Raw genomic sequence first — 108,086 nt, forward strand, 5'->3', positions numbered from 1 at the left:
TAAGCATACGCCTACTGGTGTAGTCCATAGTGGAAATAAGGGGGGAGGCACTGGTTGCGGCTGCAACACCCGATAAAATCCAGGTCATTGGCTTCAGTCCCATGAGCGTATCAACTGCGATAAGAGTGGGTGTAAAAACTAAATTATAACAAGGTCAAGCACTCTGGGATGGACTTACCCCAGTTTAGAGGTGTCTCGCTTTTCGGGGTAAGTCCACCATTCGAAGTGATGTTTCGTTCCCTGCGCGGTGTATTGTTGTTGCTGTTGGCCCGGGTTCAGTCACCGGGGCCATACCAGATGGTGGCGATCGATCACGAAGTCGTGCCGATGCCGGCCGCCAGGATGGTAATGGGGATGACGATGGGGCTCCGGCCCCTCCCAGCCCTCATGTTCGTGCTGGTGGTGTTCGTCGTGGTAGTGCAGGTGGGTATGCTCAACGGCGTCATGGTCATGCTCGAGCGCGATCGGGTCCCGTGATGGCCAGATACGGGCCGCGAGCGCCGTCGACAGCAGCGCGATGGTCCCCAGCAGGGCGAAGGTCTCGGTCAGCCCCACCTCGGCCCCAACCCAGCCGGCCAGCGGGTAGGCCACCAGCCAGCAGCCGTGCGTCAGCGAGAACTGCGCGGCGAACAGCGCCGGACGGTCCGCCGCGTGGCACGACTGCTTGAGCAGGCGCCCGGTGGGCGTCATGACCAGCGAGGCGCCGGCGCCCAGCAGGAACCATAGTCCCATCAGGCCGACGAAGCCGGGCGCGAGCAGGCCGAGGAACAGGCTCACCGTCATCAGCCCGCCACCGGCGAGCATGAGCGGGCGTTCACGCACACGCTCCAGGACCTTCGGCAGCAGCAAGGCCACCAGCATCGACCCGCCGCCCACCGCCGCGAAGGCCAGAGCCACCGCCTGCTCGCCCAGGCCCAGGGCGGAACGCACATAGACCACTGTATTGACGATCTGCATGGCTCCGGCGGCCGACACCACCATGTTCAGGGCCAGCAGCCCGCGCAGTCGCGGCGTCTTCAGGTAGATCCGCATGCCGTGGGAGACCTTGCGCCACACGCTCGGCGCCTCGTCCTCCGTCGCCTGGGGCGACGGCAGGAGTACCGAGACGACCAGGCCGGCCGAGACCAGGAAGGCTAGGCCGTTGAGCAGGAACAGCACATCGAAGCTCATCACCATCAGCAGCGCCGCGGCGGCCATGGGGCTGAGCAGGTTCTCGAGGTCGTAGGCGAGCCGCGACAGCGACAGCGCGCGGATGTACTGATCCTCGTCCTCGAGCAGATCCGGGATCGTCGCCTGGAAGACCGGGGTGAAGCCCGCCGAGGCGGCATTGAGCAGGAAGATCAGCACGTAGATCTGCCAGACTTCGGTGACGAAGGGTAGCGCACAGACCACGGACGCCCGCAGCAGGTCTAGGCAGACCAGCAAGACGCGGCGCGGCAGACGCGAGGCGTAGGCCCCGACCACCGGCGCGATCCCTACATAGGCCACCATCTTGATCGCAAGGGCCGTGCCCAGCACGACACCCGCCTGCCCCGCTGCCAGATCGTGGGCCAGCAGCGCCAGGGCGACCGTCGTCAGTCCGGTGCCGGCGAGTGCGATGACCTGAGCCAGGAACAGGTGGCGATAGCGACGATGACTCAGCACCTCGAGCATACGGCTCTCCTTGCAGCGTGATAGTGGATTACAGGTAGCGAACGATCGCCTTGAAGTCATCGACGTGGGCGCTCTGCGCCAAGTCTTGGGGGGCGATCGCTTCGTCCAGGCAGTGGTCGATATGGTCCTGAATGAGGGTCCGCTTGGCCTGCTGGATCGCCTTCTCGACGGCATGCAGCTGCTGGGCGATCTCCAGGCAGGGCCGCTCGTCCTCGATCATCCGGGTCACGCTCTCCAGGTGCCCGCCCGCACGCTTCAGGCGTTTGATGATGTCGGGATGCGACTGGTGGGTATGCGATGTCATCTTCTGTTCCCTTTTGGTGTTTATATCCCCCTAGGGGGGATGCTAAGCTCTCTGGCGCTATCGTGGCAATGCCCCATGAGGAAAGGCCCGATAGCGCCTCATCCCGATCTTCGCCCTGGTGCTGGTCTGCCTCTATGCTCAACCGCCTGTGTCATCGTCTCGGTCACCTGACCCTCCTGCTGCTGATCGTGCAGGGGCTGGTCATATCCGGTATTGGCGAGATACGTGCGCATGGGCCGGTTGACTCGGCGGCCATCGAGCACAGGCTCCAGGGGGAACTCCCGGGCGCGCATGGCCATGCGCACGGTCACGCCCATGCGTCGACCGACCGCCAGCCGCTGCCGCATGACAGCGGCAGCCACTTCCACGAGACGGCGGATCGGATCACGGACGGGATCGTCGTGGCGCCCCTGATCCCCAGCACCATCCGGAGGCAGCAGCGGGATGGCCGCCCGCTTCGCCGTGCCTTCCGACTCGAGCGCCCTCCACGGCCGGTCATCGCGGCATGACCGGGGTCGCCCACCGGGCGACCGTGATTCGATACCTAAACCGTGGAGAGTTTCATGTTTTCCTCATTGATGAGGGACGTGTGCGGCGTGCCTGACAAGGCCCGACACTACGCCCTGACCCTGTTCGCCCTGCTGGTTTTGCTCCTGGGAGCCAGCGGCGATGCCCTTGCCCATGCCGTCGCGGAAGGCGACAAGGGCTATATCCAGGAGATCTACGGCATCCACCTGATGTCGTTCATCTACCTCGGCGCCAAACACATGGTGACGGGGTACGACCACATCCTGTTCCTGCTAGGGGTGATCTTCTTCCTCTATCGGATGCAGCACATCGCCATCTACGTCAGCCTCTTCGCCCTGGGGCACTCCACGACGATGCTGCTCGGGGTGTACTTCAACATCGGCATCAACAGCTACCTGATCGATGCCATCATCGGCCTCTCCGTCGTCTACAAGGCGCTGGATAACCTCGGCGCCTACCAGCGCTGGTTCGGCTTACAGCCCAACACCAAGGCGGCGACGCTGGTCTTCGGCTTCTTCCACGGCTTCGGCCTCTCGACCAAGATCATCGAGTACGAGATCTCGCCGAACGGCCTGGTGCCCAACCTGCTGGCGTTCAACGTCGGCGTGGAGATCGGCCAGCTGCTGGCCCTGGGGGCCATCCTCATCGTGATGGGATTCTGGCGACGCACCGCCGGCTTCCTGCGCCATGCCTACACCGCCAATGTCGCCATGATGTGCGCCGGCTTCATGCTGATCGGCTATCAGCTCACCGGCCTGTTCACCGCCTGATTTCACGGAGTCTGAAATGTACAACACCGATATGCCGACCCGCGCCGAACTACCCTCGACCGGCAAGCTGATCCGCTCGACTCTGCTGGCCGCCGTGGCGGCCACCGTCCTGCTGGTCACCGTGGTCCTACCCGCCGAGTACGCGATCGATCCCACCGGCGCGGGACGCCTCCTGGGGCTGACCGACATGGGAGAGATCAAGCAGCAGCTGGCCGAGGAGGCCGAGCTCGAGCGGGCGAATGCTACGGCGGTGCCCGAGCAAGACGCGCCGGCTGAAACGCCGGCGCCCGAGGCCCAGCCTGAGTCCGAAGTCCCGGAGGTCGTCGCCGAGGTCGATTCCAGCGCCAAATCGGCCGACACTGCGCCCGCCGAAGCACAGGCCCCTGCGCCTGAGCCGGCCGCCACCTGGCGTGATGAGGTGAGCTTCACCCTGACGCCGGGCGAAGGGACGGAATACAAACTGACCATGGAGGAAGGCGCCGTGGCCCGCTTCGCCTGGGAGTCCGAGGGCGGCCCGATCAACTTCGACACCCACGGTGACGGCAATGGCAATTCGATCAGCTACGAGAAAGGCCGCGGTGTGCCCGAGGACGCAGGCGAACTGGAAGCGGCCTTCACCGGCAATCACGGCTGGTTCTTCCGCAACCGCAACGACAACGAGGTGACCGTGGTGTTGCGCATCGGTGGTGAGTACGGGGAGTTGAAGCGCATGCTGTGAGACCGGGCATCGCCCATGTCGCCCCGGCCGTCAGGCTGGGGCGACGCTTTCCCCCACCGGTGACTACTGCACCAAGAAGAGCTCTCTGCTGAAACTACGCCTCTACTTATATCTCTTCCTCAGCTGTCTGGGTTTGCTGGGCCCTTCTCCCTACCCTCGTCGACAACATGGCGTAATGATGTAAAGAAAACCAAGGTTTCTTTTCGGTGGATTGTAGGTGACCAGGTAGGGGAAGAATCCAGGTCCAAGGAAAGGCGACTATAAGGTCCGCTTCTGGCCGAAAGAGGAATGTTAGGCTGCGCTTAATAATAGTATTGGTATCAAGTGGCTGTCGGCCTAAAGCGGTCACGCTATGGCAGGAAAAAGAGGGTATCCGGATTAAGTGGTAGATGGAGCCCCTTGCTCCTTCGAACCCTTAACTCTTCCAGAAGGTTGATAGATCGACGCCGTAGTTTTTCTCAGGCTCGGGAAGACCCATGCTGTAGGTCATGGTGGCCTTGCCCAGGAAGGGGGATTCCTTGGTCTGCGGCACCTTCTTCTTGTGCTTGGTGGTGTAGAGCATCCGGGCCCGCATCACCTCGAATGAGTAGCCACGGCCATCGCGGTTCTTATCCTTGGCCAGCCGGTTGATTGACTCCGTGAAGGCGTTGGTGATCGGGATGTCGGTCTCGAAGTAGGTCAGCATCTCCTCATGCCAGCCACTGATAGCACTGACGAGATCTTTCCAGACCTCCTTTTGCCCCTGTGGGATGTCGTCAATCCAGGCAGTCAGCGCCTTCTCGGCGTCACGCCGGGTTGTGGCGTCCCAGATGTGGAAGAACCGCTCCTTGTGCTCGTAGGCCGCCAAGAGCTGGGGGAATGCCCCTGTCCAGGTCTCCATGATGAGCCGTTCGCGATCTGAGACATCGTGAGCGCGCTTCAGCAGGATCTTCCGGTCACCCTTGAGGGTTCGGCGCTGGTTGGACGTCAGCTTTTTCCTGAGCCCCTTGCGGACCTTTTCCAAGGCCTCGTTGGCCATTCGCACGACGTGGAACTTATCGACCACAATGCGAGCCTGCGGCAGCACCGCCTGGACAGCACGGCGGTAGGGTTTCCACATATCCATGCTGACGATCTCGACCTGGTGGCGCTCGGTCATGCTCATGAGGCGCCTCGTCACCGCGTCCTGCTGGCGACCGGGCAGCAGGTCCAGTAGGGTACGCTCCTCCAGGTTGGTCAGGATGCAGCGGTAGCGGCGGTTCAGGTACAGCTCGTCGATCCCCAGGCAGCGGGGTGTCTCGAAGCGATGCCAGGCTGCCAGGAACTCAGCCTTCTTCTTGAATATCTCGCGGACAGTCTTCTCGTCGAGGCCCGTGGTATCAGCCACGTAGGCGTAGGGGTGATTGAAGGCTTCCTTCTCGACGTGGTTGTAAAGCCTCCGCGTCATGCGGTGATCGTCTACCATTTCCGGAAGAGCTGGCCGGAACGTCCTTCCACACGCCCGGCAGGTGTAGCGGCGACGGACCACCCAGAGGGTGACCCGCCTTCCGTGGATGGGTAGGTCGCGATAGGCCACATCGCGCTTGCCGAACCTGACAAACTCACTCTCAACGCCGCATTCCTCGCAAGCTAGAGGCTCAGGAGCTTCGACCTGGTAGTGGAGATCATGCTCTTCCATCTTGGTGGCTAGGACGTGGTACTCGGGAAGGTGCAGGATGTTGTCAGGCAAGCTGGTCATGCAAACTTTCCTTGTCGACATGGTCCATAGATGATTACGACTCTTTGACCGCGTTGTTTTCTACGAACTGAAGGTGATTTACTCCCTTGGGTCTTCTGCTTCTCTGAGCCCTTCATGCAATGACGCAATTAGCGGGCAAGTGATATTGCCTTGTTGTGCATGGCATCGGTCGACCATTTCGCTCAGCACCTTCTCAATTCTTTCAAGCCTGTCGATCTTCTCGCGAACGTCCCCTAACTTGTGCTCTGCGAGAGCACTGGCTTCTTGACAGTGGGCGCCATCTTCCAGCCGAAGTAGGTCACTGATCTCATCCAGACTAAAGCCCAGCTGCTGCGCCGTTTTCACGAACGTCAACCTGTCGATATCGGCGGCACTATAGCGTCGAATACCTCCGGGAGGTCGTTCGGGCTCCGATAATAGCCCTCGTCGCTGGTAATAGCGGATTGTCTCGACATTGACGCCGGCCGCCTTGGCCAGGCCGCCAATGGTCATGGTGTCCGCCACTTTATCTGCATGTCTCTTCATGATGCTTGACTCCGTACCAAGCTACGGAAGTAACCTTATCGTAGCTCCCCCCATCCCGAAAGGAGAATCGTCAATGCGGACACCTAAAACGGGGCGAGGGCCCCTGGCCGCCGGAGGAGTCGCGGCCCTCCTGGCCTCGGCGTGTTGCCTCGGCCCGCTGGTTCTGATCACGCTGGGCGTTTCCGGCGCCTGGATCAGCAATCTGGCGTCGCTGGAGCCCTATCGCCCGCTCTTTATCGGCGTCGCGCTGGTGGCGATGTTCTTCGCCTGGCGTCGCGTCTTTCGGCCAGTGGAAAAGTGCCAGCCGGGAGAGGTGTGTGCCGTGCCACGGGTCAGGACGGGCTACAAGGCGATCTTCTGGCTCGTATCGCTGCTGGTGCTAATCGCCCTGGTATTCCCCTACGTCTTGCCCTTGTTCTATTAAAAGGAGATCTACCATGAAAGCTCGTTTCGCCTTCATCGCGCTACTCGCCCTGCTCAGCACGCCCGCCTTAGCGGCCTTGCAGACCGTGAAGCTGTCGGTGCCGGGCATGACCTGTGCCGCCTGCCCGATCACCGTCAAGGCCGCCCTCAACAAGGTGGACGGCGTCTCGCAAGTCGACGTGAGCTACGCGGATCTCGAGGCCGTGGTCACCTTTGACGACGCCCGAACGTCGGTGGAGGCATTGACCGAGGCCACCACCAACGCTGGGTATCCATCAACCCCGACATCCTCGCAAGCGGATCGAGAGTGATCATGAAGAATCCCAAGACCCTGCTGCGCGTGAGCGTGATCGGCACCGTCCTGGTGGCATTGTGCTGCTTTACGCCGATCCTGGTGATCCTGCTTGGCACGGTGGGCCTGGCGGCGCTGACGGGCTATCTCGACGTTGTGTTATTGCCGGCCCTGGCCTTCTTCATCGGCCTGACCATTTATGCGATTTGGCGTAAGAAGCAGTTCGACGCCTGTTGTGACAACGGCTCTATCAAATCAAGGAATACGCCCCCTGAGTGACATCAAGCAGCTGCACATCGCGGTCATCGGGTGAGTTGTTTACGAGCTTGTCCGTCACGGTGAAGGAATAAGCGTGAAAGATTCGCAGAAATTTATAAGCGTCGTGCTTGGCACCGGGTTGATGGTGCTGTGTTGCGCCGGGCCAATCGCCCTGGTGCTATTCGGTACGGCGGGCCTGGCCGCGTTGGCAGGCTATCTCGATTACCTGCTGTTTGCCGTCCTGGCCATCGTCATCGGCTTACCTCTCTACGCGCGATACCACAAGCGGAAGCAGGATGCCGGCTTTACTAATGAAGACTCGGAGAAACGTGATGATTGAACTCAACGTGAGCGGCATGACCTGTGACCGCTGTGCGGATCATGTCAGGGAAGCCTTGGAGAAGCTGCCCGGCGTGCAGTCGGTGGAGGTATCCTATCCTCAGAGGACGGCATCGGTAGCCGTTGATCCGGGGACACCGGCCTCGGCGTTGACGTTTGCCGTGACCCGACTTGGCTACCAAGCTCGACTGGCCAACAGTGGGCCCACTTCCCCGGCAGGCGCATCGGTGTCCAAGGGCCGTGATGAAGACGCCCCGCACATCGCGGTGATCGGCAGCGGCGGCGCCGCCATGGCGGCGGCCCTGAAGGCCGCCGAGCGCGGCGCCCGGATCACCCTGATCGAACGCGGCACCGTCGGCGGTACCTGTGTCAATACAGGCTGTGTGCCTTCGAAGATCATGATTCGCGCGGCCCATATTGCCCACTTGCGTACGGAAAGTCCCTTCGATGCAGGCCTGAGCGCCCAGGCGCCGGTGGTGGATCGGGCCAAGCTGCTCGAGCAGCAGCAGCGACGTGTCGAGGAACTGCGTGACGCCAAGTACGAGGGGATTCTGCGCGACCACCCGGCCATCACTGTCCTGCACGGCGAGGCCCGGTTTATCGATGCCCATAGCCTGATGGTCAAGCTGAACGAGGGCGGCGAGCAGGTCGTCCACTTCGACCGCGCCTTCATCGGTACTGGCGCCCGACCGGCAGTACCGCCGATCCCGGGTCTTGCCGACACCCCCTACCTGACCTCTACCAGTGCTCTGGCCCTGGACACTCTTCCCGAGCGGCTGATTGTGATCGGCGCCTCGGTGGTGGCCCTGGAACTGGCCCAGGCCTTCGCCAGGCTGGGCAGCCGGGTCACGGTGCTGGCCCGCAGCCGCCTGCTCTCCCAGGAAGACCCGGCGGTAGGGGATGCGGTGGAGGCGGCGTTTCGCCGCGAGGGCATCGAGGTCCTCAAGCAGACCCAGGCGAGCCGTGTGGACTACACCGACAATGAATTCATTGTCGACACCAACGCCGGCACCTTGCGGGCGGATCAACTGCTGGTGGCCACCGGACGGACACCCAATACCGAGGCCCTGAACCTGGCGAGCCTCGGCGTGGAAACCGCACATGGGGCTATTCTGGTCGATGAGCATCTGCACACCACGGTGCCGGGGCTCTATGCCGCCGGTGACTGCACCGATCAGCCGGAGTTCGTCTATGTCGCCGCCGCCGGGGGCAGCCGGGCTGCCGTCAACATGACCGGGGGCGAAGCCACCCTGGACCTGAGCGCCATGCCGGCGGTGATCTTCACCGACCCCCAGGTGGCCACCGTCGGCCTGACGGAAGCCGAGGCCATCGAGCAAGGCTTCAGCGTCGATACCCGTGAGCTGGACCTGGAAAACGTGCCGCGTGCGCTGGTGAATTTCGACACCGGTGGTTTCATCAAGCTGGTGGCCGAACGCGACTCGGGCCGGTTGCTGGGGGTGCAGGCGGTGGCGGGGGAAGCCGGTGAGCTGATCCAGACGGCGGTGATGGCGCTACGCGCACGCATGACCGTACACGACATCGCCAATGAGCTGTTTCCCTACCTGACCATGGTGGAAGGGCTCAAGCTCTGTGCCCAGACTTTCACCAAGGATGTGACGCAGTTGTCCTGCTGTGCCGGGTGAACGATATGAGCGCGACCGTGGTGCCACTGGGCGGCGGCACCACGGGTTTTGGGCATGGACACCACAGGGAGCCCTGTCACGATGAACACGACACTACCAGATTGCGGGATGATGGGGGCGATGGGCTGGATAATGCCAGTGATCGGAATTGCCCTACTATTGCTACTGGTCCTGGGCATCGCCTGTTTGGTGAAGTATCTGCTCTCTAGCAAGTGAGCGTACTCAGCGAGCCATCAACCAGCTAATCCGTTGTGGGTTGAGTTTGTCGGCCACCTTTCGCTCTCGCATACCAACCAGATAATCCGGATACCCGAAAAAGAATACTTGTGTACGGGCAAAAGTCTCCCTGGGGGCTCTCGATAACTATGTGGCGGGCCGGAAGCCCAAAGACTGTCGAAGCGCTCAGAGCACACAGGCGGACAAATTCAGCGAAACGAAGCTCAGCCGAATGATGGGGGTACAGGAACCGCCGTGGTACGGATCCGTATGCCCAGTGGTGTGGGTGGTGTGAGAGGACGGAGGAAGCAACTCCCTCTCCTACTCGATCTAGGTGTCTCGATCGGACGCTGGCAGTCGTCTATCCCATCCTCACGATGGGCAGCTCATCCCACTTCGCCGTGTACCTGGGCGTCCGGTTGGCGCTGCGCATGTGCCAGGCGGCATCCGCGCGGCCGAGTCCCAGGCGAACGGTGCCGGCGCCGTGCTCGTTATTGAGCTTGTCGAGTGTCGCCATCAATCGCTCAGACCGCTCTCGGTCTGCGTCGCTCTGCTGATCGGCAAGCAAATCTTGCTGCTCATGCGTGCGAGGACTCATATCAGTCAGCATTACGCCGCACTCTCTGGTAGTCGTAGCCGGGACGGTAGATGACGTCGAGTCCTTGTAGGGCGGTGCGAATAATTGCGCGGCTGTCATCGGTCGGCTGCGGCAGGTGCAGCAGGGCGCTCTGGGCGTACTGCGGCTGACCCTCCCGGAACGGATTGGTCTGGATGAAGACGACCAGTGCGCTCGTCAGGCTCCCTTGTCCGCGCAGCTTCTCCCCGCCACGGGTGGCATGCTGGCAGATCGCCTCGCGCAGATCTTGGCGGCTGCCCGTCGCGCGGCCGAAGCTCCGGCTGGTCATGAGCTTCTTTCGCGGTGCGGCCATTTCGTCGATCTGGATGCAGTCGCGGCCGCGCAGCTCCCAAACGATGCGTTCCAGTACGACCGAGAACCGTGGCGCAATCGGTGGGGATCGGTCATTCGCAGATCTCAGGCGGACTGGATACCCAAGGCCTCGAGCTTCCTGGCGGTGCGCCCGGCGACTCCCCATATCTCCGTCAGCGGGAGCTGCTCGAGCAGTTGCCGTGTCGCTGTCTCATCCGGCGCCAGCATTGCCGCACCCAGGGCTTTCAACTCCGGGCTGCGGGCGATCACGCAACCGTCGTTGTTCGTCAATACACTAACGGCTCGACGCGCGAGGTCCGGCCGAAAGACGCGCTCGCACGAGACATAAAAAGCATCGCAGTCCGCCAGGGCTATCATCGTGTCACCCGTCGGCACAACGCGTGTACGTTGTAAATGACCACACCCCAGGTTGTGACTTCGCGGCCTTGCAGGCGGATCGGCGGGTACGCGGGGTTGCCCGATAGCAGGGCTGGGCACCCATCGATTATGCCGAGCCTCTTGCAGGTAAGCTCGCCGTCGACCGCGGCGATGAGGATGTCGTCAGTGTGTGCGTCGAGTGCGCGATCGACGATGAGAAGATCTCGGTCGTAGATCCCATAGCCTTCCATGCTGTCCCCTTTTGCGCGGACGTAATAGGTGGCATTAGGGTGCTGGACGAGATGTCGCGTGAGATCGAGTTCCCCCTCAAGGTAGTCCTCGGCGGGCGAGGGAAACCCTGCGCGTACTTCTCCCCCTGCGAGAGGAAGGGGAGTCGACCCGGCGTATTCGTCAGCGCGCCCAAGGATAGTAACTGTATTGTCCGAGGCTCGGTGAAGGAATTGGTCGGCGTCGGTCGCTGCTGCCTCTGGTGTGTTGGGTGATGTCACGGATTGCGTCCCCTAGTCTGGTTGCTGTGTATTTATACAGTATCGGAGATGCGCGAGGGGGTTGGCAAATATCACCACGAACCTGATACTTCCTATGGCTTTGCTGTTCCTCTTAGCCTCTGCCCGGTACAATTCCGCGCAGATTCCCTTCGACTGATCTTTGTATACGGCTCACTCACGCGCCGGGTAAGGTCGGTCAGGGTGGTTTTTGATATGTGTACAAATATATGTACAAATCCAGGATTTTTAGTTGATGCAAACTGATGAAACATCGCGGCAGGCGGGGCTTAGACGCACTTTTGCGATCATTTCGCACCCCGACGCGGGGAAGACCACCATCACCGAGAAGCTGCTGCTGTTCGGCAACGCCATCCAGCTCGCCGGCTCGGTGAAGAGCAAGCGCAACGATCGCCATGCCACCTCCGACTGGATGAAGATGGAGCAGGAGCGCGGCATCTCGGTGACCACCTCGGTGATGCAGTTCCCCTACAAGGGGCGCATCGTCAACCTGCTCGATACCCCGGGGCACGAGGACTTCTCCGAGGACACCTACCGCACGCTGACCGCAGTGGATTCGGCGCTGATGGTGATCGACGGCGCCAAGGGCGTCGAGGATCGCACCATCAAGCTGATGGAAGTGTGCCGGCTGCGCACCACCCCGATCCTCACCTTCATCAACAAGATGGACCGCGACATCCGCGATCCCATCGAGGTGATGGACGAGGTCGAGACGGTGCTCAACATCCAGTGCGCGCCGATGACCTGGCCGATCGGCATGGGCCGTCACTTCAGGGGCGTCTACCACCTCTACGATGACGTCATCCATCTCTACAAGCAGGGCCAGGGCAACCGCATTCCCGACGACGTGCGCATCGAGGGCCTCGACAGCGCCGAGGTCGACGAGGTGCTGGGCGCCGATCAGGCCGAGGAACTGCGCATGGAGGTCGAGCTGGTACGCGGCGCCTCCCACGAATTCGACCTCGAGGCCTACCGGCGCGGCGAGCTGACGCCGGTCTACTTCGGCACCGCGATGGGCAACTTCGGGGTGCGCGAGATGCTCGACGGCTTCGTCGAGTATGCCCCCATGCCGCAGCCCCGCGAGACCGACGCCCGCGAGGTGGAGGCCAGTGACGGCCAGTTCTCCGGCTTCGTCTTCAAGATCCAGGCCAACATGGATCCCAAGCACCGCGACCGGGTCGCCTTCCTGCGCGTCTGCTCGGGCAAGTACGAGAAGAACATGAAGATGCGCCACGTGCGCATCGGCAAGGACGTCAAGATCGCCGACGCCCTGACCTTCATGGCCTCCGATCGTGCCCACGTCGAGCAGGCCTGGCCGGGCGACATCATCGGTCTGCACAACCACGGCACGATCCAGATCGGCGACACCTTCACCGTCGGCGAGGACATGCGCTTCACCGGCATTCCGCACTTCGCGCCGGAGCTGTTCAAGCGCGTGCGCCTGCGCGATCCGCTGAAGATGAAGCAGCTCCAGAAGGGCCTGCAGCAGCTCTCCGAGGAGGGCGCCACCCAGGTGTTCATGCCGCTGGACAACAACGACCTGATCGTCGGCGCGGTCGGGGCGCTGCAGTTCGACGTGGTCGCCCATCGCCTCAAGGAGGAGTACAAGGTCGACTGCATCTATGAAGGCGTCAACGTCCAGACCGCCCGCTGGGTGTATTGCGACGACGCCAGGAAGCTCGACGAATTCCGGCGCAAGGCGAGCACCAACCTGGCGCTCGACGGGGGCGGCTACCTGACCTACCTGGCACCGACCCGGGTCAATCTGCAGATGACCCAGGAACGCTGGCCGGAGGTGCGCTTCAACGCCACCCGCGAGCACTGAAACGACTTGCCCGAAGCCGGGCGATGGCACATCTTGCGTTCGAGGAGCGACCTTCGTCGCTCCCCGGATCGAGGGAAGCGGACATGGCATCTCGGTTTCTCAAGGAATTCCGCGAATTCGCGGTCAAGGGCAATGTCGTCGACATGGCGGTGGGGATCATCATCGGTGCCGCCTTCACCGCCATCGTCAACAGCCTGGTCAAGGACGTCTTCACGCCGCTGATCGGGCTGATCACCGGCGGCGTGAACTTCACCAATCAGTTCTGGGTGCTGCGCGCCGGCAGCGGCGAAGGGCCCTATCGCACCCTCGAGCAGGCCCAGGCCGCGGGCGCCGTGACGCTCAACTACGGGCTGTTCATCAACGCCACGCTGTCGTTTCTGATCGTGGCCTTCGCCACCTTCGTGCTGATCCGCAACATCAACCGGCTCAAGAACCTGCATCACGAGCCGGAGACGACAGCGCCGACCGTCAAGACCTGTCCCTACTGCGTGTCCAAGATCCCGCTCGAAGCGACGCGCTGCCCGGCCTGCACCTCGCATCTGCAGGATGCCGACGCCTAGACTGCCAGGAATGGCAGAAGACACCGACAGGGGACGTGCATGCTGATCGACGCCCATTGCCATCTCGACTTTTCCGCCTTCGACGACGACCGTGAGGCGGTCTTCGCGCGGGCCCGCGAGGCCGGCGTCGGTCATTTCGTGGTGCCGGGGACCACGCGGGCCGCCTGGGGCGCCGTGCTGGCGCTGGGGCGGCGCGACGACGTCAGTGTCTGCCTGGGATTGCATCCCTATTTCATGGATCGCCACGGCGAGGCGGACGTGGAAGCGCTGGCGCGGTCCCTCGATGCGCACCCCGAGGTGGTGGCGCTGGGCGAGTGCGGTATCGATGCGCGTTTCGCGGACAGCCTGGACGCCCAGTGGCGGCTGTTCGATGCCCAGGTGCGCCTGGCCAAGGCGCGGCGCCTGCCCCTGGTGATCCACTGCGTGCAGTGCAACGACACGCTGACCAAGCGGCTGCGCCAGCTGGCGCCACCGGCCGGGGGGCTGATCCACGCCTTCTCCGGCAGCCCCGAACAGGCCCGCGCGTTTCTCGATCTGGGGTTCGTCCTGGGCCTGGGCGGAGCGACGACCTTCCCGCGGGCCAAGCGCCTGCATCGCGCCGTGGCCGCCTTGCCGGACGAGGGTTATCTGCTGGAGACCGACAGCCCCGCCATGCCGCTGTGCGGCTTCCAGGGCCAGCGTAACGAGCCGGCACGAATCGCTGACATCGCCGAACGGGTGGCCGGGTTGCGCGGCCAGACGGTGGCGGCGATCGCCGAACACAGTACGACCAACGCCCGCCGGCTGTTCGGTCTCGCCGATGGGCCATCGCCGTGACGCGGTGGCCGGGCCGCTAGCCGTCAGGGCTGCCGACCGCCATGGCCTCGGGATCGAGGCGTTCCACCGGGTAGGGCAGTTCGAGGCGCTCGAGGCGCTGTTCGCCGACCGTCAACGGCTCGGCGCTCTCGCGGGTGGTCAGTACCGCGAGGATCTCGGCCTGGCCTTGGCCGTCGAGCGCCGCCGCGACGACCTCGCCGCGTGCCTTGCCCTCGGCGTCGATCACCGCGTCGCCGATCCCCGGCAGGCTGGCGCCCTCGAGCTGGGCGCGTACCAGGCGTTTCTTGACCTGACCGCGGAAGTGGGCGCGGGCGACGACTTCCTGGCCGGTGTAGCAGCCCTTCTTGAAGCTCACGCCGCCCAGCGCTTCCCAATTGAACATCTGCGGCAGGTAGCTGTCCTGCAGACTGGCGTCCAGCCAGGCGAGACCGGCCTGGATGTCCTGCCACTGCCAGACGTCGTTGCCGACCGGCGTGGCGTCGTGCGCCAGAGCATCCCAGGCGTCGATCGCCGCCGGCGTGGTGAGGCAGAGCAGCAGGCGTGGCAGATTGCCGGGATGGCGCGCGATCACGCCGTCGTCCACGGTCGCTTGCCGCCAGGTGGTCGGTGGCGTCACGTCGAACCGGGCCTCGATCAGCGCCGGGGCAGCGTGACCGGTCAGGCCGATGATCGCCAGATCGTCACGCGCCGTGAGTTCGACCTTGTAGAAGGGCGCGAACTTGGCCAGGTGCCCGCGCAGCGGTTCGACCAGCCCGGCGTCCAGCAGCAGCCAGTAGCAGCCTTCCTCGCGGCGCATCAACTGGCCGTTGGCCAGCATGCGCCCCTTGGGCGTGCAGAAGCTGGTGGGTGCGGCGAAGTCGCCGTCGGCCAGGGTGAGCTGTGCGCTGGTCTGCCCCTGCAGGAAGCGCTCGGCATCGCTGCCGCGAATCTCGAGGATCGCCAAGTGGACCAGCGGTTGCAGGACGGTTTTCTCCAGGGCCTCGCGCACCTGCGCCGGGTCCGCGAAACTCACGTGGCGAGCGTCGACGTGGCGAGCGCCGTGGCTCTCGAGATGGGCGTTCCAGTCGGTCATGGCGTCTCCCTTGCCGGGGTGGGTCATCCTTATCGAGATGGGGGCGCCGGGCGGCGAATGCAAGCCATCGGAGCCCTCGCCGGGTGTGGCCGGCGAGTGACGGATTGCCCCCGCGTGCTAGACTGGAGGCGCAGTCGAGCGAGCCAACCGCACCAGGGGGACGACACATGGCCCAGCAGATCTCATTGACCTTCGACAACGTCGACGATGCCGACACCGTCAACCGGCTGACCACGGCGCTAATGATGGTCGATGGCGTCGAGAGCGCCGAGGTGGGGCGCCACGGTGCCGAGGTCGAGGGCCGGGTGCAGCGCGATGCGCTGATCCGGGCGGTGAAGCAGTTGGGTGTCGAGGTTCGCTAGACAAACCATCAACCACGCAGGGAGGCGGCATGACCATCACCGTCATCAGCGTCGACGATCACAGCCTGCGCCAGCGCATCGACATCGAGGACTTCGACGACCTGTTCGCCGATGCGCCGGCGATCGTCGGCGGCGACGAGAGCGCGCCGGATCCGCACGATTATTTCGACATGGCGCTGGGCGCCTGCAAGGCGATCACCGCGCGCATGTACGCCCGGCGCAAGGACTGGCCGCTGGAGGCGGTCCGTGTCGAGGTCTCGCGCGACGACCGCGAGGAGCGCCACGGGCGTTACACTCTCGAGGTGTCGCTGACCTTCGAGGGCGATCTCGACGACGCGCAGCGCACGCGGTTGCTGGAGATCGCCGATCGCTGCCCCATCCACCGGCTGATGACCGATGCCACGGTCGCCATCACCAGCCGGCTGGCGATGGCCTCCGGCGCTTGAACTTTCCCCGCCCGGCTACCATCTCAGGCTCATGAGCAAATCCTTTCAAATTCGTTCCCAGTACCGCCCGGCCGGCGACCAGCCCGCGGCGATCGACGGCCTGGTCAAGGGCCTCGAGGCCGGGCTGGCGCACCAGACGCTGCTGGGCGTGACCGGGTCGGGCAAGACCTTCACCATGGCCAACGTGGTCGAGCGCGTGCAGCGCCCGACCATCGTGCTGGCGCCCAACAAGACCCTGGCCGCCCAGCTCTACGGCGAGTTCAAGTCGTTCCTCCCCGACAACGCGGTGGAGTACTTCGTCTCCTACTACGACTACTACCAGCCGGAAGCCTACGTGCCGTCGTCGGACACCTTCATCGAGAAGGATGCCTCGATCAACGATCACATCGAGCAGATGCGCCTGTCGGCGACCAAGGCGCTACTCGAGCGTCGCGATGCGCTGATCGTCGCCTCGGTGTCGGCGATCTACGGTCTCGGCGATCCCGACCAGTACCTGAAGATGCGGCTGCACTTCAACCGTGGCGAGTTGATCGACCAGCGCTCCTTCCTGCGCCGTCTCGCCGAGTTGCAGTACACCCGCAACGACATGGATTTCCGCCGCGGTACCTACCGGGTACGCGGCGACGTGATCGACATCTTCCCGGCGGATTCCGAGGAGGAGGCGGTGCGCGTCGAGCTGTTCGACGACGAGATCGAGTCGATCAGCCTGTTCGACCCCTTGACCGGCGAGATGCGTGGCAAGGTGCCGCGCATGACCATCTACCCCAAGAGCCACTACGTGACGCCGCGCGAGACGATCCTCGCCGCCACCGAGGAGATCAAGGCCGAGCTCGCCGAGCGCCTCGAGTGGCTGCGCAAGCACGACAAGCTGGTCGAGGCCCAGCGGCTCGAGCAGCGCACCCTCTACGACATCGAGATGATGCTCGAGCTGGGCTACTGCAACGGCATCGAGAACTACTCGCGCTATCTCTCCGGTCGCGCGCCGGGCGAGCCGCCGCCGACCTTCTTCGACTACCTGCCGCCCGACGCCATCCTGTTCATCGACGAATCCCACGTCAGCGTTCCGCAGGTGGGCGGCATGTACAAGGGCGACCGCTCGCGCAAGGAGACCCTGGTCGAGTACGGTTTTCGCCTGCCTTCGGCGCTCGACAACCGTCCGATGACCTTCGAGGAGTGGGAGCGGATCTGTCCGCAGACGGTGTTCGTCTCGGCCACGCCGGGGCCCTACGAGGCCGAGCACGCCGGCCAGGTGGTCGAGCAGGTGGTGCGTCCCACCGGGCTGGTCGATCCCGAGGTCGAGGTGCGCCCGGCCTCCACCCAGGTCGACGACCTGCTCTCGGAGATCCGCGCGCGGACCGAGGTCGGCGAGCGGGTGCTGGTCACCACCCTGACCAAGCGCATGGCCGAGGATCTCACCGAATACCTCGACGAGCACGACATCCGCGTGCGCTACCTGCACTCCGACATCGATACCGTCGAGCGTGTCGAGATCATTCGCGACCTGCGTCTGGGCAAGTTCGACGTGCTGGTGGGGATCAACCTGCTGCGCGAGGGCCTGGATATTCCCGAAGTGTCGCTGGTGGCGATCCTCGACGCCGACAAGGAAGGCTTCCTGCGTGCCGAGCGCTCGCTGATCCAGACCATCGGTCGCGCCGCGCGCAACGCCAACGGCAAGGCGATCCTCTACGGCGACCGGGTCACCGATTCGATGCGCCGGGCGATCGACGAGACCGAGCGGCGTCGCGCCAAGCAGATCGCCCACAACGAAAAGCACGGCATCGTGCCGCGGACCGTCACCAAGTCGGTGGCCGATATCATGGAAGGCGCCCAGACGCCCGGCAAGAAGGGCTCGCGGCGCAAGAGCGAGCGCAAGGTCGCCGAGCCGCAGGCCGATTACGGCGCCGAGATGCTGCGCAATCTCTCGGTGCCCGAGCTGACCCGCGAGATCGCCAAGCTCGAGGACGCCATGCACGAGGCCGCCCAGAATCTCGAGTTCGAGGAGGCGGCGCGGCTCCGCGATCAGGCCCAGGCGCTCAATGCGCGGCTGATCGAACTCAAGTAACCCCGGAAGCGCGTTCGGCGGCCCCACCTCGGTGGGGCCGCCGTCGTTGCCAGACCGCAAGGGTCAGGGCGCGGCCATGTCAGGAGCGGTTGCGCCCCAGCAGGCTGCGTCCCAGTTGCTTGGCGGACAACCGCGCGTGGTGGGTGGCCGAGGAATCGCCCTTGAGCATCGAGCTCAGGTAGTGCTTGGCCTGCTCGAACTTGATGTGCGGGGGTAGCGGGGCGATGTCGCCGTCGGTGTAGGCGTTGATCACCACCGGGCGGTCGGCGGCGAAGGCCTCGTCCCAGACCCGGTCGATCTCCTCGGCGCGCTCCAGGCGCAGCCCCGTGAAACCCAGCATCCGGGCGTATTCGTCGAAGGCGAAGTCGGGCAGGTCCTGCGAGGTATCGAAGCGCGGGTCGCCTTCCATGACGCGCTGCTCCCAGGTCACCTGGCTGAGATCGCGGTTGTTGAGCACCAGCACGATGCACTGCGGGTTCTCCCACTCGCGCCAGTACTTGGCCAGGGTGATCAGCGCCTGGTTGCCGAGCATCTGCATGGCGCCGTCGCCGACCATCGCCACCGCCGGACGGTGCGGGTGGGCGAACTTGGCCGCCAGCAGGTAGGGCACGCCGTTACCCATCGAGGCCAGGCCGCCGGACACCGAGCCCAGCATGCCGCGGCGGATCTTCAGGTAGCGTGCGTACCAGTTGGTGGCGGACCCCACGTCGCAGCTCAGCAGCACGTCGTCCGGCAGCCGCGGCGAGAGCGCCTGGAACAGCCGCTGGGGGTTGATCGGTGCGGCGTCGGTTTCGGCGCGTTCGTCGGTGACCCGCCACCACTCGTCGATCCAGCCCTGGACGCGCTCGCGCCACTCGCGGTTGTCCTTGCGCGCCACGCGCTCGGTCAGGGCGGCCAGCGTGCCGCGGGCGTCGCCGTGCAGGTTGATCTCGGTCGGGTAGCGCAGCCCCAGCGCCTCGGGGGCGACGTCGATCTGGATGGCGCGTGCCTGGTCCGACTTGGGCAGGAATTCGGCGTAGGGAAAGCGTGTGCCGACCAGCAGCAGGGTGTCGCACTCCTCCATCATCTTCTCGCTGGCCTCGGTGCCCAGCAGGCCGATGGTGCCGGTCATGCCGGGCACGTCGTCGGGCACCATGGTCTTGGCCAGGATCGCCTTGGCCACGCCGGCGCCGAGACACTCGGCGAGCTCCAGCAGCTCGTCCACCGCGTGCTTGACGCCGGCGCCGGCGAGGATCGCCACCTTCTCGCCCTGGTCGAGCAGCTCGGCCGCGGCGTCGAGATCCTCGGCCGCGGGGAGACGCTGCGGACGCCGATAGCCGACGCCCGAGAACACCGCGCCGTGGGCGGCGGGCGGGTCGGCCATGGGCAGGTCCTGCACGTCGTTGGGCAGGATCACGCAGGTCACGGTGCGCTCGGCGATGGCGATGCGCAGTGCCTGGTCGATGACGTGCCGCGCCTGGGCGGGTTCGGTGACCATCTGCACGTAATCGCCGGCGACGTCCTTGAACAGCGCGATCAGGTCGAGCTCCTGCTGGTAGTCGGTGCCCAGGCTCATGCGCGCCTGCTGGCCGACGATCGCCACCGCCGGCATGTGATCCTTGCGGGCATCGTAGAGGCCGTTGAGCAGGTGGACCGCGCCGGGCCCGGAGGTCGCCACGCAGACCCCCACCTGATCGCTGAACTTGGCGTGGCCGCTGGCCATGAAGGCGGCGACCTCCTCGTGGCGGGGCTGGATCAGGCGCGGCCCGTCGTCGGCGCGCCGCAGGGCCGCCATGAAGCCGTTGATGCCGTCGCCCGAATAACCGTAGAGACGCTCGATACCCCAGTCCCTGAGGCGCGAGACGATGAAATCGCTGACCGTGTCTGACATGCATTCCCTCCTTTGGATGACGATCTCGGTATCGCGAGGACCCGGTCGTGGTAACGCCGCCGGCAAGCGGCCGGCGGCGTGACAGTGAGTCTAGACCTAGAAGCGATCGGCCCGGGCGGCCTCCCAGTGCGGCGCATAGGCCTCGGGGATCTCCCCGTCCTCGAGCAACTGGCCCGGCCGCAGCGGAACGAGATGCTGCTGGTAGCTGACCGCCGGGGTGTAGTCGTTGCGGTGGTAGATCATGTCCGGCGTCAGCTTGTCCGGGTGGTCGACCCCCATCGCGCCGGTCAGATCGCGAAAGGCCTTGAGGGTGCCCGCGTGGTAATTGGCGACCCGCCAGGCCTTCTCCTCGACGTTGATGGCGCGGCTGCGCTTGGGGTCCTGGGTGGTGACCCCGGTGGGGCACTGGTTGGTGTGGCAGCGGCGCGCCTGGATGCAGCCCACCGAGAACATGAACGGCCGGGCGGCGTTGCACATGTCGGCGCCCAGCGCCATCTTGACCACCATGTCGAAGCCTAGCGCGACCTTGCCGCTGGCGATCAGCTTGAGGTCGTCGCGCAGGCCGGTGCCGACGAGACACTGGTGCACGAACGGCAGCGCCTCGTTGATGTAGTTGCCCAGGCGGTCCGAGAACTCCTGCGGGGCGGCGCCGGTGCCGCCCTCGGCACCGTCGATGGTGATGAAGTCGGGGCGGATGCCGGTTTCCCGCATCGCCTTGCAGAGGCTCAGGAATTCGCTGCGCTTGCCGAGGCACATCTTCATGCCCACCGGCTTGCCCCCGGAGAGTTCGCGCAGGCGGACGATGAACTCCAGCAGCCCGATCGGTGTGTCGAATTCGGGGTGGGCCGCCGGTGACTGACAGTCCTGGCCTTGTTCGATCTGACGGGTCTCGGCGATCTCCTGGTTGACCTTCTCCCCCGGCAGCAACCCGCCATGGGAAGGCTTGGCGCCCTGGGAGAGCTTGAGTTCGATCATCTTGACCTGGTCCTCGCGGGCCTTTTCCCGAAAGACCTCGGCGTCGAAACGGCCCTCCCGGGTGCGGCAGCCGAAGTAGGCGGTGCCCAGTTCCCAGATCAGGTCGCCGCCATGACGCTGGTGATAGGGACTGATGGCGCCTTCGCCGGTGTTGTGGGCGAAGCCGCCCCGCTTGGCACCCAGGTTCATGGCCAGCACCGCCGTACCCGACAGCGAGCCGAAACTCATCGCCGAGATGTTCAGGCGCGAGGCGTGGTAGGGGCGCTCGCACTGCGGCCCGCCGACGGTGATGCGGGTGACGTCCTCGGCCACGTCCTTGGGCACCAGCGAATGCTCGGAGAAGTCGAACCCGGCGGCCTCGAAATCGCGCAGGGTGCCGAACGGCGAGGTATCGGCTTTACCGTCGGCACGGGCATTGATCAACGTGCGCTGGGCACGGCTGAAGGGGCGGCCGCTCTGCTCGGACTCGAAGAAATACTGGCGCAGCTCGGGGCGCACGAATTCCAGCATGTAACGCAGGTGACCGATGATCGGGTAGTTGTTGAGCACGTTGTGCCGCGAGCGCAGGTCGTAAATGCCGAGCAGGGCCATTGCCAGCCACACGATGAGCAGGTAGGAGGCGGGGGGCCAGAACACCAGCCAGACGGCGATGATGGCGAGGGCGAGGAACAGAAACGAGACGAAGTGGCGACGGTACATGAGCATCCCTGCAAGTAGTCGGTTGATCGCGAGCGACACGCCGGACGTCCCAGTTCGGCGCGTCGGTCCACCCCGTTAGTTTGGTAAGAGTGAGGCGGAGTTGCAAAAGGCTACTTTTTATACCGTTATCTATATTGTCGAAAACAAAAGGCTGTGAGGTCGGGTGGTAGCCTTTCGGGATGCCAGGCGCGAGCGCTGCCGTGGCCGGTGGGGATAGGGTATAATCCGGGGCCACGGAGATTCGCCGTAGACACCTGACGGTCCGCGGCGAGTTGCTTGTCACTCGAAGGAGTTCCTGCCACATGACCGTGATCCGCCAGGATGACCTGATCCAGAGCGTCGCCGATGCGCTGCAGTACATTTCGTATTACCACCCCAAGGATTTCATCGAGGCCATGCATGCGGCCTACCAGCGCGAGGAAAATCCGGCGGCGCGCGATGCCATCGCCCAGATCCTGATCAATTCGCGGATGTGTGCCACGGGCCACCGTCCGATCTGCCAGGACACCGGGATCGTCACCGTCTTCGTGCACGTCGGCATGAACGTGCGTTTCGAGACCGACATGAGTCTCGACGACATGATCAACGAGGGTGTGCGCCGGGCCTACACGCACCCCGATAACGTGCTGCGCGCCTCGGTGCTGGCCGATCCGGACGGCAAGCGCCAGAACACCCGGGACAACACGCCCGCGGTCATTCACCACAAGCTGGTGCCCGGCGACACCGTCGAGGTGCACGTCGCCGCCAAGGGTGGCGGCAGCGAAGCCAAGTCCAAGTTCGCCATGCTCAACCCCTCCGACAACGTGGTCGACTGGGTGCTCGAGCAGTTGCCCAAGATGGGGGCCGGCTGGTGTCCCCCCGGGATGCTGGGTATCGGCATCGGCGGCACCGCCGAGAAGGCCATGGAACTCGCCAAGGAGTCGCTGCTGGATCCGATCGACATTCAGGAACTCCAGGCGCGCGGCGCCTCGACGCGCGCCGAGGAACTGCGGCTCGAGCTCTACGACAAGGTCAACCGGACCGGCATCGGCGCCCAGGGGTTGGGCGGGCTGACCACGGTGCTCGACATCAAGGTCAAGGATTATCCGACCCACGCCGCCAACAAGCCGGTGGCGATCATCCCCAACTGTGCCGCCACGCGTCACGTGCACTTCACCCTCGACGGCAGCGGGGCCGCCGAACTTCCGGTGCCCAGGCTCGAGGACTGGCCGGAGATCACCCGCGAGGTCGGCGACAACGTCAAGCGCGTCGATCTCGACACGGTCACCGCCGAGGACGTGCGCAACTGGCAGCCGGGCGACACGCTGCTGCTCAACGGCAAGCTGCTCACCGGCCGCGACGCCGCGCACAAGCGGATGGTCGACATGCTCGCCAAGGGCGAGAGCCTTCCCGTGGATCTCAAGGGCCGCTTCATCTACTACGTGGGGCCCGTGGATCCGGTGGGCGACGAGGTCGTCGGCCCCGCCGGTCCGACCACCGCCACGCGCATGGACAAGTTCACCCGCACCATGCTCGAACAGACCGGCCTGCTGGGCATGGTCGGCAAGGCCGAGCGCGGGCCCACGGCGATCGAGGCGATCCGCGACAACCGGGCGGTCTATCTGATGGCCGTGGGCGGTGCCGCCTATCTGGTCGCTCAGGCCATCAAGGCCTCACGGGTGGTCGGCTTCGAGGACCTGGGCATGGAAGCGATCTACGAATTCGAGGTCGAGGACATGCCGGTGACCGTGGCCGTGGATTCCAGCGGCGAGTCGGTCCACCGGACCGGTCCGGCCAAGTGGCAGGCAATCATCGCCGAACCGGCCTGAATTGGCGGGTGACCGACGCGGCGGCGTCGGCCGCGACGCCGCCTGCCAGCCACGCCAACGACGAGGGAACGCCATGCGACGTGCAGGACGCGCCCATCAGCATGCCACGATCGCCCCCTGCCGGGGTGGCGCGGGGATACGCCGCGCCGGGCGAGGGGCGTTCGGCCCGGTCACGCCGGACGGGAGCGGGCGATGACCTCCTGGTTGCTGGGCCTCGGTGTCTTCGTGATCCATCTCACCGGTGCGATCTCCGCCGTGCTGGCGTTGATGTCGAGTCGCACGTCGCAGGGGGCGGTGGCTTGGATCATCTCCCTGGTGACCTTTCCCTATCTGGCGGTGCCGGCCTACTGGATCTTCGGTCGGCCGCGCTTCTACGGTTACGTGTCGGCGCGGGGTGAACGGGACACGGCGCTGCGCCGTGTGCTGCAGCGCTATCGGCCGCTGATCGACCCGTACCTGGCCGACGTGCGTCAGGGCAACGTGCATGCCGTGGAAAAGCTGGCGATGATGCCGCTGACCAGCGGCAATCGTGCCGAACTGCTGATCGACGGCGAGGCCACCTTCGAGAGCCTGTTCGCGGGCATCGAGTCGGCGAGCCGCTATGTGCTGGTGCAGTTCTTCATCATCCGTCGCGACCGCCTGGGGCTGGCGCTCAAGGATCGACTGGAACGCAAGGCGCAGCAGGGTGTGCGCGTCCACCTGCTGTATGACGAGATCGGCAGCCGGGCCCTGGACGAGGGCTATCTGGAGGATCTCCGGCGTGCCGGTGTGGAGGTGAGCGCCTTCAATTCGTCACGCGGCGTGCGCCATCGTTTCCAGCTGAACTTTCGCAATCACCGCAAGGTGGTGGTGGTCGATGGCGTTCAGGGCTGGACCGGTGGGCTCAACGTGGGGACCGAGTATCTCGGCGAGAACCCGCGTCACGGTGCCTGGCGGGATACCCACCTGCGCCTCGCCGGACCCAGTGTGCTGGGCCTTCAGGAGGCATTCTGGGAAGACTGGCACTGGGCGACCGGCCGGGTCATCGACCTGACCTGGATGCCGGAGGTGACCTGCGAGGAGTGCCAGAACGTGGTCATCGTGCCGTCGGGGCCGGCCGACGCCCAGGAGACCGCGAGTCTGTTCATGCAGCACAACATCACCAGTGCCCAGCATCGGCTGTGGGTGACCAGTCCCTATTTCGTGCCCGATCAGGGCGTGCAGGACGCCCTGCGGCTGGCCGCCATGCGCGGGGTGGACGTGCGCGTGATGATGCCCGAGCGGCCCGACCATCTGCTGGTGTTTCTCTCGGCGTTCTCCTTTCTGCCGGACATGATCCGGGCGGGCGTCAAGATCTATCGCTATCAGCCGGGCTTTCTGCATCAGAAGGTCTTGCTGATCGACGATCACAGCGCGGCCGTGGGGACGGTCAACCTGGACAATCGCTCCTTCCGGCTGAATTTCGAGATCACCGCCTTCATTCCCGACCGGGGGTTCGCCGCCGAGGTGGAGACGATGCTTGAGTGCGATTTCACGCACTGCCGTCAGGTCACCCTGGAAGAACTCCAGCAGCGCTCGCTTTGGCGCAAGCTGGTCTCGCGCGCGGCCTACCTGCTGGCCCCGGTCCAGTGACCATTCATGGCGGGTGGACAAGGTGTTGCAAAACATCGACATAGGCGTGGAGCCGGGGTGGGAGCTTGGGTAAAATCGTGGCTTCGGCGGTGAGTGGTGGCACTCGCGCCCGCCAACGGCAAGTGGAGTCGCGGTGAACCTCGAAACGAAATGGCTGGAAGACTTCGTCGCCCTGGCCAACACACGCAGCTTTTCCGCCTCGGCGCGGCAGCGCCACGTCACGCAGCCGGCCTTCAGTCGGCGCATCCGTTCGCTGGAACAGGCGGTCGGCGCGACCCTGGTCGATCGTTCGACGACCCCCGTGGGTCTGACCCCCGAAGGGCAGCTGTTTCTGGTCACGGCGCGCAACCTGGTCGAGCAGCTCGGCGAATGTCTCGGCCACCTGCGCGGGCTGGCGATGGCCAACGAGGCGCTGGACATCGTCGCGGCACACTCGCTGGCGCTGGCGTTCTATCCGCGCTGGATCTCGCGCTTGCAGAAGGGGGTCGGCGAACTGCCCACCCGCCTGGTGGCCATGAACGTGGGCGATGCCATCCACGTCCTGCGCGAAGGCAACTGCGATCTGATGCTCGGCTATCACGACCCCTATGCCACCATGCAGCTCGATGCCGAGGCCTTTCCCTCCTTCTCGATCGGCAAGGCGATGATGCTGCCGGTCTGTGTTCCCGATGAGCGGGGACGGCCGCGATTTCCGCTCGAGGGTGACGAGGCGATTCCGTTCCTGGCCTATACCCAGGGGGCCTTTCTGGGACGCTCGGTGCGCATGCTGCTCAAGAACGATCCGACCCGGATGCGGCTCAAGACCGTCTACGAGACGGCGATGGCCGAGGGGCTCAAGGGCATGGCGTTGCAGGGCGTGGGCATGGCCTGGATTCCTGATTTCTGCATCCGCGAGGAACTCGACGATGGGCGTCTGGTGAGAGCCGGCGATGCCCACTGGGACATCCCGCTCGAGGTCAGGCTGTATCGCTGTTCGCTGGTGCACAAACCGGGCGTGGAGCGGCTGTGGCGGCAGATGACCAAGCTGCCGCGGGATTTCCTGCAGGCCTGATCCGGCCGTGCTGCGTCACAGAGGGCGTTGATCGGCTCGACGAGCGCAGGCCTCGCTCAAGGCCCTTTCAGGGGCTGGCCCAGCCGGCCGGCAGTCCCAGAAAATTCTGAATGATGAAGAAGTGATCCTCGAACAGGGTCTCGGGTTCGAGGTCGGCGAGCGCCACCCAGCTCGCCCGATCGCCGCCGCGGGTGGCTTTCAGGCGCGGCAGTTGCTGCTCGGGGCGCAAGGCGAAGTAGAAGGCCTCGGCCAGGGTGCGCCCCCGCCAGCTGCGATGCGGGTCGTCGAACAGCCGCTGATCGCGCAGCGAGCCCTTGAGCACCGGTTCCGGGACCTTGAGGCGGACCCGCTCCTTGAGTTCGCGAAGACAGGCATCGAGCAGCCGCTCCTGGGGATGGATGAAGCCGCCCGGCAAGGCGTACAGCCCCTTGCCGGGCGCGGCGGTGCGCCTGACCAGCAGCACGTGACCGGACTGCACGACCACGGCGTTGACGGTGACGAAGATCGGCGGGTAGGGCGCCTGGGCCCAGGCGCTGCGATACTGTTCGAGCAATGCTTGCTCTTCGAGCAACTGGTCGCAGGCGGGCGTCGACTGGAAGGCCTCGAGGGCGCGATGCACGTGGGCCGGCAAATCGTGGCCGGCGTCGTCGGCCAGGTAGGCGCTGCCCGAAGCCCGGGAATGGAAGAGCCGCTCGCGGATACGGCTTGCCGAGATGCCGTCGACCAGCGGCACACTGACCGACTCCCACTGCGGGAACAGGCTCAGGTAGTAGCTGGACTGGCCCCGGCTGGCACCGATCAGGCCGATGCGCGGCAGCTTGCCGTGGCAGGGCCGGGCGATGTCGCGGACCTTGCGCTGGACATCGCGGACCCAGACGTCGTCGTTGTAGAGCGCATCGAGCAGCGGCTCGATCTCCAGGCGGGCGTTGTCGTCGTCGTCGAAGCCGCTGCGCAGCATGTCGCGGCGTTCCTCGAAGCGCCAGGGGTTGCGCAGCGAGCGCGCCTGCCAGGCGGAACCGATCAGCACGATGACCTGGCGTGCCCGCTTCAATGCCTCGTGAATCACCGTCAGATGGCCCAGATGCGGCGGCTGGAACCGGCCGATGAAGACCAGGCAGTCGAAGTCGTGGCCGGTGGCGGGTGGCGAGGGGTTGGCGGGCACCATCTGTCTCCGATCGGAAAGGCGCGGCCATTATGGTGGCCGGCCTTGCCGGCTGCAAGGCACGCCGGGCATGGAATGGGTTGGCGATTTTTCACGGCCGCCGCGCTTGGTTATGCTGGGATCCGTTTTCCGAACAGGACGTTCCCGTGCTCGTCAAGACCCCCCTCCGCTGGATTCGTATCCTCCGCGACGCCGTCAAGCTGTGGCTGGACCGCAACGCCTTCAGCTACGCCGGATCGCTGGCTTTCTACACGCTGTTCTCGCTGGCGCCGACGGTGATCATCGCGGTCACGGTGATCGGTGTGGTGCTGGGCGAGGAAGCGGCACAGGGCCAGATCGTCGCCAACCTGCAGGGAATGATCGGCCCCGGGGCCGCCGAGGCGGTACAGAATGCCGTCGCCGCCTCGCGCATCCAGGCGTCGGGGCTGCTGCCCACCCTGCTGGGCGTGTTCACGCTGCTGGTGGGGGCCACCACGGTGTTCGCCCAGATGCAGTACTCGTTCAACGTGTTGTGGGGGGTCACCGCCAATCCCGACCGCAACAGCCTGCTCATCTTTCTCAAGCAGCGCGTGATGTCGCTGGCCGTGGTGCTGGCGATCGGCTTCGTGCTGCTGGTCTCGCTGGTACTGGGCGTGGTGATGCGTGCCGTGTTCCGCTTCGCCGGCGATTGGCTGCCCTGGACCGAGACGCTGCTCAGCGGCGCCGAGGTGCTGGTCTCGCTGCTGGTCATCGCGCTGTTCTTCGCCACGCTCTTCAAGGTGCTCCCCGACGTGGTGCTGAGCTGGCGCGACGTGGCGGTGGGGGCGCTGGTCACCGCGGTACTGTTCTCCCTCGGCCGCTACGCCATCGCCGCCTACCTGGCCTATACCGCGACGGCCTCGACCTACGGGGCGGCCGGGTCGGTGGTGCTGATCCTGCTGTGGGTCTACTACTCGTCGTTGATCCTGCTGTTCGGCACGGCGCTCACCCGCACGCATTTCGAAGCCCGCGGCAAGCGCATCGTGCCGCGCAACGTGGCGGTGAAGGTTCGCCATGAGCTGATCAACGACTGAGCGGGCGATGGGCGCAATGCGACCGTGGCCGCCGCCGCGGGTTGGGCGTCGCGCGTCGGGAATGCTACAACGAGGGGCGATACGTCACGACACGGGAGGAGGCGATGAGCGATTGCTGCGTCAAGGCACGCGTGACCGGCAAGGTGCAGGGTGTCGGCTACCGCGCCGCGACCCGGGAACGGTCGCTGAGTGCGGGCGTGACGGGGTATGCCAGGAATCAGGCGGACGGCAGCGTGGAGGTCGTGCTCTGCGGCCGGGGCGAGGCGGTGAACGGCGTGATCGAATGGTTGTGGAAGGGGCCACCCGCGGCGCGGGTGACCCATGTCGAACTGGCGGGCATCGACTGGCAGGAACACGACACCTTCGTCACCCGCTGAGGGGGTGTCTGCCGGAGGCCCGCCCGCCCCGCAAGTGAGCCTCCCTGGTGTCCCGGTTCAGCTCAGGGTCTCGACGATCCAGTCGACCACCGCCGCGCCGTCGGCGTCGAGGCAGACCTCGGCCAGCGGTGTGGTCGACCAGCGTTCGGCGATGAATGGCCGGCCTTCGGGGGCGAAGACCGTCTGCCCTTCGGCATGTCCCTCGGTGACCACGTTGAGATGGCCGCGCTGGGTGGTGAAGAGTTCCGGCTTCATCAGCCAGGCCAGCGCACAGCTGTCGTGGGGGCAGCAGCCGTCGAAGCCCAGGGCCTGCTGGTAGAAGGCCTTGTAGAATTCGTAGCTGCCGGCCAGGACCTTGCCCAGCTCGCCCTGGGCCTCGGCGATGCGCGCCATCGCCGCCGGATCGAGCACGCACCGGTGGGTGGCGTCGAGCCCCACCATTGTCAGCGGCCAGCCGGCGGTGAGCACGCGGGCGCCGGCGTGCGGGTCGTTGAACAGATTGGCTTCGGCCACCGGCGTGACGTTGCCGCCCTCACGAATCGAGCCGCCCATCACCACCACGCGCTTGACCTTGTCGACGATGCTCGGGTCGATCTGCAGGGCGGCGGCCAGATTGCCCAGCGGAGCGACCGCCACCAGGGTCACCTCGCCGGGGCGGGCATTGACCGTGTCGACGATGAACTGGCCGGCGCTGACCGGTTGTGGCTGCCCCTTGACCGGCGGCAGGTCGATGTTGCCCAGGCCGTTGGCGCCGTGGATGTGCGCCGGGGGCGGCGACTTGGGCTTGCTCATCGGTGCCGCGGCGCCCTGGGCGACCGGGATCGACTGGCCCGCCAGCTCGCTGAGCAGCAGGGCGTTGTAGGTGGCGGTGGCCACTTCGACGTTGCCGAAGGTGGTGGTCAGCCCGAGCAGCTCGATGTCGGGGTGCGCCAGGGCGATGGCGATCGCCTGGGCGTCGTCGACGCCGGGATCGGTGTCGAAGATGATGGGAGTCGTCATGGTCTCGATCCTCGTGTTGGTTCGGTAGGGAAGGGTCACGCTTCGTCGAGGGGCAGCTCGTCCCACGTTCGGGTCGCTTCGGCGACCTCGCTGAAGACCGGGATGCTGGGGGCGGCCCCTTCGCGCTGGACGCACAGCGCCGAGGCGGCACTGGCCAGGCGTAGCGCCTCGACGATGTCGTTGTCGCGCTGCAGCGCGGCCATGAAGTAGCCGATGAAGGTATCGCCGGCCGCCGTGGTGTCGATTGCCTCGACCGAATGGGCGGGTAGCCGCAGGCGTCGCGTGGCGTCCTGGAAGACCACCCCGTCGCGGCCCAGGGTCAGGACCACCTGGCTCTCGGGCAGGCGCTGGCGCAGGGCCTCCAGGAGGCCGTCGACCGTGTCGTGTTCGTCGCGGTCGACCAGCGCGGCGGCCTCGCCGCGGTTGAGGAACAACAGCTGGCAACGCTCCAGCGGCAGACGCAGCACGTTGGCCGACATCGGCGCCGGGTTGAAGGCGATGCGCAACTCCTGGGCCTCGGCGCGGATCAGCAGGCGCTCCAGGGCGTTGCATTCGTTCTGCAGCAGCAGCCAGTCGCCGGCCCGGGCCGAGGCCATCAGGGTCGCGAGGTGCGCGTCGGTAAAGCCGTGGTTGGCCCCGGGATGCAGGATGATCGCGTTCTCGCCCTGGTCGTCGACCTGGATCAGGGCGTGGCCGCTGGGCTCGGCGGTCAACTCGATAGGGGTGATGTCGACGCCGGCGCTGGCCAGCGTTTCCAGCACCCAGCGGTCCTGCTGGCCGAGTCGCCCCCAGTGGGTAACGTCGCCACCGGCGCGGGCCATGGCCAGCGACTGATTGGCTCCCTTGCCGCCCAGCACCTGGCGATAACCGTGGCTGGTCAGAGTCTCGCCGGGGCGCACCAGATGCGGAACCCGGTAGACATGGTCGATATTGATCGACCCGTAGTTGTAGAGCATGGCGTCTCCTTCGCGGTCGTCCGGACGGTGTGACCCGACGATGCTGATACCGTTATCTTGAGCGGTTTCGCTCGTGTCTCAGCGATTCGCTTTCCAGTGTCTGATGTTGTCGGCCGTGAGTGCGATCACGTTCTGGCGTGCCTCGGGGCTGATCCAGGCGTTATGAGGCGTGACGATCAGGTTGAGCGGTTCCTCGAGCGCGCTCAGCAGGGGGTGGCCGTCGCGGGGCGGTTCGCCGGGCAGCACGTCCACGCCCAGGCCGCCGAGCCGGCCGTCGCGCAGCGCCGTCAGCGCCGCCGCCTCGTCGATGATGCCGCCACGCGCGCAGTTGATCAGCAGGGCACCCGGCTTGAGCCGGGTCAGCAACGCCTCGTCGATCAGGTGGCGTGTCGCCTCGGTGAGCGGGCAGTGCAGGCTGATGATGTCGGCTTCGGGTGCGAGGTCGGCGAGCGGTCTGCGGGAGTCCTCGCCTTCGTTGCCGGGGCGGGCGGCGAAGTCGACGTGCATGCCGAAGGCCTCGGCCAGGCGTGCCACGGCACGTCCGAGCTCGCCGCTGCCGACGATCACCAGACGCTTGCCGTCGAGCTGCAGGGTGCGATGATCGAGCAGACAGAAGATCGGGGCGCGGTTCCAGGCGCCCTCGCGGACATCGCGCTGATAGAGCGGCAGGCGGTTGGCCAGGCTGAGCATCAGCATCAGCGTATGCTGGGCGACGCTGGCCGTGCCGTAGGCGGTGACGTTGCGCACCGTGATCCCCAGTCGCTCGGCGGCGGCCATGTCGATGTTGTTGGTCCCCGTGGCCAGCACGCCGATCATGCGCAACTCGGGCAGGTCGCCGAGCAGGGCCTCGTCGAGCACGACCTTGTTGACCAGCGCGATCTCGGCGCCGGCCAGGCGCTCTCGGCAGGTGTCGGGGGGCGAGAGGTCGTAAACCTCGAGGGTATCGACCTCGCGGCGCAGCGGTTGCAGGTCGATGTCGTCGCCCAGCGTGGCGGCATCGAGTATCACGGCTTTCATGGCAATTCCTTGTCGACGGAAACTTCCTCGCGCCGCCGAGCGACAACTTGCCCGCCCGGGGCCGCGGCACGCTATAATATGCGGCTTTCGCGGCAGGCTTGGAAAGCGCGACGGCTGGCCACATCATAGGGATGATCGCCGTAGGCTCGAGCAGGCTGCCTGCGGCAGAGACTTCGTCACAGAGTGATTAGAACCATGCCCATCTACGAATATGAGTGCAAGGCCTGTGGCCATCGCCTGGAAAAGCTTCAGAAGGTCGGTGCGCCGGCGCTGACCGATTGTCCCGCCTGTCAGGCCAGCGAGTTGTCGCGGCTGATCTCCGCGGCGGGCTTTCGCCTCGCCGGGGGTGGCTGGTACGAGACCGACTTCAAGTCCGGTGGTACCAAGCGCAACCTCGCCGGGGACGCCAGCAAGTCGTCGGGCGGTGACGCCAAGCCGGCCGACAGCAAGGCAACCGCCTGATCGTTCTCCGCCGGCGCCGGCCGGCGGAGAAGCACTCTCAAAGCAACGGAACAGGATTTGACATGCGCAGCCATTATTGCGGCCAGTTGAACGAGACTCTGGTGGACCAGGAGGTCACGCTGTGCGGATGGGTACACCGCCGCCGTGACCACGGGGGAGTGATCTTCCTCGACATGCGCGATCGCGACGGCATCGCCCAGGTCGTGGTCGACCCCGATACCCCGGATGCGTTCGCCCATGCTGACCGCGCCCGCAGCGAATACGTGCTGCGCATCCGCGGGCGCATTCGTCTGCGCCCCGAGGGCACCCAGAATCCCGGCATGCCCACCGGGATGATCGAGGTCCTGGCCAAGGAGGTCGAGGTCCTCAACACCGCCGCCACGCCGCCGTTCCAGCTCGACGAGCACGGCAAGGTGGGCGAGGAGGTGCGCCTCAAGTATCGCTACATCGACCTGCGCCGTCCGGAGATGATCGACAAGCTGCGGCTGCGTTCGCGGATCACCCACAGCGTGCGTGCCTATCTCGAGAACGAGGGCTTCCTCGACATCGAGACGCCGGTGCTGACCCGCGCGACCCCGGAAGGGGCCCGCGACTATCTGGTCCCCAGCCGCACCCATGAAGGCCACTTCTTCGCCCTGCCGCAGTCACCGCAGCTGTTCAAGCAGTTGCTGATGGTCTCGGGGCTGGATCGCTACTATCAGGTCGCCAAGTGCTTCCGCGACGAGGACCTGCGCGCCGACCGTCAGCCGGAATTCACCCAGATCGACATCGAGGCCTCGTTCATCGACGAGGAGGCGATCATGGGCATCACCGAGGGCATGATCCGCCAGCTCTTCCACGACGTGCTCGACGTCGAGCTGCCGGCCTTCCCGCGGATGACCTATGCCGAGGCGATGCGCCGTTACGGCTCCGACAAGCCGGACCTGCGCATTCCGCTGGAACTGGTCGACGTCGACGACCTGATGAAGGACGTCGACTTCAAGGTCTTCTCCGGCCCGGCCAACGCCGACGACGGCCGCGTGGCGGCGCTCAAGGTCAGCGGGGGCGCCAAGCTGACCCGCAAGGAGATCGACGAGTACACCCGCTTCGTGGGCATCTACGGCGCCAAGGGGCTGGCCTGGATCAAGGTCAACGAGCGCGCCAAGGGGCTCGAGGGGCTGCAGTCGCCGATCGTCAAGTTCATGGATGGCATCGTCGAGACGCTGCTCGACCGGGTGGGCGCCGAGGACGGCGACATCATCTTCTTCGGCGCCGACAAGGCGCGCATCGTCAGCGAGGCGATCGGCGCGCTGCGCGTCAGGCTCGGCGAGGATCTCGACCTCTATACCCAGGCCTGGGCACCGCTGTGGGTGGTCGACTTCCCGATGTTCGAGGATGACGGCGGTGCTCGCCTGCAGGCGTTGCACCATCCGTTCACGGCGCCGTCCTGCGACGTCGAGACACTCAGGAACAACCCCGTCGAGGCGCTGTCGCGGGCCTACGACATGGTGCTCAACGGTACCGAACTGGGCGGCGGGTCGATCCGTATCCATGATCAGGCGATGCAGCGTGCGGTGCTCGAGGTGCTGGGCATCGGCGAGGACGAGGCCAACGAGAAGTTCGGTTTCCTGCTCGAGGCGCTGAAGTTCGGGGCGCCGCCCCATGGCGGTCTGGCGTTCGGCCTCGACCGGCTGGTGATGCTGATGACCGGGGCGCGCACCATCCGTGAAGTGATCGCCTTCCCCAAGACCCAGAGCGCCGCGGACCTGATGACCGACGCGCCGGGCGAGGTGAGCGCCGAGCAGCTCAAGGAGCTCAACATCCGCCTGCGTCAGAAGCCCAAGGTGGCGACCGACGAGGCGTGATGCCCCTGGCCCGGGCCGCCGCGACACGGTGGCCCGGGTTCGGTACCCGATGCGGGCCGACGACTCATCGATTCCCGTCACGGCGACCGGCGAGCTGATCACAGCGGCGCCGGTCTTTCCGATTAAGGAGACCATGAGATGGCTGGCCATAGTAAATGGGCGAACATCAAGCACCGCAAGGCGGCGCAGGATGCCAAGAAGGGCAAGGTATTCACCAAGCTGATTCGTGAACTCAGCGTGGCGGCACGCCAGGGTGGCGGCGAGCCCGACGACAATCCGCGACTGCGCGCGGCGGTCGACAAGGCGCTCGCCAACAACATGACCAAGGACACCATCCAGCGCGCGATCGACCGGGGCGCCGGCAATGCCGACGGCGACGCCATGGAAGAGGCCGTCTACGAGGGCTACGGGCCGGACGGTGTCGCGGTGCTGGTCGAATGCCTGACCGACAATCGCAACCGCACGGTGTCCGACGTGCGGCACGCCTTCAGCAAGCACGGCGGCAACCTGGGCACCTCCGGCTCGGTGGCGTTTCTCTTCAACAAGCAGGGGCGGCTGAACTTTGCCGCCGACAGCGACGAGGAGACGATCATGGAAGCGGCCCTGGAGGGCGGCGCCGAGGACGTCGTGACTCACGACGATGGCGCGATCGAGGTGATCACCACGCCCAAGGCCTTCGGCGAGGTCAAGGATGCGCTCGTCGCCCGGGGGCTCGAGCCCGAGCACAGCGAAGTGGGGATGTTTCCCGAGACCTATTCACCGATCGAGGACGTCGAGGTGGCCAGGAAGGTCGTCGGGCTCTTCGACCGCCTCGAGGATCTGGATGACGTACAGAATGTCTATTCCAACGCCGACTTCGCCGACGATGTGCTCGCCGAGCTCCACTGATCCAGCGGCCGGCGCCCGCGTGAGCCGGCATCGGTGGCGCCCGGCATGATCGTGCTGGGCATCGACCCCGGCTCGCGAATCACCGGCTACGGGGTGCTGGATCTCGGCGCGACGCGGCCCGCCTACGTCGCCAGCGGCTGCATCCGCATCAAGGCCGACGACCTGGCTCAGAAGCTGGCACAGGTCTATGCCGGCGTGGCCGAGTTGATTGCCCGCTATCGCCCGGCGGAATTCGCCATCGAGCAGGTCTTCCTGGCGCGCAATCCCGATTCGGCGCTCAAGCTGGGCCAGGCCCGGGGCACGGCGATCGTCTGTGCCGCCAATCACGGCCTGGCGGTGCATGAATACGCGGCCCGCCAGATCAAGCAGGCGGTGACCGGCACCGGAGCGGCCGACAAGGCTCAGGTCCAGCACATGGTGACGGCGCTGCTCGCGCTCGACGCTACGCCCCAGGCGGATGCCGCCGACGCGCTGGCCATCGCCCTGACCCATGCCAACGCCCGCGCCGGCCTGCTGCCACGGGCCGGACGCAGCACCCGGCGTCGCAGCGGACGCCAGGCGTGGCGGGACTTTCGACCCGAGTGAGCCGCGCTGGCCAGTCGTCCGGGTGACCAGTATAGTGATCACCCAGTCATCTCAAGGAAAGTATCGCATGATTGGACGCCTGCGAGGCACCCTGCTGGAAAAGCAGCCCCCCTGGCTGGTCGTCGACGTGGGCGGCGTCGGCTACGAACTCGAGGCCTCGATGAACACCTTGCTGGCCCTGCCGGGCATCGGTGACACCGTTCAGCTCTATACCCATCTGAGCATCCGCGATGATGCGCACCTGCTCTACGGGTTCTTCCGCGAACCCGAGCGGGCGCTGTTCCGGGCGCTGGTCAAGGTCAACGGGGTGGGGCCCAAGCTGGCCCTGGCGATCCTTTCCGGCATGGAGCAGGACCAGTTCATTCGTTGTGTCATGGACAGCGACGTCAAGGCGCTCACCCGGCTCCCCGGGGTCGGCAGGAAGACCGCCGAGCGGTTGATCGTCGAGATGCACGACCGCTTTCCGCACTGGTCCGGCGGGCAGGGCGGTCTCGACGTCGACGGAGCGACGCCTTCCACGTCGCCGGCGAGCGACCCGCAGGCCGACGCCGAGGCGGCGCTGGTGGCGCTGGGCTACAAGCCGACCGAGGCCGGCCGCATGCTCTCGGGACTCGATGAGGGCCTGTCGACGGAAGCGCTGATCAAGGCCGCCCTGGCCCGCAAGTTTGCAGGATAATCCGCGATGATCGACAGCGATCGCCTGATAGCCGCCGCGCCCCAGGAGGGCGAGCCTCATCACGACCACGCGATTCGTCCCCGGCGGCTGACCGACTACATCGGCCAGCCCCGGGTCCGCGAACAACTGGACATCTTCATCGCCGCCGCGCGCCGCCGCGGCGACAGTCTCGATCACACCCTGGTATTCGGCCCGCCGGGGCTGGGCAAGACCACGCTCGCCAACATCATCGCCTCCGAAATGGAGGTCGACATCAAGTCGACCTCCGGGCCGGTGCTGGAACGCGCAGGGGATCTCGCCGCCATGCTCACCAACCTGCAGGCGGGCGACGTGCTGTTCATCGACGAGATCCATCGTCTGCCGGCCGCCGTGGAAGAGGTCTTGTACCCGGCGATGGAGGACTTCCAGCTCGACATCATGATCGGCGAGGGGCCGGCGGCGCGCTCGATCAAGCTCGACCTGCCGCGTTTCACCCTGGTGGGCGCGACCACTCGCGCGGGGCTTCTGACCTCGCCGCTGCGCGATCGCTTCGGCATCGTCCAGCGTCTGGAGTTCTACGCCATCGACGAGCTCACCGAGATCGTCGCCCGCTCGGCGCGACTGCTGGGCATCGAGGCGGAGCCGGCGGGAGCCGCCGAAGTCGCGCGGCGCGCGCGGGGGACGCCGCGCATCGCCAATCGACTGCTGCGCCGCGTGCGCGACTATGCCGAGATCCGCGGCGACGGGCGGCTGACCGAGGAGACCGCCGACCGGGCTCTGAACATGCTGCACGTCGACAGCCACGGGCTCGATCACATGGACCGCCGGCTGCTGCTGGCGATGATCGAGAAGTTCGACGGCGGGCCGGTGGGGGTCGACAGCCTCGCCGCGGCGATCAGCGAGGAGCGTGACACCATCGAGGACGTCATCGAGCCCTATCTGATTCAGCAGGGCTTCATGCTGCGCACCGCGCGGGGGCGCATGGTCACCCGCCAGGCCTATCTGCATTTCGGCCTGGAGGCCCTGGAAGGCGCCCCCGAAGCGAGTGGCGAGGGACGCCCATGACGGCATTCGCGATTCCGGTGACGGTCTACATCGAGGACACCGACGCCGGTGGCATCGTCTATTACGTCAACTATCTGAAATACATGGAGCGGGCACGCAGCGAGTGGTTGCGCGCCGGAGGCCTGACCCAGCGCGGATTGCTCGACGACGGCATCCAGCTGGTCGTGCACCGGCTCGAATGCCGTTACGCCAAGCCCGCCCGACTCGACGACCGGCTACGGGTCACGGCCGAGGTCGTCGAACGCACGTCGTGCCGGCTGCGTTTTCGCCAGCAGGTGCTGGCAGGCGGGGAACCCTTGTGCGACGCGGACGTCGATATTGCCTGTATCGACGCGACGCGACTTCGCCCTACACGGTGGCCGGCGGCACTTGCCGCGGTCTTGAATGGATACGCTTAACCACTGACGAGGACGCACGTGAACGATTCCCTGTCCATTCCCAACCTGATCATGAACGCCAGTCTGGTCGTCCAGTTGGTGATGTTGCTGCTGATCGTGGGGTCCATCGCCTCCTGGGTGGTGATCTTCCAGCGCAGCTTCGTCCTCAGCCGGGCGAAGAAGGCCCATCGTGCCTTCGAGGACCGTTTCTGGTCGGGGGTCGACCTCAATGAACTCTATCGCGAGACGCCGCCGGAACAGGACGTGGTCGGCGCCGAACACATCTTTCGTGCCGGCTTTCGCGAATTCAACCGGCTGATGCCCAAGACGCGCAGCAGTCAGGCGATTCTCGACGGCGTGCAGCGGGCGATGCGGGTCGCCTGGTCGCGCGAGGAGGAGCGTCTCAACCAGCACCTGATCTTCCTCGCCACGGTGGCGTCATCGAGCCCCTACATCGGCCTGTTCGGTACCGTGTGGGGCATCATGGGCTCCTTCATGGGCCTGTCGATGGCCCAGCAGGCGACGCTGTCCACGGTCGCGCCCTGGATCGCCGAGGCGTTGATCGCCACCGCCATGGGGCTGTTCGCGGCGATCCCCGCGGTGATCTTCTACAATCGCCTGTCGGCTCAGTCCAACCGGATCCTCGGCCAGTACGAGGACTTCGCCGAGGAGTTTCATTCCATCCTGCACCGCAACCTCCAGGGGCGCGGTGATCGCGAGGCAGCCTGAGGAGCGACGGTCATGATGCACGGACCCTTCAATCGCGGCCCGCATCGCAAGCCCATGGGCGAAATCAACGTCGTGCCCTTCATCGACGTGATGCTGGTGTTGCTGGTGATCTTCATGATCACCGCCCCCATGATGACCCAGGGGGTGCAGGTCGAACTGCCCAAGGTGAGCTCGGAGCCCATCGACGTCCCCGACGACAGCGAGCCGCTGGTCGTTTCCGTCAATCGCGACGGCGACTACTTCCTGTCGGTGGGTGACGGCCAGACACCGCTGAGCCTCGACGAGATCAGCAACAAGGTGATCGCCATCCTCCAGCGCAAGCCGCAGACGCCGGTGATGGTGAAGGGGGACCAGAGCGTTTCCTACGGGCAGGTCGTGACGCTGATGAGCACGCTGCAGACGGCCGGGGTGCCCAACGTGGGGCTGATCTCCGATCCGCCCCCGGCGAAGCGATGAGGAAACACGATGGCTAGAAAGGAAAGGCGGGTAGGCTATGGTCTACCTGTGGTCCTCGCCATTGGCCTTCATCTGGGCGTGCTCGTCTTGAGTCTCCTGCACTGGCCGGCCAGCGAGCCCGAGCCGTCCTCCGCGTCGATCGTCAAGGCGACCCTGGTGAGTACCGAGACGGCGACCGATCAGGCGCAGCGTGCCCAGGAGGCCCAGGCGCGCGCCGCCGAGGCCCAGAAGCAGGCGGAGCAGGACGCCAAGGCGAAACAGGCCGAGGAAGACGCCCAGGCGAAAGCCGAGCAGCAGGCGCGTGAACAGGCCGCCAAGCAGCAACAGGCCGAGGCGGCGCGTCAGCAGCAACTCGAGGCGATCGAGAAGGCGCGTCAGCAGGCCGAAGAGGCCGCCCAGCGCCGTGCCGAGGAAGCCGAGCAGGCTGCTCAGCGTCAGGCCGCGGCGGAGAAGCAGCGCAAGGCCGAAGCCGAGGCCCGCCGGCAAGCCGAAGCCGAGAAACAGCGCAAGGCCGAAGAGGCTCGCAAGCAGCAGGCCGAGGCCGAGAAACGGCGCAAGGCCGAGGAGGCCCGCAAGCAGGCCGAAGCCGAGAAGCAGCGCAAGGCCGAGGAGGCTCGCAAGCAGGCCGAAGCCGAGAAGCAGCGCAAGGCCGAGGAGGCCCGCAAGCAGGCCGAGGCCGAGAAACAGCGCAAGGCCGAAGAGGCTCGCAAGCAGGCCGAAGCTGAGAAAAAGCGCAAGGCCGAAGAGGCGGCCGAACGCGCGGCACAAGCGGCCAAGCAGGCTGCCCAGCAGGCGCTCGATCAGTCGATTGCCGGCGAGGAGCAGGCGATCGCCAATGCCAGACAGGCGGCCCAGGCGGCGAATGGCTTCAAGAATCTGGTCAAGCGCGCAGTGGAACAGGCCTGGATCATTCCGGCATCGGCGAGCAATCAGCTTCGGGCCGTGGTGCACCTCACCCTGCTGCCCACCGGCGAGCTGGTGGATGCCACGATCCAGAAGAGCAGTGGCGATCCCACTTTCGATCGCTCGGTATTGCAGGCCGTCGAGCGGGCGGCACCGTTTCGGGAAATGCGCGACTTGCCGCCATCGGCACAGCGCCAGTTCCGTGACTTCAATCTCGATTTCAACCCTGAGGATGTGCGCTGATGAAACGACTGACCCCGTATTTGTGCGGCTGGTTGATCCTGCTGTTCAGCAGTCTGGCCAGTGCCGACCTGACCATCCAGATCACCAAGGGCAGCGATCAGGCGATTCCCATCGCCGTGGTGCCCTTCGCGGAACAGGGTGGCACGCTGCCCGAGGACATCGCCGATATCGTCAGCAACGATCTGGCCCGCAGCGGCCAGTTCGATCCGCTCGCCCGCAGCGCCCTGGTGGCCACGCCCCACACCAGCGATCAGGTCTACTATCGTGACTGGCGGGCCGTCGACAGCAACTACGTGGTCGTCGGCCAGGTCACGCCGCAAGGCAACGACTACCGCATCCAGTTCGAGCTGATGGATGTCTACGGCGAGAAACGCATGCTCGGCGAGGCGGTCACCGTCTCGGCCAATCAGTTACGCGCCGGGGCTCACTATGTCAGCGACAAGGTGTTCGAGGCGATCACCGGCGTGCGTGGCGCCTTCTCGACGCGCATCGCCTACGTCACGGCACAGGGCGCGGGCGACGATCGCCAGTTCGCGCTGCATGTCGCCGACGCCGACGGCCACAACGGCCAGCAGATCCTCGTTTCCGACGACCCCATCATGTCGCCCGCCTGGTCGCCCGACGGCAAGAAGCTGGCCTATGTGTCCTTCGAGTCGGGCAACTCGGCGATCTACGTGCAGAATCTGGCGACCGGTCAGCGTGTGCAACTGACCTCGTTCTCCGGCATCAACGGCGCCCCGGCGTGGTCGCCCGATGGCCGGCGGCTGGCGATGTCGCTCTCCAAGGACGGTCAGCCGGAAATCTACGTGATGGATATCGGGACACGTGGTCTGCAGCGCCTGACCAACAACGACTCGATCGACACCGAACCGTCCTGGGCGCCGGACGGCCAGAGCCTGGTGTTCACCTCGGATCGCAGCGGCGGCCCGCAACTCTACCGCTACAATCTGGGCAGCGGGCAGAGCGAGCGCCTCACCTTCACCGGCAACTACAATTCCCGTGGACGCTTCTCGCCGGACGGCAAGACGCTGTTCATGATTCACCGCGGCAACGACGGCTTTCACGTCGCCAGGCAGGATCTCGACACCAACCGGCTGACGATTCTCAGCGACTCGCGGTGGGACGAGTCACCGAGTGTCGCGCCGAACGGCAGCATGGTAATCTTCGCTACCCAGCAGGGTAACCGCGGGGTGCTGAGTGTGGTGTCGGCCGATGGCAATGCGTCCTACCGTCTGCCCTCGGCCCAGGGCGACGTGCGCGAACCGGCATGGTCGCCCTTCATGAATTGACGTCGCGGGACAAGCGACATCTCGTGTCATTCGAATTCCGAGCAAGGAGTTGACAATGAAGTTCAAACCGTACGCCAAAGGTCTGGCAGTGGCTGTCTCGTTGGCCGTGATGGCCGGCTGTTCCAGCAGCGGTGGCACCCAGGACGGGAGCATGAATGGCACCGGCGGAGGCACCGCAGGCGGCATGGGCGCCGGTGGCCAGGGCGTCTCCGGCGGCCAGGTCAGCGGCACCCAGATGGGAGGCGGGCAGCAGCAGCAGGCCGGCATCCCCGACGTGCGGACCATCTACTTCGATTACGACAAGGACACCATTCGTCCCGAATTCGAGTCGGTGCTGAATTCGAACGCCCAGTATCTGCGCAGCCACCCCAACGCGAACGTCGTCCTGCAGGGCCATACCGACGAGCGCGGTACCCGCGAGTACAACCTCGGCCTCGGTGAGCGCCGGGCGCAATCGGTGGAGCGTTTCCTGACCGTGCAGGGCGTGTCGCCGTCACAGATCGATGTCGTGAGCTACGGTGAGGAACGTCCGGCGGTGGAAGGACACAACGAACAGGCTTACGCCAAGAACCGTCGCGTCATCCTCGATTACTGAGCAACGCTGTCTCGCCCGGGTCCGCGATGATGTCGGCGGTCCGGGCGATGTCTTCCAGTCATAGGCGGAGTCGAGCATGAAACACCGTCTGAAAGGACTGTGCGGCGCGGGAGCCCTGGTGCTCCCGCTGACCGTATGGGCCGCCCCCGTGGTCGAGGATCTCGCGGCCAAGCAGAGCAACTTCTATCAGCAGACCCAGGCTCGCGAGGAGCCCGGGGGCAACCTGGTGCTGTTCAACCAGCTCCAGGAGAATCAGGAGGCCATCAAGCAGCTGCGCGGTCAGCTCGAGGAGCTGCGCTATCAGCTCGAACAGCAGAAGCAGCTCTCCCAGGAACGCTATCTGGATCTCGAGAAGCGTGTCGATCAGCTCGGCCGCGGTGGTGGTACCGGAGGCAGTGACGCGGGTGCCGCGTCCGACGGTCAGCGTGTCGACGACGGTGCCGCCGACAGCGTGGCGGCCGCCAGCCAGGACGGCCGACAGGCCTATCAGGCGGCCTTCGAGAAGGTTCAGGCGCGGGATTTCGATGCCGCCACCCGTGCCTTCGAGGCGTTCGTCAAGGATTACCCGCAGTCGCCGTTGCGACCCAACGGCTATTATTGGTTGGGGGAGCTCTATTCGGCGCGTTCCGAACTCGACAAGGCGGCGCAGTCGTTCAATACCGTGATCGAGGATTACTCGCAGAGCAGCAAGGTGCCCGATGCCCTGTACAAGCTGGGTCTGCTCAAGGCGCGCCAGGGCCAGCCCGATGCCAGCAAGCAACTGCTCCAGCGAGTGACCCAGGAATACCCCGACAGCAACGCCGCCAGCATGGCCAAGGACTTCCTCAACCAGTCCGGCCTGTGAGGGGCAGGGAGACGGCGTCATGACCTGCAAGATCGACTATCGGGCGAGCGACGACCTGCTCGCCGATCGCGTGATCCTGGTGACCGGAGCCGGCGACGGGATCGGTCGGGCCGCCGCAAAAAGCTATGCGGCCCATGGTGCGACGGTGATCCTGCTGGGGCGTACCACCGCCAAGCTGGAGAGCGTCTACGACGAGATCGAAGCGGCCGGCGGCCCGCAGCCGGCGATCTTCCCGCTCAACTTCGAGGGGGCAACGCTCAAGGACTATCAGGAGATGGCCGAGACGCTCGACAAGGCGTTCGGCCGCCTGGACGGCATCCTGCACAACGCCGGTCTGCTGGGACGGATCACGCCCTTCGAGCAGTATCCGCCGGCACTCTGGGAGCAGGTCATGCAGGTCAACCTGAATGGCCCGATATGGATGACCCAGGCTCTGCTGCCATTGCTCAAGGCGTCTCGCGACGCCTCGGTGATCTTCACGTCCTCCAGTGTCGGTCGTAAGGGGCGTGCCTTCTGGGGTAGCTACGCGGTCTCCAAGTTCGCCACAGAGGGCTTCGTCCAGGTGCTGGCCGACGAACTCGAGAACCTGTCGTCGATCCGCGTCAACAGTCTCAACCCCGGTGCGACGCGCACCCGAATGCGCCAGAGCGCCTTTCCCGGCGAAGACCCGGCGACGCTGCGCAGTGCCGAGCAGATCATGCCCACCTATCTGTGGCTGATGGGCCCGGACAGCCGCGGGCATACCGGCGAGCGGTTCGACGCTCAGCCGCCGCGGCGTTAGGGGGCTGAGCCCGCCGGTCACCCGCTCCGGGCCGACCGGCGTCGCGCCATCCCGCCTTCAGGCGTCGCGCTCGACCGCCAGCAACGCCGCGGCCAGCGCCTGCGGCGTCTCGAACCAGCGGTCGGCCTGCCAGCGCTCGCGATCCTCCGCCTCGTCGATGTAGCCATACCCCACCGCGATCGCGCGCATGCCGGCAGCATGCGCGGCGAGCATGTCGCGGGCATGATCGCCGATGTACCAGCACGCGTCCGGGGCGACACCCAGTTCACGCGCCGCGGCCCACAGCGGTTCCGGGGCGGGCTTCTTGACCGGCAGATCGTCGGCGCACAGCAGGGCACCGGGCTTGAGACCCAATGCCTCGATCAGCGGTGCCGCATAGGCGCGCGGCTTGTTGGTGACGATCCCCCAGGCGATACGTGGCCGCGACCAGGCGGCCAGCAGCGGCTCAAGGCCGGAGAAGACCCTGCTCTCGGCGGCGACGTCGCGCCCGTAGCTGTCGAGCAGGAACTGCCGGGCGCTGGCGTGATCGGGGTGCGAGGCCTCCAGGCCCAGCGCCAGGGTCACCAGGGCGCTGCCGCCGTTGGAGACCTGGGCGCGAATCAGCGGATAGGGCAACGCCTCGAGCCCGTGATGCGCGCGCAGGGCGTTGGTGGCCCGGGCCAGGTCCGGGGCGGTGTCGACCAGGGTGCCGTCGAGGTCGAAGAGCAGGGCCTGAGGAGGCGTGGTCGCGGGCTCGCTCATGGCGTCTCCAGCGAGCAGTGCATGAGGTAGTTGACCGAGACGTCATGGGCCGCGAGGCGATAGCGGCGGGTCAGCGGGTTGTAGGTGAGCCCGCTCTGCTCGCGCACGCGCAGTCCCGTCGCCCGGCACCAGTTGGAAAGCTCCGAGGGGCGGATGAACTTGCGATACTCATGGGTGCCCCGCGGCAGCAGGCCGAGAACGTACTCGGCGCCGAGAATCGCGAAGGCATAGGCCTTGGGGTTGCGATTGATGGTCGAGAAGAACACATGCCCGCCGGGGCGGACCAGCGTCGCGCAGGCGCGCACCACGGCCGCCGGATCGGGCACGTGTTCGAGCATCTCCAGGCAGGTCACGACGTCGAACTCGCCGGGATGCTCGTGGGCCATTTCCTCGGCACTGGCCTGGCGGTAAACCACCTCGGCGCCGCTTTCCTGCTGATGGAGGCGGGCCACCGACAGCGGCGCCTCGCCGAGATCGATGCCGGTCACCGTGGCGCCGCGATGGGCCATCGCCTCGCTGAGGATGCCGCCGCCGCAGCCGATGTCGATCACCGTCTTGCCGGCGAGGCCGGCGCGCGCGTCGATGAAGTCGAGACGCAGCGGGTTGATCTCGTGCAGCGGCTTGAACTCGCCTTCGGCGTCCCACCAGCGATTGGCCAGTGCCTCGAACTTGGCGATTTCATTGTGATCGACGTTATGGCGGCGGTCTTCGCCTTGCGCCTGAGTCATTGAGCCTCTCCCGATTGGCTGGTGGTGGCCATGGCGCGCTGCTGTTCCATGGCCATGCGCGTGAGTGCCTCGACATCGCTGTCGCAGAGAATGCCGTCCACCAGCCGTGGGTGACCCGCCACCCAGGAATGGCTGACCTGACGGCTGTTCATGGCGTAGACGATCGCCGAGGCGGGGTGATGGACGGGCAGGGTGTTGATGGCCTGCAGATCGACGGCGATCAGATCGGCCTCGAAGCCGTTGCGCAACTGGCCGATCCGGTCGCCGAGCCCCAGCGCGTGCGCGCTGTCGCGGGTGGCCATGGCCAGGGCCTCGATGGCCGGCAGGGCCGCGGCGTCGCCGCTGACGCCCTTGGCGAGCAGCGCGGCACTGCGCAGTTCGTCGATCATGTCCAGGTCGTTGTTGCTGGCGGCGCCGTCGGTGCCCAGAGCGACGTTGACGCCGGCGCGCCGCAGGCGCTCCACCGGACAGAAGCCGCTGGCCAGCTTGAGGTTGGACTGCGGACAGTGGATGACCTGGGTGCCGGTCTCGCGCAGCATCGCCAAATCCGTGTCGTCGACCTGAGTGACGTGGACCGCCTGGAAGCGCTCGCCGAGCAGCCCGGCCTCGAACAGGCGCTGCAACGGCCGCTTGCCGTGCTTGGCCAGCCCCTGCTCGACTTCGTCGGCGGTCTCGTGGACGTGCATCTGAACCGGCAGGTCGAGCCGCTCGCGGGCCTCGAGCAGGCGCCGCAGGCTGTCGTCGCCGACGGTGTAGGGGGCGTGAGGGCCGAAGGCCAGTTCGATCAGCGGATGATCGCGATAGCGTTCCACCAGTGCCCGGGTGCGTTCGAGGCCGGTGCCGAAATCGGCGGCCCAGGGGGTGGGGAAGTCGATCAGCGGCGTGCAGAGCTGGGTACGGATGCCGGCCTGGGCCACCACCTCCGCCACCGCTTCGGGGGCCAGGTACATGTCGGCGAAGGTGGTGGTCCCCGAGCGCAGCATCTCGGCGATCGCCAGGCGGGTGCCGTCGGCGACGAAGCGCGGATTGACGTGGGCCGCCTCGGCGGGCCAGATGTGCTCGTTGAGCCAGGTCATCAGCGGCAGGTCGTCGGCGAAGCCGCGCATCAGGCTCATCCCGGCGTGGTTGTGGGCGTTGACCAGACCGGGCAGCAGGGCATGGTGGCCGAGGGCCAGCACTCGGCGCGCCCTGACCCGACGGCGCGCTTCCTCGATGGGCCAGGGGCCGAGCAGCCGCCCGGCATCGATCGCCACGGCATGGTCGTCCAGGGTCGGCAGACCCTCGCTCATCGGCAGCACCCAGCGGGCCTCGATCAACAACTCGACGTCGAGCGGGGTGCCTGGCGGAGCATGAGATGGCATCGCGGACCTCCTGCGGTATGATCCCGGCATTCTACCTGTTATCGAGCGCTTTGGGGGCCGGCCGGGACGCTGGCATGTCTGTCGCGGTTGGCGTTTACCCCACCGATTCGCCGTTGACGGTCACGTCGGGCGCGCATAGATGTTATCGTTTGTGAACGAGGCGCCCGGGCGTCTCGGCTCGCTGCAGGATGCGGCGGGTCACGCAACGCTATGACATACTCGAATCATTCGTGCATGAAGGAGGGACCCCATGATCCGTAAGGCTGTACTTCCCGTCGCCGGGCTCGGCACCCGCTGCCTGCCCGCCTCCAAGGCGATCCCCAAGGAAATGATCACCATCGTCGACAAGCCGGTGATCCAGTACGTGGTCGAGGAGGCGGTCAAGGCCGGCATCAAGGAGATCGTGCTGGTCACGCATTCCAGCAAGGGGGCGATCGAGAACCACTTCGACAAGCATTACGAACTCGAGGCGATGCTCGAGGCCAAGGGCAAGGACGACATGCTCGCCGAGGTGCGCGGCATCGTGCCCGACGATGTCAGCATCATCGCCGTGCGCCAGCCCGAAGCGCTGGGCCTGGGCCATGCCATCCTCTGCGCGCGCCCGGTGATCGGCGACGATCCGTTCGCGGTGTTGTTGCCCGACGTGCTGGTCGACGATGCCGGCCTGACGCGCAACGATCTGGCGGGAATGATCGAGGCCTTCGACAAGACCGGCGCCGCGCAGATCATGGTCGAGAACGTGCCCGAGGAGCTGACCTACAAGTACGGCATCGTGGCGCTCGACGGCGAGACCCCGGCGCCGGGCAAGAGCGCCCCGATCAGCGACATGGTGGAGAAGCCCAAGGTCGAGGAGGCGCCGTCGACGCTGGCGGTGATCGGCCGTTATCTGCTGCCGCCGGAAATCTTCCCGCTGCTCGCCGATACCCCGCCGGGCGCCGGTAACGAGATCCAGCTCACCGACGCCATCGACCGGCTGCGTCAGGACAAGCCGGTCGCCGCCTACCGGATGCAGGGCGCGACCTACGACTGCGGCCACCAGCTCGGTTATCTCGAGGCCACGCTGGTCTTCGCCAAGCGCCATCCCAAGTTCGGCGACGGCTTCAACGCCCTTCTGCAGCGTTACGCCAGCGAGGGGTAAGCGATGCGAATCATCGTGCATGGAAGCGAGCTCGCGGCGGCCACGGCCGCGGCGGCCCTGGCGTCGGTCGGCCACCAGGTCGACTGGTATCCGCATCCCGATGCGCCCTGGAGCCAACTGGCCGAAGCCGACTGGCTGTCCCGCGAACCCTCGGTGGCCGAGCAGCTCTCGGCCAGCCGCGAGGCCGGGGCGCTGCAGGTGTTCGATGCCACCGACGGTCTCGAGACCTGCGGCGAGGTGGATATCGTATGGCTGGCCCTGGCGCCGGACCAGCGCGAGGCCGCCGAACAGTTCATCGACGCCATCGCCGGCGGGCAGACCTCACCGCTGGTGGTGGTCAACAACTCGACCTTCCCGGTGGGTCAGACCGAATCGCTCGAAGCCCTGCTGCGGCACGCCTCTCAGGTGGCGGTGGTGCTGCCCGACATGCTCGAGGAGGGGCGCGCCTGGCAGGTCTTCACCCGACCGTCGCGCTGGTTGCTGGGCTGTGAGGACGACTGGGCGGCGGACCAGGTCCGCGAACTGTTGCGCGCCTTCAACCGGCGTGCCGAGGTCTTTCAGCGCATGCCGCGGCGTGCCGCCGAGCTGACCAAGCTGGCGATCAACGGCATGCTGGCCACCCGCATCAGCTACATGAACGAGGTGGCCGGGCTGGCGGACTCGCTGGGCGTGGACGTCGAGCACGTCCGCCAGGGGATGGGCGCCGACACGCGTATCGGCTACGAGTATCTCTATCCCGGGTGTGGTTTCGGCGGCCCCAATTTCTCCCGCGACCTGATGCGTCTGGCCGATGTCCAGCACGAGACCGGGCGCGAGTCCCAGTTGCTCGAGCAGGTCCTGGACATCAACGAGCACAAGAAGGAGACGCTGTTCCGCAAGCTGTGGACGCATTTCCACGGCCAACTGGAAGGGCGTCGCGTGGCCATCTGGGGGGCGGCCTTCAAGCCGGGGACCACGCGCATCGACCACGCGCCGGTGCTGACCCTGCTACGGGCGCTGTGGGCCCAGGGCGTCCACGTGCAACTCCACGATCCGGCGGCACTCCCGGCCCTGCGCAAGGAGGTCGGCGCCCATCCGCTGCTGAGCCTGTACGAGGACGATCCCTATGCGGCCTGCGAAGGGGCCGATGCGCTGATGCTCGTCACCGAGTGGAAGTGTTACTGGAACCCGGACTGGCGGCGCCTCGCGGAGACCCTCGGCTCGCGCCTGATTCTCGACGGTCGCAACATCTACGACCCCGTCTACGTGGCCGCCCGCGGGCTGGTCTATCGGGGTATCGGCAGACGTGCCGATCCCTAGCGAGGTTTTTCACAGTCAGGCCTGGCCGGCTAACCGGAGGATGGTACCCCAAGCTGGCCTGTGGGCGATGCCAGTTGTACTGATGAAGCGAGGCAGGCAGATGCCTGCCTCTCCTTTCCCAGCTTGCATCGCTCAACATAGGCGTCATTGATGCGAGCGCTTTATGGCTGGTGCAGCCCGCACTCCTTCATCGATGACCGGAGCGGCCAGCAGGATTCGACCATGTGGCATGAGACGCGCATTCTCATGGAGGCATCCGGCCCTTCTGGAGAGGGGGTTCGTACCTTCCCTGGCCCGGTAGGCGCCGAATGAACAACCTGCCGAGAGATCACATCTCGCGTTTCCGTCTTCCCAAAATCGGCGTCGCCGCCCAGGATGGAGACGTCTTTCAACACGAAACGGAACATTGCGATGAGTGACGTCATGCTGGTGACCGGCGGTAGCCGGGGAATCGGTGCCGCCGTGGCCCGCCTGGGAGCGGCGGCGGGTTATCGGGTCTGCATCAATTATCGGGGTAACCGGCAGGCCGCCGAGGCGGTGGTCGACGAGATCGTCGCGGCCGGCGGCGGGGCGATCGCCGTGGCTGCCGATGTGGCCGAGGAGGGCGAGGTCGTGCGACTCTTCGAGTGCATCGACCGAGAACTGGGGCCGGTGACCGCGCTGGTCAACAATGCCGGCATCCTCGAGCGGCAGTGTCGCGTGGCCGACATGGATGCTGCCCGCTTGGCCCGCATTCTGGCCGTCAATGTCACCGGTAGCTTTCTCTGCGCCCGCGAGGCGATCCGCCGCATGTCCATCGCGCAGGGCGGTACCGGCGGCGCCATCGTCAACCTCTCCTCGGTTGCCGCGCGGCTCGGCGCGCCCCATGAATATGTCGACTACGCCGCCACCAAGGGCGCCATCGATACCTTCACGGTCGGCCTGGCCAAGGAGGTCGCCGACGAAGGCATTCGTGTCAACGCCGTGCGTCCGGGGATCATTTATACCGATATCCACGCCAGTGGCGGAGAACCCGAACGCGTCGATCGTCTCAAGGATACGGTGCCGATGCGCCGTGGCGGTCAAGCCGAGGAAGTCGCCCGGGCGGTCCTCTGGCTGCTCTCCGATGCGGCCTCGTATACCACCGGGACCTGTATCGATGTGACCGGCGGTCGCTAGAGTTCTCGAATCAGCACGACTCGTTGATTCCCTCCCGCCGGCGTGGTGAGGCCAGGAAAAGATCGGTGGCCGGTCATTCCGGTGGGAGCGAACTGGTTCGCGATAAACATTGCCTCGGATCAGCCGTTATCGGGAATGAGTTCGACGGCTCCGGGCATTGGCAGCAGCTCGCTATTGTGCCCAGCGCCCCAGTTCGTGGAGCTTCTCGAACCAGGCCTGTCGGGTCTTGAGTGTCAGTGACTCGACCTGGCCGATCAGTGTTTCTTCGATAGGGGCGATGCCCACGAAGCCCAGGATGTTGCGCTCCAGCGACTTGACGCTGTGAGCGCGATAGAAATGCTGGTAGACCAGCGCAGGCATGCCCATGGTCACCACCACCCGTGCAGAACGCCCGGTAAGCCCCTTGCGTCCGAAGGGATTGTGCTTCTCGTACTCGAAAGCGAAGCCCGGCCGCGCCACCTGTTCCAGAAAGCCCTTGAGCAGTGCCGGCATGTCGCCGAGCCAGAGCGGGAATATCAGCACCAGATGCTCCGCCCAGGCGATCGACGCCTGCGCGGAGCGTAGCGACTCGGGTAACGGGCCTTCCTGCCAGGCCTTCTGACTGCACAATAGCGGGAAATCCAGCGTGGCGACATCGATCACCCGCACCGCGTGGCCGGTCGCCTCAGCCCCTTCCAGGTAGTGCTGGGCCAGGGCATGGCATAGGTGCGGTTCGCTGGCGTCGGGATGGCCCTGGATGATCACGATGCGCCGGGTCATGGGCCCCTCGCGGTGGTCAATACTCTTACCGAGCCTAGCGCACCGACGAGAACCGGCGAGATGGGTTTGTCTGGTACCAGCCGACATGAACTCTTTGATCGAGTGGGCTTGGGGCGCAGCGGGGCTATCACACCAGTGAGCCCCGCCCTCGATGGCCTGCATCCCGCCGTTGGCCAGGGTGACACTGGCGCCGAGCACCTTGGCCCAGTCGGCGCCGGTGTCCTTGTCGCTGAGCAGTTCCTTGTCGACCACCAGCAGGGTGCTCCAGAGCACCAGGCCCAGTGCCGCGACCTTGCCGTAGCTGCCGGCACTGCCAATGGTAACGCCCATGTCCCGGGCGCTTTGTTGCAGATCCTCCCAGCGCTGCTGTCGCTCTTCGGGACCGTAGGTCTCGCCCCGGGTGCTATCGCTCGACCTTTCGAGAGCCTCGCCTTGCAACGCGAAGGCGGGCAGGGCGACAGCCATGCGTCGGCATGGCTGATAAAATGCCAAACGTCACTTGACGCGCCGTATGAGCCCACCGCCGATACGGATATTATTCTCTTCCTGCCAGGCATTAGACTCACGTAGAGCTTCGTCGATCTGCTCTTGGGTCATTTCCTTGGCGATACGTTGCTTGCCTTTTACGCCGGCGGTGCCGCTCAGGTCGTAATATTTATAGGCTTTGACAAGGTTCTTTTCTGTGCCAATGCCTTTCTCATAATATGTCGCCAGCACATAAAACTGCCCTGGATTGTATCCTGCTTTCTCTGATAGAGCTGCTTGCTTTCTCCACTTAAAAGATAAGCTTTCATCTTGATCAACTCCATCGCCATTCTTGTAAATGGCGGAAAGACTGGCGGCAGACTGAGAGTCACCTTGAGAAGCAGCTTTTTTTAACCAGTAAATGGCGCTTTCAATATCTTTTTCGAAGACGTCGTTTAAAGTTTTTCCCCAGTAAGATTGGCCTAGAGTTCTTTGAGATTTTACATACCCTTTTTTTCCTGATTTGAGCAGTAGCTCTCTAACCTTGTCAAGGTCTTTTTCAACAAGCTGTCCATTGTAATACATTGTGGAGAGAGAGTAGCCTGCATCAATAACCCCTTTATTCCAAGCCTTTTTTAAATGGTATATGGCTTTCTTGTAATCTACAGTGATGCCTGATTCTTTGTCGCCATTTAAATATCTAAGACCCATTGTGTAGTCTATGCATGGGTTGCTGCTAGTGTTATTTTCATTAACAGTATGAGTTTTGCAGGAAGTTTCTAAAGCTTGAGTGTCCGACTCTTTGGACTGAGAGTTCGCAAAGCTAGGGGTGTAGGTAAAGGATAAACATGCCACGAATATTAATATTTTAATCATTGCCAAACTCCAAAAGTAAAGCGTCACCGGATTGATAGTTTTCTGAACTTGGGGTTTTTAAAACAATTTTCAGTATGACCAAGCTTCCTAAGGTGCTGTTTTCATAATCCTGGCTTATCTTCCAGCCATATCTGTCTTTAGGGGAAGTTTCTTCTAACATGTCTTTTTCGTTGTTTCCAAAGCCGCCGCCTTGAGTTTTTTTGTCAATCGTAGATGGAGCGCTGTCATAAGTTTTCCTGATTGTGTAGTCAAATAATAATTCTCCAGTTTCTGGTGAGGATAGTGAAAATATGAATTCGAACTCTTTGAGTTTGGGTAAGCTAACGTCCAAAGTTATTTTTTTCGCTGAACTGGGTCCCGGCCCTGCGTGAATGGCTTCTCGCCATGACAACTGCGCCACCACCCCTTGGAAGACCATCTCCAGCGAACTCTGTTCCGAGGCCATGTCGTCGAAGGGTTGAACCTGGCTAGTGTGATTCCCGATCAGGCTGCGGTCGATCCACATTTGCACAGAGGGGGCTACCAGGGTGACCGTCCAGTAGCCGACGAGCAGGGTGACGATGCCGACGAGCAGACCGACCGCCAGGCCGATCCCGGTACTGGCGCCGATCACCATCAGGGTGGCGAGGCCGCCGCCCACGGTGACGCCGCCCATGATCATGCTATTCTCGGCGCTGGCGGACTGGCCAAGACGCAAGGCGCGGGCGGCTTCGGTCAGCTTCTTGACGCCGTCCCAGATCGATACCAGGCCGCCGACCGCGCCCAGCACTTTACCGGCCAGCTTCCATTTGCCGTTGGCCACCATTCGGGCGAGGGTACCGTCCTCGGCCAGGCTGGCGGCGCGGATCTTCGTGTAGCCCTCGATGGCCTGCATACCGCCGTTGGCCAGGGTGACACTGGCGCCGAGCACCTTGGCCCAGTCGGCGCCGGTGTCCTCGTCGCTGAGCAGTTCCTTGTCGACCACCAGCAGGCCCAGTGCCGCGACCTTGCCGTAGCTGCCGTCGCCGCCAAGGGTAACGCCCACGTCCCGGGCGCTTTGCTGCAGATCCTCCCAGCGCTGCTGTCGCTCTTCGGGGCTGTAGGTCTCGTCGAGGGCGCTATCGCTCAATCGTTCGAGGACCTCGGCGTCCAGTGCGACAGCCATGCGTCGGCATGGCTGATAAAACGCTAAACGTCACTTGACGCGTCGTATAAACCCGCCCCCAACTTGGACATTGTGTTCTTCTTGCCAAGCCTGTGACTCGCGGCGTGTCTCGTCGATCTGTTCCTGGGTCATTTTCTTGGCGACACGTTGCTTGCCTTCGATACCGGCTGAGGTGTGACGGTATTTACCTGACAGTCGGCCGCTGAAAAGCAAAGTGGCCATAGTGCTCCCCGTGGATTATAGAACGAGTGTCTGACGCTCGGCTGTAACACCATGAGGAAACGACTATGACCACCGAAGAAAAGGTAGCACGACGCAAGCTCAGTCTCCTAGAACTGGCCAAGGATCTGCAGAACGTCAGCAAGGCCTGCAAGGTCATGGGCTACTCCCGGCAGCAGTTCTATGAGATCCGTCGCAACTATCAGACGTTCGGCTCCGTGGGGCTCGTCGACAAGCTTCCCGGGCCGCGGGGACCACACCCCAACCGCGTCAGCGAAGAGATCGAAACGGCCATTCTCGAGCACAGCCTGGCCTTCCCCACCCACGGTCCGGTTCGCGTCGCTCAAGAACTGGCGCTACGTGGTATTCAGGTCAGCTCTACGGGAGTCCGAGGCGTCTGGGGACGCCATGACTTGCTGACCCGTCATGAGCGCCTCCTGCGGCTCGAGAAGGCCACACGCGAGCAGAAGATCGAGCTGACCGAAGATCAGGTTCTCCACTTGGAACGCTTCAGCCCTGAGTTCCGCGAACGCCATATCGAGGTCCACCACACCGGTGAACTGGTGGCCGTCGACACCTTCTTCGTCGGCACGCTCAAGGGGGTCGGCAAGGTCTACCTGCAGTCCGTGATCGACTGCTTCAGCCGCTACGCCTGGGGGCGCCTCTACACCAGCAAACTGCCCATCACGGCAGTACATGTGCTCAACAACGACGTGCTGCCTTTCTTCGAGGCCCACAACGCCAAAGTCAGCACGGTGCTCAGCGACAACGGCCGAGAGTTCTGCGGTCGGAAGGATCAGCATCCGTATGAGCTGTTCCTTCAGCTCGATGAGATCGAGCATCGCACCACCAAGGTTCGGCGACCGCAGAGCAACGGCTTCGTCGAGCGGCTGCACCGTACCCTGCTGGATGAGCACTTCCGCATCCAGGGGCGCACCAAGTGGTACGAGGCCCTGGAAGAGATGCAGCAGGACCTGGACGATTATCTGGTCATCTACAACACGAAACGGCCGCCTCAGGGCCGCAACATGAAGGGGGCGACGCCTTATGCCGTCTTCAAGAAGGGGCTCCCTAAGGCGACGAAGAAGGAGCCCAGGAAAACGGCAGAAAACACTGCTTAACTATAGGGAGCCCACGGGGGCATGTGTCAGGCGAATACCATCACTGTACACCCAGAAGGCGTAGTCGTTGTCGTGCCATCACTTGACGCGCCATATGACCCCACTGCCTGTCTGTACGTTGTTTTCTTTCTGCCAGTCACGGGACTGGCTTAGGGCCTTATTGATTTGCTCCTGAGTCATCTGTTTTGCGATACGTTGCTTACCTTTTACACCTGCAGTGCCGATTAAATCGTAATACTTGTATGCTTTTACAAGATCTTTTTTAGTTCCTATCCCATTTTCGTATGCCTTTGCTAGCCCTGGCATGCCAAGCATATTACCTTTTTCGTATTTTGTGAAAACAGCTTTTTTAAGCCAGCAAAAATACTTGTCTTCATCCTTGGGAACACCATCACCTTTCCCATACATGTGTGAGAGCTGCCCTGCAGCTTCTCCGTCGCCAGCGTTACCCGCCTTGCTGAGCCAGTATATACCTTTGTCGACATTGTAAGGGTATAATTTTTTCCATTTTTCACCTACGTAAGCCATGCCTAGCATGCGTTGCGCTAAGATATAACCCCCCTGCGCTGCTTGCGTTGCCAACTCTCTTGACTTAGCGATATTTTTTTCCGTACAGACGCCATTGTAATACATGGTGGACAAAGTATACCCAGCATCAGCAATGTCTTCATCCCAAGCATCCTGCAAGAAAGCGACGGATTTTTTGCAGTCTTTTTCGATATGAAATTCTGGAGCTCCATTTATATAAAAAAGCCCCAAAAAAAATTTTTTACGGCTGGCGTCGGGAGTGGATAAATCTTTAACGTCCTTTTCTGAAAGATTATCGATGGCAGCGTTAAGCGCTTTCCCTGTTGGATCATGGAAAAGAACTTTCGCTTGTGCGCTGTTGGACAAGAAGAGAGCGATGATGAAAAATAAATGCTTCATCAGAATACCTCCCGTAAAATTTATCAATCATCAATGCTGAGGGTTAATGCATCACTTTTCAGAGCCTGAGTGTCGGCGGAACGAAATTTAACGAAAAGGTCGACCGACTCGGTCAAAGCGCTTTTTGAGTACACGTGCGACCATTCCGCCTCGTAAACCTTATCTTTCAACGTGAATTCTAGTTGATCACTTGGTGCGTTGCTTTGAGTCGTATCGTATCCCGAGTTTGTAGCAGACACTAGCGCTTTGGTACTCCGGTTTTTTTGATAGGTCCAGTCAAAAATAGTTCTTCTTTCTCCATGTGGAGTAAACTGAAGAATCAGCTCAATCGTATCCAACTTCGGCACCCGGACCTTCAGATTGATGCGTACCAATTGCTCCACGCGATCGCGCTCTTGCTGCATCGCCTCGTCATTGATCTGTGCCGGCAGATAGGCAATAGACGAATTAGTGTAGGCCGATGGGGTGGGCGCCACCGGCGTCCACGACAATTCCACCACTACCCCCTGGAAGACCATCTCCAGCGAACTCTGTTCCGAGGCCATGTCGTCGAAGGGTTGAACCTGGCTAGTGTGATTCCCGATCAGGCTGCGGTCGATCCACATTTGCACAGAGGGCGCTACCAGGGTGACCGTCCAGTAGCCGACAAGCAGGGTGACGATGCCGACGAGCAGACCGACCGCCAGGCCGATCCCGGTACTGGCGCCGATCACCATCAGGGTGGCGAGGCCGCCGCCCACGGTGACGCCGCCCATGATCATGCTATTCTCGGCGCTGGCGGACTGGCCAAGACGCAAGGCGCGGGCGGCTTCGGTCAGTTTCTTGACGCCGTCCCAGATCGATACCAGTCCGCCGACCGCGCCCAGCACTTTACCGGCCAGCTTCCAGTTGCCGTTGGCCACCATTCGGGCGAGGGTACCGTCCTCGGCCAGGCTGGCGGCGCGGATCTTCGTGTAGCCCTCGATAGCCTGCATACCGCCGTTGGCCAGGGTGACACTGGCGCCGAGCACCTTGGCCCAGTCGGCGCCGGTGTCCTCGTCGCTGAGCAGTTCCTTGTCGACCACCAGCAGGGTGTTCCAGAGCACCAGGCCCAGTGCCGCGACCTTGCCGTAGCTGCCGGCGCTGCCAAGGGTAACGCCCACGTCCCGGGCGCTTTGTTGCAGATCCTCCCAGCGCTGCTGTCGCTCTTCGGGGCCGTAGGTCTCGTCGAGGGCGCTATCGCTCAACCGTTCTAGGACCTCGGCGTCCAGCGCGAAGGCGGGCAGGGCGACATCGACGAAGCAGCCGTTGTCCGCCATCGGTGCAACGAAGTTGCCGATACGTTCATCGAGGGACTTCAGGGCCCGACTGGTGTCGGCCCCTTGAGACGCCGATTCGCTGTAGCGCATCACCAGCCTGAGCCACTGGTGGTATCCCGCCAGTGACAGATGGAAGCGGTGCAGAACGGGGGTGGCCGCCTTGCCGGAGTGCGTCTCCGGATCGCCCATGTAGGCCAGTTGCGCATACGGGATGAAGTGCGACAGCCAGGTCTTGGCATCGCTGTTGAACACGTCCGCCGCGTCGTAGGTCACCAGGGAGGCGAACGAGTTGCCGATTGTCATCGCCAGGGCGCCCTGGACGGGGCGCAGGCGATTGCGGATCTCATCGTCCAGCGCTGGGCGCTTTGTCAGCGTCTGGGCCTTGACTTGAATGGCCTGGAAGCGTTCGCCCCAGTCCGACAATGTCTTCGAGGTCAGTGTCCCGGCCGGTTTCAGGGCGCTGACGGTGGACCTTGCCTCGCTGATCAGTGAGGTTTGGTTGGCGAACAGGGCGCTCAGTACCAGCGAGTCCTCGGCATCGAGCTGACTCCCCAGGTGTTGCCACAGCCCGGCACTGGCGGGCGAGAGGATGCCGCCACGCAGAGCGTTGGCGATCAGGCCGCTCAGCCCGAGGCCCATCCAGTAGTTGGTCCGGCTGTAGCGGCCGACGACCGCGGACAGGTGGTCGCGTACCCAGAAGGCGTAGTCGCTGTCGTGCAGGGCGAGCAGGGCATCGCAATAGGCGGTCTGTTCACGATACTTCCTGTCGAAGTCTTCGAGATCCTTCGAGTCGTAAAGTTCCTCGAGTTGCTTGCGGTGTTCCTCGGCAGCTTCTTCCGCTTCTGATTGGATGCCATCGAGTAGAATCTGCTTGCTTTTTATGTGCGCATCATAGCTGCTACCCTCTTGCATACGCTGTTCCATGATCTTGACAATGTGATCATTGCCGTTTCGCCGATGGTGCTCGATGTTCTGGCGTTGTATGGCGATCTCCCGTTCCTTGGCAGCCTCTAGTTCCGCAATTTCGGCGCGTAGTTTTTCACGCTGCCGTTCGCGTTCGGCTTCCGCTTCCCGGGCTTCTTGGGGGGCTCGCTCGCGGGCTTCCTCGGCTTCCCTGACCTCGCGATCCAAACGGTTTTTCTGATAACGAATATCCCGGTTCCCAGGTGCATTTTCACCGGACGTGCCGAGAACGTCCTTGTGGCGGTCGATGTAGTCGTCGCGCTTTTGCCGAGCCTCGTCGACCGCATCGTTCAGTGCTTGTCGCTGGCTTTCTCGATAACTTCTGGCGAAGTTCTTCTGGAAAGCGTCGATGGCCTGCTTGCAGAGCAGCTTGCGGCGTCTCGTGTCGCTGTCCTTGAAGAAGTCTTCGGTCGCGGCGAGGGCCTGATGCCGGTACGCATTGAGCTCATCGATGATACCGGCTTCGTCCTTGACCGCCAGGATCAGCCCCTTGCCTTGGTAACGGCTGGCCGCGTGGTCTAGGCGCAGATCCATGGCGTTCTTGAGTTGCTCGCGGTCGAAGAGCTTGCGTTGCGGCCCGCTCGACCAGAACTGCTCGCTGAGGTCATCGGCGCCATCGCTGTACTCGGCGACCCATCCCAGTTCGTTGGTGCCGTAGGCAAAGGCTTGTGCGTCGCCGTTGACCCAGGCCTTGATATCGACCTTCTGCATGTGCGTGTCGCGCCAGGCCCGGTCACCGCCGACCATCTGAATATGTTCCGGGGGCCAGGCATGCTCGGTGAAGGCGTAATAGAGAATCCTCGACTTGTCGGGATTGGGCAGCGTGATCAGCGAGGCGTTCAAGGCATCGTTGGGCTTGTTCTTGCAGGAGAATTCGATCTTGTCCAGGGGTTTGGGGTTGAGGACTGGAAACTGATAGTACTTGCCATCGGCGGTGATGGCGTAGGCGTACCAGTACATCCCTTCCGGATTGTCCTGATCGTACAGGTAAAGATACCCCTGACGCAGTTGGCGAAGGATGTACTTGTTGACTTGATTATCGCTACTGCCGGAGACAACCTTCTCGACACTGGATGGCACCATACGTGAATTCGCCACGGGCTTTTCTTCACCCACTTCCAGCGATTGGTCGAGCATGATGTCGGTGAATTCGCGGATACGCGATTCGGGGAGTTCCGGTATGCCGCTGTTGCGATCATTGCGCTCGCAGACGGCATAGCGGACCGGCAGGATGGGCAGGCCCTTGCGCTCGCAGAACGCGCAACGCCCGTTCTCCATGCCGGGGGTCTCTCCCGACGCGGCTTGTTCGTTACTCCTCGACATGTCCGTCATGCTCGAAAGTCTCCTTGTCTTCCGCGATGGCTTCCCAGTCTTGCTGAGTGAGCCGGTTCGTCAGGCCGATGTAGCTCATGCCGCTTGCGCGTTTTTTCAATAGCGTCTGCATCAGGGGATGGCGGTGGAACCGTTCGTGCAGCAGCAGACCGTGCAGCACGAACGCGGAGATATCCTGGCGTTCGCTCAGGCCATAACCGTGTGCTTCGACGATGAGGCGGTCCGTGTCATCCGGGCCCATCTCGCGGTTGTGATCCGCGTCGGGAAGCGTGCGATACAGTTCCAGGCAGCGATTCACCTGGCCGATGCGACGAATGGATTGCCATTGATCGGCATTCAGTTTCAGCTGCGCCAGGCGACGATGGCCCTGATGCGGGGCGATCCATCGCAGGGCCCGGCCATTGTCGAAATGAATCCACTGGTCGATGGGTCCCAACAGCGTCGATAGTTGTGCTTGATCCAGGATCCGCGTCAGCCGCTCCATGACCCGGGGGTCGTAAAAGCGCAGCAGGGCGTTTTTTCCCTCGGGTGTCTTCTGGGCAAGCTGACGACGCAGGTAGCCGGCGATCGTCGAGAGGGCCTGTCTCGAGATCAGCCAGCCGCAGAACGCCACGGGTTCGACCCGGCTGATCGGTTGCCCTTGGCGTTCTCGTTGAATCTCGTCGTGGAGTGCCTCGGCGTCCCCGGTAGCGATACGCTCCAGGTACAGGTGCTGTGTCTCGGGAAGGACGACAAAGGGGTTGTCGATGCGTCGCAGTGTCGTATCTTCCCGGCACTGTCTGGCCGGCGCATTGGCGGGATCGACGAGACGCAGCAGGTGGCCCTCGTTAGCGGCGGTCACCATGCGTGCGGTGATGGCTGCCTCATCGAATGCAGGGTCCATGATCAACCCTCCACCGAGCCTTCTCCACCTGTCGAGGCGGCCTGGTTCCGGGTCGCGCAGAGTTGGCTCTCCCCCTCCGGCAGCTCGGGCATCGGTGCGTCCAGGCTGGTCGGCCCGGCGAACAGGTGCTGGGCGCCCTTGATATCGATCTTGCCGGGACCGTGCAGATCGATGTTGCCGTCCTTGATGCGCACGTAGCCGCCACCGCTGGTGAGCAGGATGCCGTTCTTGGCCGTGATCTCGACCCGGCCCTCGGTGGAGGTGATCTTGACGTCCTTCTCGGCGGTCAGTTCCATGGCATCGCTCTGGGCCTGGATCTCCACCTTGCCCCGCGCCGCGAACAGCTTCATGCCGGCCTTCTGCACGAACAGCGAGAGTTTTTCGGCGACCGCCGCCACCAGGCGGCGCCCGGCGGCGAGGTTGATGTCCTCGCCACTGGAAACACTCAGCGACTTGCCCTGGGCCAGATGGGTGGATTCCGGCGTGCTCAGGGCGATCCCCGCCGGGGAGGCGAGGTGCAGCCAGGGAGCCTTCAGGCCGGCGCTCTCGCCCCGGCCGCCGCTGTCGGTGGCGCCACGGGCACTGTCTTGCTTGGTCTCCGCGAGCTGCTCGCTGTTGCCGTAGCGGTCGTCGGCGTCCTCGCCGGCGCGCTTCAGGTGATCGCGGGCTTCCAGGGGCTCGGCGTCGTGATCCGCCGCACTCTGACTGAGGGTGTCGCTGAGCTGATAGACGCTGTCGAGCTGCTGCTTGGCCGGGCTCAGGTCGAGCTGGTCGCCGTTGGCGCCGAGCTGGCCCCAACTGGTGAGGTAGAGCCCGCGGTTGGCGCGGATGGCGCCATAGGCGTCGCTGCGCAGCTCGAAGCCGCTGCCGCGGAAGGCGCCGCGGGTGTTGCCGCTCTGGTGGATCAGGTAGCCGAGGTTGAGCTGGCTCTTGTCGGCCTCGGAGCCCAGCCGCACGCGCTCCTGGTCGGTGGCGTCGTCGAACAGCAGCTCATTGTACTTGCTGCCGCGATAGGTCTTGCTCTTGAACCCGGAGAACAGCCCGTGGCTGTGCCACTCGGGGCGCTGCTCGCCGTTGTAGACCCGGCCGGTGATCAGCGGCCGGTCGGGGTCGCCCTCGAGGAAGTCGACCAGCACTTCCTGGCCGATGCGCGGCACGAACACCCCGCCCCAGCCGGCGCCGGCGTTGGGCTGGGCGACCCGCAGCCAGACCCCGGCGCGCTCGTCGTGGCGGCCCTGGCGGTCCCAGTGGAACTGCACCCGTACCCGGTCGAGAGGATCGGTGTGGATCTCCTCGCCCTCGGGGCCGACCACGGTGGCGGTCTGTGGGCCGCCGACCACCGGCCGGGGGTGGCTCAGCGGGTGGCGGTAGGGCTGGCTGCGGCGCTGGGCCTCGAGGTCGACGAGGAAGTGGCCGGTGCCGATGCGCGCGTAGTCGCTGTCGCGGGCGTCGTCGCGGGCCTGGGGGTCGAGGTCGTCGAGGCCGTGGGCGCGCTTGGCGGCGTCGAGCCGGGGCTGCAGGCTGCCGGGCAGGGTCTTGAGGTGCGCCGAGACCGGCAGCACGTTCTCGGCGTGCACCGTGACGCCGAGCAGCAGGAACTGGCGTTCGGCCTCGCCGCCGGTGTCGTGCAGCGGGTGCTGGGTGAGCTCGAACCAGCGCCCGGCCTGCAACTGACGGGCGCCGCCGGCGCCGTGGAAGCGCTTGGCCAGCGACTCGTGGGCCTCGAGGCGGTTGGCGGTGAGCCGCTCGCCGCGGGTGTGGCCGTGGTAGTAGTACTCGCCGGCGTAGTCGTAGAGCTCGCGCTCGGGCAGGTTGCCCTGGTCGTCGAGGGTGTCCAGCCCGGTGCGCAGGGTCAGCGCGGGCTGCTTGTAGTCGAAGCTGGCGACGCTGACCCGGGTGGGCTGCTGGGCCCGCGCCCCGCCCCAGTGGGTCAGGGCGTCCTCGGCCTCGGTGGCATCCTGGCGGTGGAAGCGGATGGCGCGGGGCTCGACCGGCGCCGTGGTGTCGGTATCGTCGGTGAACACCACGCAGTGATCGTCCTCGCCGTGCTCGACGTAGTACCACAGGCCCTCTTCCTCGCAGAGCCGGCTGACGAAGGCCAGATCGCTCTCGCGATACTGCACGCAGTAGCTTCTGGCCGGGTAGTCGCGGCGCAGGTCGAAGCGGTAGCGGCCCTTGGCCGGGGCGAAGGCGTCGAAGACCTCGGTGAGCACCTCGACCACCGAGCGGTTCTGGAAGATCCGGCTGTCGCGGCCCAGGCCGAGCATGGCGAGCCATGGCACCAGGGTGAGCTGGTAGTAGCTGACGCCGCCGTCCTCGCCGAGCAGCGCCGCCTCGCTGACCAGGCCGTGGAGGGCGCGGTAGTCGCCGTCGGCCTGACGGATCGACAGCCGGGCCGGCTGGGCCATCAGGGTCTTGAGTTCGATGTCGGCGTGCTGGGCGATGCAGTCGAGGGTGTAGGCGAACGGCTCGCTGACGCGTTCCTCGCCGACCAGCCGGTGGGGCAGCAGGGCCACGCCGGGGATGTCCAGGCGCAGCAGGCGCTGTGTCGGGGCCAGCTCGATGCCGAAGGTGTCGAGCAACGTGTCGGTGGTCATGTCGGTCATGAGCGGCGCGTCTCCCTTCATGTCATGACGTGTCCCGCACCCCGCGTCCGTGAGGCGGCGGAGTGGTGGGGGCTCAGATCAGGGTGTAATCGAAGTCGCCCTGGTCGTTCAGGCTGACCGTCAACCTCTCGATCGGTTGGCCCTCGGCCATGCGATCCAGTACCTGGGCGGCGATGGTCGGCATCAGGCTGCCCGAGAGGATGTTGTCGACGTTGCGCGCGCCGCTGTCGCTGTCCGTGCAGCGTTCGGCGATGGCGTCGACGAGCGCGGCGTCGTAGTCGAAACCGGCTTGATGGTTGGCCTCGAAGCGCTGTTTGATGCGATCGAGCTTGAGTCGAACGATGTCGCGCAGGATCTCGTTCTGTACCGGGTAATAGGGCACGATGTTGAGGCGCCCGAGGAAGGCCGGCTTGAACACCGCATTGAGCTGATCGCGCAGGCTCTCGACGATCGCGTCGGGTGACGGCAGGGCGTCCGCGCCTAAACAGCGCTGCATGATGTCGTCGGTGCCGACGTTGGAGGTGAGTAGGATCACGGTGTTGCGGAAGTTGATCTCGCGACCCTCGCCATCGTCCAGCACGCCCTTGTCGAACACCTGGAAGAACAGCTCCAGCACGTCCGGGTGGGCCTTCTCCACCTCGTCCAGCAGCACCACGCTGTAGGGCTTGCGCCGCACCGCCTCGGTCAGCACGCCGCCCTCGCCGTAGCCGACGTAGCCCGGCGGCGAGCCCTTGAGGCTGGAGACGGTGTGCGCCTCCTGGTACTCGGACATGTTGATGGTGATGACATTGCGCTCGCCGCCGTAGAGCACGTCGGCCAGCGACAGCGCGGTCTCGGTCTTGCCCACACCGCTGGGGCCGAGCAGCAGGAAGACCCCGATCGGCTTGTTGGGGTCTTCCATGCGGGCGCGGGAGATGGCGATGCGCTTGCCGATCTCGGCCAGGGCATGGTCCTGGCCCAGTACGCGCTCGCCGAGCAGGCTCGGTAGCTGCTGCACCGTGGCGATCTCGTCGCGCAGCATTTTGCCCAGCGGAATGCCGGTCCAGTTGGCGATCACCTCGGCGATGACGTTGCCGTCGACGTGGCCGTGCACCAGCGCGTGTGCGCCCTGGACCTCGGTCAGTTCGCGGCGGGTGTCGCCGATCTGTCGACTCAAGGCGTCGGCGTCGCCGGGCTGCTCGCCCGCCTCGATGGCGTCGCGGTCGGCTTCCAGCGCCTTCAGGCGGGTGACGATGGCCTGCTCGCGCTCCCAGCGCGCGCCGAGGTCGTCGATCCGCGCCCGGGTGGTGGCCAGTCGTTCGTGGAGCGCGCTCAGGGCCTCGGTGTGCTCCGCGCCTTCGCGCTGCTCGCGTTCGAGAATGGCGATCTCGCGTGACAGGTCGTTGACCCGGCGGTGGGCGTCCTCCAGCGCCGCCGGCTGCGAGGATTGCGCCAGCGCGACCCGGGCGCAGGCGGTGTCGAGCACGCTGATCGCCTTGTCGGGCAACTGACGGCCGGTGATGTAGCGGTGCGACAGGCGTACCGCCTGGACGATGGCGTCGTCGAGGATGCTGACCTGGTGATGGTCCTGCATGCGCTGGGTGAGCCCGCGCAGCATGGCGATTGCCACCGGCTCTTCGGGTTCCTCCACCTTGACCACCTGGAAGCGCCGCGCCAGGGCGGCGTCCTTCTCGAAGTACTTCTTGTACTCGGCCCAGGTAGTGGCGGCGATGGTGCGCAGCTCGCCGCGGGCCAGCGCCGGCTTGAGCAGGTTGGCGGCGTCGCCCTGGCCGGCCTGGCCGCCGCTGCCGATCAGGGTGTGGGCCTCGTCGACGAACAGGATGATCGGATGCAGGCTGCGCCGGGTTTCCTCGATCACGCTCTTGAGGCGATTCTCGAACTCCCCCTTGACCCCGGCGCCGGCCTGCAGGAGCCCCAGGTCGAGGGTGCGCAGTTCGACGTTGGCCAGCGGCGGCGGCACGTCGCCGTTGACGATACGCAACGCCAGCCCCTCGACCACCGCGGTCTTGCCGACCCCGGCCTCGCCGGTGAGGATCGGGTTGTTCTGGCGCCGCCGGGTGAGGATATCGACCATCTGGCGCACTTCGGCCTCGCGGCCGAGTACCGGGTCGATACGTCCGGCGCGAGCGTTACCGGTCAGATCGATGGTGTACTGGTCCAGTGCCGGCGTCTTGCTCTTGGCGGGGCGCTGGTCCGGGCTGCCGGTGGCGGCCGCTTCCCCGTTGCCGCCGGAGGCGGCGTCGCCCAGCGGACGCACGTGGCGGTCCTCCTGGCTGCCGCCGATGAGGTCGTGGAAGTGGGCCTGGAGGTCGTCGACGTTGATGCGGTCGAGTTCGCGGGCGCCGTCGACGATCACGCGGCGCAATTCATCGTCCCTGAGCAGCGCCAGCAGCAGGTGTCCACCGCGGATCTGTACCTCGCCGTGGTCGATCGAGGCGATCACCCAGGCGCGTTCGATCAATCGGGTGATGCGCGGCGACAGGGCCGGCGTGCGGGTGTTGCCGGTCTTGAAGGTGGCGATCGTCTCCTCGAGCTGGCTCGCCAGCCGATCGAGCACGACGTCGTAATGGCGGGCGATACGCAGCACGTCGTTGTCGTCGCTGTCGAGCAGCTTGGTCAGCAGATGCTCGATGTCGACCTCGTACTGGCGTTCGGCCAGACACAGCGCGGCCGCGCCTTCCATGGCCTCGCGACAGGGGTCGTTGAGCTTGTCGAACAGGGATTTGAGACTCACGCCGTGGCTCCATCAAAGGGAATGTCGAAAATGACCCGGCCGTCGTCGTCGGCCGGACGTTCGGGCGGCTTGAGCCAGCCCAGCCGCCCCAGGCGGAGACCGTGTCCCGCGCCGATTTGCGGTGAGGGGATTTCGTGCTTGTCGAGGGTCAGCTCGATCTCGAAATCGAGCTCGATGCCGACGTAGAAGCGCACCAGCCGCACCAGCCGGCGATGGGTGTCGGTGTCCGGCAGCAGGGACCGGTAGGCGTCGAGACTCAGCGGGCCGAAGCGGATCCGGAACGCCGATTGATAATCGCGTACGCGGCTGCCCGCCACGGCACTCTGGCCGAGCGCGGCGTTGGCCTGCCCGAGCCGCGTGCATTGGTCCGGCGCCAGGCGTATCCAGCGGCCGACGAAGGATTGCACCCGGCAGGGTTGGCGGAAGGTGTATTCGAGAATCGCCTGCAGATTGCCGGGGTTGCGCGGACGCTGGGTCCAGAGCCCGGAGAAGCCGCTGAACAGGTTGCGGCGCAAGCTCGCCGGGTCGTCGTCGCGATCGAGCCGCTGCGCCCGGGTCGTCGGCGTGAAGCCGACCAGGTGCAAGAGCCACTCCTCGAAGTCGGCGCTGCCCTTGCGCTCGTACTCGATGTGAAACCGGTATTTCTGCCAGGCCTCGTAGAACAGCGCCGTCATGCGATGCGAGAACAGGTCGAGAAAGGCGTGGGCGGCGTCGTCGCGTTTCTCGATGTGACGATTGATCAGCAGCTCGGTATAGGGGCGGGGGAGCACGCCGGAAGGCCCTACCAGGCCCATGAAGGTGAGCTGGATCTCGCTCAACGAATCGCCGTTGGCCGAGCGGATCCTGTCGCTTTCGAAGTTGAGGTCGCTGATCTCGCTGGGCGGGAAATCCAGCGACAGCAACGAACGAAACCGCAGCGGATCCTCGTGCGGGCGGTTCTCGGGATCGATACGCCCGGTTCGGCTGTAGTGCAGCCGCAGCAGGCGCACCAACTGGAAAAAGCCGAATCGCCAGGGCTCCGCGCGAGCCTGGTCGATCAGACCAGGGGCTGAGTACCGGTTCTTGGCTGCCATTGAGCGACTCGCTGTTCACGCTGCCGGGAGCGCAGGGTGAGTTGGGTGAAACTGTTGAGACTGCAGTACTGGCCGAAGAAGTGGTCCAGCACCATGGCGAAGAGAAAGATACCGCTGCCGGTGAACTGGCTCTCGTCGAGTTCCAGTGTGATGCCGGTGCCGCGCACGAAGGCCGGACGCGGGTGGCCGATGCGCGTCATCACCGGCTCGCTGTGGATGGCGGCGATGCCGTTGATCTGCTTGCGGATCGCCGATGCCTGGCGATAGTTGTAGAGCGACAGCAGCTCCATCAAGGCTTCGCGGCCATCGCTGACCAGCGACAGATGATTGAGCGAGAGGTGCGAGATCAGCCGCCAGATCACGCCCTTGCCCATGGGCGGGCGAACCGGCGCCGTGGGCTTGCGCAGGCAGGCGATGCGCTCGACGACCTGCTCGCGATCCAGGGTGAAATCGCCTCGCGGATGGCCGAAGGTCATCAGTTGCGGCAGGTCGCGGTTGCTGCAGGTGAGCTTGAGGCTGAGCGTGTCGCTGCTGGCATCGAGCAGTTCCAGCTCGCGGTCGACCACCCTGAGACGCAGTTCGGTACCGGGGTCGCGGGCCTCATCGGCGTCCACGCGACGCGCGATCCAGTAGCTTTGGCGAGCGTGCTTGTCGCTGTCCCGGGGTTCGAAGAAGGGCAGGCAGGGCGTGACCTCGTCGCGGGTGGCCGTGCGAATCACCCGGGTCACCTCGTCGATCGAGACGATCTCGGTGGAGCGCGAGTGGCGCACGTCCGGCACCACCGGGTATTCGTGGCGGGTATGGGTCAGCTTGATCGGTTCGGCCTGCTGGGGGAAGAGGTTGACCACCGGCGTGCAGCCGAGCCGAAAGTTGTGCCGCCCCAGGGTCTGTGCCAGCCGCGCCAGCCGCTCGTGCTGGTCGTAGTCCTGGAACAGGACGTGTACCTGGATCTGTGTCACCGCCTTGCCCGCCAGCGGGCGCGCCAGCCCCGCGAGGTCGAAGAACAGGAACTTCTCGGGGAAGGTGAAGTATTCGTGCAGCAGGCGGTAGCCCAGGAAGGAGCGCTCCGAGTAGTCGATCAGGCCTTCGTCGGGGGCGAAGCCCACCGGCGAGATCGCGTTCGGCGCCAGGGCGATCTCGCGCCGCCGGCCGTCCTCGACGAAGCTCACCGTAATGCGCGCGACGTTGTTGAAGAGCAGCTCGTAGAGCGGGTGCATCAGGCTGCCTTCACCATCGAGGAAGACGCGCAGGCGATCCATCCCCAGCTTTCCGAAGTCGTTGTTGCCCAGGCATTCCAGCGCCAGCGTCAATCGGGCCACGTGGTCGTTGCCGTGGGCGTTGAACGACGAACGCTCCAGCCGGGTCAGTTCGGCGCCGGTCAGGGCGATGGGCCATACGTCCACCGGGTAGCAGGTGCGGAAGCGGCAGAACGAATCCTCCACCGGCCGCGAATGGAGCATGGTGTGACGCGGCAGGTGGTAGCGCCCGGTGAGCGTGGTCTGCTGCCCCGGATCGAACTGGACGATGGACAGCGCCGGCGTCGGCCGCAGGTAGTGCGGATAGAGCACATCGAGAAACGCTTCGACGATCTCGGGGAAGTCGTCGTCGAGTTTCTTGTGCACGCGCGCGCTGAGAAACGCGAACGCTTCGATCAGGCGTTCGGCGTGGGGGTCCTCGCAATCGTCGCCCTCGAGCAGCAGGCGCGAGGCGATCTTGGGATAGCGATTGGCGAACTCCTGGCCCAGAAAGCGCAGGTGCGAGAGTTCCTTCTCGTAGTATGGCAGCAGGTCGTCGAGCATCAGGTCAGGTTCTGCACCTTGTACTGTCGGGTGTTGACTTGCAGCACGGCGTCGAAGGCGACGCGCTGGCTCGCTTCGCTCAGCGAGAGCACCGCTTCGATGCGGAACTGCAGGATCCGGTCATGGCTGTCCTGGTTGAGCAACTGGACGCGCACGCTGCTGAAGCGCTTGTCGCCGTGCTCGATGGTGCGCTCCAGTTGTCGCTGTATCAGGCGCCGGTCCTCGCTGCTGCGCACCCCGCGGCTGATGAAGTCCGGCAGGCCGTAATCGAGCAGGGTGTCCTGCAGCATCGGCCAGTCATCGAGTTCGGCAGCGAGCAGCTCGCGGCGGGTGTTGACCAGCAGTTCCAGGTCGCGAACCACGCTCGCCTTGTAGGCCTGCAACGAACAGCGGTGTCCGGGGCCGGTCTCGGTCGTGTGCTGCGGTTCGTCGTCGAGTAGACGGTCGAGCAGCGTGGGGACCATCTGCAGGGCGTCGCTCATGTGGCCATCCTCCGTGATGGGGCGCGCGGCGGGTACCGGCCGTCAGCCGGTACCCGTGCCGTCGACGGTCGGGTCACGAGCCGCGAGTCGACTGCGGCAGTTCCGACACCAGACGCAGCGAGGCGGTCAGCTCGTCGAGCTGGTAGTGCGGACGCAGGAAGGTGACCGCCTTGTAGGAGCCCGGCTTGCCCGGCACCTCGGCGACCTCGACCCGGGCCTCGCGCAGCGGGTACTTGGCCTTGGCTTCCTGGCCGGCGTTGTCGTCCAGCAGCACGTACTGCGACAGCCACTCGTTGAGGTAGTCCTCGACGTTCTGGCGGGAGGCGAAGCTGCCCACCTTGTCGCGCATGATCGCCTTCATGAAGTGGGCGATGCGCGAGGTGGCGAAGATGTACTGCAACTGCGACGACAGGCGTGCGTTGGCGTTGGCGACGTCGGTGTTGTACTGCTTGGGCAGCTGCGCCGACTGGGTGCCGAAGAAGGCGGCGTAGTCGGTGCCCTTGCAGTGCACCAGCGGAATGAAACCGAGATCGGAGAGTTCCTTCTCGCGGCGATCGGTGATCGAGATCTCGGTGGGGCACTTGAGCGCCACCTCGCCGTCGTCGGTCTTGAAGGTGTGGGTCGGCAGGTCCTCCACCAGGCCGCCACCCTCGACACCGCGGATCGCCACGCACCAGCCGTACTTGGCGAAGGCGTCGGTGACCCGTGCGCCCATGGCGTAGGCGGCGTTCATCCACAGATACTTGTGGTGGTCGCGGCCGTCGACGCTTTCGGTGAAGTTGAACTCCTCGACCGGCGTGGTCTCCTCGCCGTAGGGCAGGCGGCCGAGCACATGGGGCAGGGTGAGGCCGACGTAGCGGGCGTCTTCCGAGTTGCGGAAGGATTTCCACTTGGCGTACTCGACGGTGTCGAAGATCTTCGACAGGTCGCGCGGGCCGGTCATGTCGGTGAAGGCGTCCCAGCCGAACAGTTCCGGCGAGGCCGAGGAGATGAACGGGGCATGGGCCGCGGCGGCGACGTGGGACACCTGCTCGAGCAGGTACATGTCCTGCGGATGACGACCGAACTCGTAGTCGCCGATCAGCATGCCGTAGGGGGCGCCGCCGAAGGTGCCGTATTCCTCTTCGTAGACCTTCTTGAACAGCGCGCTCTGGTCGAATTCCGAGGCCGACTTGAGATCCTTGACCAGGTCCTTCTTGGACGCGTTGAGCATGTGGATCTTGAGGTTGGTGCCGGTCTCGGTCTGGTCGGTCAGGTACTTGAGCCCACGCCAGGAGGCCTCCAACTGCTGGAACTCGCTGGCGTGCATGATCTCGTTGAGCTGATCCGAGAGCAGCGAGTCGATCTCGGCGATGCGAGAATCGAGCACGGCGATCAGGTCCTTGCTCGGCGTCACCTCCCCATCGAGGACCTGATTGACCAGTTCGTCGATCAGGTCGCGGGTGCGCGTGCGCTCGGTCTCCGAACGCGCCACGCGGCTCTCGGAGATGATGCTGTCGAGCAGCGAAGTCTCCGGCGCGAAGACCTCCTGGGTTTCGCTCTGCGGCTGGTTGTCGGTCTGGTTCTCGGCCATGGAAGACTCCTGTTATTGCGTCTCGTCCTGAGGTTTGGCGGCGGCCTCGCGGCCAAGCTCTTCGCCCAGCGTCTTGAGCTTCTCGGTGTTCTGCAGCACGTCCATGAGCAGTTCCTCGAGCTTGTCGTTGCCGCCCATCTTGTTGCGCAGATCGGCGAGCTTGTTGCGGACCTCGAGCAGCTTGCGCAGGGGCTCCACCTGACGCACCACCTCCTGCGGCTCGAAGTCCTCCATGCGCTTGAAGTTGAGCTCCACCGGCAGCTGCGAACCGTCGTTGGCCAGGGTGTTGTCGACCCGGTAGCTCAGGCGCGGCCGGATGCCCTTCATCACGCTGTCGAAGTTGTCGCGGTCGACGTGAACGAACTTGCGATCCTTCAGCCGCGGCAGCGGTTCCAGCGGATTGCCGGAGTAGTCGCCCATGACGCCGACCACGAAGGGCAGTTCCTTCTTCTCGATGCTGTCGCCGATTTCGACGTCGTAGGTGAGGTGCACGCGCGGTGCCCGCACCCGGGAGAGCTTGTGTTGCGTACTTTCGTTCTTGGCCATGAATTCGTCCTTCCTCGAGATGTCGAGACCGTTGGCGTTGCTGGGAGCAGGCGAGCGATCAGGGGGCGTCCGAACCCCTCAACGCGCCGATCAGTTGTTCGCGCAGGTCGTCCTGCATGGCGTCGATCGCCGCTTCGGGGATCAATTCCTCGAAGCTGCGGCTGCCCGAGATTTCGGTGCTGTGGCGAATGACCCCGTCGTCCGGCAGTGTCGAGGCCACCGGCGAGCTGATGACGCAGAAGGGCAGCTCGCCGAAGTCGTCGAGCCGCTGAAAGCTCAACGGAAAGCGCAGTCCCTTGAGCAGGCGGCCAAGCCCGCCGGCTCGGCTGAAGCAGTGGAACAGCATCAGGTAGTGCAGCACGAAGCGGTGCAGTTCGGAGCCGCTGCGATTGGGGTCGTGCACCACCTGTCGAAAACGGCCGAGATCGAACGAGGCGTAGCCCACCACCCAGCGCACGGGACTGAGAACGCGCACGCGACTGCCGTCCTGCAGCGTGTGATCGTACTCGAGCGGAAACAGCTCCGGCGTCGAGTTGATGATGTTCAGGGGCACCTCGAGCTCGTTGAGCAGGTTGAAGGGACGAGCGCTCGCATGCGTATCGAACAGCGTGCGAAATTCCTTGAAGTGGTGCTGGGTCTCGCGACCGCTGCCGCGCGGCGCGCCCTGCAGGTATTCCCCGAACAGGGGCTGGGGGCGCACCAGCGGGGCCAGCGTCGCGAGATAATCCGCCGCCTGGACCTTGAGGATGTCCGACACCACGCGGGTCTGTTTGCGCGCGTTGATGAATCCGTCGACGTCGAATGACTGGGTCATGATCGATCCCTGATAAGACTTCAGCGTAGTCGGGTGAAACCTGTGAATACCCACTGACTCTGCGACTCGCGACGCGGTTTAGCGTCTCGATGCCAAACAACCGGGCGACACCCGACGGCTGGAAGGAATCGCAACGAGAGCTTACCGGAGTCGCGCCGGTATTTCTTGTAGAGATATATCACGCGTTTTGTAGGAGATCTCTTACAAAATGTCTAAGAAAATCGCCAATTGAACTTCCGGGCAACTTGTCGCTTAATCGGGCCGCTCGGCTTCCCGGGTTTCGTCGGGCGGTGCCAGGTCCGGAATCAGGGGGGTGAGCGTGGCCGGTTCGCCCGTGTCGTCGGTCATCGGACGGCCCCGTGAGTCCAGCGGTTGCAGCTTTCCTTCGTCCCGCAGGGTGTAGGTGCGGGGGCTGCCGCTTTTGGGTTGGAGGACGTAACGCCAGCGACGAGGCTTTTCAACCTCCTGATATCTGGACCAATTCCCCCAGGAGGTGGTGACGCGCTGGCCGCCCGGGGCATCGATTCGCACCTCGTGGAGGTAGAAGTCTTCGGGGCTGCCGGTGATGGGGTCGCGCTGGAGGATCAGGTCGGTGTCGACCCCGCGGCACGTCGCGCAGGGCAGTATCCCCTGGAATCGTTCGCGGGCCTTGACGTAGTCGACACGCGGTTCGGGGCCACTGGCGCAGGCGGTCAGAAACAGGCACCCGAGAAGGGAAAACGTTTTAAGAGATCGCGAATTCATGTATAAATCCGAACTTTTATGGTGGGCGTGATGAGCGATTAAGCTCGGCGGGATTATAGCGTTTAAATCGGTCATGGGTATTCCCGCCTCCGCAACAAGAGACTGCGATTCGATAGCCGGGCGCTGGCGGATTTATGCGCGCCGGGTCGAGATCTGTCGGGCGAATCAACAGAAGACTTCGATCATGGCGAGCCTTGCGCAAAAACTGGGATTTATATTTTTAGCATTAATGCTCTCCGGCTGTGGTGTCGCCGATCGCGTCGGTAGTCGGTTCGATGACACCTGGGCCGGTGATCTCTTCGCCAATCCCGAGCGGGTGCAGGTCGCCGTCGAGGCCGGTGACTCGGTAAATCCGGATGTCGACGGCGACCCGCTCTCGGTGGTGGTCAGGATTTACCAGCTCACCGAACGACCGCCGTTCGCCACCGCCTCGCCGCGCCAGCTCTGGCGCGATGACGAGGCGGCACTGGGCGATAGCCTGCTGTCGCGGCGCGAGCTGACGGTGTTGCCGGGCGAACGGGCGGTCGACACGGCCGCACTCGCCCCCCGCGCTCAGTTCGTCGGTGTCGCGGCTTTCTTCCGCAACACCGTCTCCGGGGCCTGGCACGTGCTGTTCGATGCCGAGGCGCTGCGAGAGGGGGGCTGGCTCGGCGCCTCCGACGGGGTGCGGCTACGCCTCGTCGGCGATCGCATCGAGGTCGAGCGCGGCGAAAATCTGTTGAGCGAATGAGGGCGGGCGCGAAACGCCTTCTCCTTTCTTCGCGATTGCCAGCGGTCGCGGGGCGTCAATCGACACTTCACAGACGCGGGACAGGGACGTGAGTAGACACAATCGCATCATGTGGTCCGAGGGGATGTTTCTCCTCCCCCAGCATTTCCAGTACCAGGACGAGTTCCATCAGCGCCAGCTGAGCGAGGCACGCCAGTCTCAGCATCCCTTCCAGTGGGGGGTGCAGCAGGTCGCCTTCGACGAGGGGGCGCTCGAGCAGGGCACCCTGCGGCTGACTCGCCTCAAGCTGGTGTTCCCCGACGGCACCCTGTTCGATGCGCCCCAGCACGATCCGTTACCGCCGGCCCGGGATCTCGGCGACATGTCGCGCAATGGCGAGGTGACGATCCATGCGGCGCTACACACGCTGGAGCCCTGGTCGCCGAGCTATCTCGATCCGGACGCAACGCGCCATGGCGGTCGGCGCTTCATCCAGCGTTTCGAGACCCGGCCCGACCTCTACGAAGGCACGATCGAGAACGAGCTGGGCACGCTCGAACTCAACGTCACGCTGCTGATGGACGGTGACAGCCTGGACGGCTTCACCCATTGCCCGATCGCGCTCCTGCAACGCAACGCCGCGGGCGGGTTCAGTCTCGAGTCGAAGCGCTTCATGCCACCGGCGCTGCACCTCGACGCCGTGTCGCTGCCCCACGAGATCGCCAAGCGACTGATCGGCATGCTGCAGGCACGTAGCGAGGCGCTGTCGGGTCGGCGGCGCGAACGTGCCGACCAGGTGGCCGAGTTCGGCTCCAGCGACGTCACCCTGTTCTGGCTGCTCTACACCATCAATCGTGCCTATCCGCAACTGGCGCACCTGCTGGCCCATCCGCAGCTGCACCCCGAAGCGCTGTATCGCTTCCTCGCCGAGCTCGCCGCCAGCCTGATGACGTTCTCGATGTCGCATCGTCTCGCCGACATTCCCGACTACGATCACCGCCGCCCGGCGGCATCGCTGCTCGCGCTGGAGACGATCGTCCGCGAGTTGCTCGAGATCGTGGTGCCCAACCAGTACATCCCGATTCCGCTGGAGCAGACCCGGCCCTCCTACTACGTGGGGCGTCTCAACGACGCGCGTCTCAAGGAGGCCGACTTCTACATCAGCGTGCATGCCGACATGCCCGGGTCGAGGATTCTCGAACTGGTGCCCCGCGCCTTCAAGGTGGGGTCGCCCGAGGACATCGAGGTGGTGGTCAACACCGCCATGCCCGGTGGCACGCTGACCCATGCCTCGCGCCTGCCCAGCGCGATCCCGGTGCGCCTGGACAACCACTATTTCGCGCTCGAACCGCACGGTGCCGTCTACGAGCGGATGATGGAGGCCCAGGCGATCGCCTTCTACGTCCCCAGCGGTTTCAAGAACCTCAGCATTGAATTGATGGCGGTGATGAAATGACCGAAGCCCTTGCCCCTGCGCCCGACTCCGTCGAGCCGCGTTCGCTGAAGACGCTGACGCGGGATTTCATCGCCATGGTGCTGATGGTGCGCCGTGGCCAGCAGGCGGAGAGCGTCGAGCGCTTTCTGGAGCGCGTCGATCGGTGGTTCGAGGAGTTCGAGGAGAAGGCACGTGCGCAAAACTACAGCGCGGATGCCGTCAAGGACGTGCAGTACGCGCTGTGCGCCTTTCTCGACGAGAGCGTCTTGAAAGCCGGCAGCGGCAATATCCGCGAGCACATCGAACTGCATCCGCTCCAGTACCGGCACTTCGGCGTCCATCTGGCCGGCGAGGGCTTCTACGACCGGCTCGACAGCCTGCGTGGCGACGTCCGCGGCAACCTCGATGTCCTCGAGGTCTATCACCTCTGCCTGGCGCTGGGGTTCGAGGGCAAGTACAGCCTGGAGAACCGCGATCAACTGCGCTACATCGCCAATACCCTGGGACATGACATCGCCCGTTATCGCAAGCGCGCCTCGACCCAGGGCGATAGCTGGAAATTGCCCGATCAGGTCGGCCAGATGCTGCGTTACGAGATCCCGCTGTGGGTCTATCTGGCGGGGATCGTCGGTCTCTGCCTGGCGGTCTACGCCGGGCTCGACTGGTGGCTCGGCAGCGAAACCGACGCGCTGATCGAGCAGATCCGCGATCTCTTCACCTCCACTCCCTGACGAGCGAGCGACACGATGCGTTTTCTTCGACTCCTGCGCTCGCTGAAAGGATTCTGGCCGCTTTCCATCGTGCTGTGGCTGGCCGGACTCGCGCTCTGCGTGCTCGTGATGCCGCTGTTGATCGACGAGCGCGAAGCGATCTTCGTCGCCATGGCGCTGGTCACCGCGGTGTGGCTGCTGGCGGTGGTGTTGCGTCAATACCATCGCATCCGTGCCGAGCGGACCATCGAAAACCTCGTCGAGCTCGAGATGCACCGCGAGGCCGCCGAGTCGGAGCCCGGGGATTACCAGATCCTCAGCGAGCGGCTCAGGCATGCCATGGCGATGCAGCGGGCGACCCGCTCCGTGGATGGCGGCAAGGCGTCGCTGTATGAGTTGCCCTGGTATCTGGTCATCGGCATGGCGGCCTCGGGCAAGACCTCGCTGCTGACCCGTTCCTCGCTCTCGGCAACCATCGCCGGTGGCGGCAACCTGTCCGCCGTCAGCGGCACCCAGCACTGCGACTGGTACTTCAGTCGCGAGGCGGTGATGATCGACACCGCCGGGCGCTATCTGGTCGAGGATCGTCCGGCCAGCGAGTTCGCCGACTTCCTCAAGACCCTGCGCAAGCAGCGCCGCAAGCCCGCCATCAATGGCCTGGTACTGCTGGTCAGCCTGCCCGAGCTGCTCGAGCAGTCACGCCAGGAAGCGCACGCGCTGGCCGAGCGGCTGGTGTCGCGGGTCGCGGAGTATCGTCGCTGCCTGGGTGTCCATCCGCCGGTCTACCTGTTCTTCAGCAAGACCGACCTGCTGCCCGGTTTCACCCGGGCCTTCGAGACGCTCGACGCCACCGAACGCCAGCACCCTTGGGGGCTGACCTTCTCGCTCGACGAGTTGCGCCGGCAAGGCGTGACTCAGGCGTTTCAGCGGCGCTTCCCGGGGCTGGTGACGGCGCTGCGCGAGCGGGTCGATCGGCGCGTGCTGGAGGAGGGCGAGGATGCCGACAGCGAACTGCTGCGCTTCCCCGATTACTTCGCCGAGCTGTTCGGGGTGCTCAGCGACTTTCTCGAGCGTTTCGATTCGCACCATAATGCCAACCAGGCGCCCATCCTGCGTGGGCTCTACTTCACCAGCGCCCTGCAGGACGGTCCGACGTTGCCGGCGCTGCTCGACGAGCAGACCTGTGCCGAGTTCGCCCTCGATGCGTCGTCGGCTGGTGATCGCGCCAGGGCGTCGGTCGGCGAACGCAGCTACTTCATCACCGACACCTTTCGCAAGGTGATCTTTCCCGACCGCAACCTCGGGCGTTACTACTCCCAGCGGGGCGAGCGCCGCGCCTTGCCGGGTTTCATGATCGGCGTCGCCGGGGTACTCGGCCTGGCCGCGATCGCCGCCCAGAGCGGGGCGGCATACAACAACGCGCAATGGCTGCAGCGTATCGAGGCCGATGTCGATGGCCTCGCGTCGGGCGAGAACGATGTCACGGGGCTCGAGCCCGAGACGCGGCTCGCCATGCTCGACGAACTGGAACGCCAGTTGGCGGTGATCGAAGAGCACCGCAAGTCCGGCGTGCCGCTCGAACTCGGCCTGGGACTCTACCAGGGCAGCACCTTGCACGAGCCGCTCAAGCAAGCCTGGGCGCGACTGATGCGTCGTGACGTGCTCGAGCCATTGCAGCAGCGGCTGGCGCGTCAGTTGCGCTCGCTGGATGCGTTCGCTGCGCGTGCCGGGTCGCTGGATGGGGCGACTCAGGGCGAGATCGACGTCGATGCCGATGGCGACCAGGCCGCGGCCGGCGAGACGTCGGCGGACGGTAATGGCGCTCGGGCGGTGGCCGGGCAGGGCGAATCGATCGGGCGCGGCGCGCTGGATCGCCTGCAAGAGCGCTCGACATCGCGGCCGACGCTGGGCAGTGTGCCGACCAGTGCCTCGGAGCTCGGCAGCCGCGCGCGTAGTGAGCTGCGTTCGCGCACCACCGACAGTGCCCGCGATGCCTGGTACTCGGCGCGCAGCAATGCCGAAACGGCGCTCGAGGAGGGGCTGCGTGATCGTACCCGGCGGCTGGGCAGCGAGATCGGCAATGGCGATGGCGACGATGCCTCGGCCGCGTTGCTCTCCGGCGAACAGGGGCCCTCGCTCTCAGAGGAGATGCTGACCCGGCTCAGTCAGGCCGACGTCGAGCGGCTGATCGAGAGCTACTCCTCGCTCAAGCTCTATCTGATTCTCACCGACCCCGACGCGCATCGCGACCAGGGCGATTTCGTCGCCTCGGCCCTGCCGCGCCTGTGGTCGGAGCGCGTCGAGCGACGCGGCCTGACGCTGTCCCGCGAGAGCATCATGGACAATGTCGCGCTCTACGTGCATTACCTGAAGCAGGGCACGGCGCCGGCGCTGACGCGTAACGAGACCCTGGTCGCCGACAGTCGCGAGCGTCTCAACGCCTTCCTGATCGACAGCACGCTGGTCGACCGCGAATACCTGCGCTACCAGCTCGAGGTGGAGAAACGCTTCGAGCCCCTGACGCTGTCCCGGATGGTGCCGGAGATGCGCGGTCGGCTGCTGTATTCCAGCCGTGCGGTGCCGGCCTTCTACACCCGCCAGGTCTGGGACGACTATCTGCGTCCGGCGATCATCGAGACCGTGTCCGGCGACCTGCAGCGCGAATCCGACTGGGTACTGGACGACGAGGACGTCGATGACGCCGTGCAGTCGAAGGCGCGTTTCGTCAGCCAGTTGATGGCGCGCTACAAGCGCGACTACGTCGTCGCCTGGGAGCGCTTCCTCGGCAATACCCACGTCGCCGAGTTCGATACCCTCGAGCAGGCCAGCCAGCGCCTCGCCGAGCTCAGCGATCTGCAGGATTCGCCGCTGCGCCGGGTGCTGGAGACGGTTGCGGCGAATACCGACTGGGACGACCCCAGCGCTCGCGAGGGCGGCGCCGACGGCAAGGCGCAGGATCGCAGCTTCTGGGGGCGCGTGATGAGTGTGTTCGAGAGTGACGACGGCAGTGGCCCCGTGGTCGATCCGACGTCACTGCCGCGCATCAACGACGGCGCGCTGATGCGCCACTTCCGGCCGGTGAGCCGCATGCTCGCGGCCGACGATGCCACCGGCAGCGACGACTCGATTCTCAACCAGTATCTGCTCGATCTGCGCCAGTTGAAGGTGCGCGTGGACAACGTGCGCAGTGCCCAGGACGTCGGTCGCAGCAGCAAGGCACTGATCATGGCCACGCTCGGCGGACAGCCGACCGAGGTCAACGCCTTGCGCAATTTCGTCGCCTCGCGCGTGGACACCTCGCGGACCTCGCTGGTCAAGGCGCTGGAACCGCTGTTCCGGGTGCCGGTGGAAAGCACCTGGGCGGCGCTCAACGGCCCCGCCCGCCGTCAGCTCAATGCGGCCTGGGACGACAAGATCGCCACGCCGTGGGATCAGATGATCGCCGGGCGTTATCCGGTGACCGATTCCGTCAACGAGGCATCCGTCCGTGACCTGGAGCATTTCATCGATCCCGACCAGGGCGTGCTCTCGGCGTTCCGTCGCAACGAGATCGGCGATCTGGCCGGCTCCGGCAGTGGGCAGCGTTCGCCGATGGTCGACCCGCGCATGCTCTCCAGCATCGACGATGCCACGGCGCTCGGCCGGGTCATCGACAGCCTGTCGGATCTGCGGAACGGCTTCGAGATCCAGATGAATCCGACCGCCGGGCTGACCGACATCATCCTCACCATCGACGGACAACGCCTGCATTACCGCAACAACACCCAGGCCTGGGAGCGCATGACCTGGCCGGGGGACGATGAGGCCTTCGGCGCGCGGATGGACATCGTCAATCGCAACGGTCAGCGTCACACGGTCTTCGACTATCCCAACCGCTGGGGCTTCCTGCGCATGATCGACAGCGCCCACATCACGCCGATCGACAACGCCCGGCAACGTTTCAGCTGGCGCACCTGGATGGGCACGGTGAGCTTCGACGTGCGCAATTTCGGTGGCGTGAAGGTGTCCGATCTGCGTCGCATCAAGTCGCTACGGATACCCGAGATGGGCGGATGACGAGCGGGGCGTCGGCATGATCGGTTGTTTCGGCAAGATTCCCAGCCAGGCGGACTTCGTGGGCGTGAACGCCGCCGGCGCGGTGATCCAGGAGCTGGACCAGTGGTTGCAGAGCGCGCTGTTGCGGTTTCTCGATCACGCGGACTGGCAGCATCGCTTCGACGCCCTGCCGGTGTGTTTCTTCAACTATCACGCACGCGACGGCAGCGACGTGATGGCCGCGATGATCAGTTCCGCGGATGCCTCGGGGCGACGCTATCCGTTCTTCATCTTCCAGACGTTCAAGGCGGTTGGGCGCCCGGCGGTGTTGTCCTGCATCAACACCCTCGGCGAGATATTCGCCGGACAGGTGCGGGGGATCCTCACCGATTCGGTGCACGGCCCGTCGCCGATCGACCCGGTGGCGGCCCTCGACGAGCTGCGCGCCCTGAACGAACAGGATCTCGCGCTTTACCAGCGCATCCACGCACGGTTCCTGCAGGACTACAGCTTCGAGGACGTCGTCAAGTCGCTGGAATGGAGCTGGCCGGAATTCGTCAGCGGGGCCTGCCTGCACCGTCTGCACTATGCCCTGACGCGCTGGAACGCGGGCAGTCACCGGGCGGTGATGCTGCCGCTGCCGGCGGAGCGGGGCCTGAAGCGGCCGGTGGCGGATCTCTGGCAGCAGTGGCTGGGTAGTGCCTGCCCCGGGGGAACGCCGGTCATGAGCCTGTTGATCGACGATTTCATGCGCCCGCGACTGCTGGTGATGCCGGTCTGGCAGAGTGCCGAGCAATTCTTCGAAGTGCTGTCCGATCCCGACGACCGACGATTGTGTATCGATGTCTTGTCGCCGTTCGCCGATGACGAAGCGCATCCCGGCGCCCTGGCACTGCCGGACATTCGCTTGAGCCTGGCCGATTTCATGGCCCGTTTTCCGCGCGACGGCGCGCCACTGACTGACTGAATTCCGAGCAGGTCGTATCGATGAAACGTTTGAGATTCGCCTACCTGAAGTATCTGTTCTTCAAGTACCAGCCCTATATCCTGGGGTGTCTCTTCTTCCTGGGCATCTTCCTGGTCTGGCGAATCGGCGTGGCGCTGGGCTTTTCGTCGCTGGCCAGCCTGCTGGCCGGTATCGTGCTGTTTCTCCTGGCCTCGGCATTCTACGTGCTGCTGCTCTATCGCGGCGTGGGGCAGAAACGCAACCTGGAGGATCTGCTGATCGAGGATGCCGATGCCGCCATGCTCGAGGCCAGCCCGCAGGATCGCGAGGAGATCGGCCTCTTGCGCGAGCGTCTGCTGAAGACGATCGAGCGGTTGAAGAGCAGCGACGATGGGCAGGGCCGCCGCAGGAGCAAGCGCGACGCGCTCTACGCCCTGCCGTGGTACATGATCGTGGGGCAACCGGCGGCGGGCAAGAGCACCATGGTGTATCAGTCCGGTCTCAATTTTCCCTTCGCCGAGCGCGAGAACGCGCGGGTCGCCGGCATGGGCGGCACCCGTCATTGTGACTGGTTCTTCAGCTCGGATGCGATTCTGCTGGATACCGCCGGTCGCTACATGAACAGCGAGGAGGAGGCCGGAAAGTGGAAGGGCTTCCTCTCGCTGCTGAAGCAGTATCGCCGACATTGCCCGCTCAACGGCTTGATCGTCGCGGTCAACATCAGCGATGTCGTTCAGGCCAGCGACAGTCAGCGCAGCAATCTGGCACGCCGCTTGCGCGAACGTATCCAGGAAGCGCGTGACCACCTCGAGGCACGCCTGCCGATCTATCTGGTGTTCACCAAGTGCGACCTGATCGAGGGCTTCACGCCGTTCTTCGAAAGCCTCGACCCCGAGCGCCAGAGCGACGTGCTCGGGCACACCTTTGCCCACCAGCAGCCCTCTGACGTCGATTGGGGGCGCCGGTTCGACAGCGCCCTGGATGCCCTGTGTCGCCACTGGCTGGAAATCGGCGACGAGGAGATCGTCGAGCGCGACATCCTCGAGACCCGCCGCGATGTCGCGGCGTTTCGTTTTCCCCTGGAACTGGCAGCGCTGCGTGGCACCCTGACGCATTTCGTCGAGGCGCTGACCAACGCCAACCCCTATCAGAGCGCACCGTTGTTGCGAGGCTTCTATTTCGTCAGTGCGCTCCAGGAGGGGGAGGTCATCGAAGGCGAGCATGCCCAGCGGGTCGGCCGCCACTTCGCCCTGGAAAAACCCGCGGCCTTGTCCGCGCCGCGCGCCGATCATCCCTTCTTCATCGCCAACCTGTTTCGCCGGGTCATCGTCGCCGATCAGCATCTGGCCGGTCTCTACGCCGGCGATAGCCGGGGGCGGCGACGCAAGCTGCGCTGGAGCCTGGCCGCCGCCGTCGTGGGCGTGGCGCTGTGCGCGCTATGGATTACCTCGGCAGTACGCAATCACGGCGAGATCGCGACGTTGTCCGAGGCGCTGGTCGAGGCCCAGGCCCGGGATCGGGAAGACACCGCCCAATACGCCCAGTGGGCGAGCCTCGATACCTTGCGTGAATGGGGCGAGCGCTACTATCGGCGCCGGCAAGGCGATGGCGCGCCCTGGCCGATGGGCTGGGGGCTCTATCAGGGCGAGACGATCGAACCGGCGCTCCGCGACGTTTATTTCTCGCAGCTTCAGCCGGTGATGCTCGATCCGGTCTCGCGCAATCTCACACGCTCGCTGTTCGCGCTGACCACGATCGGGGTCTATCGGCGCAGCAGCGACGAGCTCCACGCCGTCGACGGCCCCGAGACCGTGGCACCCTATGCCCGCCCCAAGGACAACAGTGCCGAGTCGCTGGCCAAGTTCGGTCGTGCGACGCTCGATACCTATCTGATGCTGTCGGATCTGCCCCGCGAGCAGATCGATTCCGCGGAATTGCGCAATCGGCTGCCGGCGTTCTGGTATCCGGCCATCCAGCGCCGCACCGGCACCCGAATCGACGAGCAGCAGGCGAACTATCGCTACGCGAGTCGACAGGTCGATTTCTACAGTCAGCAGATCGCGGAGCCCGACGTGCCGCGGATCGCGTCCAACGCCTTCTTGATCTCGAGCAGCCGCAACTACATCGACAGCCTGCTCGAACAGACCCTGACCAGCACCGAAACCATCGTGCTGGAATCGGACACCCTGTTCGCCTTCGGTCGCGGCGATTATGCCGGGCTCCAGAAGGCCGGCCAGGAGACTCTGGACGATCTCGCCGAGCGGTTGCTCAACACCCGCGACCTGGGACAGATCCTGATCACCGGGCATGCCGACCCCATCGGTAACGAGGCGAACAATCGCAAGCTGTCGCTGCAACGCGCCATGACCATTCGCCAGTATCTGGTCGGCAAGGGGGTGCCCGCCGGCTTGATCGAGGCCCGGGGCGTCGGCAGCGAGCGGCCCCTGGTGACCTGTGATCGCGATCAGCCCCGAGCGGCGTTGATCGAGTGTCTGGCGCCCAACCGCCGGGTCGAGATCGAAGTCAGGAAACAGCAGTGAGCGATGCCAAGGCAACAAAGCCACCGTCATGGCGTGGGCGAGCATGGCATCGACCCTCGGTCGTTATTTCTCGGGAGGCGTGTCCCGATACATCGCAAACATTTGTAGGAGAATTGCCATAGTGAATGTCAGGTATGTCTGAATTCACGCTGCAGGCTTGCGGAATGAATCGAGATGGTTTTCGATGATATTCCCCAAAAAATGAAACGCTGAATGGTCAGGAAAATCATTCGGTTAAAATGACCGTTCGGTTTCATGTCGCCGTCATGGATGGTGACCGATGAGTGACGTTGCGTCACATCCCACGTATCGGTTCCGGTCGAGTTTCGTGTCGTGGGTCAGGCTTTTTACAGAGAGTAAACAGGAGGTACGAGTAACATGGCATTCGATGCATATCTCAAGATCGACGGCATCCCCGGCGAAAGTCTCGATGACAAGCACGTCGACTGGATCGAACTCAAGAGCTTCGATTTCGGTGCCAGCCAGGCGACTTCGGCGACGGCGAGTTCTGCCGGTGGTGCCTCCGCGGAGCGCGTCAATCTGAGCGAATTTCGCGTCCAGAAATTCGTCGACAAGGCGTCGGCCAAGCTCTTCGAGGCGTGCTGCAAGGGCCAGCACATCAAGGAAGTCGTATTGCACGTCAACCGTGCCGGCGGCGACAAGGTGCGTTACATGGAGGTCAAGCTCGAAGAGGTCATCGTTTCCTCGACCAACATGGAAGGCACGTCCGCTTCCACCGGCTTCGAGCAGGACGAGCACGAGGACCGTCACGACCTGCCGTTCGAAACCGTGAAGTTCAACTTCGCGCGGATCAAGATCACCTACACCCAGCAGAAGCGCTCCGATGGTCAGGGTGGCGGCAACGTCGCCGGCGGCTGGGATCGCACCCGCAACAAGGTTTACGCCTGAGTGGTGTGAGCCATCTGGCGTGAATCGGGGGCGATGGTCCTTTGGCAGGGCCATCGTCATCCTGTCGGAAACGCCCCCGTTGCTCGCCTCGAGACGCGCCCGTGGCTCCGTGGAGCCCCCGGGCGCGTCGCGTGGACTGACCCAGAGAGGGCGGTCCCGAGACCGACTCTCTCTGCGTGAGTCAACGCAGGGTTCGTCAACATCGTCGCCCAGCGGAGTGCGCCGACCTCCGCCGAGGCCGCAATCATCACGAGGTCGCAGACATGGAACCATTCGGCGAACTCTCCATCGATGCGCTGCTCGCGCCCATCGACGGCGGTAGCCATGGTGAAGCCGGGGAGGATTTGACCTTCTCGGTGCTGTTCGACGAGATCAAGGAGGCCCGCCGGGCCGACCCGGCCTATCTCCCCCAGGGAGAGTGGCAGGCGGAACTCAAGCAATCCGACTGGGGCAAGGTGATTCAGTTGACCAGCGATGCGCTGGTCGAGCAGAGCAAGGATCTGCAACTCGCGGGCTGGCTCTGTGAAGGCCTGGCGCATCGCGAGGGGTTCGAGGGCATCGGCTTCGGCCTGACGTTCGTCGCGCGGCTGCTCGACGACTACTGGACGACGCTGTATCCCGAGCTCGACGAGGCGGATCTCGACGAGCGCGCGGCGCGCCTGGACTGGCTGGTGAACGCCCTGATCGACGTGACGAGAAGTCTGCCGTTGGTCGCCGGCGACGAGCACGGCCTGGCCGACTACGACGAGTCGCGTCAGGTCGAGAATCAGGCGCGCAACGATCCCGATGCCATGGACCGCGCCCTGCGCGAGGGCAAGATCAACGACGAGATCTTCCAGCGCTCGGTGGTGCTCACCAGCACGGAATTCCTCCAGGAACGCCATGCCGCCATCGTGGCGTCGCTGGATGCCCTGGCGCAGCTCGACGAGGTCGCCGACCGTCGCTTCGGTCGCGAGGCGCCGAGCTTTGCCGCGCTCGAGAAGGTGCTGGGGCAGTGCCGCGATCTGACCGAGCGATGGTTGCGCGAGCGGGGCGCCGATGTTGCGGCGCCGGTGGAGCCCGACGTGCCCGAGCCCGTCACCGAGGCGCCGGAACGCGTCGAGCCGCGGTTCGACATGCCCGCCGCCGCCCAGCCTGAGGGGGAACTGCGCACCAGGCCGAACAGTCGTGACGAGGCGTTCGAGATGCTCACCGGCGTGGCGCGTTATTTCAAGGAGCGCGAGCCGCATAGCCCAGTGCCCTATCTCATCGAACGTGCCATCAAGTGGGGCCGTATGCCGCTGGAAGACTGGCTCAAGGACGTGGTCAAGGATCACGGTGTCATCGACAGCATCCGGGACACCTTGGGCACGCAACCCAGGGATGATGACTGATCATGTCACGCGCGTCGATTTTCGATCGTCTTTCCCGCCGGCCGCCGAGCGTCGAACCCGTCGAGTCGCCGAGTGCGGCGCGAGGCGATTACGACCCCGACCGATTGCGGCTCATCGATGGCGTGGCGCTGACGGCGTCGGGGTTCGTGGGTGGTGGCGGCGTACCCGAGGCGCGATCGCCGAACCTGTCCGGGTCGTTGCGTGGCGCGGACGGTTTCCGGTTGCCGGTTCATGAGATCGTCGATGTGATGCCTGTCGAGGAACCGCGTCTCAAACGCGTCGAGGCCAAGGCGCTGCGCCTTCACGAGCTGGTGCAGACGCTCATGGTCGAGGCGTTGATGATGCTCGAGACGTTGCCCGAAGACGCCGCGTTCGACGTGGTGCTGAGTGCGCCGATTCGCTCGGCGGAGGCCGCCGGCATCGTCGTCGAGCATCTGCGCGGGGCGATCGCCGATACCCAGTACGCCGCGTGCCTGGGCGAGGTACGACATCTCCGGCACGGCGACGACCCGCACGCGGCACTCTCCCTCGCCGAACGCGACGGCATGCCCTACGTGCTGTGGATCAGTGCCGATTCGCTGCTCAACGAGGCCGACGTGACGGCGCTCGGCGAGCGTGGCGTGCTGGTGCGCGCCTCGCACGGGGCCGGGTTGCGGCCGGGCGAGGCCGTCTCGGCCCTGTTGATACAGCGGCTGTTGCCCGAGCCCGGGGCCTTCGATGACGGCTGGCGTCTGGACAGGGGCTACGCCGGCGAGCATGCCCCTCGCGGCAGTCGTCGCGATCACGACAAGCGCCGGGCGCTGCTCGCGTCATTGGACGCGGCCTGGCCGTGTTCTCCGGCGGCCGGGTCGAAAGGCGAGAAAGGCGATGAGGACGAAGGCCGTGACACGAGCCAGGATATCGCTGGCGCCGCGCCGTCGCGCCTGGTCATCGATACCATCGGGCTGCCCGGAAGGGCGGTCGAGGTGGCCAGTGCGCTGACCGAGCGCTGGCCGGAGCTCGACATGATCGAGGACGGCATCGGGATTGACGATGTCTGCGGCTGGCCCGGCGAGGCGCTGACGGCCCTGGCGCTGGTGCTGGCGATTGCCGGGCTCGAGGCGCGCGAACACGCGCTGGTGCTGTCTCTGGAAGCGGAAACGCGGACGCGCTTGTGGCCCCTGCGCAGCTACGCGGCCGAGATCGCGTAGCCGCGCGGGGCGAAGCGTTTCACTCGTGACCGCTGTTGCCGTTGTGGGAGGAGATCAAGGTCGCCCCGCAGGCGGTCTTGTGGCCGTGCAGCGCCACCGGCTTGCCGTTGACCTTCAGGGTCGGATGGCCTTCGACGATCACCGTGGTGCTGTCCCTGGGGCAGGTGACCTTGTCGCCGACGCAGGCCACGGGCTTGCCGTCGACCAGGTAATTGCTCTGCGCGGTGATGACCTTGCCGCCATGGCTGGTGGTGTCGCCGAGTACAACGATGCCTTTCATCGGTCCGGGCTTCCTGGCTGGGGTGAGAGGGGGCCCGCCGAGGCGGGCGCATCAACGAGCGTCAATTTAGCCATCGACGCGTCGCGGGAACAAGCGCCGACGACAGGATGGAGGAGAGGTGCGAATGACCGACACGCTACGCGATACATTGCTCGACACCTTCGGCATCGAGCTGGCCCCGACACAGCGCCTGCTGCGCCTGGACATCCCCGGCGTGGCCCTGCTGCCCCACCGGCTGGTCGGCGAGGAGCGCGTCAGCGAGCCGTTCGCCTACACCCTCGACTGCATCGCCCAGCACGCCGACATCGAACTCAAGACCCTGATGGCCCAGCCGGCGACGCTGTCGATCCGTCAGGCCGACGGCGACTATCGCGCCCTCCACGGCCTGGTCAGCGAGGCGGCGCTGCTCGGCGAGGACGGCGGTGTCAGCTACTACCAGCTCACCCTGGTGCCGTGGATCCGGATGCTCGGCCTGGGCCGCGACAGCCGGATCTTCCAGAACCGCTCGGTGGTCGAGGTGCTCACCGAGGTCTTCGACGCCTTCGCCCCGGCCAAGGGCCGCTACCGCTTCGACCTGCGCCGCGACTACCCGGCCAGAAGCTACTGCGTGCAGTATCGCGAGAGCGATCTGGCCTTCGTCAGCCGGCTCTGCGAGGAAGAGGGCCTGTGGTACTACGTCGAGCACGGCGAGGACGATCACTGCGTGGTGTTCACCGACGATACCGACACCACGGCGCCGGTCGAGCCCCGCGCCATCCGCTTCCACCGCCAGGATGCCACCGAGGCCGAGGACGCCCTGACCCACTGGGGCGGGGCGCGGGTCCAGCAGCCCACCCGGGTCAGCGTCGCCAGCTTCGACTACAAGCAGCCCGCGCTGACCCTGCGCACCGGGCTGGACACCCTCGACGACCAGGGCAACCTGCCCGAACGCGAGCTCTACGACTACGCCGGCGAGTACTACTACCACGGCCACACCCGCGGCGAGCGGCTCACCGCCAACCGCCTCGAGGCCCACGAGTCGCTGGCCAAGCGCTTCCACGGTGCCGGCGGCGCCCGTCAGCTGCAGGCCGGGCGCTGGTTCGAGCTCACCCAGCACCCGCTGCACGACACCGGCGGCGAGGCCGAGCGGACCTTCCTGCTACTCGGCGTCACGGTGCATGCCGAGAACGTGCTGCCGGTCTCGGCGCACCTCAAGACCCTGCCCGGCAGCCTACAGCCCCGGCTCGACGCCGCCAAGCGCGCCCACGGCCTCGACGACCTCGACCCCCAGGCCCGCGACGACGCCCGCGACAGCGACTACGCGCGCATCGGCACCGGCCACTTCCTCGTCGACCTCGAGGCCCAGCGCCGCAGCCAGCCCTACCGCCACCCGCTGAGCCACCCCCGGCCGGTGGTCGGCGGCCCACAGACCGCCACCGTGGTCGGCCCCGAGGGCGAGGAGATCCACACCGATCCTCTCGACCGGGTACGGGTGCAGTTCCACTGGGACCGCCAGGGCCGCCACGACGAGCGCGCCGGGGTCTGGCTGCGGGTCGCCCAGCCCAACGCCGGCGCCGGCTGGGGCGGGGTGTTCGTGCCGCGCATCGGCCAGGAAGTGCTGGTCGACTTCCTCGAGGGCGACCCCGACCGGCCGCTGATCACCGGCCGGGTCTACAACGGCGAGCAGCGCCCCGAGTGGCACAGCCACGGGCTGTTCTCCGGGTTCAAGAGCAAGACCTATCGCGGCAGCAAGTACAATGAGCTGCTGTTCGACGACGCCACCGACCAGGAGCGCGTGCGGCTGGGCTCCGAGGCCGACAAGAGCCAGCTCAACCTCGGCTACCTGATCCACCAGAGCGGCAACACCCGCGGCGCCTTCCGCGGCAGCGGCTTCGAGCTGCGCAGCGACGCCTATGGCGCCATCCGCGCCAACCGCGGGCTCTACCTCACCAGTTGGGGCCAGCTCGGCGCCAACGGCGACCAGCTCGACCTCACCCCGGCCTTCCAGCAACTGGGCAATGCCTACGAGATGGCCGACGCGCTCAGCCAAAGCGCCGTGGCGCATCACGCCGAGGCCCTGGCCGGCAACGCCTCCCTCGCGCGCGCTCGCGACGACACCCAGGCGCCCTACGGCAACAGCGAACGGCTCGCGGAGACCAAGCAAGACAGTGCTCGTGGCGCCACCGACAGCGGCGGCCGGGGCGAGAGCGCCGGCCTGAAGTCCCCCTGGCTGCACCTCGCTTCCCCGGCCGGTATCGCCACCACCACCCCCGAGTCGCTGCATCTCGCCCAGGGGCACACCCTCGGTCTGGACAGTGGCGAGGACATCAACCTCGCCGCCGGTCGCAACCTGGTCGGCGCGATACGCGACCGGCTCTCGCTGTTCGTGCAGAAGGCCGGCATGAAGCTGTTCGCGGCGCGGGGCAAGGTGCAGATCCAGGCCCAGTCGGACAACCTGGAAGCCACCGCCCGGCGGGACCTCGACGTCACCTCCACCGAGGACACCATCGATCTGGCCGCCGCCGAGGAGATCCTGCTGGTCAGCGGCGGCGCCTACGTGCGCATCAAGGGCGGCGACATCGAGGTTCACGCCCCGGGGCGGGTCTCCATCCAGGGCAGCAGCAAGGAGTTCGGCGGGCCGACGGAGATGCACGTTGGCCGCCCGGCGTTGCCCGACGCCGAGGAACCGATCTGCATCAGTTGCTGGATGAAGGCGCTACGTGAACAACGGGCGCTGGTCAAGGTGCAGGGGTGATCGTGGACACACCGACCCTGAAAGCGCACATCGAAGACCGCCTGGCGGCGTTGGACGAGGCCGTTCGGGCATCGACCACCGTATGCGCGGTGGTGGAAATGGGCTTGTTGTCCGAGGACGCGCGCACGGCGTTGTGGCAGGCCTTCCAGGGTCACCCCTGGTTCCAGCAGGCGGCCTTCAGTGCGTTGAGGCCCTTGGGCCCCTGGCTGTTCGTCGCCGATATCGAGACCCTGCTTGACGATCTGTACCCCCTGGCCGAAGGCGGATTTCACGGGCTGTTGATGACGCATCAGCCGGCGGCTGACGAGGCCGAGAAACTGGGCGCGTTCTGCGTGGTCGAGGATGCCGCCGGCGAAGAACAATTGTTGCGTTATTACGCGCCGCACGTCTTGCCCGTCGTGCATCGTTTTACCGACAAGCCCTGGTATCACGGCTTGTTCGGCAGCCTGAGCCACTGGTGGCTGCCAGGGCTGGATGGCTGGCTGGACTATGCGGGCACCTGGTCGCCCACGAGTGACAGTCCCGATGCCGGTGCCGATGCCAGGATTCTCCTTACACCGGATCTCTTGCAGGCATTGGGGGGCGACCCCACGGTGCACCGGATACTCGGCGAGCTGGAACGGTCCTCGCCGTCATTGTTCCAGGTCGATTGCCCGGGCATTCGCCTGGCCATCGTCGACCAGGCGATTCACCAGGCCCGCCAAGCCGGGCTCGAAAGCCTTCAGGACTTGAGCGTTTACACCGCCTACTGCGTGGCTCACGGCATGGCGGTGACGCGTCGCCCCGACTTCTTGCGCGCCGTGGACCAGTCGCGATCGCTGGCCCGCCCCCTGGCGGAAACGCTTCAGGCCACGGGCGTTACTGGCAACAACGAGACGGATCATGAATAGCACGCTCGACCCATTGAGTATCGGACGCACCATCGGCGATCGCCTGTCGGCCATGCCGCAGACCGAGGACGACGGCGCGACGGTCGACTGCAAGACGTCGGTCACCATTCTGCCCCTGCGATACAGTGCCCTGTATGCCGAGGAAGCGGATCGGGCCGCGCTGGAACGCGTCCCCGAATACCAGGGACCGCCGGTGGCCGGCGTCACCCTGGCGCAGGCCCGGTATGGCGCTCGCTTCCTGCGCGAAGGGTACCTGTACGTGCTGGTCAAGCGGCTGGGAACCTATCGCTGGGAGCATTGCTACCATGTTTCCGCCGATGCCCTGCTGGCCGGCATCGACCCGAATCGGCCGACCCACACCGGCGGTGGCATGCCGCACTTCACCATCCGTGAGGCGGAGGATGTCGCCGAGGCGTACATGCTCTTCCTGCCGGATCCCTTGAGCGTTCGGCAACTGGAACTGATTCGCACGCAGCCCCATCGGCGGGACACCCTGCAACGCTTCGCCATCGCCGAACTGGCCCATAGCTGCGGTGGCCAGGATGTCCTCGCGCCGACGCAACTGACGCACCAGGTGGCGGAGTTCATCGGCTATCGTGACGAGAGTGTCGCCCGCCTGTTGCAAAAGCAGCTCTTTCCCGTATTGACGGACCCGTTCGATGAATCGGCCACGCCCGCCGATCTTCACGATTACGCGGCGCGATTCGAGACCCTGCAGTACGACCTGTCCGACGGCAAGGGGTTCGCGGTCGTCCTGAGCGATGCCATCGGCATTACCCAGGAATTGAACAACCACCGCAACGATGCCCTGGAGCCGCTGCGCGACTGGATGGAAAAAGAGGACGAGAACGGCCTCACCAACGAGCAGCGTTTCTACACCTCGGAGTTGATACGCGATCTCCGCGAGAACTACGTCAAGGGGCGGGTCAATGCCCTTGCGCAGCGGGATGTGGCGAGTTTCAGATCGCGTGCCGGATTGCGCTACATGCCCCATGTGCAAGCGGTGGGCGTAGCGGAGATGGGGGGTAACAGCCAGCCGATGGCCCGCGACTACGAACTGGCCGAGGAGTACGAACAGCGCCAAGCGGAGATCCTCGAAGACAGCTCACGGCGGATCACGGCAGAACGCGGGGCGGAATTTCGCCGGGAATACGATGGCCAGTATGCGCCGCTGCTGGATCAGAACGCACGGCAGGCTTTCGACGAGCGCATGGCCGAGCAGTCCCGGCGCCGAGAGGCGTTGATGGCCCCGCGCGCGGCCGACCACCTGGCCTGGCTGCAAGGCAGCGCCTTTCTGGATGCGCTGGATTTCTACGATTCGCGGGGCCCGATCTGGGGCTGGGCCTACAGCATTCAGGTCGTGCAGGCCACGATGGGGATGGAAGGCACCGAAGCCGGCGCCGCGCTGCTGGACCAGTGGTGGCGGGATATGAACATGCACGACCGTTCGAATCTGGCCTGGGCGGTCTACTGCCTCAATCAGTACGACATCCGCCGTGCGGGGCAACAGGATATCGAGGCGTTTCGTGCCAAGGAGGCACAACTCACCGGCACCGACGACGGCAGTTGGATCGGGCCTGAGCCGCAGAACATTCTGCAAGGGTTCAAACAGCTCATCGTGGCCTTCAACACGGCCAACGCGGCGCTGGAAGGCGAGACACCCGACTGGTTCCGGTCGAACCGGCTGGGCGTGACCATGGCCTGGTATACCCAGTTCATGAAAGGGTTCTTCGAGAAGGCGCGCAGCGAGACCATGGACCGGGCCACGCTACGCGTGTCTCTGGGGTTGATGCGCGCCCAGCTTGCTCGGCGCGCCGCCAGGATCGGCGTCAATCGCCGCTGGTTCAGCAAGGGCTCGGCACGGGAACTCGCCAAGGCCAAGCGCTTCCTGTCACGGGATATTCAAACGGCGCTGGAAGGCAATGGCAGCCAGTTCATGCAGTTTCGCCTGGGCGTGGCGGTGGCGATCATCGAGAGCTATGCGCTCTATCAAACGCTCTCCAAACAGGACAAGGATTCCCGCGACTATGCCCAGGTCGCTGGCTCCTTGGCTTTCCTGGCCGCCGCCATAGCGGACACCGCCGCCTCCGGCATCAATATGGTCATGGTGATGGGGAAATACCACGCAACGGATGTGGGCAAGGTGGCTCGGTTCCAGTTGGGCGGTTTCTCGTTCTGGGGCGGGATGCTGGCGTCGGTGGGGGCGTTGTTCGGGGCGATTGATGATTATATAGAAGCTGAGAATCAATATAAAAATGATAACTATCTACTTGTAGCTTTCTATGGCGTTAGATTCATAGCTAATGTGGGTATCGCCATACTGGGGACAGCGGTGACCTTAGCATCCTCGGCGACCTTTTTATCCCGTGTTGCGCAGCAGGGCAAAACCGCGCTGGCGCGCCAGTTGGCCGGTTTGCTGGCGCCACTGGCCCGCACCCTGGCGGCGGCGGCCATCCGTGGCGTACTGATGGCCGGTTTTGCCGTGGTCTCCTGGGCTGGCATCATTCTGACGGTCGGGCTCTGGTTTTTCGGTGACGACGCACTGGAAGCGTGGTGCAAGCGCTGTGTCTTTACCACCGAAAATGCCCCGGATTATTACCCCGACTACGCCGAAGAGGTCGGCGCCTTCCACCAGGCTTTACAGGACGTGACCTGATGTATTTTATCGAATGGCTGATGCGCCGCACCCTGACGGCGAGCAAGAAGGATATCACCGGGTTCGAGGGTGATATGAAGCAGTTCGAGAAGGCGACCGAGAAGTACGGCAAGCAGTACCGGGGCATGCAGGAGCGGCAGGTCAGCGACGCGCCATCCGATGCACGCTCCATCTACCGAATGAACGACACCTATATGGATGTCAGAACCTTCTTCGATGAATGGCGGGGAGGGATTGTATTAGGGCTGTCTCCTTTGTTGCTTGGTGTTTTAGGATTCCCCTTTAGCTTCTTGATCCCTATGGGGGGGGATTTAATGAGCGGTCATACTTTTCATACTGGCCGAGCTATAGAAGCATCTGATTACATGGCTTTTCTTGTATTGCTCTTCGGATGGTTGTTAATGCTTGCAGCGTTTATCTATCTCTTTTGGATATTTCGTATGGAGTGTCTGGTCCAGCGCCATATCGTGGTCCGCTTCAATCGCAAGACCCGCAAGATATACATCAACCGGCCCAACTTCGCCGGTGGCAATCGGGTCTACGACTGGGACGACGTCGTGGCCTCGGTCGATCCCGACGACCGGGTGGTGACCAAGCAGCGCAAGCGCGAGATTCTGATGCTGTTCTTCTTCAAGCAGCGCACCGGTGCCGAGTATCACGATGTGGTCTTTCTCGGCGCGCCGCTGCGCAGCGACCATGAACTCTATGCGCTGTGGGAGTACATCCGCCGCTATATGGAAGAGGGCCCGGAAAGCCTCCCCAAGCCCAGGTGCATCCCCAGTTTCCCCTGGCCGTGGCGCTCGCTGCTGGCCCCCTGGAGCTTCGTGGAGAACAAGTGGGCCGCCGCGCCCTGTCGCCCGGGGATGATCGCGCTGGTAGTGATCGCCTCGCCGCTCATGCTGATTCACGCCGTGGCCCACTGGTGTTCGCTGCTGCTGTGCTGGCCTGTCTACTGGCCGCGCAAGCTACGTCGGGAAAGCACGGCGTCCGGGCCGGTATGAAGGTGTCACCGCGCAGCATGCCCGGCGCGCCTTGGAGACCGCGCCGGACGATCTCGGCCGAGTGGAGCCTGCATGTACTTCGTTGAGTGGCTGATGCGCCGCACCCTGACGGCGAGCAAGAAGGATATCACCGGGTTCGAGGGTGATATGAAGCAGTTCGAGAAGGCGACCGAGAAGTACGGCAAGCAGTACCGGGGGATGCAGGAGCGGCAGGTCAGCGACGCGCCGTCCGATGCACGCTCCATCTACAAAATGAATGACACCTATATGGATGTCAGAACTTTCTTCGATGAATGGCGGGGAGGGGTGGTTCTGGGGCTGGCGCCTATCTTTACAGGGTTGATAGGTATACCTCTTTTCTTCTTGTTGCCTGCGATATCCGTTTTTTTAATGGGGTAGATTTATATTCCGATGAGCCTGCAGTTGCAGGTGAATATTTTTTCCTTGGACTTGTGTGGTGCTCATGGTTCGGTTTTTTGGCCATTTTTATTAAGTATCTTTTCTGGATATTCCGCATGGAATGCCTCGTCCAGCGCCATATCGTAGTCCGTTTCAATCGCAAGACGCGCAAGATTTACATCAACCGGCCCAACTTCGCCGGTGGCAATCAGGTCTACGATTGGGACGACGTGGTGGCCTCGGTCGATCCCGACGATCAGGTGGTGACCAGGCAGCGCAAGCGCGAGATCCTGATGCTGTTCTTCTTCAAGCAGCGCACCGGTGCCGAGTATCACGATGTGGTCTTTCTCGGCGCGCCGCTGCGCAGTGACCACGAACTCTATGCGCTGTGGGAGTACATCCGCCGCTATATGGAAGAGGGCCCGGAAAGCCTGCCCAAGCCCAAATGCATCCCCAGCTTCCCCTGGCCGTGGCGCTCGCTGCTGGCCCCCTGGAGCTTCCTGGAGAACAAGTGGGCCGCCGCGCCCTGGCGCCCGGGGATGATCGCGCTGGTGTTGATCGCCTCGCCACTCATGCTGATTCACGCCGTGGCCCAGTGGTGTTCGCTGCTGCTGTGCTGGCCGGTCTACTGGCCGCGCAAGCTACGCCGGGAAAGCACGGCATCCGGGCCGGTGTAAGGGAGTTTTCGGCGACGACACACTCGAGGCGTGGTGCAAGCGCTGTGCCTTTACCACCGAAGACGCCCCGGATTATTACCCCGACTACGCCGAAGAGGTCGGCGCCTTCCACCAGGCTTTACAGGACGTGACCTGATGTATTTTATCGAATGGCTGATGCGCCGCACCCTGACCGCGAGCAAGAAGGATATCACCGGCTTCGAGGGTGATATGAAGCAGTTCGAGAAGGCGACCGAGAAGTACGGCAAGCAGTACCGGGGGATGCAGGAGCGGCAGGTCAGCGACGCGCCATCCGATGCGCGCTCTATCTACCGAATGAACGATACCTATATGGATATCAGAACCTTCTTCGATGAGTGGCGGGGGGGGGGGTGTTGTTGGGTCTAAGCCCTTTGTTGTTAGGGTTGTTTTTTTTTCCCTATCTACTGTCTGGTTTTTTCAGTATTTTTTGGACCGGAGTGATGCCTAATACGGGAAGAGCTGCCGAGACTGCAGACTATCTAGCAATAATAGGTGCCTGGGGGTTGTGGTTGATTATGGTGGCTGCATTTTCCTATCTCTTCTGGATATTCCGTATGGAGTGTCTGGTCCAGCGCCATATCGTGGTCCGTTTCAATCGCAGGACGCGCAAGATATACATCAATCGGCCCAATTTCGCCGGTGGCAATCGGGTCTACGACTGGGACGACGTGGTGGCCTCGGTCGATCCCGACGACCGGGTGGTGACCAAGCAGCGCAAGCGCGAGATTCTGATGCTGTTCTTCTTCAAGCAGCGCACCGGTGCCGAGTATCACGATGTGGTCTTTCTCGGCGCGCCGCTGCGCAGCGATCATGAGCTCTATGCGCTGTGGGAGTACATCCGCCGCTATATGGAAGAGGGGCCGGAAAGCCTGCCCAAGCCCAGGTGCATCCCCAGCTTCCCCTGGCCGTGGCGCTCGTTGCTGGCCCCCTGGAGCTTCCTGGAGAACAAGTGGGCCGCCGCGCCCTGGCGCCCGGGGATGATCGCGCTGGTGCTGATCGCCTCGCCGCTCATGCTGATTCACGCCGTGGCCCACTGGTGTTCGCTGCTGCTGTGCTGGCCAGTCTACTGGCCGCGCAAGCTGCGTCGGGAAAGCACGGCGTCCGGGCCGGTATGAAGGTGTCACCGCGCCTCGTGGTCGATCCGCAGGTTCCGAGCGGCGAGCAATCGGCCCACCCTGGTCGCACGAGACGTCAAGCTCTCCCGAGCTCTACCCAGTTGCTACGTGACATCTGTTGGGTGATCGCGTCCGTTCACGGTATACGCAGCATCCGGGCCGCCGAGGATACACAGGAATGGTTGAGCCATAACTTTTATGGGACAGCCGAAATATTCAAGAGTGTAACGGCTTCCAAGAAACAACTGGCTAACGTTTTGGGGTGATCTCTTGAATATTGAAAAGTATCTTAGATTGACAGGGTTTCTGAGAAAAGGGAGTTACCCTGACATAAAAATTCCCTCGCCTGGAGAGGCAGAGGATATCAAGGCGGCGCCCAGCACCCTGTTCCATGTCGATGATCATTGTCTTGTGTTGGGGGACGCTGGTTTTCGAGAAAGAGGGATGTCGCTTGGTGTGTTTTTAATCATGGTGCCAGTTATGGTTGCTTTTTGTGTTGTTTTTAGTTATTTAATGGTCTCTGTTCAGGAATATCTGTATTCAGTAATTTTTAACGCTTTTGCATTGTTTGTAGCTCATCCTTTTATTTTGGCAGCTTGGTTCGAGATAACACGATCCTCCGTTTATCCGGTGGTGTTCAATCGCAAGACCGGCAAGGTGTATTTTTTCAGCGATCAGGACGGCCGACCCCGGCAAATGCCCTGGCAGGAATGTTCCTATGCCGTCGCTTACAAGGGGCGCTCTATCGTGGCCTGCCGGTATGAATTGCGAGGGTTTATCATGTCCGGTTATCGTGTCGAGGACAGCTTCTCCTTTGGTGATACGGTTTATTTGCAAAGGGAGGCGCCGAAGGAGGGGATGTTTTATTTTCTCAATTATATTCAGGCTTTTATGGAACATGACGAGGATTTCGAGAAGCCCGAACGGCTCATGTCCTGGCGGCCGTCGCTGACCGAGTCCGCGCGACATACGATCCCCCGACTCGTCACCAACAACACTACCGTAAATGTCTTGTCCACTGTGTTTTATCGGTCGATGTGTGTGTTCTTCTCCTGGCAGATACTGGGGCATTATCTGATTAGTCGGTATGGAAAAATACCGCAATGGCCCCAGGAAATCATCGATGAGTGTGGTGAGGGTATTATTCTGAAGTAGGGCAGACTGGAGTCATATCCTTGGCAGTGGTGGAGCGCGAATGCTCTCCCAGCGCTACAGCGTCCATGAGATCGCTCATATCGGATCCTCTGCTGCCTTGATGATCGATAGTGACGCGCAGAATAAGTCGAAATGCTGTGTTACGAACCGATATGTGATGAGTTTCAGATCGCGTGCCGGGTTGCGCTACATGCCCCATTTGCAAGCCGAAGGCGTAGCGGAGATGGGCTGCAACAGCCATCCGTGGTGTGCTGATGGCCGGTTTCGCCGTGGTCTCCTGGACTAGGCTTTGTCCGAAAAGTCGGATTTGCTAATGTGCCCCATGCTGCAACTGCATAGGTGACCCATGGCAGGACGCTACGAGATCTCCGACCACGGCTGGGCCCTCATCGAAGACATCGTCTCGCCGCCGCAGAGGTCAGGCCGTCCCCGTCGCGATGACCGCCAGGTATTGAACGGCATCTTCTGGATCCTCTGCTCGGGTGCCAAGTGGCGCGATCTGCCAGAGCGCTACGGCCCTTGGAAGACCGTTTATGACCGTTTCCGTCAGTGGCGCGATGATGGCACCTTCGAGGCCATTCTGGCGCGCCTCCAACTTCGCCTGCGAGAGGATGGTCTGATGGACCTGGACACCTGGATGATCGATTCGACATCGATCCGCGCCACTCGGGCCGCCTCAGGAGGCGGCAAAAAGGGGGACAGGTAGAGCCCGTAGACCATGCCCTGGGACGGAGTCGGGGCGGTCTGACGACCAAGATCCATATGCTCTGTGACCGGCATGGTTGGCCGCTGGCCTTCACGCTGTCGCCGGGGCAGGATTCGGATACACGGCACTTCATTCCCACCCTGGAGGATGTGCAACTGCCTGGAACCAAAGGCAGACCTCGCAAGCGTTGCCGTTTCATCGTGGCGGACAAGGGCTACGATAGCGAACCGCTTCGCCGCTACTGCGACCGGCATCGCATGAAGCCGATCATTGCCCGGCGCAAGATGAAGCGAAAACCGCGCCCCGGCGCTCCAAGGGGCTTTGACAAGCCCCGGTATCGAGAGCGAAACATCATTGAGCGCTGCTTCGGTTGGATCAAAGAGCTACGCCGGGTTTGCACCCGTTACGACAAATTGGCCAGCAGCTTCCGGGCGATAGTATGCCTGGCCTGCATAGACCGTTGTTTGCGTGCAGACTTTTCAGACAGAACCTAGCATCATCCTGGTGGTCGGGTTCTGGTTTTTCGGCGACGATGCGCTGTCCAATGCGCGCTCCATCTACCGCATGAACGATACCTACATGGATATCAGAACCTTCTTCGATGAATGGCGGGGTCGGGTGTTGTTGGGGTTGTTTCCATTGTTGCTTGGTTTTTTTGGACTTTTTGTTTAATTTTTTCCAATGGTGGTGGATTTGTAAGTGGTCAGGCTCTCATGGAATTGTTGATCAGAGAGTCATTATTGTGAATGAAAAGCTTAGAGTGACGTTTTGAGTGAGTGACGTTTTGAGAGAGGTGAAGTGGATGAAAAAGTTTATGCTGATTTTATTAGGCGTTCTTGGGTTGGGGCATGCCCATGCTGATCAGATATTGGATTATTCAAAAGTCGATTCTCGCGAAAAGGCTATGGAGTTGGCTCGTGAAGGGAAGTTGCAAAAAATTCTTCTTTTTCCTTCAGAGTTAGGGGGTGAAGATATTCCTCAGAATGTCGTGTATGTACCTCCCGGTATTTCCGAGATCAAGGATAGCATCACGGGAACTCTCTTCAGGTTTGCAAAGGAGGGGGTGATCGATAGTTTGCAAGTCAATCCAGAATACAAGGGGGTTAGTGTTATTCCTTCTCGGATCCATATCAAAACATCACATTCGGGAAAACCTGGTGAGTTCAATCCTACCATCGATATTTGGTGAGTTAAGTCGCCATGAGTTCTGGTCATCGCCCTAAGTGTTCTTATATTATGCATGGATAACTCGCTGAGAGATGGTGGCCGGCCTCATGAGCCAAGTGCAATCCATGTCCCATTCTTTGTAGTGTCCCAATCCATCGGAGGAAAGCATCTATATCGGTTCCATGGTTTTTACGTGATATCATGCTTTTGCTGATTTTTTGAAGAGGAGGTTGTTATGAAGATCCGTAAATTTTCGGTCGTGGTTGCCTGTATCATGATTCCAGCGATGTCCTATGCTCAGGATTTTGACTTTGCAAATTTTTCTAAGGCCGTTGAAAGAGCTCATGAGCTAGGGACCGCGTGCCAGGATAGTGTGGATGCCGATGCAATGACACCACAGTGCGAAAAGTTTTTGAACTACTATAATGGCGAATACGATGAGCAGGCGGTTTTGCTATCCGAAGAAATGTCCAGGAATGGTGCTCGGTTCATTGATGACATTGGCTACGATGAATTCGATCGTGTCTCTGAGCTTGATGAGCAAGTTGAGAGAATGGAGATTTTTGCCTACGACCTGAAGTACAATTAGAAGATAATAGGCTAGATCAAAAATTAATGAATACGACGCCTGGCCAAAACGGTTAGGCGTTGTGTGTACTGATTATTTCATTTTTGCATTGGAAGCCGTTCTCCGGCTGCGGGCAGATTTGGGCAATCCTGATTTCGTTGTCTCTTGGCCGACTGTCAGGTAAATACCGTCACACCTCAAACTGATGTTCTGTCACAAAGTGCTGGGTAGGGCCTTCACGTCCACTTGGCTTCGGCGGTGAACGATACCGTGAACCAGCGTCGCTCCGGCGGGATGGAAAGCCCGCCGGCGATCTGTTCGCGGATCTCGTCGAATACTGCGACGCCTTTATCGGCGCCGAAGTCGGGGGTGGTGAGTATGTGGATCTCGATGAAGTGGCCGCGTCCGCTCTTGGCCACGTGGCTGAAGTAATCGAGCAGTCCGTCGCGGGCCATGACCGGCGTCATCGCGGCATGGACCTCGCTGTCCAGCTTGCTGGGGGCGATGAGAAATATCTCGCGGATGGCCCGGCGCAGGATGCCGACAGGGACGGGCATGAAGCACAGCGTCAGCAGGGCGAGCAGCAGCGAGTCCACGTAGGGCGTGAGGTGGGCATAGGCGGTGCGCTCCAGCACCAGGGCAATGGCGAAGGCTACCACCAGCGCGGCGGTGATCAGCCCGGCCATCAGCCAGCCCTGCATGTCGATGCGCAGGAACTCGGAGTCCACCCGGCGGTTGATGCGTTTCTCGTAGATGAACATCGTGAAGCAGGCCGTGGCGACCACCACGGCGTAGACGATCGCGAGGCCAAAGGCGAGCTCCTGGCCGCCGTCCACCAGCCCCTGCACGGCATTGAGGAAGGCGTAGAAGCACAGCAATAGCAGGATGCCGCCGTTCAGACCCGCCACCATCGGCTCCAGGTGCCAGTAGCCGTGCTGGAAACGCTGGCTGGCTTCACGTACCGCCAGGCGGGCGACCAGTAATGCCAGTCCCGACATCGCCGCGTCCAGGGTCGAGAACACGCCATCGAAGAGAATCGAACGTGAACCGGCCAGCAGGCCGAATGTCACCCCCAGCGCCGATACACCCAGTGTGGTGGCGATGGAGAGCATCAGGGTGCGTTGTTCGAGCGCGGCTTGCGTGGGCGCTGTCATGGGGCAGGACTCAGCAGCGGAAAAGTCTCGATACTAGCCGAGTGGCCCGAGAATGCGAAATCGCGCGCCAACGGCGTTGTCTCACGACCGACGGCGCTCACTTCCACTTGATATTGCAGCCCATCGACGGCTTCTGCTGGGTGCTTGGCAGTTGCCCCTCGAGCACCGCATCGGCGGCGGCGCGCAGGTCCCCGCCGGTCACCGGGGCGTCCTTGTTCGGGCGACTGTCGTCGAACTGACCGCGGTAGGCCAGCTTGTGCTCGCGGTCGAACAGGAATAAATCCGGCGTGCAGGCCGCCTCGAACGCGCGGGCCACGTCCTGACTCTCGTCCACCAGATAGGGAAAGGAGTAACCGCGGCGACTAACCTCTTCGAGCATCTTCTCCGGACGGTCGTCCGGGTGGCTGTGGAAGTCGTTGCTGTTGATCGCGACCACGGCCACGCCTTGCTCCCGATACTCGCGGGCGAAAGCGGCGAAGGCATCGGCGATGTGCTTGACGAACGGGCAGTGGTTGCAGATGAACGCGACTACCAGCGGCTGGCCGGCGAAGTCCGTATTCGAGATTTCCCGCCCCTCGGGGTCGGGTAGCCGGAACGCCGGCAGGGGAGAGCCCAGTTCGATCATCCGCGACGGGGTCAGTGACATAACGGTTTCCGCTCCTCGAATAGCGTCTTGACCCTTCAGTTGTGCAGTATTGATCTGTCACTATCAAGGCCTTGCATTGCCCCCAAGACCTAACGGGATCGATAGCGCTAATGCCGATAACCGCCAATACCCCGGAACCTCCCTACTACGCCGTCATCTTCAGCAGCCAGCGAACCGAAGGCGATCATGGTTATGCGGCCATGGCCGAACGCATGGTGGCGTTGGCCGCCCAGCAGCCGGGGTTTCTCGGCATCGAGTCCGCGCGGGAGGAACTGGGCATCACCGTATCGTATTGGCAGAGCCTGGCCGCCATTCGGGACTGGAAGCGGCATGCCGAGCATCTCGAGGCACAGCGGCTAGGGCGCCGCCAGTGGTACAGCGACTTTCGCGTGCGTATCGCTCGGGTCGAGCGTGAGTATGGCATGTAGGCCGAGATGGGAATTCGGAGCCGGAATTTCACGCTGCCCGCCCAAGACGCCGGGGCGGAAAAGCTGGATAATGGCGCGCCATAGCCAGCCGAAAGCCACCAACCCGGCCCATCTTCATGGAAATCAAGGTCAACTACCTCGAAAATCTGCGTCAGGAAGCGAAGTTCGACGATTTTACCGTCGTCACGGATCAGCCCATCCGCTACAAGGGTGATGGCTCCGCGCCGGGGCCGTTCGATTACTTCCTGGCCTCGTCGGCACTGTGCGCCGCCTACTTCGTGAGGGTGTACTGCAACGCGCGGGACATCCCCACCGAGAACATCCGTCTGTCGCAGAACAACATCGTCGACCCGGAGAACCGCTACAACCAGATATTCCGCATCCAGGTCGAGCTGCCCAACGACCTCTCCGAGAAGGATCGCACCGGCATCCTGCGTTCCATCGAGCGCTGCTCGGTCAAGCGGGTGATCCAGAACAACCCCGAGTTCCAGATCGAGGTGGTCGACAACATCGACGAGGACGCTCAGGCGCTGCTGATGGGCGGGACCGTCGACGGCGACGAGACCTGGATCGAGGGCAAGGATCTGCCGCTGGAGCGGACCATCGCCAACATGACCCGCATCCTCGAGGATCTCGGCATGAAGATCGAGATCGCCTCGTGGCGCAACATTGTGCCCAATGTGTGGTCGCTGCACATCCGCGATGCCCACTCCAACATGTGCTTCACCAACGGCAAGGGCGCCACCAAGGAAGCCGCGCTCTGCTCGGCGCTGGGCGAGTTCATCGAGCGCCTCTCCTGCAACTTCTTCTACAACGACCAGTTCTTCGGCGAGGTCATCGCCGAGAGTGGCTTCGTCCACTACCCGGACGAGAAGTGGTTCCAGCCGGGGCCCGACGACGCGCTGCCGGCCGAGATTCTGGACGACTATTGTCGGGCGATCTACGACCCGGACGGCGAGCTGCGCGGCTCGCACCTGATCGACACCAACTCCGGCCGGACGGAGCGCGGTATCGTCTCGCTGCCGTTCGTGCGTCGCTCGGACGGCGCGACGGTGTACTTCCCCTCGAATTTGATCGAGAACCTCTACCTCAGCAACGGCATGAGTGCCGGCAACACCATTGCCGAGGCGCAGGTGCAGTGCCTTTCCGAGATCTTCGAGCGGGCGGTCAAGAAGCAGATCATCGAGCAGGAGCTCGCGCTGCCTGACGTGCCGGACGCCGTGCTGGCCAAGTACCCTGGCATCAAGGAGGGCCTCGATGCACTGGAGGCACAGGGCTTCCCGGTGCTGGTCAAGGACGCCTCGCTGGGCGGGCAGTTCCCGGTGATGTGCGTGACGCTGATGAATCCGCGCACCGGCGGGGTATTCGCCTCGTTCGGCGCGCACCCGAGCTTCGAGGTGGCGCTGGAGCGCAGTCTTACCGAACTGCTGCAGGGGCGCAGCTTCGAGGGCATGAGCGACCTGCCGGCGCCGACCTTCAACTCGCTGGCGGTGACCGAGCCGAACAACTTCGTCGAGCACTTCATCGATTCGTCCGGGGTGATCTCCTGGCGCTTCTTCAGCGCCCGCGCGGACCACGAATTCGTCGAGTGGGACTTCTCGGGCAGCAATGACGATGAGGCCGAGCGGCTGTTCGGTATCCTCGACGAGCAGGACCTGGAAGCCTACATGGTCGTGCACGAGGACCTCGGCGCGCCGGTGTGCCGTATCCTGGTGCCCGGCTATTCCGAGGTGTACCCGGTGGAGGATCTGGTCTGGGACAACACCAACATGGCGCTGAATTTTCGTGCCGACATCCTCAACCTGCATGCTCTGAACGATGCGCAACTGACCGACCTGCAGGAGCGCCTGGAGGAGAGCCAGCTCGACGACCAGTTGAAGATCGTCACGCTGATCGGCATCGAGTTCGACGACAATACCGTCTGGTCGGAACTGACCATCCTGGAACTGAAACTGCTGATCGACCTGGCGCTCGAGCGGTTCGAGGACGCCCTGGCGCGTGTCGAGATGTTCCTGCAGTTCCACGACAACACCGTGGCGCGGGAACTGTTCTACCGCGCGGTGCAGGCGGTATTGGAGATCACTCTCGATGACGAGCTGGAGCTCGACGATTACCTCGTCAACCTGCGGCGCATGTTCGGCGAAGAGACCATGGACGCGGTGGTCGGTTCGATCACCGGCGAGGTGCGCTTCCACGGCCTGACGCCCACCAGCATGGCACTGGAGGGGATCGAAAGGCATCAGCGGCTGATCGAGAGCTATCGCAAGCTGCATGCCCACCGTGCGGCCCAGGCGGGGCTCTGACTGCCGGGTTGGCGTGTCTTGCCTGAGATGCGTACGAAGAAGCGGCGAGTGCAGGCCGTTTTCGTGCAAGACCTAGCGCCCACTACCGGGTGGGCGCTGTCGTCTCGGCTACCGTTGTCGGCGGGCGTCGTCGATGTACGTGGCGTATGCCGCTATTCAGCGCCGAGTGCCTTCGAGCAGCATGACGGCCAGACGCACCCCGTCGACTGACGAAAGGATGCCGACGAGCCGGTCGCCGTCGAGCACCGGCATGGCGCCCTGGCGGTTTTCGAGCAGTTGCTGAAAGGCGTCGGCGAGCGGCGTATCGGGGGAGAGCGTGGCGACGTTACGGTCGATGACCTGAGCCAGCGCGATGCGGTCGAGATGCCGACTCAGGTGCAGCGAACCGAAGGTGTCGGTGATGCGCAGTGCTTCGCGCAGCACGATCTTCTGGTTGAGCAGGCCCATCAACTGGCCCTGGTCGTCCAGTACCGGCACGTGGCGTATCCGGTATTCCCCCATGGCCTCGTTGGCGTCGTGCAGGGTCTGGTCGTGGCGCAGGGTCACGATGTCGCGAGTCATGATATCGGCGACGACGTCGGGTGTTTCCTGGGTCATGAATTGCATCCTTGATCGAATCGAATATCGGGTGTTGCCACGGCTCGGCCACTTGCTGCCATCGGTGGCTCGATGGCTCCGAGTCGCCCTGCGGTGGTGGCTTCGTCGTGAGGCCGTCGCGGGGCGATCCACGATGGACTTCTGCTCTTTATCGGCAGCGAGCGGCCGAGCCACAGCCTGATTCGGATTTTTTCGACCAAGGGAGCATGTCTGCGGAAGGGGCATCGCCTCCCGGCCGTGTGTCGGCAGGCGATGGCACGCAGCGTGCGGCGGAAGGAATGGTGCTCGCGTCGTCTACAGACGGCTGACGATCAATGCCGCGTTGACGCCGCCGAAACCGAATCCGTTGCACAGTGCATGGCGGATCGAGTGCTCGCGCGTAGTGTTCGCCGCGAAATCCAGCCCTTGCAGGTCATCGTCGGGGTTTTCCAGGTTCAGCGTCGGGGGCAGTCGGCCCTGTATCACGGCCAGCGCGGTGAACAGGCTTTCCACGCCGCCGGCGGCACCCAGCAGATGGCCGGTCGCCGACTTGGTGGCGGAGATCGGTATCGTGGTCAGCGCCTCATCGAAGACGTTGCGCAGGGCGGCGATCTCGGCGCGGTCGCCGACCGGGGTCGAGGTCGCGTGGGCATTGATGTGATCGATGGCCTCCGGCGCCAGGCCCGCCATTCGCAAGGCCGCCCTGACCGCCGCCGCCGCGCCGGCGCCATCCTCCGGACCGGCGGTGATGTGATAGGCGTCGGCGCTGGTGCCGTAGCCGCTGAGCATGGCCAGGGGCGTCGCGCCGCGCGCCTCGGCGTGGGCCAGCGTCTCGATCACCATCAGCCCGGCGCCTTCACCCATCACGAAACCATTGCGATTCCGGTCGAAGGGACGCGATGCCCGGTCGGGCCGTTCCCGTTCGGTCGAGAGCGCCTTCATGGCGTGAAAGCCGGCCAGCGATAGCGGGTCGATGCAGGCTTCGGCACCGCCCACCAGGGCGACTTCCGCCTCGCCGCTGCGGATCAGCCGCATGCCGTCGCCGATGGCCTGAAGGCCGGCCGCGCAGGCGGTGACCGGACACCCCAGCGGCCCCCGAAAGCCGTGGCGGATCGAGACGTTCCCCGCCGCCAGGTTGGCCAGGAAGGCCGGCACCGTGAAGGGCGAGAGGCGGCGGTGACCGCGCGTCGTCAGGGTGTTCTGAGCCTGGGTGATGGTCGGGAAGCCGCCGATGCCGGACCCCACCAGGGTGGCGGTGGCCTCGCGGTCCGCGTCGCGCGTGGGGTGCCAGTCCGCCTGGGCCAGCGCCTCGTCGGCGGCGGCCATGGCGTAGAGGCTGAACAGCTCCAGCTTGCGGCGTGCCTTGGCATCGGCGATACGTTCCGGGTCGAAGCCGGCCTCGGGGTCGTCGCCGAGATCGGGAACGCTGCCGGCGATCTTGATCGGCAACTCTCCGGACTCGAACCGGGTGATCGTCCTGACGCCCGAGCGGCCGGCGAGCAGGCGTTCCCAGCTTGCCTTGACGCCGCAACCCAGCGGGCTGATCATTCCCATGCCGGTGATGACGAGAGGGGATTGCATGGCGTTTTTTCCTGCATGGCGAGTTTTCGCCAAGCTAGCATCGCGCTATATATGATCAAGGTAATATTCAGGCGTGAGACGACGAGGTAGCCATGCCTTACTCGGCAACCCACAAGGCCAGGTCCCGGGAGCGGATTCTCAAGTCGGCCACCGAGCTGTTCAGCCGCCAGGGCTTTGAAAAGGTCTCGATCGGCCAGATCATGAAGCTGGCCCGAATGACCCACGGGGCCTTCTACGCGCACTTCGCCTCGAAGGAGGCGCTTTATCAGGCCTCGGTGCGTCAGACCCTGGAGAACAGCCGCGCGGCCAGGCTGGTCAAGGGGCCGCTGTCGGTCAAGCACCTGACGGACCTGGTCGCCAACTGCTGGAATCTTCAGGAACTCGAGCGCAAGCACAAGCCAGGCCCGGAGTCGGTGCTGTTCAACGAGATCGGCAACGAAAATACCGAGATTCGCACGCTGTTCGAGGCCTCGTACCGGCGCGTGAAGAAGATGCTGGAAACCCGCCTCATCGCCCTGAGTCGCCTGAAGAAACTGCCCCTCGAACCCGACCGCGAAGCCATCGCCGACAAGTCCCGCGTGATTCTCGCCTCGCTGGTCGGTGCCGTGGCCATCGCCAAGAGTCTGCCCGAGGAAGCCGAGCGCCAGCGCGTGTTGAACGCCGCCCAACGGCATATCCTGCGCATGCTCGGCGTCGAGGAGAGCGAGCTGGAAAGCCTGTTGGACGCTTCGGGGTTGGAGGGGAATCCTGCGTAACCCGATTTCGACCGCAAAATGCCCCGTACAACGACAGGCCATGTTTTCCATGAGTTTCTTGCTCCGCGGGACTGGTAGCGTTGCTGAATATTCATTCAAGCCCCAGCCCAGCGGGCTACACGCCCCGACAAAGTCTTTTGCGGCATAGAGCGCCTTCCAAGATTTTGAAAGGCGCTATAAGAAGAGTCAGCAAGGTGGACAAAAATGGCCTGTAATTGACTTCTCCTTAAATCTGTTCATGCCGCCCGGAGTATAAAATGTTCGAGATAGTGAGAGCCGTTTTTCCCGATGATCTTGAGGATGTTCTTGATTTGTACCGGGAGTATGTGGGCAGCACCTCGGTCGATCTCTCTTTCCAGGGCAATGAGCAAGAGTTTAGCCAGTTGCCTGAGAAGTATGGCTCTGAAGAATCAAAAATTTTTCTGCTGAAAAAAGACGGCAAGCCGGTTGGGTGTGCGGCATATCGGAAGCTGAATGAGGAAGTCTGCGAAATGAAGAGGGTGTATGTCCGGCCAAGTGCGCGAGGCGATAATCAGGGCGCTAATCTTGTGGGCAGAGTCTTGCAAGAGGCCGTGATGAGTGGATATAAGAAAATATGTCTGGATGTGCTGCCTGAGTTCAAGGCTGCCCTGAAATTATACCGGTCGTATGGATTCGTTGAGCATCCTCCCGTAACGAACAATCCCGTTCCAGGAACACATTTCCTGGGCTTGAATCTAGGTTCTGTCTGAAAAGTCCGCGCGTAGGCAACGTTCTATGCACGCTAGACATACCATGGCTCGGAAGCTGCTAGCCAACTTGTCGTAACGAGTGCATACCCGGCGCAGCTCCTTGAGCCAACTGAAGCAGCGCTCAATGATGTTTCGCTCCCGATACCGGGGCTTGTCAAAGCCCCTTGGAGCGCCGGGGCGCGGTTTTCGCTTCATCTTGCGCCGGGCAATGATCGGCTTCATGCGATGCCGGTCGCAGTAGCGGCGAAGCGGTTCGCT

104 protein-coding genes are annotated in these 108,086 nt (G+C 64.1%); 64 read left to right on the forward strand and 40 right to left on the reverse strand.

All coding sequences use genetic code 11. The annotated features are described in order from the left end of the window. Positions 1 to 279 precede the first annotated feature (279 nt). Positions 280 to 1,653, reverse strand: a complete 1,374-nt coding sequence (locus KGR00_RS08035) for an MFS transporter (protein WP_224424380.1) — start codon at positions 1,651 to 1,653, stop codon at positions 280 to 282. 28 nt (positions 1,654 to 1,681) lie between these two features. Next, the gene (locus tag KGR00_RS08040) at positions 1,682 to 1,957 is read right to left on the reverse strand and encodes a metal-sensing transcriptional repressor (protein ID WP_224424381.1); all 276 of its coding nucleotides are present in this window, start codon (positions 1,955 to 1,957) and stop codon (positions 1,682 to 1,684) included. Between the two features lie 134 nt (positions 1,958 to 2,091). On the opposite strand from KGR00_RS08040, the gene KGR00_RS08045 reads away from it, so the two are divergent. From KGR00_RS08045 to KGR00_RS08055, 3 genes are read left to right on the forward strand one after another with little or no spacing between them, the layout of a single operon-like run. Next, entirely contained in the window at positions 2,092 to 2,466 is a 375-nt protein-coding gene (locus tag KGR00_RS08045) for a hypothetical protein (RefSeq protein WP_224424382.1), read from the forward strand. Between the two features lie 54 nt (positions 2,467 to 2,520). Beyond that, the gene (locus KGR00_RS08050; RefSeq protein WP_343232827.1) at positions 2,521 to 3,255 is read left to right on the forward strand and encodes a HupE/UreJ family protein; all 735 of its coding nucleotides are present in this window, start codon (positions 2,521 to 2,523) and stop codon (positions 3,253 to 3,255) included. A gap of 16 nt (positions 3,256 to 3,271) precedes the next feature. After that, positions 3,272 to 3,973, forward strand: coding sequence for a hypothetical protein (locus KGR00_RS08055; RefSeq protein ID WP_224424383.1), 702 nt, complete (start codon positions 3,272 to 3,274; stop codon positions 3,971 to 3,973). Between the two features lie 415 nt (positions 3,974 to 4,388). Here the strand turns inward: KGR00_RS08055 and KGR00_RS08060 are convergent, their stop codons facing one another. Together KGR00_RS08060 and merR are read right to left on the reverse strand one after the other, a co-directional pair. Continuing rightward, positions 4,389 to 5,690 carry an ISL3 family transposase gene (locus tag KGR00_RS08060; RefSeq protein WP_008957405.1) on the reverse strand — a complete coding sequence of 434 codons (1,302 nt, stop codon included), beginning with the start codon at positions 5,688 to 5,690 and terminating at the stop codon, positions 4,389 to 4,391. A 78-nt stretch (positions 5,691 to 5,768) separates the two neighbouring features. Beyond that, complete coding sequence (gene merR, locus KGR00_RS08065) at positions 5,769 to 6,215, reverse strand: Hg(II)-responsive transcriptional regulator (RefSeq protein ID WP_006911920.1); 447 nt, start codon at positions 6,213 to 6,215, stop codon at positions 5,769 to 5,771. 73 nt (positions 6,216 to 6,288) lie between these two features. Here merR and merT point away from each other — a divergent pair, with 73 nt between their 5' ends. The 6 genes from merT (at position 6,289) to KGR00_RS22425 (ending at position 9,386) form a co-directional block, all read left to right on the forward strand. Continuing rightward, positions 6,289 to 6,639: a mercuric ion transporter MerT gene (gene merT, locus KGR00_RS08070; RefSeq protein WP_008957404.1), complete on the forward strand. Its 351-nt coding sequence runs from the start codon at positions 6,289 to 6,291 to the stop codon at positions 6,637 to 6,639. 13 nt (positions 6,640 to 6,652) lie between these two features. Continuing rightward, positions 6,653 to 6,949: a mercury resistance system periplasmic binding protein MerP gene (gene merP, locus KGR00_RS08075; RefSeq protein WP_006911918.1), complete on the forward strand. Its 297-nt coding sequence runs from the start codon at positions 6,653 to 6,655 to the stop codon at positions 6,947 to 6,949. Positions 6,950 to 6,951: 2 nt separating this feature from the next. Then, positions 6,952 to 7,209, forward strand: coding sequence for a mercury resistance system transport protein MerF (gene merF / locus KGR00_RS08080; RefSeq protein ID WP_008957403.1), 258 nt, complete (start codon positions 6,952 to 6,954; stop codon positions 7,207 to 7,209). Positions 7,210 to 7,282: 73 nt separating this feature from the next. Next, positions 7,283 to 7,528 (forward strand): mercury resistance system transport protein MerF, encoded by a 246-nt coding sequence (merF, locus tag KGR00_RS08085; RefSeq protein ID WP_008957402.1) that lies wholly within the window; start codon positions 7,283 to 7,285, stop codon positions 7,526 to 7,528. Then, positions 7,521 to 9,170 (forward strand): mercury(II) reductase, encoded by a 1,650-nt coding sequence (merA, locus tag KGR00_RS08090; RefSeq protein WP_008957401.1) that lies wholly within the window; start codon positions 7,521 to 7,523, stop codon positions 9,168 to 9,170. The genes merF (KGR00_RS08085) and merA overlap by 8 nt, the downstream gene beginning before the upstream one ends. An 81-nt stretch (positions 9,171 to 9,251) precedes the next feature. Continuing rightward, a complete protein-coding gene (locus tag KGR00_RS22425; protein WP_008957399.1) occupies positions 9,252 to 9,386 on the forward strand; it encodes a hypothetical protein in 135 nt (44 codons plus the stop codon). A 361-nt stretch (positions 9,387 to 9,747) separates the two neighbouring features. Here the strand turns inward: KGR00_RS22425 and KGR00_RS08095 are convergent, their stop codons facing one another. From KGR00_RS08095 to umuD, 4 genes are all read right to left on the reverse strand, one after another. Next, complete coding sequence (locus KGR00_RS08095) at positions 9,748 to 9,996, reverse strand: DUF4113 domain-containing protein (protein ID WP_224424384.1); 249 nt, start codon at positions 9,994 to 9,996, stop codon at positions 9,748 to 9,750. Further along, positions 9,986 to 10,315 carry a hypothetical protein gene (locus KGR00_RS08100; protein WP_224424385.1) on the reverse strand — a complete coding sequence of 110 codons (330 nt, stop codon included), beginning with the start codon at positions 10,313 to 10,315 and terminating at the stop codon, positions 9,986 to 9,988. The genes KGR00_RS08095 and KGR00_RS08100 overlap by 11 nt, the downstream gene beginning before the upstream one ends. 104 nt (positions 10,316 to 10,419) lie before the next feature. Further along, entirely contained in the window at positions 10,420 to 10,692 is a 273-nt protein-coding gene (locus KGR00_RS08105) for a hypothetical protein (RefSeq protein WP_224424386.1), read from the reverse strand. Then, the gene (gene umuD, locus KGR00_RS22365; protein ID WP_224424387.1) at positions 10,689 to 11,201 is read right to left on the reverse strand and encodes a translesion error-prone DNA polymerase V autoproteolytic subunit; all 513 of its coding nucleotides are present in this window, start codon (positions 11,199 to 11,201) and stop codon (positions 10,689 to 10,691) included. The genes KGR00_RS08105 and umuD overlap by 4 nt, the downstream gene beginning before the upstream one ends. A 253-nt stretch (positions 11,202 to 11,454) precedes the next feature. Here umuD and KGR00_RS08115 point away from each other — a divergent pair, with 253 nt between their 5' ends. The 3 genes from KGR00_RS08115 (at position 11,455) to KGR00_RS08125 (ending at position 14,420) form a co-directional block, all read left to right on the forward strand. Next, entirely contained in the window at positions 11,455 to 13,044 is a 1,590-nt protein-coding gene (locus KGR00_RS08115; RefSeq protein WP_224424388.1) for a peptide chain release factor 3, read from the forward strand. A gap of 83 nt (positions 13,045 to 13,127) precedes the next feature. After that, positions 13,128 to 13,604: a large conductance mechanosensitive channel protein MscL gene (mscL, locus tag KGR00_RS08120; protein ID WP_224417197.1), complete on the forward strand. Its 477-nt coding sequence runs from the start codon at positions 13,128 to 13,130 to the stop codon at positions 13,602 to 13,604. Positions 13,605 to 13,643: 39 nt separating this feature from the next. Continuing rightward, positions 13,644 to 14,420 (forward strand): TatD family hydrolase, encoded by a 777-nt coding sequence (locus KGR00_RS08125; RefSeq protein WP_224417196.1) that lies wholly within the window; start codon positions 13,644 to 13,646, stop codon positions 14,418 to 14,420. Positions 14,421 to 14,436: 16 nt separating this feature from the next. Here the strand turns inward: KGR00_RS08125 and KGR00_RS08130 are convergent, their stop codons facing one another. Beyond that, complete coding sequence (locus tag KGR00_RS08130; protein WP_224417195.1) at positions 14,437 to 15,492, reverse strand: folate-binding protein; 1,056 nt, start codon at positions 15,490 to 15,492, stop codon at positions 14,437 to 14,439. A gap of 167 nt (positions 15,493 to 15,659) precedes the next feature. Between KGR00_RS08130 and KGR00_RS08135 the strand changes: the two genes are divergently transcribed. The 3 genes from KGR00_RS08135 to uvrB are packed head-to-tail and all read left to right on the forward strand — an operon-like array spanning position 15,660 to position 18,362. Beyond that, entirely contained in the window at positions 15,660 to 15,854 is a 195-nt protein-coding gene (locus tag KGR00_RS08135) for a hypothetical protein (protein WP_129138364.1), read from the forward strand. 29 nt (positions 15,855 to 15,883) lie between these two features. Continuing rightward, positions 15,884 to 16,300 (forward strand): OsmC family protein, encoded by a 417-nt coding sequence (locus tag KGR00_RS08140; protein WP_224417194.1) that lies wholly within the window; start codon positions 15,884 to 15,886, stop codon positions 16,298 to 16,300. 31 nt (positions 16,301 to 16,331) lie between these two features. Then, positions 16,332 to 18,362, forward strand: a complete 2,031-nt coding sequence (gene uvrB / locus KGR00_RS08145; protein ID WP_129138362.1) for an excinuclease ABC subunit UvrB — start codon at positions 16,332 to 16,334, stop codon at positions 18,360 to 18,362. Positions 18,363 to 18,441: 79 nt separating this feature from the next. Here the strand turns inward: uvrB and KGR00_RS08150 are convergent, their stop codons facing one another. Next, entirely contained in the window at positions 18,442 to 20,232 is a 1,791-nt protein-coding gene (locus KGR00_RS08150; protein WP_224417193.1) for a thiamine pyrophosphate-requiring protein, read from the reverse strand. Positions 20,233 to 20,328: 96 nt separating this feature from the next. Beyond that, a complete protein-coding gene (locus KGR00_RS08155; RefSeq protein WP_224417192.1) occupies positions 20,329 to 21,906 on the reverse strand; it encodes an FMN-binding glutamate synthase family protein in 1,578 nt (525 codons plus the stop codon). 302 nt (positions 21,907 to 22,208) lie between these two features. Here KGR00_RS08155 and KGR00_RS08160 point away from each other — a divergent pair, with 302 nt between their 5' ends. The 3 genes from KGR00_RS08160 (at position 22,209) to KGR00_RS08170 (ending at position 26,376) form a co-directional block, all read left to right on the forward strand. Then, positions 22,209 to 23,714, forward strand: coding sequence for a fumarate hydratase (locus KGR00_RS08160; RefSeq protein WP_129138359.1), 1,506 nt, complete (start codon positions 22,209 to 22,211; stop codon positions 23,712 to 23,714). 192 nt (positions 23,715 to 23,906) lie between these two features. Continuing rightward, positions 23,907 to 25,325 carry a cardiolipin synthase gene (gene cls / locus KGR00_RS08165; protein WP_224417191.1) on the forward strand — a complete coding sequence of 473 codons (1,419 nt, stop codon included), beginning with the start codon at positions 23,907 to 23,909 and terminating at the stop codon, positions 25,323 to 25,325. Positions 25,326 to 25,458: 133 nt separating this feature from the next. Further along, entirely contained in the window at positions 25,459 to 26,376 is a 918-nt protein-coding gene (locus KGR00_RS08170) for a LysR substrate-binding domain-containing protein (RefSeq protein ID WP_129138357.1), read from the forward strand. Between the two features lie 67 nt (positions 26,377 to 26,443). Here the strand turns inward: KGR00_RS08170 and KGR00_RS08175 are convergent, their stop codons facing one another. After that, positions 26,444 to 27,541 carry a bifunctional nicotinamide-nucleotide adenylyltransferase/Nudix hydroxylase gene (locus tag KGR00_RS08175; protein WP_224417190.1) on the reverse strand — a complete coding sequence of 366 codons (1,098 nt, stop codon included), beginning with the start codon at positions 27,539 to 27,541 and terminating at the stop codon, positions 26,444 to 26,446. A 143-nt stretch (positions 27,542 to 27,684) separates the two neighbouring features. Here KGR00_RS08175 and KGR00_RS08180 point away from each other — a divergent pair, with 143 nt between their 5' ends. After that, a complete protein-coding gene (locus KGR00_RS08180) occupies positions 27,685 to 28,590 on the forward strand; it encodes a YihY/virulence factor BrkB family protein (protein ID WP_224417189.1) in 906 nt (301 codons plus the stop codon). A 104-nt stretch (positions 28,591 to 28,694) separates the two neighbouring features. Continuing rightward, positions 28,695 to 28,967, forward strand: coding sequence for an acylphosphatase (gene yccX / locus KGR00_RS08185; protein ID WP_224417188.1), 273 nt, complete (start codon positions 28,695 to 28,697; stop codon positions 28,965 to 28,967). Positions 28,968 to 29,024: 57 nt separating this feature from the next. Here the strand turns inward: yccX and KGR00_RS08190 are convergent, their stop codons facing one another. The 3 genes from KGR00_RS08190 to KGR00_RS08200 all read right to left on the reverse strand — a co-directional run bounded on the left by KGR00_RS08190 (position 29,025) and on the right by KGR00_RS08200 (position 31,939). Next, entirely contained in the window at positions 29,025 to 29,966 is a 942-nt protein-coding gene (locus KGR00_RS08190; RefSeq protein ID WP_224417187.1) for a nucleoside hydrolase, read from the reverse strand. A 35-nt stretch (positions 29,967 to 30,001) separates the two neighbouring features. Further along, the gene (locus tag KGR00_RS08195) at positions 30,002 to 30,922 is read right to left on the reverse strand and encodes a ribokinase (protein ID WP_224417186.1); all 921 of its coding nucleotides are present in this window, start codon (positions 30,920 to 30,922) and stop codon (positions 30,002 to 30,004) included. A 78-nt stretch (positions 30,923 to 31,000) separates the two neighbouring features. Next, on the reverse strand, positions 31,001 to 31,939 hold the full coding sequence (locus KGR00_RS08200; protein WP_224417185.1) for a D-2-hydroxyacid dehydrogenase: 939 nt from the start codon (positions 31,937 to 31,939) through the stop codon (positions 31,001 to 31,003). Positions 31,940 to 32,134: 195 nt separating this feature from the next. Between KGR00_RS08200 and KGR00_RS08205 the strand changes: the two genes are divergently transcribed. The 14 genes from KGR00_RS08205 (at position 32,135) to KGR00_RS08270 (ending at position 43,655) form a co-directional block, all read left to right on the forward strand. Then, on the forward strand, positions 32,135 to 32,401 hold the full coding sequence (locus KGR00_RS08205) for a zinc ribbon domain-containing protein (protein ID WP_224417184.1): 267 nt from the start codon (positions 32,135 to 32,137) through the stop codon (positions 32,399 to 32,401). Between the two features lie 62 nt (positions 32,402 to 32,463). Beyond that, positions 32,464 to 34,245, forward strand: coding sequence for an aspartate--tRNA ligase (gene aspS / locus KGR00_RS08210; RefSeq protein ID WP_129138349.1), 1,782 nt, complete (start codon positions 32,464 to 32,466; stop codon positions 34,243 to 34,245). Positions 34,246 to 34,383: 138 nt separating this feature from the next. Further along, positions 34,384 to 35,133 (forward strand): YebC/PmpR family DNA-binding transcriptional regulator, encoded by a 750-nt coding sequence (locus tag KGR00_RS08215; RefSeq protein WP_129138348.1) that lies wholly within the window; start codon positions 34,384 to 34,386, stop codon positions 35,131 to 35,133. 45 nt (positions 35,134 to 35,178) lie between these two features. Beyond that, a complete protein-coding gene (gene ruvC, locus KGR00_RS08220) occupies positions 35,179 to 35,718 on the forward strand; it encodes a crossover junction endodeoxyribonuclease RuvC (RefSeq protein ID WP_224417183.1) in 540 nt (179 codons plus the stop codon). 67 nt (positions 35,719 to 35,785) lie between these two features. Further along, positions 35,786 to 36,394 (forward strand): Holliday junction branch migration protein RuvA, encoded by a 609-nt coding sequence (gene ruvA, locus KGR00_RS08225; RefSeq protein ID WP_129138346.1) that lies wholly within the window; start codon positions 35,786 to 35,788, stop codon positions 36,392 to 36,394. 6 nt (positions 36,395 to 36,400) lie between these two features. Then, entirely contained in the window at positions 36,401 to 37,438 is a 1,038-nt protein-coding gene (gene ruvB / locus KGR00_RS08230) for a Holliday junction branch migration DNA helicase RuvB (RefSeq protein WP_224417182.1), read from the forward strand. Then, positions 37,435 to 37,836: a tol-pal system-associated acyl-CoA thioesterase gene (ybgC, locus tag KGR00_RS08235; protein WP_129138344.1), complete on the forward strand. Its 402-nt coding sequence runs from the start codon at positions 37,435 to 37,437 to the stop codon at positions 37,834 to 37,836. Before ruvB ends, ybgC begins: the two co-directional genes overlap by 4 nt. 18 nt (positions 37,837 to 37,854) lie before the next feature. After that, on the forward strand, positions 37,855 to 38,544 hold the full coding sequence (gene tolQ / locus KGR00_RS08240; RefSeq protein WP_129138343.1) for a protein TolQ: 690 nt from the start codon (positions 37,855 to 37,857) through the stop codon (positions 38,542 to 38,544). 15 nt (positions 38,545 to 38,559) lie between these two features. Beyond that, positions 38,560 to 39,000: a protein TolR gene (gene tolR / locus KGR00_RS08245; protein WP_224419795.1), complete on the forward strand. Its 441-nt coding sequence runs from the start codon at positions 38,560 to 38,562 to the stop codon at positions 38,998 to 39,000. Positions 39,001 to 39,009: 9 nt separating this feature from the next. Next, positions 39,010 to 40,146: a cell envelope integrity protein TolA gene (tolA, locus tag KGR00_RS08250; RefSeq protein WP_224424389.1), complete on the forward strand. Its 1,137-nt coding sequence runs from the start codon at positions 39,010 to 39,012 to the stop codon at positions 40,144 to 40,146. Continuing rightward, positions 40,146 to 41,435, forward strand: coding sequence for a Tol-Pal system beta propeller repeat protein TolB (gene tolB / locus KGR00_RS08255; protein WP_224417180.1), 1,290 nt, complete (start codon positions 40,146 to 40,148; stop codon positions 41,433 to 41,435). The genes tolA and tolB overlap by 1 nt, the downstream gene beginning before the upstream one ends. A gap of 55 nt (positions 41,436 to 41,490) precedes the next feature. After that, the gene (pal, locus tag KGR00_RS08260; protein ID WP_129138340.1) at positions 41,491 to 42,030 is read left to right on the forward strand and encodes a peptidoglycan-associated lipoprotein Pal; all 540 of its coding nucleotides are present in this window, start codon (positions 41,491 to 41,493) and stop codon (positions 42,028 to 42,030) included. 76 nt (positions 42,031 to 42,106) lie between these two features. Further along, entirely contained in the window at positions 42,107 to 42,874 is a 768-nt protein-coding gene (gene ybgF / locus KGR00_RS08265; protein ID WP_129138339.1) for a tol-pal system protein YbgF, read from the forward strand. A 19-nt stretch (positions 42,875 to 42,893) separates the two neighbouring features. Beyond that, positions 42,894 to 43,655, forward strand: coding sequence for a YciK family oxidoreductase (locus KGR00_RS08270; protein WP_224417179.1), 762 nt, complete (start codon positions 42,894 to 42,896; stop codon positions 43,653 to 43,655). A 57-nt stretch (positions 43,656 to 43,712) separates the two neighbouring features. Here KGR00_RS08270 and KGR00_RS08275 read toward each other — a convergent pair whose 3' ends face one another. Genes KGR00_RS08275 through KGR00_RS08285 form a run of 3 tightly spaced genes read right to left on the reverse strand, consistent with a single transcriptional unit; the run spans position 43,713 to position 46,485 of the window. Further along, a complete protein-coding gene (locus tag KGR00_RS08275) occupies positions 43,713 to 44,396 on the reverse strand; it encodes an HAD-IA family hydrolase (RefSeq protein WP_224417178.1) in 684 nt (227 codons plus the stop codon). Continuing rightward, positions 44,393 to 45,124: a bifunctional 2-polyprenyl-6-hydroxyphenol methylase/3-demethylubiquinol 3-O-methyltransferase UbiG gene (gene ubiG, locus KGR00_RS08280; protein WP_224417177.1), complete on the reverse strand. Its 732-nt coding sequence runs from the start codon at positions 45,122 to 45,124 to the stop codon at positions 44,393 to 44,395. The genes KGR00_RS08275 and ubiG overlap by 4 nt, the downstream gene beginning before the upstream one ends. Beyond that, on the reverse strand, positions 45,121 to 46,485 hold the full coding sequence (locus KGR00_RS08285; RefSeq protein WP_224417176.1) for a TRZ/ATZ family hydrolase: 1,365 nt from the start codon (positions 46,483 to 46,485) through the stop codon (positions 45,121 to 45,123). Before KGR00_RS08285 ends, ubiG begins: the two co-directional genes overlap by 4 nt. Positions 46,486 to 46,735: 250 nt before the next feature. Here KGR00_RS08285 and galU point away from each other — a divergent pair, with 250 nt between their 5' ends. The 3 genes from galU (at position 46,736) to KGR00_RS08300 (ending at position 50,080) form a co-directional block, all read left to right on the forward strand. After that, the gene (galU, locus tag KGR00_RS08290) at positions 46,736 to 47,623 is read left to right on the forward strand and encodes a UTP--glucose-1-phosphate uridylyltransferase GalU (RefSeq protein ID WP_129138334.1); all 888 of its coding nucleotides are present in this window, start codon (positions 46,736 to 46,738) and stop codon (positions 47,621 to 47,623) included. Between the two features lie 3 nt (positions 47,624 to 47,626). Beyond that, positions 47,627 to 48,922, forward strand: coding sequence for a nucleotide sugar dehydrogenase (locus tag KGR00_RS08295; RefSeq protein ID WP_129138333.1), 1,296 nt, complete (start codon positions 47,627 to 47,629; stop codon positions 48,920 to 48,922). Between the two features lie 411 nt (positions 48,923 to 49,333). Next, positions 49,334 to 50,080, forward strand: coding sequence for an SDR family oxidoreductase (locus KGR00_RS08300; RefSeq protein WP_224417175.1), 747 nt, complete (start codon positions 49,334 to 49,336; stop codon positions 50,078 to 50,080). A 171-nt stretch (positions 50,081 to 50,251) separates the two neighbouring features. On the opposite strand, the gene KGR00_RS08305 is transcribed toward KGR00_RS08300, so the two are convergent. The 4 genes from KGR00_RS08305 to KGR00_RS08320 are packed head-to-tail and all read right to left on the reverse strand — an operon-like array spanning position 50,252 to position 53,546. Next, entirely contained in the window at positions 50,252 to 51,304 is a 1,053-nt protein-coding gene (locus tag KGR00_RS08305) for an NAD(P)H-dependent oxidoreductase (RefSeq protein ID WP_224417174.1), read from the reverse strand. A 30-nt stretch (positions 51,305 to 51,334) separates the two neighbouring features. After that, positions 51,335 to 52,180, reverse strand: a complete 846-nt coding sequence (locus tag KGR00_RS08310; protein WP_224417173.1) for a tetratricopeptide repeat protein — start codon at positions 52,178 to 52,180, stop codon at positions 51,335 to 51,337. Beyond that, entirely contained in the window at positions 52,173 to 53,324 is a 1,152-nt protein-coding gene (locus KGR00_RS08315) for a hypothetical protein (protein ID WP_224424390.1), read from the reverse strand. Before KGR00_RS08315 ends, KGR00_RS08310 begins: the two co-directional genes overlap by 8 nt. Positions 53,325 to 53,354: 30 nt before the next feature. After that, entirely contained in the window at positions 53,355 to 53,546 is a 192-nt protein-coding gene (locus KGR00_RS08320; protein ID WP_224424391.1) for a hypothetical protein, read from the reverse strand. Between the two features lie 65 nt (positions 53,547 to 53,611). Here KGR00_RS08320 and KGR00_RS08325 point away from each other — a divergent pair, with 65 nt between their 5' ends. Further along, positions 53,612 to 54,664 (forward strand): IS481 family transposase, encoded by a 1,053-nt coding sequence (locus KGR00_RS08325; protein ID WP_224424392.1) that lies wholly within the window; start codon positions 53,612 to 53,614, stop codon positions 54,662 to 54,664. 78 nt (positions 54,665 to 54,742) lie between these two features. On the opposite strand, the gene KGR00_RS08330 is transcribed toward KGR00_RS08325, so the two are convergent. The 12 genes from KGR00_RS08330 to KGR00_RS08385 all read right to left on the reverse strand — a co-directional run bounded on the left by KGR00_RS08330 (position 54,743) and on the right by KGR00_RS08385 (position 72,513). Beyond that, positions 54,743 to 55,591: a tetratricopeptide repeat protein gene (locus KGR00_RS08330; RefSeq protein ID WP_224419917.1), complete on the reverse strand. Its 849-nt coding sequence runs from the start codon at positions 55,589 to 55,591 to the stop codon at positions 54,743 to 54,745. Between the two features lie 23 nt (positions 55,592 to 55,614). Next, positions 55,615 to 59,184 (reverse strand): T6SS effector BTH_I2691 family protein, encoded by a 3,570-nt coding sequence (locus tag KGR00_RS08335; protein ID WP_224424393.1) that lies wholly within the window; start codon positions 59,182 to 59,184, stop codon positions 55,615 to 55,617. Next, positions 59,162 to 60,067: a DUF4123 domain-containing protein gene (locus tag KGR00_RS08340; protein WP_224417171.1), complete on the reverse strand. Its 906-nt coding sequence runs from the start codon at positions 60,065 to 60,067 to the stop codon at positions 59,162 to 59,164. Before KGR00_RS08340 ends, KGR00_RS08335 begins: the two co-directional genes overlap by 23 nt. Before the next feature lie 2 nt (positions 60,068 to 60,069). After that, entirely contained in the window at positions 60,070 to 62,673 is a 2,604-nt protein-coding gene (tssI, locus tag KGR00_RS08345; RefSeq protein WP_224424394.1) for a type VI secretion system Vgr family protein, read from the reverse strand. Between the two features lie 73 nt (positions 62,674 to 62,746). Continuing rightward, positions 62,747 to 65,407: a type VI secretion system ATPase TssH gene (gene tssH, locus KGR00_RS08350; protein ID WP_224417168.1), complete on the reverse strand. Its 2,661-nt coding sequence runs from the start codon at positions 65,405 to 65,407 to the stop codon at positions 62,747 to 62,749. Beyond that, positions 65,404 to 66,480 carry a type VI secretion system baseplate subunit TssG gene (tssG, locus tag KGR00_RS08355; RefSeq protein WP_224417167.1) on the reverse strand — a complete coding sequence of 359 codons (1,077 nt, stop codon included), beginning with the start codon at positions 66,478 to 66,480 and terminating at the stop codon, positions 65,404 to 65,406. The genes tssH and tssG overlap by 4 nt, the downstream gene beginning before the upstream one ends. Further along, a complete protein-coding gene (tssF, locus tag KGR00_RS08360) occupies positions 66,444 to 68,279 on the reverse strand; it encodes a type VI secretion system baseplate subunit TssF (protein WP_224417166.1) in 1,836 nt (611 codons plus the stop codon). Before tssF ends, tssG begins: the two co-directional genes overlap by 37 nt. Then, entirely contained in the window at positions 68,279 to 68,761 is a 483-nt protein-coding gene (gene tssE / locus KGR00_RS08365; RefSeq protein WP_224417165.1) for a type VI secretion system baseplate subunit TssE, read from the reverse strand. The genes tssF and tssE overlap by 1 nt, the downstream gene beginning before the upstream one ends. Positions 68,762 to 68,834: 73 nt before the next feature. After that, positions 68,835 to 70,334, reverse strand: a complete 1,500-nt coding sequence (gene tssC / locus KGR00_RS08370) for a type VI secretion system contractile sheath large subunit (protein ID WP_224417164.1) — start codon at positions 70,332 to 70,334, stop codon at positions 68,835 to 68,837. Between the two features lie 12 nt (positions 70,335 to 70,346). Then, positions 70,347 to 70,880, reverse strand: coding sequence for a type VI secretion system contractile sheath small subunit (tssB, locus tag KGR00_RS08375; protein ID WP_224417163.1), 534 nt, complete (start codon positions 70,878 to 70,880; stop codon positions 70,347 to 70,349). A 58-nt stretch (positions 70,881 to 70,938) separates the two neighbouring features. After that, positions 70,939 to 71,694, reverse strand: coding sequence for a hypothetical protein (locus KGR00_RS08380; protein ID WP_224417162.1), 756 nt, complete (start codon positions 71,692 to 71,694; stop codon positions 70,939 to 70,941). A 252-nt stretch (positions 71,695 to 71,946) separates the two neighbouring features. Continuing rightward, positions 71,947 to 72,513 (reverse strand): copper resistance protein NlpE N-terminal domain-containing protein, encoded by a 567-nt coding sequence (locus tag KGR00_RS08385; RefSeq protein ID WP_224417161.1) that lies wholly within the window; start codon positions 72,511 to 72,513, stop codon positions 71,947 to 71,949. A gap of 109 nt (positions 72,514 to 72,622) precedes the next feature. Between KGR00_RS08385 and tssJ the strand changes: the two genes are divergently transcribed. From tssJ to KGR00_RS08430, 9 genes are all read left to right on the forward strand, one after another. Continuing rightward, positions 72,623 to 73,168, forward strand: a complete 546-nt coding sequence (tssJ, locus tag KGR00_RS08390) for a type VI secretion system lipoprotein TssJ (RefSeq protein ID WP_224417160.1) — start codon at positions 72,623 to 72,625, stop codon at positions 73,166 to 73,168. Between the two features lie 88 nt (positions 73,169 to 73,256). After that, entirely contained in the window at positions 73,257 to 74,603 is a 1,347-nt protein-coding gene (gene tssK / locus KGR00_RS08395; RefSeq protein WP_224417159.1) for a type VI secretion system baseplate subunit TssK, read from the forward strand. Next, positions 74,600 to 75,313 carry a type IVB secretion system protein IcmH/DotU gene (gene icmH, locus KGR00_RS08400; RefSeq protein WP_224417158.1) on the forward strand — a complete coding sequence of 238 codons (714 nt, stop codon included), beginning with the start codon at positions 74,600 to 74,602 and terminating at the stop codon, positions 75,311 to 75,313. Before tssK ends, icmH begins: the two co-directional genes overlap by 4 nt. A 15-nt stretch (positions 75,314 to 75,328) precedes the next feature. Then, a complete protein-coding gene (locus KGR00_RS08405; protein WP_224417157.1) occupies positions 75,329 to 79,348 on the forward strand; it encodes a type VI secretion protein IcmF/TssM N-terminal domain-containing protein in 4,020 nt (1,339 codons plus the stop codon). Positions 79,349 to 79,364: 16 nt separating this feature from the next. Continuing rightward, a complete protein-coding gene (gene tagF / locus KGR00_RS08410; RefSeq protein WP_224417156.1) occupies positions 79,365 to 80,294 on the forward strand; it encodes a type VI secretion system-associated protein TagF in 930 nt (309 codons plus the stop codon). 20 nt (positions 80,295 to 80,314) lie between these two features. Further along, on the forward strand, positions 80,315 to 82,813 hold the full coding sequence (tssM, locus tag KGR00_RS08415) for a type VI secretion system membrane subunit TssM (protein WP_224417155.1): 2,499 nt from the start codon (positions 80,315 to 80,317) through the stop codon (positions 82,811 to 82,813). A gap of 378 nt (positions 82,814 to 83,191) precedes the next feature. Further along, on the forward strand, positions 83,192 to 83,722 hold the full coding sequence (locus KGR00_RS08420; RefSeq protein ID WP_224417154.1) for a type VI secretion system tube protein Hcp: 531 nt from the start codon (positions 83,192 to 83,194) through the stop codon (positions 83,720 to 83,722). A gap of 263 nt (positions 83,723 to 83,985) precedes the next feature. Next, positions 83,986 to 85,095 (forward strand): type VI secretion system protein TssA, encoded by a 1,110-nt coding sequence (gene tssA / locus KGR00_RS08425; protein ID WP_224417153.1) that lies wholly within the window; start codon positions 83,986 to 83,988, stop codon positions 85,093 to 85,095. Positions 85,096 to 85,097: 2 nt separating this feature from the next. Beyond that, positions 85,098 to 86,285, forward strand: coding sequence for a hypothetical protein (locus tag KGR00_RS08430; RefSeq protein ID WP_224417152.1), 1,188 nt, complete (start codon positions 85,098 to 85,100; stop codon positions 86,283 to 86,285). Positions 86,286 to 86,304: 19 nt separating this feature from the next. On the opposite strand, the gene KGR00_RS08435 is transcribed toward KGR00_RS08430, so the two are convergent. Next, positions 86,305 to 86,565: a PAAR domain-containing protein gene (locus KGR00_RS08435; RefSeq protein WP_224417151.1), complete on the reverse strand. Its 261-nt coding sequence runs from the start codon at positions 86,563 to 86,565 to the stop codon at positions 86,305 to 86,307. Positions 86,566 to 86,689: 124 nt separating this feature from the next. On the opposite strand from KGR00_RS08435, the gene tssI (KGR00_RS08440) reads away from it, so the two are divergent. The 13 genes from tssI (KGR00_RS08440) to KGR00_RS08500 all read left to right on the forward strand — a co-directional run bounded on the left by tssI (KGR00_RS08440) (position 86,690) and on the right by KGR00_RS08500 (position 99,675). Continuing rightward, positions 86,690 to 89,299 (forward strand): type VI secretion system Vgr family protein, encoded by a 2,610-nt coding sequence (tssI, locus tag KGR00_RS08440; protein WP_224424395.1) that lies wholly within the window; start codon positions 86,690 to 86,692, stop codon positions 89,297 to 89,299. 2 nt (positions 89,300 to 89,301) lie between these two features. Further along, positions 89,302 to 90,189 carry a DUF4123 domain-containing protein gene (locus KGR00_RS08445; RefSeq protein ID WP_224417148.1) on the forward strand — a complete coding sequence of 296 codons (888 nt, stop codon included), beginning with the start codon at positions 89,302 to 89,304 and terminating at the stop codon, positions 90,187 to 90,189. Further along, positions 90,182 to 92,845 (forward strand): T6SS effector BTH_I2691 family protein, encoded by a 2,664-nt coding sequence (locus tag KGR00_RS08450; protein WP_224417147.1) that lies wholly within the window; start codon positions 90,182 to 90,184, stop codon positions 92,843 to 92,845. Before KGR00_RS08445 ends, KGR00_RS08450 begins: the two co-directional genes overlap by 8 nt. Next, positions 92,845 to 93,846, forward strand: coding sequence for a DUF6708 domain-containing protein (locus tag KGR00_RS08455; RefSeq protein ID WP_224424396.1), 1,002 nt, complete (start codon positions 92,845 to 92,847; stop codon positions 93,844 to 93,846). Before KGR00_RS08450 ends, KGR00_RS08455 begins: the two co-directional genes overlap by 1 nt. 72 nt (positions 93,847 to 93,918) lie before the next feature. Then, positions 93,919 to 94,245, forward strand: coding sequence for a hypothetical protein (locus KGR00_RS08460; protein ID WP_224424397.1), 327 nt, complete (start codon positions 93,919 to 93,921; stop codon positions 94,243 to 94,245). A gap of 116 nt (positions 94,246 to 94,361) precedes the next feature. Beyond that, complete coding sequence (locus KGR00_RS08465) at positions 94,362 to 94,922, forward strand: DUF6708 domain-containing protein (RefSeq protein ID WP_224419921.1); 561 nt, start codon at positions 94,362 to 94,364, stop codon at positions 94,920 to 94,922. Between the two features lie 135 nt (positions 94,923 to 95,057). Then, positions 95,058 to 95,309: a hypothetical protein gene (locus KGR00_RS08470; protein ID WP_224424398.1), complete on the forward strand. Its 252-nt coding sequence runs from the start codon at positions 95,058 to 95,060 to the stop codon at positions 95,307 to 95,309. 188 nt (positions 95,310 to 95,497) lie between these two features. After that, positions 95,498 to 96,058, forward strand: coding sequence for a DUF6708 domain-containing protein (locus KGR00_RS08475; RefSeq protein WP_224424399.1), 561 nt, complete (start codon positions 95,498 to 95,500; stop codon positions 96,056 to 96,058). Positions 96,059 to 96,328: 270 nt separating this feature from the next. After that, positions 96,329 to 97,213, forward strand: coding sequence for a DUF6708 domain-containing protein (locus KGR00_RS08480; protein ID WP_224417145.1), 885 nt, complete (start codon positions 96,329 to 96,331; stop codon positions 97,211 to 97,213). Between the two features lie 346 nt (positions 97,214 to 97,559). Continuing rightward, positions 97,560 to 98,413, forward strand: a protein-coding gene (locus KGR00_RS08485) for an IS5 family transposase (RefSeq protein ID WP_224417144.1) whose coding sequence is annotated in 2 segments (ribosomal slippage) — positions 97,560 to 97,902 and positions 97,902 to 98,413 — 855 coding nt in all. Because the reading frame shifts where the segments join, the coding sequence is not laid out codon by codon here. After that, positions 98,388 to 98,591, forward strand: coding sequence for a hypothetical protein (locus tag KGR00_RS08490; RefSeq protein WP_224417143.1), 204 nt, complete (start codon positions 98,388 to 98,390; stop codon positions 98,589 to 98,591). Before KGR00_RS08485 ends, KGR00_RS08490 begins: the two co-directional genes overlap by 26 nt. 130 nt (positions 98,592 to 98,721) lie before the next feature. Next, positions 98,722 to 99,108, forward strand: a complete 387-nt coding sequence (locus KGR00_RS08495) for a hypothetical protein (RefSeq protein WP_224417142.1) — start codon at positions 98,722 to 98,724, stop codon at positions 99,106 to 99,108. Between the two features lie 213 nt (positions 99,109 to 99,321). Further along, positions 99,322 to 99,675, forward strand: coding sequence for a hypothetical protein (locus KGR00_RS08500; RefSeq protein ID WP_224417141.1), 354 nt, complete (start codon positions 99,322 to 99,324; stop codon positions 99,673 to 99,675). A 215-nt stretch (positions 99,676 to 99,890) separates the two neighbouring features. On the opposite strand, the gene KGR00_RS08505 is transcribed toward KGR00_RS08500, so the two are convergent. Further along, positions 99,891 to 100,808, reverse strand: coding sequence for a cation transporter (locus tag KGR00_RS08505; protein WP_129141630.1), 918 nt, complete (start codon positions 100,806 to 100,808; stop codon positions 99,891 to 99,893). Positions 100,809 to 100,905: 97 nt separating this feature from the next. Next, complete coding sequence (locus KGR00_RS08510; protein WP_224417140.1) at positions 100,906 to 101,454, reverse strand: thioredoxin family protein; 549 nt, start codon at positions 101,452 to 101,454, stop codon at positions 100,906 to 100,908. A gap of 110 nt (positions 101,455 to 101,564) precedes the next feature. Here KGR00_RS08510 and KGR00_RS08515 point away from each other — a divergent pair, with 110 nt between their 5' ends. Both KGR00_RS08515 and KGR00_RS08520 read left to right on the forward strand, forming a co-directional pair. After that, positions 101,565 to 101,882, forward strand: coding sequence for an antibiotic biosynthesis monooxygenase (locus tag KGR00_RS08515; protein ID WP_129141628.1), 318 nt, complete (start codon positions 101,565 to 101,567; stop codon positions 101,880 to 101,882). 116 nt (positions 101,883 to 101,998) lie between these two features. Continuing rightward, positions 101,999 to 104,185 carry an OsmC domain/YcaO domain-containing protein gene (locus tag KGR00_RS08520; protein WP_224417139.1) on the forward strand — a complete coding sequence of 729 codons (2,187 nt, stop codon included), beginning with the start codon at positions 101,999 to 102,001 and terminating at the stop codon, positions 104,183 to 104,185. A 156-nt stretch (positions 104,186 to 104,341) separates the two neighbouring features. Here KGR00_RS08520 and KGR00_RS08525 read toward each other — a convergent pair whose 3' ends face one another. Both KGR00_RS08525 and fabF read right to left on the reverse strand, forming a co-directional pair. Further along, positions 104,342 to 104,782 (reverse strand): CBS domain-containing protein, encoded by a 441-nt coding sequence (locus KGR00_RS08525; RefSeq protein WP_129141626.1) that lies wholly within the window; start codon positions 104,780 to 104,782, stop codon positions 104,342 to 104,344. A 294-nt stretch (positions 104,783 to 105,076) separates the two neighbouring features. Beyond that, complete coding sequence (fabF, locus tag KGR00_RS08530) at positions 105,077 to 106,342, reverse strand: beta-ketoacyl-ACP synthase II (protein WP_224417138.1); 1,266 nt, start codon at positions 106,340 to 106,342, stop codon at positions 105,077 to 105,079. A 92-nt stretch (positions 106,343 to 106,434) separates the two neighbouring features. Between fabF and KGR00_RS08535 the strand changes: the two genes are divergently transcribed. Together KGR00_RS08535 and KGR00_RS08540 are read left to right on the forward strand one after the other, a co-directional pair. Continuing rightward, positions 106,435 to 107,097 carry a TetR/AcrR family transcriptional regulator gene (locus tag KGR00_RS08535; protein WP_224417137.1) on the forward strand — a complete coding sequence of 221 codons (663 nt, stop codon included), beginning with the start codon at positions 106,435 to 106,437 and terminating at the stop codon, positions 107,095 to 107,097. 257 nt (positions 107,098 to 107,354) lie between these two features. Then, entirely contained in the window at positions 107,355 to 107,828 is a 474-nt protein-coding gene (locus KGR00_RS08540; RefSeq protein ID WP_224417136.1) for a GNAT family N-acetyltransferase, read from the forward strand. Here the strand turns inward: KGR00_RS08540 and KGR00_RS08545 are convergent. After that, a partial coding sequence (locus tag KGR00_RS08545; protein ID WP_224424400.1) for a transposase occupies positions 107,814 to 108,086 on the reverse strand: 273 nt, incomplete at its 5' end. The genes KGR00_RS08540 and KGR00_RS08545 overlap by 15 nt on opposite strands.

Origin of the sequence: Modicisalibacter sp. MOD 31.J (assembly GCF_020147985.1) — a bacterium.
GTDB classification, from domain to species: domain Bacteria; phylum Pseudomonadota; class Gammaproteobacteria; order Pseudomonadales; family Halomonadaceae; genus Modicisalibacter; species Modicisalibacter coralii.

Bases quoted from the DNA above. Each gene is read 5' to 3' on its own strand.
- merA (WP_008957401.1), top strand. From the start codon at position 7,521: ATGATTGAACTCAACGTGAGCGGCATGACCTGTGACCGCTGTGCGGAT.
- galU (WP_129138334.1), top strand. From the start codon at position 46,736: ATGATCCGTAAGGCTGTACTTCCCGTCGCCGGGCTCGGCACCCGCTGC.
- KGR00_RS08115 (WP_224424388.1), top strand. From the start codon at position 11,455: ATGCAAACTGATGAAACATCGCGGCAGGCGGGGCTTAGACGCACTTTT.
- KGR00_RS08515 (WP_129141628.1), top strand. From the start codon at position 101,565: ATGCCGATAACCGCCAATACCCCGGAACCTCCCTACTACGCCGTCATC.
- KGR00_RS08470 (WP_224424398.1), top strand. From the start codon at position 95,058: ATGTATTTTATCGAATGGCTGATGCGCCGCACCCTGACCGCGAGCAAG.
- KGR00_RS08160 (WP_129138359.1), top strand. From the start codon at position 22,209: ATGACCGTGATCCGCCAGGATGACCTGATCCAGAGCGTCGCCGATGCG.
- KGR00_RS08155 (WP_224417192.1), bottom strand. From the start codon at position 21,906: ATGTACCGTCGCCACTTCGTCTCGTTTCTGTTCCTCGCCCTCGCCATC.
- KGR00_RS08405 (WP_224417157.1), top strand. From the start codon at position 75,329: ATGCGTTTTCTTCGACTCCTGCGCTCGCTGAAAGGATTCTGGCCGCTT.
- mscL (WP_224417197.1), top strand. From the start codon at position 13,128: ATGGCATCTCGGTTTCTCAAGGAATTCCGCGAATTCGCGGTCAAGGGC.
- KGR00_RS08535 (WP_224417137.1), top strand. From the start codon at position 106,435: ATGCCTTACTCGGCAACCCACAAGGCCAGGTCCCGGGAGCGGATTCTC.
- merP (WP_006911918.1), top strand. From the start codon at position 6,653: ATGAAAGCTCGTTTCGCCTTCATCGCGCTACTCGCCCTGCTCAGCACG.
- KGR00_RS08035 (WP_224424380.1), bottom strand. From the start codon at position 1,653: ATGCTCGAGGTGCTGAGTCATCGTCGCTATCGCCACCTGTTCCTGGCT.
- KGR00_RS08315 (WP_224424390.1), bottom strand. From the start codon at position 53,324: ATGGCTGTCGCACTGGACGCCGAGGTCCTCGAACGATTGAGCGATAGC.
- KGR00_RS08380 (WP_224417162.1), bottom strand. From the start codon at position 71,694: ATGACCCAGTCATTCGACGTCGACGGATTCATCAACGCGCGCAAACAG.
- icmH (WP_224417158.1), top strand. From the start codon at position 74,600: ATGACCGAAGCCCTTGCCCCTGCGCCCGACTCCGTCGAGCCGCGTTCG.
- merF (WP_008957403.1), top strand. From the start codon at position 6,952: ATGAAGAATCCCAAGACCCTGCTGCGCGTGAGCGTGATCGGCACCGTC.
- pal (WP_129138340.1), top strand. From the start codon at position 41,491: ATGAAGTTCAAACCGTACGCCAAAGGTCTGGCAGTGGCTGTCTCGTTG.
- KGR00_RS08045 (WP_224424382.1), top strand. From the start codon at position 2,092: ATGCTCAACCGCCTGTGTCATCGTCTCGGTCACCTGACCCTCCTGCTG.
- KGR00_RS08295 (WP_129138333.1), top strand. From the start codon at position 47,627: ATGCGAATCATCGTGCATGGAAGCGAGCTCGCGGCGGCCACGGCCGCG.
- KGR00_RS08100 (WP_224424385.1), bottom strand. From the start codon at position 10,315: ATGGCCGCACCGCGAAAGAAGCTCATGACCAGCCGGAGCTTCGGCCGC.
- KGR00_RS08330 (WP_224419917.1), bottom strand. From the start codon at position 55,591: ATGAAGCATTTATTTTTCATCATCGCTCTCTTCTTGTCCAACAGCGCA.
- KGR00_RS08055 (WP_224424383.1), top strand. From the start codon at position 3,272: ATGTACAACACCGATATGCCGACCCGCGCCGAACTACCCTCGACCGGC.
- KGR00_RS08140 (WP_224417194.1), top strand. From the start codon at position 15,884: ATGACCATCACCGTCATCAGCGTCGACGATCACAGCCTGCGCCAGCGC.
- KGR00_RS08325 (WP_224424392.1), top strand. From the start codon at position 53,612: ATGACCACCGAAGAAAAGGTAGCACGACGCAAGCTCAGTCTCCTAGAA.
- KGR00_RS08450 (WP_224417147.1), top strand. From the start codon at position 90,182: ATGAATAGCACGCTCGACCCATTGAGTATCGGACGCACCATCGGCGAT.
- cls (WP_224417191.1), top strand. From the start codon at position 23,907: ATGACCTCCTGGTTGCTGGGCCTCGGTGTCTTCGTGATCCATCTCACC.
- KGR00_RS08320 (WP_224424391.1), bottom strand. From the start codon at position 53,546: ATGGCCACTTTGCTTTTCAGCGGCCGACTGTCAGGTAAATACCGTCAC.
- KGR00_RS08505 (WP_129141630.1), bottom strand. From the start codon at position 100,808: ATGACAGCGCCCACGCAAGCCGCGCTCGAACAACGCACCCTGATGCTC.
- KGR00_RS08270 (WP_224417179.1), top strand. From the start codon at position 42,894: ATGACCTGCAAGATCGACTATCGGGCGAGCGACGACCTGCTCGCCGAT.
- ubiG (WP_224417177.1), bottom strand. From the start codon at position 45,124: ATGACTCAGGCGCAAGGCGAAGACCGCCGCCATAACGTCGATCACAAT.
- KGR00_RS08460 (WP_224424397.1), top strand. From the start codon at position 93,919: ATGTACTTCGTTGAGTGGCTGATGCGCCGCACCCTGACGGCGAGCAAG.
- KGR00_RS08175 (WP_224417190.1), bottom strand. From the start codon at position 27,541: ATGGTGCCCGCCAACCCCTCGCCACCCGCCACCGGCCACGACTTCGAC.
- tssI (WP_224424395.1), top strand. From the start codon at position 86,690: ATGACCGACACGCTACGCGATACATTGCTCGACACCTTCGGCATCGAG.
- KGR00_RS08300 (WP_224417175.1), top strand. From the start codon at position 49,334: ATGAGTGACGTCATGCTGGTGACCGGCGGTAGCCGGGGAATCGGTGCC.
- KGR00_RS08040 (WP_224424381.1), bottom strand. From the start codon at position 1,957: ATGACATCGCATACCCACCAGTCGCATCCCGACATCATCAAACGCCTG.
- KGR00_RS08215 (WP_129138348.1), top strand. From the start codon at position 34,384: ATGGCTGGCCATAGTAAATGGGCGAACATCAAGCACCGCAAGGCGGCG.
- ruvA (WP_129138346.1), top strand. From the start codon at position 35,786: ATGATTGGACGCCTGCGAGGCACCCTGCTGGAAAAGCAGCCCCCCTGG.
- KGR00_RS08500 (WP_224417141.1), top strand. From the start codon at position 99,322: ATGAAGATCCGTAAATTTTCGGTCGTGGTTGCCTGTATCATGATTCCA.
- KGR00_RS08335 (WP_224424393.1), bottom strand. From the start codon at position 59,184: ATGACGGACATGTCGAGGAGTAACGAACAAGCCGCGTCGGGAGAGACC.
- tssM (WP_224417155.1), top strand. From the start codon at position 80,315: ATGAAACGTTTGAGATTCGCCTACCTGAAGTATCTGTTCTTCAAGTAC.
- KGR00_RS08150 (WP_224417193.1), bottom strand. From the start codon at position 20,232: ATGTCAGACACGGTCAGCGATTTCATCGTCTCGCGCCTCAGGGACTGG.
- merT (WP_008957404.1), top strand. From the start codon at position 6,289: ATGCGGACACCTAAAACGGGGCGAGGGCCCCTGGCCGCCGGAGGAGTC.
- KGR00_RS08510 (WP_224417140.1), bottom strand. From the start codon at position 101,454: ATGTCACTGACCCCGTCGCGGATGATCGAACTGGGCTCTCCCCTGCCG.
- ruvB (WP_224417182.1), top strand. From the start codon at position 36,401: ATGATCGACAGCGATCGCCTGATAGCCGCCGCGCCCCAGGAGGGCGAG.
- KGR00_RS08520 (WP_224417139.1), top strand. From the start codon at position 101,999: ATGGAAATCAAGGTCAACTACCTCGAAAATCTGCGTCAGGAAGCGAAG.
- tssF (WP_224417166.1), bottom strand. From the start codon at position 68,279: ATGCTCGACGACCTGCTGCCATACTACGAGAAGGAACTCTCGCACCTG.
- KGR00_RS08195 (WP_224417186.1), bottom strand. From the start codon at position 30,922: ATGCTCTACAACTACGGGTCGATCAATATCGACCATGTCTACCGGGTT.
- uvrB (WP_129138362.1), top strand. From the start codon at position 16,332: ATGAGCAAATCCTTTCAAATTCGTTCCCAGTACCGCCCGGCCGGCGAC.
- KGR00_RS08475 (WP_224424399.1), top strand. From the start codon at position 95,498: ATGGAGTGTCTGGTCCAGCGCCATATCGTGGTCCGTTTCAATCGCAGG.
- aspS (WP_129138349.1), top strand. From the start codon at position 32,464: ATGCGCAGCCATTATTGCGGCCAGTTGAACGAGACTCTGGTGGACCAG.
- yccX (WP_224417188.1), top strand. From the start codon at position 28,695: ATGAGCGATTGCTGCGTCAAGGCACGCGTGACCGGCAAGGTGCAGGGT.
- KGR00_RS08420 (WP_224417154.1), top strand. From the start codon at position 83,192: ATGGCATTCGATGCATATCTCAAGATCGACGGCATCCCCGGCGAAAGT.
- tssC (WP_224417164.1), bottom strand. From the start codon at position 70,334: ATGGCCGAGAACCAGACCGACAACCAGCCGCAGAGCGAAACCCAGGAG.
- KGR00_RS08525 (WP_129141626.1), bottom strand. From the start codon at position 104,782: ATGACCCAGGAAACACCCGACGTCGTCGCCGATATCATGACTCGCGAC.
- KGR00_RS08310 (WP_224417173.1), bottom strand. From the start codon at position 52,180: ATGATTAAAATATTAATATTCGTGGCATGTTTATCCTTTACCTACACC.
- KGR00_RS08190 (WP_224417187.1), bottom strand. From the start codon at position 29,966: ATGACGACTCCCATCATCTTCGACACCGATCCCGGCGTCGACGACGCC.
- KGR00_RS08430 (WP_224417152.1), top strand. From the start codon at position 85,098: ATGTCACGCGCGTCGATTTTCGATCGTCTTTCCCGCCGGCCGCCGAGC.
- KGR00_RS08130 (WP_224417195.1), bottom strand. From the start codon at position 15,492: ATGACCGACTGGAACGCCCATCTCGAGAGCCACGGCGCTCGCCACGTC.
- KGR00_RS08340 (WP_224417171.1), bottom strand. From the start codon at position 60,067: ATGGACCCTGCATTCGATGAGGCAGCCATCACCGCACGCATGGTGACC.
- KGR00_RS08305 (WP_224417174.1), bottom strand. From the start codon at position 51,304: ATGGCTGTCGCCCTGCCCGCCTTCGCGTTGCAAGGCGAGGCTCTCGAA.
- KGR00_RS08385 (WP_224417161.1), bottom strand. From the start codon at position 72,513: ATGACCGATTTAAACGCTATAATCCCGCCGAGCTTAATCGCTCATCAC.
- tssJ (WP_224417160.1), top strand. From the start codon at position 72,623: ATGGCGAGCCTTGCGCAAAAACTGGGATTTATATTTTTAGCATTAATG.
- tssE (WP_224417165.1), bottom strand. From the start codon at position 68,761: ATGAGCGACGCCCTGCAGATGGTCCCCACGCTGCTCGACCGTCTACTC.
- tagF (WP_224417156.1), top strand. From the start codon at position 79,365: ATGATCGGTTGTTTCGGCAAGATTCCCAGCCAGGCGGACTTCGTGGGC.
- KGR00_RS08050 (WP_343232827.1), top strand. From the start codon at position 2,521: ATGTTTTCCTCATTGATGAGGGACGTGTGCGGCGTGCCTGACAAGGCC.
- KGR00_RS08135 (WP_129138364.1), top strand. From the start codon at position 15,660: ATGGCCCAGCAGATCTCATTGACCTTCGACAACGTCGACGATGCCGAC.
- KGR00_RS08205 (WP_224417184.1), top strand. From the start codon at position 32,135: ATGCCCATCTACGAATATGAGTGCAAGGCCTGTGGCCATCGCCTGGAA.
- KGR00_RS08540 (WP_224417136.1), top strand. From the start codon at position 107,355: ATGTTCGAGATAGTGAGAGCCGTTTTTCCCGATGATCTTGAGGATGTT.
- KGR00_RS08465 (WP_224419921.1), top strand. From the start codon at position 94,362: ATGGAATGCCTCGTCCAGCGCCATATCGTAGTCCGTTTCAATCGCAAG.
- KGR00_RS08455 (WP_224424396.1), top strand. From the start codon at position 92,845: ATGTATTTTATCGAATGGCTGATGCGCCGCACCCTGACGGCGAGCAAG.
- KGR00_RS08435 (WP_224417151.1), bottom strand. From the start codon at position 86,565: ATGAAAGGCATCGTTGTACTCGGCGACACCACCAGCCATGGCGGCAAG.
- tssG (WP_224417167.1), bottom strand. From the start codon at position 66,480: ATGGCAGCCAAGAACCGGTACTCAGCCCCTGGTCTGATCGACCAGGCT.
- KGR00_RS08105 (WP_224424386.1), bottom strand. From the start codon at position 10,692: ATGATAGCCCTGGCGGACTGCGATGCTTTTTATGTCTCGTGCGAGCGC.
- KGR00_RS08495 (WP_224417142.1), top strand. From the start codon at position 98,722: ATGAAAAAGTTTATGCTGATTTTATTAGGCGTTCTTGGGTTGGGGCAT.
- KGR00_RS08275 (WP_224417178.1), bottom strand. From the start codon at position 44,396: ATGAGCGAGCCCGCGACCACGCCTCCTCAGGCCCTGCTCTTCGACCTC.
- tssB (WP_224417163.1), bottom strand. From the start codon at position 70,880: ATGGCCAAGAACGAAAGTACGCAACACAAGCTCTCCCGGGTGCGGGCA.
- ruvC (WP_224417183.1), top strand. From the start codon at position 35,179: ATGATCGTGCTGGGCATCGACCCCGGCTCGCGAATCACCGGCTACGGG.
- ybgC (WP_129138344.1), top strand. From the start codon at position 37,435: ATGACGGCATTCGCGATTCCGGTGACGGTCTACATCGAGGACACCGAC.
- fabF (WP_224417138.1), bottom strand. From the start codon at position 106,342: ATGCAATCCCCTCTCGTCATCACCGGCATGGGAATGATCAGCCCGCTG.
- KGR00_RS08060 (WP_008957405.1), bottom strand. From the start codon at position 5,690: ATGACCAGCTTGCCTGACAACATCCTGCACCTTCCCGAGTACCACGTC.
- KGR00_RS08200 (WP_224417185.1), bottom strand. From the start codon at position 31,939: ATGAAAGCCGTGATACTCGATGCCGCCACGCTGGGCGACGACATCGAC.
- KGR00_RS08095 (WP_224424384.1), bottom strand. From the start codon at position 9,996: ATGCTGACTGATATGAGTCCTCGCACGCATGAGCAGCAAGATTTGCTT.
- merR (WP_006911920.1), bottom strand. From the start codon at position 6,215: ATGAAGAGACATGCAGATAAAGTGGCGGACACCATGACCATTGGCGGC.
- tssA (WP_224417153.1), top strand. From the start codon at position 83,986: ATGGAACCATTCGGCGAACTCTCCATCGATGCGCTGCTCGCGCCCATC.
- tssI (WP_224424394.1), bottom strand. From the start codon at position 62,673: ATGACCGACATGACCACCGACACGTTGCTCGACACCTTCGGCATCGAG.
- tolB (WP_224417180.1), top strand. From the start codon at position 40,146: ATGAAACGACTGACCCCGTATTTGTGCGGCTGGTTGATCCTGCTGTTC.
- tolR (WP_224419795.1), top strand. From the start codon at position 38,560: ATGCACGGACCCTTCAATCGCGGCCCGCATCGCAAGCCCATGGGCGAA.
- ybgF (WP_129138339.1), top strand. From the start codon at position 42,107: ATGAAACACCGTCTGAAAGGACTGTGCGGCGCGGGAGCCCTGGTGCTC.
- tolA (WP_224424389.1), top strand. From the start codon at position 39,010: ATGGCTAGAAAGGAAAGGCGGGTAGGCTATGGTCTACCTGTGGTCCTC.
- KGR00_RS08285 (WP_224417176.1), bottom strand. From the start codon at position 46,485: ATGCCATCTCATGCTCCGCCAGGCACCCCGCTCGACGTCGAGTTGTTG.
- KGR00_RS22425 (WP_008957399.1), top strand. From the start codon at position 9,252: ATGAACACGACACTACCAGATTGCGGGATGATGGGGGCGATGGGCTGG.
- KGR00_RS08125 (WP_224417196.1), top strand. From the start codon at position 13,644: ATGCTGATCGACGCCCATTGCCATCTCGACTTTTCCGCCTTCGACGAC.